The sequence below is a fragment of the Streptomyces sp. NBC_00178 genome (assembly GCF_036206005.1).
In the GTDB taxonomy this organism is placed as follows: domain Bacteria; phylum Actinomycetota; class Actinomycetes; order Streptomycetales; family Streptomycetaceae; genus Streptomyces.
Map to the genome: position 1 here is coordinate 6,155,362 of NZ_CP108143.1, position 115,343 is coordinate 6,270,704.

The 115,343-nt window shown below is 72.1% G+C and carries 96 protein-coding genes and 1 tRNA gene (2 of these 97 only partly in view); 57 read left to right on the plus strand and 40 right to left on the minus strand.

The genetic code is table 11. The annotated features are described in order from the left end of the window. From OHT61_RS26920 to OHT61_RS26945, 6 genes are all read right to left on the minus strand, one after another. Positions 1-674: the 5' portion of an acyl-CoA dehydrogenase family protein gene (locus OHT61_RS26920; protein ID WP_329041760.1), read on the minus strand. It extends 541 nt beyond the left edge of the window; the window shows 674 of its 1,215 coding nt (coding positions 1-674); its start codon is at positions 672-674; its stop codon lies off the left edge, out of view. A 2-nt stretch (positions 675-676) separates the two neighbouring features. Continuing rightward, positions 677-1,204, minus strand: coding sequence for a MaoC family dehydratase (locus OHT61_RS26925; protein WP_329041762.1), 528 nt, complete (start codon positions 1,202-1,204; stop codon positions 677-679). A 1-nt stretch (position 1,205) separates the two neighbouring features. Then, positions 1,206-2,201: an HpcH/HpaI aldolase/citrate lyase family protein gene (locus OHT61_RS26930; RefSeq protein WP_329041763.1), complete on the minus strand. Its 996-nt coding sequence runs from the start codon at positions 2,199-2,201 to the stop codon at positions 1,206-1,208. Beyond that, positions 2,198-4,210 carry a protein meaA gene (locus tag OHT61_RS26935; protein ID WP_329041764.1) on the minus strand — a complete coding sequence of 671 codons (2,013 nt, stop codon included), beginning with the start codon at positions 4,208-4,210 and terminating at the stop codon, positions 2,198-2,200. Before OHT61_RS26935 ends, OHT61_RS26930 begins: the two co-directional genes overlap by 4 nt. An 8-nt stretch (positions 4,211-4,218) precedes the next feature. Next, on the minus strand, positions 4,219-5,556 hold the full coding sequence (gene ccrA, locus OHT61_RS26940) for a crotonyl-CoA carboxylase/reductase (RefSeq protein ID WP_329041765.1): 1,338 nt from the start codon (positions 5,554-5,556) through the stop codon (positions 4,219-4,221). Between the two features lie 361 nt (positions 5,557-5,917). After that, positions 5,918-6,709 carry a GNAT family N-acetyltransferase gene (locus tag OHT61_RS26945; RefSeq protein WP_329041766.1) on the minus strand — a complete coding sequence of 264 codons (792 nt, stop codon included), beginning with the start codon at positions 6,707-6,709 and terminating at the stop codon, positions 5,918-5,920. Between the two features lie 127 nt (positions 6,710-6,836). Here OHT61_RS26945 and OHT61_RS26950 point away from each other — a divergent pair, with 127 nt between their 5' ends. Then, positions 6,837-7,622 (plus strand): restriction endonuclease, encoded by a 786-nt coding sequence (locus OHT61_RS26950; RefSeq protein ID WP_329041767.1) that lies wholly within the window; start codon positions 6,837-6,839, stop codon positions 7,620-7,622. A 9-nt stretch (positions 7,623-7,631) separates the two neighbouring features. Here the strand turns inward: OHT61_RS26950 and OHT61_RS26955 are convergent, their stop codons facing one another. Together OHT61_RS26955 and OHT61_RS26960 are read right to left on the minus strand one after the other, a co-directional pair. Continuing rightward, a complete protein-coding gene (locus tag OHT61_RS26955) occupies positions 7,632-8,456 on the minus strand; it encodes a TetR family transcriptional regulator (RefSeq protein WP_329041768.1) in 825 nt (274 codons plus the stop codon). Positions 8,457-8,547: 91 nt separating this feature from the next. Then, the gene (locus OHT61_RS26960; RefSeq protein WP_329041769.1) at positions 8,548-10,329 is read right to left on the minus strand and encodes a 3-hydroxyacyl-CoA dehydrogenase family protein; all 1,782 of its coding nucleotides are present in this window, start codon (positions 10,327-10,329) and stop codon (positions 8,548-8,550) included. A 344-nt stretch (positions 10,330-10,673) separates the two neighbouring features. Between OHT61_RS26960 and OHT61_RS26965 the strand changes: the two genes are divergently transcribed. Then, the gene (locus OHT61_RS26965) at positions 10,674-11,246 is read left to right on the plus strand and encodes an adenylosuccinate lyase (RefSeq protein WP_329041770.1); all 573 of its coding nucleotides are present in this window, start codon (positions 10,674-10,676) and stop codon (positions 11,244-11,246) included. On the opposite strand, the gene OHT61_RS26970 is transcribed toward OHT61_RS26965, so the two are convergent. The 3 genes from OHT61_RS26970 to OHT61_RS26980 all read right to left on the minus strand — a co-directional run bounded on the left by OHT61_RS26970 (position 11,224) and on the right by OHT61_RS26980 (position 14,597). Continuing rightward, positions 11,224-11,796 (minus strand): GNAT family N-acetyltransferase, encoded by a 573-nt coding sequence (locus OHT61_RS26970; RefSeq protein ID WP_329041771.1) that lies wholly within the window; start codon positions 11,794-11,796, stop codon positions 11,224-11,226. The genes OHT61_RS26965 and OHT61_RS26970 overlap by 23 nt on opposite strands. A gap of 37 nt (positions 11,797-11,833) precedes the next feature. Then, positions 11,834-13,426, minus strand: coding sequence for an alpha/beta hydrolase (locus OHT61_RS26975; RefSeq protein ID WP_329041772.1), 1,593 nt, complete (start codon positions 13,424-13,426; stop codon positions 11,834-11,836). Between the two features lie 127 nt (positions 13,427-13,553). Beyond that, the gene (locus OHT61_RS26980) at positions 13,554-14,597 is read right to left on the minus strand and encodes an Rv2578c family radical SAM protein (RefSeq protein WP_329041774.1); all 1,044 of its coding nucleotides are present in this window, start codon (positions 14,595-14,597) and stop codon (positions 13,554-13,556) included. Between the two features lie 162 nt (positions 14,598-14,759). On the opposite strand from OHT61_RS26980, the gene OHT61_RS26985 reads away from it, so the two are divergent. From OHT61_RS26985 to OHT61_RS26995, 3 genes are all read left to right on the plus strand, one after another. Then, positions 14,760-15,146, plus strand: coding sequence for a VOC family protein (locus OHT61_RS26985; protein WP_329041775.1), 387 nt, complete (start codon positions 14,760-14,762; stop codon positions 15,144-15,146). A gap of 243 nt (positions 15,147-15,389) precedes the next feature. After that, entirely contained in the window at positions 15,390-15,833 is a 444-nt protein-coding gene (locus tag OHT61_RS26990; protein WP_329041777.1) for an SRPBCC family protein, read from the plus strand. A 199-nt stretch (positions 15,834-16,032) separates the two neighbouring features. Next, positions 16,033-18,504, plus strand: coding sequence for an MFS transporter (locus tag OHT61_RS26995; protein ID WP_329041779.1), 2,472 nt, complete (start codon positions 16,033-16,035; stop codon positions 18,502-18,504). A 93-nt stretch (positions 18,505-18,597) separates the two neighbouring features. Here the strand turns inward: OHT61_RS26995 and OHT61_RS27000 are convergent, their stop codons facing one another. Next, the gene (locus tag OHT61_RS27000) at positions 18,598-19,494 is read right to left on the minus strand and encodes a LysR family transcriptional regulator (protein ID WP_329041781.1); all 897 of its coding nucleotides are present in this window, start codon (positions 19,492-19,494) and stop codon (positions 18,598-18,600) included. Between the two features lie 125 nt (positions 19,495-19,619). Here OHT61_RS27000 and OHT61_RS27005 point away from each other — a divergent pair, with 125 nt between their 5' ends. From OHT61_RS27005 to OHT61_RS27040, 8 genes are all read left to right on the plus strand, one after another. Next, positions 19,620-20,621: an aldo/keto reductase gene (locus OHT61_RS27005; protein WP_329041782.1), complete on the plus strand. Its 1,002-nt coding sequence runs from the start codon at positions 19,620-19,622 to the stop codon at positions 20,619-20,621. Between the two features lie 231 nt (positions 20,622-20,852). Continuing rightward, entirely contained in the window at positions 20,853-21,686 is an 834-nt protein-coding gene (locus OHT61_RS27010; RefSeq protein WP_329041783.1) for a M55 family metallopeptidase, read from the plus strand. Next, positions 21,679-23,022 carry a M20/M25/M40 family metallo-hydrolase gene (locus OHT61_RS27015; protein WP_329041784.1) on the plus strand — a complete coding sequence of 448 codons (1,344 nt, stop codon included), beginning with the start codon at positions 21,679-21,681 and terminating at the stop codon, positions 23,020-23,022. The genes OHT61_RS27010 and OHT61_RS27015 overlap by 8 nt, the downstream gene beginning before the upstream one ends. A gap of 21 nt (positions 23,023-23,043) precedes the next feature. Then, positions 23,044-25,044, plus strand: a complete 2,001-nt coding sequence (locus tag OHT61_RS27020) for a S9 family peptidase (protein ID WP_329041785.1) — start codon at positions 23,044-23,046, stop codon at positions 25,042-25,044. Further along, entirely contained in the window at positions 25,041-25,985 is a 945-nt protein-coding gene (locus OHT61_RS27025; protein ID WP_329041786.1) for a S66 peptidase family protein, read from the plus strand. Before OHT61_RS27020 ends, OHT61_RS27025 begins: the two co-directional genes overlap by 4 nt. A gap of 175 nt (positions 25,986-26,160) precedes the next feature. Then, positions 26,161-27,948 (plus strand): CocE/NonD family hydrolase, encoded by a 1,788-nt coding sequence (locus OHT61_RS27030; RefSeq protein ID WP_329041788.1) that lies wholly within the window; start codon positions 26,161-26,163, stop codon positions 27,946-27,948. Positions 27,949-28,062: 114 nt separating this feature from the next. Beyond that, on the plus strand, positions 28,063-28,293 hold the full coding sequence (locus OHT61_RS27035; RefSeq protein ID WP_329041790.1) for a LapA family protein: 231 nt from the start codon (positions 28,063-28,065) through the stop codon (positions 28,291-28,293). A 141-nt stretch (positions 28,294-28,434) separates the two neighbouring features. Further along, positions 28,435-29,523 carry a glutamate--cysteine ligase 2 gene (locus OHT61_RS27040; RefSeq protein WP_329041792.1) on the plus strand — a complete coding sequence of 363 codons (1,089 nt, stop codon included), beginning with the start codon at positions 28,435-28,437 and terminating at the stop codon, positions 29,521-29,523. Between the two features lie 35 nt (positions 29,524-29,558). On the opposite strand, the gene OHT61_RS27045 is transcribed toward OHT61_RS27040, so the two are convergent. After that, positions 29,559-30,014: an SRPBCC family protein gene (locus OHT61_RS27045; RefSeq protein ID WP_329041793.1), complete on the minus strand. Its 456-nt coding sequence runs from the start codon at positions 30,012-30,014 to the stop codon at positions 29,559-29,561. Between the two features lie 178 nt (positions 30,015-30,192). On the opposite strand from OHT61_RS27045, the gene OHT61_RS27050 reads away from it, so the two are divergent. Then, complete coding sequence (locus OHT61_RS27050; protein ID WP_329041794.1) at positions 30,193-31,122, plus strand: arginase family protein; 930 nt, start codon at positions 30,193-30,195, stop codon at positions 31,120-31,122. A gap of 62 nt (positions 31,123-31,184) precedes the next feature. Here OHT61_RS27050 and OHT61_RS27055 read toward each other — a convergent pair whose 3' ends face one another. From OHT61_RS27055 to OHT61_RS27065, 3 genes are all read right to left on the minus strand, one after another. After that, the gene (locus OHT61_RS27055) at positions 31,185-31,538 is read right to left on the minus strand and encodes a VOC family protein (protein WP_329041795.1); all 354 of its coding nucleotides are present in this window, start codon (positions 31,536-31,538) and stop codon (positions 31,185-31,187) included. Positions 31,539-31,706: 168 nt separating this feature from the next. Further along, a complete protein-coding gene (locus OHT61_RS27060; RefSeq protein ID WP_329041796.1) occupies positions 31,707-32,516 on the minus strand; it encodes a class I SAM-dependent methyltransferase in 810 nt (269 codons plus the stop codon). Positions 32,517-32,616: 100 nt separating this feature from the next. Continuing rightward, positions 32,617-34,113: a bifunctional phosphatase PAP2/diacylglycerol kinase family protein gene (locus OHT61_RS27065; protein WP_329041797.1), complete on the minus strand. Its 1,497-nt coding sequence runs from the start codon at positions 34,111-34,113 to the stop codon at positions 32,617-32,619. A 214-nt stretch (positions 34,114-34,327) separates the two neighbouring features. On the opposite strand from OHT61_RS27065, the gene OHT61_RS27070 reads away from it, so the two are divergent. From OHT61_RS27070 to OHT61_RS27085, 4 genes are all read left to right on the plus strand, one after another. Then, positions 34,328-35,101, plus strand: coding sequence for an IclR family transcriptional regulator (locus tag OHT61_RS27070; protein WP_329041798.1), 774 nt, complete (start codon positions 34,328-34,330; stop codon positions 35,099-35,101). Beyond that, the gene (locus tag OHT61_RS27075; protein WP_329041799.1) at positions 35,098-35,946 is read left to right on the plus strand and encodes an SMP-30/gluconolactonase/LRE family protein; all 849 of its coding nucleotides are present in this window, start codon (positions 35,098-35,100) and stop codon (positions 35,944-35,946) included. The genes OHT61_RS27070 and OHT61_RS27075 overlap by 4 nt, the downstream gene beginning before the upstream one ends. 232 nt (positions 35,947-36,178) lie before the next feature. Next, a complete protein-coding gene (locus OHT61_RS27080) occupies positions 36,179-37,417 on the plus strand; it encodes an aminotransferase class I/II-fold pyridoxal phosphate-dependent enzyme (protein ID WP_329041800.1) in 1,239 nt (412 codons plus the stop codon). 13 nt (positions 37,418-37,430) lie between these two features. Then, positions 37,431-38,456: an MBL fold metallo-hydrolase gene (locus OHT61_RS27085; RefSeq protein ID WP_329041802.1), complete on the plus strand. Its 1,026-nt coding sequence runs from the start codon at positions 37,431-37,433 to the stop codon at positions 38,454-38,456. 22 nt (positions 38,457-38,478) lie between these two features. Here the strand turns inward: OHT61_RS27085 and OHT61_RS27090 are convergent, their stop codons facing one another. Next, positions 38,479-39,099, minus strand: a complete 621-nt coding sequence (locus tag OHT61_RS27090; protein WP_329041803.1) for a DedA family protein — start codon at positions 39,097-39,099, stop codon at positions 38,479-38,481. After that, on the minus strand, positions 39,096-39,872 hold the full coding sequence (locus OHT61_RS27095) for an MBL fold metallo-hydrolase (RefSeq protein WP_329041804.1): 777 nt from the start codon (positions 39,870-39,872) through the stop codon (positions 39,096-39,098). The genes OHT61_RS27090 and OHT61_RS27095 overlap by 4 nt, the downstream gene beginning before the upstream one ends. Positions 39,873-40,050: 178 nt before the next feature. Here OHT61_RS27095 and OHT61_RS27100 point away from each other — a divergent pair, with 178 nt between their 5' ends. Together OHT61_RS27100 and OHT61_RS27105 are read left to right on the plus strand one after the other, a co-directional pair. Next, a complete protein-coding gene (locus OHT61_RS27100) occupies positions 40,051-40,461 on the plus strand; it encodes a hypothetical protein (RefSeq protein ID WP_329041805.1) in 411 nt (136 codons plus the stop codon). 117 nt (positions 40,462-40,578) lie between these two features. Then, the gene (locus OHT61_RS27105; RefSeq protein ID WP_329041806.1) at positions 40,579-43,032 is read left to right on the plus strand and encodes a phage holin family protein; all 2,454 of its coding nucleotides are present in this window, start codon (positions 40,579-40,581) and stop codon (positions 43,030-43,032) included. A 21-nt stretch (positions 43,033-43,053) separates the two neighbouring features. Here the strand turns inward: OHT61_RS27105 and OHT61_RS27110 are convergent, their stop codons facing one another. From OHT61_RS27110 to OHT61_RS27120, 3 genes are all read right to left on the minus strand, one after another. Then, the gene (locus tag OHT61_RS27110) at positions 43,054-44,106 is read right to left on the minus strand and encodes a LacI family DNA-binding transcriptional regulator (protein ID WP_329041807.1); all 1,053 of its coding nucleotides are present in this window, start codon (positions 44,104-44,106) and stop codon (positions 43,054-43,056) included. A 7-nt stretch (positions 44,107-44,113) separates the two neighbouring features. Next, on the minus strand, positions 44,114-44,740 hold the full coding sequence (locus OHT61_RS27115) for a DUF305 domain-containing protein (RefSeq protein WP_329041809.1): 627 nt from the start codon (positions 44,738-44,740) through the stop codon (positions 44,114-44,116). Between the two features lie 78 nt (positions 44,741-44,818). Beyond that, a complete protein-coding gene (locus tag OHT61_RS27120) occupies positions 44,819-45,676 on the minus strand; it encodes a DUF1996 domain-containing protein (protein WP_443049632.1) in 858 nt (285 codons plus the stop codon). Positions 45,677-46,000: 324 nt separating this feature from the next. Between OHT61_RS27120 and ligA the strand changes: the two genes are divergently transcribed. Next, positions 46,001-48,097, plus strand: a complete 2,097-nt coding sequence (ligA, locus tag OHT61_RS27125; RefSeq protein WP_329041812.1) for an NAD-dependent DNA ligase LigA — start codon at positions 46,001-46,003, stop codon at positions 48,095-48,097. A 153-nt stretch (positions 48,098-48,250) separates the two neighbouring features. Continuing rightward, positions 48,251-49,093, plus strand: a complete 843-nt coding sequence (locus tag OHT61_RS27130) for a rod shape-determining protein MreC (RefSeq protein WP_329041813.1) — start codon at positions 48,251-48,253, stop codon at positions 49,091-49,093. Between the two features lie 389 nt (positions 49,094-49,482). Here the strand turns inward: OHT61_RS27130 and OHT61_RS27135 are convergent, their stop codons facing one another. Then, the gene (locus OHT61_RS27135) at positions 49,483-49,842 is read right to left on the minus strand and encodes a hypothetical protein (RefSeq protein ID WP_329041814.1); all 360 of its coding nucleotides are present in this window, start codon (positions 49,840-49,842) and stop codon (positions 49,483-49,485) included. 84 nt (positions 49,843-49,926) lie between these two features. On the opposite strand from OHT61_RS27135, the gene secD reads away from it, so the two are divergent. The 3 genes from secD to OHT61_RS27150 all read left to right on the plus strand — a co-directional run bounded on the left by secD (position 49,927) and on the right by OHT61_RS27150 (position 53,617). Then, positions 49,927-52,251: a protein translocase subunit SecD gene (gene secD / locus OHT61_RS27140; RefSeq protein ID WP_329041815.1), complete on the plus strand. Its 2,325-nt coding sequence runs from the start codon at positions 49,927-49,929 to the stop codon at positions 52,249-52,251. A gap of 175 nt (positions 52,252-52,426) precedes the next feature. After that, entirely contained in the window at positions 52,427-53,170 is a 744-nt protein-coding gene (locus OHT61_RS27145) for a YoaK family protein (RefSeq protein ID WP_329041816.1), read from the plus strand. Positions 53,171-53,311: 141 nt separating this feature from the next. Beyond that, entirely contained in the window at positions 53,312-53,617 is a 306-nt protein-coding gene (locus OHT61_RS27150; RefSeq protein ID WP_329041817.1) for a 4a-hydroxytetrahydrobiopterin dehydratase, read from the plus strand. A 69-nt stretch (positions 53,618-53,686) separates the two neighbouring features. On the opposite strand, the gene OHT61_RS27155 is transcribed toward OHT61_RS27150, so the two are convergent. The 3 genes from OHT61_RS27155 to OHT61_RS27165 all read right to left on the minus strand — a co-directional run bounded on the left by OHT61_RS27155 (position 53,687) and on the right by OHT61_RS27165 (position 57,617). Further along, a complete protein-coding gene (locus tag OHT61_RS27155; RefSeq protein WP_329041818.1) occupies positions 53,687-54,523 on the minus strand; it encodes an aldo/keto reductase in 837 nt (278 codons plus the stop codon). A 172-nt stretch (positions 54,524-54,695) separates the two neighbouring features. After that, entirely contained in the window at positions 54,696-56,495 is a 1,800-nt protein-coding gene (locus OHT61_RS27160; RefSeq protein WP_329041819.1) for an AMP-dependent synthetase/ligase, read from the minus strand. 228 nt (positions 56,496-56,723) lie between these two features. Continuing rightward, entirely contained in the window at positions 56,724-57,617 is an 894-nt protein-coding gene (locus tag OHT61_RS27165; RefSeq protein WP_329041820.1) for a LysR substrate-binding domain-containing protein, read from the minus strand. A gap of 115 nt (positions 57,618-57,732) precedes the next feature. Between OHT61_RS27165 and OHT61_RS27170 the strand changes: the two genes are divergently transcribed. After that, positions 57,733-58,764: a bile acid:sodium symporter family protein gene (locus OHT61_RS27170; protein WP_329041821.1), complete on the plus strand. Its 1,032-nt coding sequence runs from the start codon at positions 57,733-57,735 to the stop codon at positions 58,762-58,764. Positions 58,765-58,843: 79 nt separating this feature from the next. Here OHT61_RS27170 and fdhD read toward each other — a convergent pair whose 3' ends face one another. Genes fdhD through OHT61_RS27195 form a run of 5 tightly spaced genes read right to left on the minus strand, consistent with a single transcriptional unit; the run spans position 58,844 to position 65,475 of the window. Beyond that, positions 58,844-59,692, minus strand: coding sequence for a formate dehydrogenase accessory sulfurtransferase FdhD (fdhD, locus tag OHT61_RS27175; protein WP_329041822.1), 849 nt, complete (start codon positions 59,690-59,692; stop codon positions 58,844-58,846). A gap of 5 nt (positions 59,693-59,697) precedes the next feature. Continuing rightward, positions 59,698-60,558, minus strand: coding sequence for a 2Fe-2S iron-sulfur cluster-binding protein (locus OHT61_RS27180; RefSeq protein WP_329041823.1), 861 nt, complete (start codon positions 60,556-60,558; stop codon positions 59,698-59,700). Further along, on the minus strand, positions 60,555-62,477 hold the full coding sequence (locus OHT61_RS27185; protein WP_329041824.1) for an NAD(P)H-dependent oxidoreductase subunit E: 1,923 nt from the start codon (positions 62,475-62,477) through the stop codon (positions 60,555-60,557). The genes OHT61_RS27180 and OHT61_RS27185 overlap by 4 nt, the downstream gene beginning before the upstream one ends. Continuing rightward, positions 62,468-64,435, minus strand: coding sequence for a molybdopterin oxidoreductase family protein (locus tag OHT61_RS27190; RefSeq protein ID WP_329041825.1), 1,968 nt, complete (start codon positions 64,433-64,435; stop codon positions 62,468-62,470). Before OHT61_RS27190 ends, OHT61_RS27185 begins: the two co-directional genes overlap by 10 nt. Further along, on the minus strand, positions 64,432-65,475 hold the full coding sequence (locus tag OHT61_RS27195) for a 2-dehydropantoate 2-reductase (protein ID WP_329043399.1): 1,044 nt from the start codon (positions 65,473-65,475) through the stop codon (positions 64,432-64,434). The genes OHT61_RS27190 and OHT61_RS27195 overlap by 4 nt, the downstream gene beginning before the upstream one ends. 223 nt (positions 65,476-65,698) lie before the next feature. On the opposite strand from OHT61_RS27195, the gene OHT61_RS27200 reads away from it, so the two are divergent. The 17 genes from OHT61_RS27200 (at position 65,699) to OHT61_RS27280 (ending at position 87,889) form a co-directional block, all read left to right on the plus strand. Continuing rightward, positions 65,699-66,649 carry a beta-ketoacyl-ACP synthase III gene (locus OHT61_RS27200; protein WP_329041826.1) on the plus strand — a complete coding sequence of 317 codons (951 nt, stop codon included), beginning with the start codon at positions 65,699-65,701 and terminating at the stop codon, positions 66,647-66,649. Between the two features lie 78 nt (positions 66,650-66,727). Further along, positions 66,728-67,405, plus strand: coding sequence for a GntR family transcriptional regulator (locus tag OHT61_RS27205; protein ID WP_329041827.1), 678 nt, complete (start codon positions 66,728-66,730; stop codon positions 67,403-67,405). Positions 67,406-67,669: 264 nt separating this feature from the next. After that, on the plus strand, positions 67,670-68,851 hold the full coding sequence (locus OHT61_RS27210) for an ROK family transcriptional regulator (protein WP_329041828.1): 1,182 nt from the start codon (positions 67,670-67,672) through the stop codon (positions 68,849-68,851). A gap of 490 nt (positions 68,852-69,341) precedes the next feature. Beyond that, positions 69,342-70,868, plus strand: a complete 1,527-nt coding sequence (locus tag OHT61_RS27215; protein ID WP_329041830.1) for a sugar ABC transporter ATP-binding protein — start codon at positions 69,342-69,344, stop codon at positions 70,866-70,868. Continuing rightward, positions 70,865-71,917, plus strand: coding sequence for an ABC transporter permease (locus OHT61_RS27220; protein ID WP_329041831.1), 1,053 nt, complete (start codon positions 70,865-70,867; stop codon positions 71,915-71,917). Before OHT61_RS27215 ends, OHT61_RS27220 begins: the two co-directional genes overlap by 4 nt. A 78-nt stretch (positions 71,918-71,995) precedes the next feature. Beyond that, positions 71,996-73,033, plus strand: a complete 1,038-nt coding sequence (locus tag OHT61_RS27225) for a substrate-binding domain-containing protein (protein WP_329041832.1) — start codon at positions 71,996-71,998, stop codon at positions 73,031-73,033. Positions 73,034-73,080: 47 nt separating this feature from the next. Further along, on the plus strand, positions 73,081-74,301 hold the full coding sequence (locus tag OHT61_RS27230; protein WP_329041833.1) for a Gfo/Idh/MocA family protein: 1,221 nt from the start codon (positions 73,081-73,083) through the stop codon (positions 74,299-74,301). 12 nt (positions 74,302-74,313) lie between these two features. Beyond that, the gene (locus tag OHT61_RS27235; RefSeq protein WP_329041834.1) at positions 74,314-75,318 is read left to right on the plus strand and encodes a sugar phosphate isomerase/epimerase family protein; all 1,005 of its coding nucleotides are present in this window, start codon (positions 74,314-74,316) and stop codon (positions 75,316-75,318) included. A gap of 397 nt (positions 75,319-75,715) precedes the next feature. Next, positions 75,716-79,420, plus strand: a complete 3,705-nt coding sequence (locus tag OHT61_RS27240) for a ThuA domain-containing protein (RefSeq protein ID WP_329041836.1) — start codon at positions 75,716-75,718, stop codon at positions 79,418-79,420. A gap of 94 nt (positions 79,421-79,514) precedes the next feature. Further along, positions 79,515-80,633, plus strand: coding sequence for an inositol-3-phosphate synthase (locus OHT61_RS27245; RefSeq protein ID WP_329041838.1), 1,119 nt, complete (start codon positions 79,515-79,517; stop codon positions 80,631-80,633). A gap of 41 nt (positions 80,634-80,674) precedes the next feature. Next, positions 80,675-81,826 (plus strand): SCO3242 family prenyltransferase, encoded by a 1,152-nt coding sequence (locus tag OHT61_RS27250; RefSeq protein WP_329041839.1) that lies wholly within the window; start codon positions 80,675-80,677, stop codon positions 81,824-81,826. After that, complete coding sequence (locus OHT61_RS27255) at positions 81,823-82,737, plus strand: sugar phosphate isomerase/epimerase family protein (RefSeq protein ID WP_329041841.1); 915 nt, start codon at positions 81,823-81,825, stop codon at positions 82,735-82,737. The genes OHT61_RS27250 and OHT61_RS27255 overlap by 4 nt, the downstream gene beginning before the upstream one ends. Further along, positions 82,731-83,360, plus strand: coding sequence for an EboA domain-containing protein (locus OHT61_RS27260; RefSeq protein WP_329041842.1), 630 nt, complete (start codon positions 82,731-82,733; stop codon positions 83,358-83,360). Before OHT61_RS27255 ends, OHT61_RS27260 begins: the two co-directional genes overlap by 7 nt. Beyond that, complete coding sequence (locus OHT61_RS27265) at positions 83,360-84,208, plus strand: TatD family hydrolase (RefSeq protein ID WP_329041843.1); 849 nt, start codon at positions 83,360-83,362, stop codon at positions 84,206-84,208. Before OHT61_RS27260 ends, OHT61_RS27265 begins: the two co-directional genes overlap by 1 nt. 3 nt (positions 84,209-84,211) lie before the next feature. Beyond that, positions 84,212-85,387, plus strand: a complete 1,176-nt coding sequence (gene eboE, locus OHT61_RS27270; RefSeq protein ID WP_329041844.1) for a metabolite traffic protein EboE — start codon at positions 84,212-84,214, stop codon at positions 85,385-85,387. Then, complete coding sequence (locus tag OHT61_RS27275) at positions 85,384-86,775, plus strand: nucleotide pyrophosphatase/phosphodiesterase family protein (protein WP_329041846.1); 1,392 nt, start codon at positions 85,384-85,386, stop codon at positions 86,773-86,775. The genes eboE and OHT61_RS27275 overlap by 4 nt, the downstream gene beginning before the upstream one ends. Positions 86,776-86,815: 40 nt before the next feature. After that, the gene (locus OHT61_RS27280; protein WP_329041847.1) at positions 86,816-87,889 is read left to right on the plus strand and encodes a sugar phosphate isomerase/epimerase family protein; all 1,074 of its coding nucleotides are present in this window, start codon (positions 86,816-86,818) and stop codon (positions 87,887-87,889) included. A gap of 74 nt (positions 87,890-87,963) precedes the next feature. Here the strand turns inward: OHT61_RS27280 and OHT61_RS27285 are convergent, their stop codons facing one another. From OHT61_RS27285 to OHT61_RS27300, 4 genes are all read right to left on the minus strand, one after another. Continuing rightward, positions 87,964-89,355 carry an OFA family MFS transporter gene (locus tag OHT61_RS27285; RefSeq protein WP_329041849.1) on the minus strand — a complete coding sequence of 464 codons (1,392 nt, stop codon included), beginning with the start codon at positions 89,353-89,355 and terminating at the stop codon, positions 87,964-87,966. Between the two features lie 123 nt (positions 89,356-89,478). Then, entirely contained in the window at positions 89,479-91,635 is a 2,157-nt protein-coding gene (locus OHT61_RS27290) for an acetate--CoA ligase family protein (protein ID WP_329041850.1), read from the minus strand. Between the two features lie 2 nt (positions 91,636-91,637). Next, positions 91,638-92,876 carry a formyl-CoA transferase gene (gene frc / locus OHT61_RS27295; RefSeq protein ID WP_329041852.1) on the minus strand — a complete coding sequence of 413 codons (1,239 nt, stop codon included), beginning with the start codon at positions 92,874-92,876 and terminating at the stop codon, positions 91,638-91,640. Between the two features lie 13 nt (positions 92,877-92,889). After that, entirely contained in the window at positions 92,890-94,581 is a 1,692-nt protein-coding gene (locus OHT61_RS27300; RefSeq protein ID WP_329041854.1) for a thiamine pyrophosphate-binding protein, read from the minus strand. A 165-nt stretch (positions 94,582-94,746) separates the two neighbouring features. On the opposite strand from OHT61_RS27300, the gene sucC reads away from it, so the two are divergent. The 3 genes from sucC to OHT61_RS27315 all read left to right on the plus strand — a co-directional run bounded on the left by sucC (position 94,747) and on the right by OHT61_RS27315 (position 98,760). Further along, positions 94,747-95,883 (plus strand): ADP-forming succinate--CoA ligase subunit beta, encoded by a 1,137-nt coding sequence (gene sucC / locus OHT61_RS27305; RefSeq protein ID WP_329041856.1) that lies wholly within the window; start codon positions 94,747-94,749, stop codon positions 95,881-95,883. Between the two features lie 2 nt (positions 95,884-95,885). Next, a complete protein-coding gene (sucD, locus tag OHT61_RS27310; RefSeq protein ID WP_329041857.1) occupies positions 95,886-96,785 on the plus strand; it encodes a succinate--CoA ligase subunit alpha in 900 nt (299 codons plus the stop codon). Positions 96,786-97,209: 424 nt separating this feature from the next. Beyond that, entirely contained in the window at positions 97,210-98,760 is a 1,551-nt protein-coding gene (locus OHT61_RS27315) for an aldehyde dehydrogenase family protein (protein WP_329041858.1), read from the plus strand. Positions 98,761-98,769: 9 nt separating this feature from the next. Here OHT61_RS27315 and OHT61_RS27320 read toward each other — a convergent pair whose 3' ends face one another. Beyond that, positions 98,770-100,125, minus strand: coding sequence for a DUF2254 domain-containing protein (locus OHT61_RS27320; protein ID WP_329041859.1), 1,356 nt, complete (start codon positions 100,123-100,125; stop codon positions 98,770-98,772). 191 nt (positions 100,126-100,316) lie between these two features. On the opposite strand from OHT61_RS27320, the gene OHT61_RS27325 reads away from it, so the two are divergent. From OHT61_RS27325 to rbsD, 6 genes are all read left to right on the plus strand, one after another. After that, positions 100,317-100,404, plus strand: a tRNA-Leu gene (locus OHT61_RS27325). 256 nt (positions 100,405-100,660) lie between these two features. Continuing rightward, positions 100,661-101,677 (plus strand): LacI family DNA-binding transcriptional regulator, encoded by a 1,017-nt coding sequence (locus tag OHT61_RS27330; RefSeq protein ID WP_329041860.1) that lies wholly within the window; start codon positions 100,661-100,663, stop codon positions 101,675-101,677. Next, positions 101,674-103,212, plus strand: coding sequence for a sugar ABC transporter ATP-binding protein (locus OHT61_RS27335; protein WP_329041861.1), 1,539 nt, complete (start codon positions 101,674-101,676; stop codon positions 103,210-103,212). The genes OHT61_RS27330 and OHT61_RS27335 overlap by 4 nt, the downstream gene beginning before the upstream one ends. Then, the gene (locus OHT61_RS27340) at positions 103,202-105,166 is read left to right on the plus strand and encodes an ABC transporter permease/substrate-binding protein (protein ID WP_329041862.1); all 1,965 of its coding nucleotides are present in this window, start codon (positions 103,202-103,204) and stop codon (positions 105,164-105,166) included. The genes OHT61_RS27335 and OHT61_RS27340 overlap by 11 nt, the downstream gene beginning before the upstream one ends. A 20-nt stretch (positions 105,167-105,186) precedes the next feature. Then, positions 105,187-106,116, plus strand: a complete 930-nt coding sequence (locus tag OHT61_RS27345; protein ID WP_329041863.1) for a ribokinase — start codon at positions 105,187-105,189, stop codon at positions 106,114-106,116. After that, positions 106,113-106,502 (plus strand): D-ribose pyranase, encoded by a 390-nt coding sequence (gene rbsD / locus OHT61_RS27350; protein WP_329041864.1) that lies wholly within the window; start codon positions 106,113-106,115, stop codon positions 106,500-106,502. Before OHT61_RS27345 ends, rbsD begins: the two co-directional genes overlap by 4 nt. 71 nt (positions 106,503-106,573) lie before the next feature. Here rbsD and OHT61_RS27355 read toward each other — a convergent pair whose 3' ends face one another. Further along, positions 106,574-106,978, minus strand: a complete 405-nt coding sequence (locus OHT61_RS27355) for a winged helix-turn-helix transcriptional regulator (protein ID WP_329041865.1) — start codon at positions 106,976-106,978, stop codon at positions 106,574-106,576. Positions 106,979-107,075: 97 nt separating this feature from the next. Between OHT61_RS27355 and OHT61_RS27360 the strand changes: the two genes are divergently transcribed. Further along, positions 107,076-107,903, plus strand: a complete 828-nt coding sequence (locus OHT61_RS27360; RefSeq protein WP_329041867.1) for an NAD(P)H-binding protein — start codon at positions 107,076-107,078, stop codon at positions 107,901-107,903. A gap of 306 nt (positions 107,904-108,209) precedes the next feature. After that, a complete protein-coding gene (locus OHT61_RS27365) occupies positions 108,210-108,638 on the plus strand; it encodes a VOC family protein (protein WP_329041869.1) in 429 nt (142 codons plus the stop codon). On the opposite strand, the gene OHT61_RS27370 is transcribed toward OHT61_RS27365, so the two are convergent. Together OHT61_RS27370 and OHT61_RS27375 are read right to left on the minus strand one after the other, a co-directional pair. Continuing rightward, the gene (locus OHT61_RS27370) at positions 108,607-109,443 is read right to left on the minus strand and encodes an N-formylglutamate amidohydrolase (RefSeq protein WP_329041870.1); all 837 of its coding nucleotides are present in this window, start codon (positions 109,441-109,443) and stop codon (positions 108,607-108,609) included. The two genes, OHT61_RS27365 and OHT61_RS27370, sit on opposite strands and share 32 nt — an antisense overlap. A 318-nt stretch (positions 109,444-109,761) precedes the next feature. Then, positions 109,762-111,390, minus strand: coding sequence for an alpha/beta hydrolase (locus tag OHT61_RS27375; protein ID WP_329041872.1), 1,629 nt, complete (start codon positions 111,388-111,390; stop codon positions 109,762-109,764). Positions 111,391-111,684: 294 nt separating this feature from the next. On the opposite strand from OHT61_RS27375, the gene OHT61_RS27380 reads away from it, so the two are divergent. Further along, positions 111,685-112,344 (plus strand): class I SAM-dependent methyltransferase, encoded by a 660-nt coding sequence (locus OHT61_RS27380; RefSeq protein ID WP_329041874.1) that lies wholly within the window; start codon positions 111,685-111,687, stop codon positions 112,342-112,344. A gap of 136 nt (positions 112,345-112,480) precedes the next feature. Here OHT61_RS27380 and OHT61_RS27385 read toward each other — a convergent pair whose 3' ends face one another. Beyond that, positions 112,481-113,359 (minus strand): septum formation family protein, encoded by an 879-nt coding sequence (locus OHT61_RS27385; RefSeq protein WP_329041875.1) that lies wholly within the window; start codon positions 113,357-113,359, stop codon positions 112,481-112,483. Between the two features lie 331 nt (positions 113,360-113,690). Here OHT61_RS27385 and OHT61_RS27390 point away from each other — a divergent pair, with 331 nt between their 5' ends. Then, positions 113,691-114,194, plus strand: a complete 504-nt coding sequence (locus tag OHT61_RS27390; RefSeq protein ID WP_329041876.1) for an anthrone oxygenase family protein — start codon at positions 113,691-113,693, stop codon at positions 114,192-114,194. 62 nt (positions 114,195-114,256) lie between these two features. Here OHT61_RS27390 and OHT61_RS27395 read toward each other — a convergent pair whose 3' ends face one another. Then, on the minus strand, positions 114,257-114,739 hold the full coding sequence (locus OHT61_RS27395; protein WP_329041877.1) for a GtrA family protein: 483 nt from the start codon (positions 114,737-114,739) through the stop codon (positions 114,257-114,259). 493 nt (positions 114,740-115,232) lie between these two features. On the opposite strand from OHT61_RS27395, the gene OHT61_RS27400 reads away from it, so the two are divergent. Next, positions 115,233-115,343, plus strand: the start of a protein-coding gene (locus OHT61_RS27400) for a hypothetical protein (protein WP_329041878.1). It continues 1,422 nt past the right edge of the window; the window shows 111 of its 1,533 coding nt (coding positions 1-111); its start codon is at positions 115,233-115,235; its stop codon lies off the right edge, out of view.

Below are 115,343 nucleotides of genomic sequence, written 5' to 3' on the forward strand. Positions count from 1 at the left end.
ACGCCCTTGTAGCCCATCTTGTCGATCTTCCCGGGGATCGTGAGTCCGGGACGGACCTCGCCGAAACCCGACTCCTTCTCGACGAGGAAGGTCGTCATCGACCTGTGCGGCGCGGCGGCCGCCTCGTCAGGGAAGTGTCCTTCGTCACTCCTGCACAGGACGGCCACGAGCGTGGAGGATCCGCCGTTCGTCAGCCACATCTTCTGGCCGTCCAGGACGTACTCGTCGCCGTCGCGGACGCCCTTCGAGGAGATCGCCGCCACGTCGGACCCCAGCGCCGGCTCGGACATCGAGAACGCGCCGCGCACCTCGCCCAGCGCCATGCGCGGGAGGAAGGTGTCCTTCTGCTCCTGCGTGCCGTGCTGCTTGAGCATGTACGCCACGATGAAGTGCGTGTTGATGATGCCCGACACGCTCATCCAGCCGCGGGCGATCTCCTCGACGCACAGCGCGTAGGTGAGCAGCGACTCGCCCAGACCGCCGTACTCCTCGGGAATCATCAGCCCGAACAGGCCGAGTTCCTTGAGTCCTTCGACGATTTCCGTCGGGTACTCGTCGCGGTGCTCCAGCGCGGTCGCGACGGGAATGATCTCCTTGTCGACGAAATCACGGACCGTGGAGAGGATTTCCTGCTGGACGTCCGTCAGGCCGGCGGTCTGCGCGAGTCGGCTCATGGCTACTTCTCCACGTTCTTCTGCGGCGGCTGGATCGGCTCCGGGCGGCCGGGCTGTTCGCCGCCCCGCTCCTTGATGTACGTCTCGGTGGGGACCATCACCTTGCGGCGGAACACGCAGACGAGCGTGCCGTCCTGCTTGTACCCCTTCGTCTCGACGTGGACGACGCCGCGGTCGCTCCTGGACCTCGACGGGGTCTTGTCGAGCACGGTCGTCTCGCCGTAGATCGTGTCGCCGTGGAAGGTGGGTGCGACGTGCTTCAGCGATTCCACCTCCAGGTTGGCGATCGCCTTGCCGGAGACGTCCGGCACCGACATCCCGAGCAGCAACGAGTAGATGTAGTTGCCCACGACGACGTTCTTGCCGAAATCGGTCGTCCGCTCGGCGTAATTGCTGTCCATGTGCAGCGGATGGTGATTCATGGTCAGCAGGCAGAAGAGGTGGTCGTCGTATTCCGTGACCGTTTTCCCGGGCCAGTGCTTGTAGAGAGCACCGACCTCGAACTCCTCAAAAGTGCGGCCGAACTGCATGTCAGGCCTCCGGAGCTTCGAACTTGGAGGTGCGCTGCATGCCGGCTGCACGGCCCTTGCCGGCGATGACCAGGGCCATCTTGCGGCTGGCCTCGTCGATCATCTCGTCGCCGAGCATCGCGGAGCCCTTCTTCCCGCCCTCCTCCGACGTGCACCAGTCGTAGGCGTCCAGGATGAGCTCGGCGTGGTCGTAGTCCTCCTGCGACGGCGAGAACACCTCGTTCGCCGCGTCCACCTGTCCGGGGTGCAGCACCCACTTGCCGTCGAAGCCCAGGGCCGCGGCACGGCCGGCCACCTCGCGGTAGGCGTCCACGTCGCGGATCTGGAGGAAGGGGCCGTCGATCGCCTGGAGGTCGTGCGTCCGGGCCGCCATCAGGATGCGCATCAGGATGTAGTGGTAGGCGTCGGCCGGGTAGCCGGGCGGCTGCTGGCCGACGACCAGGGTCTTCATGTTGATCGAGGCCATGAAGTCGGCGGGGCCGAAGATCAGGGTCTCCAGGCGCGGCGAGGCGGCGGCGATGTCGTCGATGTTCACCAGGCCCTTGGCGTTCTCGATCTGCGCCTCGATGCCGATCCGGCCGACCTCGAAGCCCATGGTCTTCTCGATCTGGGTCAGCAGCAGGTCCAACGCGATGACCTGCTGCGCGTCCTGGACCTTCGGAAGCATGATGCAGTCGAGGTTCGGGCCCGCGCCCTCGACGACCGTGATGACGTCACGGTAGGTCCAGTGGGTCGTCCAGTCGTTCACCCGGACGACCCGGGTCTTGCCGGTCCAGTCGCCGCCGTTGAGCGCGTCGACGATGTGGTGCCGGGCGCCCTCCTTGGCGAGCGGCGCGCACGCGTCCTCCAGGTCCAGGAACACCTGGTCGGCCGGGAGGCCCTGGGCCTTCTCCAGGAACCGCGGGTTCGACCCCGGAACGGCCAGACACGAACGGCGCGGACGCAGCCGGTTCACGGGGGCCGGGGTGGTGGCGGGCGACGGGCTGGGCGTGGTCATGCGGGGACCTCCAGAGGGTCGAGCTTGTTCGCTGTCCGGATCTCGTCGACGATACGGCCGATGATCTCCGTGATGCCGAAGTCCTTCGGGGTGAAGACGGCGGCGACACCGGCCTCGATGAGAGCCCGGGCGTCGGCCTGCGGGATGATGCCGCCGGCGATCACCGGGATGTCCGTGGCGCCCGCCTCGCGCAGCCGGTTCAGCACGTCCGGTACGAGCTCGGCGTGCGAGCCGGACAGGATGGACAGCCCGACGCAGTGCACGTCCTCGGCCAGCGCGGCGTCCGTGATCTGTTCCGGGGTCAGCCTGATGCCCTGGTAGACCACCTCGAAGCCGGCGTCCCTGGCACGTACGGCGATCTGCTCGGCGCCGTTGGAATGCCCGTCGAGGCCCGGCTTGCCGACCAGCAGGCGCAGCCGGCCCACCCCGAGGTCGTCCGCGGTGCGGGACACCTTCTCGCGTACCAGGGCGAGCGGGGTGCCGGGTTCCGCGGTGACCGCGACCGGCGCGGACGAGACGCCCGTGGGCGCCCGGAACTCGCCGAACACGTCGCGCAGGGCCCAGGCCCATTCGCCCGTGGTGACGCCCGCCCGGGCGCACTCGACCGTCGCCTCCATCAGGTTCCCGGTGCCCGCCGCGGTCTTCTTCAGGGCGGTCAGCGCCTCGGTGGCGCGGGCCTCGTCGCGGTTGTCGCGCCACTCGTGCAGCGCGGCCACGACCCTGGCCTCGTTCTCGGGATCCACCGTCATGATGGCGGCGTCGAGATCGGCGGTCAGGGGGTTGGGCTCGGTCGTCTCGTAGATGTTGACGCCGACGATCTTCTCGTCGCCGGCCTCGATCCGGGCACGCCGGGCGGCGTGCGAGGAGACCAGCTCCGACTTGAGGTACCCGGACTCGACGGCGGCCATCGCGCCGCCCATCTGCTGGATCCGGTCGATCTCGGCCAGTGACTCGGTGACCAGCTCGTCCACCTTGGCCTCGATGACGTGCGAACCGGCGAAGATGTCCTCGTACTCCAGCAGGTCGCTCTCGTGCGCGAGCACCTGCTGGATGCGCAGCGACCACTGCTGGTCCCACGGGCGGGGCAGTCCCAGCGCCTCGTTCCAGGCGGGAAGCTGCACAGCGCGGGCGCGGGCGTCCTTGGAGAGGGTGACGGCCAGCATCTCCAGCACGATGCGCTGGACGTTGTTCTCCGGCTGCGCCTCGGTCAGCCCCAGGGAGTTGACCTGCACCCCGTAACGGAAGCGGCGCTGCTTGGCGTTCGCGATGCCGTAGCGCTCGCGCGTGACCCGGTCCCAGATGCGGCCGAACGCGCGCATCTTGCACATCTCCTCGATGAAGCGGACGCCCGCGTTCACGAAGAAGGAGATGCGGGCGACGACATCGCCGAACCTCTCCTCGGGGATCTGGCCGGAGTCGCGCACCGCGTCGAGGACCGCGATGGCCGTCGACATGGCGTACGCGATCTCCTGGACCGGCGTGGCTCCGGCCTCCTGCAGGTGGTAGCTGCAGATGTTGATGGGGTTCCACTTGGGGATGCGGTTGACCGTGTACGTGATCATGTCCGTCGTCAGCCGCAGCGACGGGCCCGGAGGGAAGACGTGCGTTCCCCGGGACAGGTACTCCTTGACGATGTCGTTCTGGGTCGTGCCCTGGAGCCTGTCCGGGTCGGCGCCCTGCTCCTCGGCGACCACCTGGTAGAGCGCCAGCAGCCACATGGCGGTGGCGTTGATCGTCATCGAGGTGTTCATCTGCTCCAGGGGGATGTCCTGGAACAGCCGCCTCATGTCACCGAGGTGCGAGACGGGCACGCCGACCCGGCCCACCTCGCCGCGGGCGAGGACGTGGTCCGGGTCGTAGCCGGTCTGCGTGGGCAGATCGAAGGCGACCGAGAGACCCGTCTGCCCCTTGGCGAGGTTGCGCCGGTAGAGCTCGTTGGACGCTTCGGCGGTCGAGTGACCGGCGTAGGTCCGCATGAGCCACGGACGGTCCTTCTGACGTTCGGTCATGGTGGACCTCAGACGTTGCGGAAGCGGTTGATGGCGTCGACGTGCTGCTCGCGGAGCTCCGTGTCGCGCACACCGAGGCCCTCCCGGGGGGCGAGCGCGAGGACGCCGACCTTGCCCTGGTGGAGGTTGCGGTGCACGTCGTACGCGGCCTGGCCGGTGTCCTCCAGGGAGTAGACCTTGGAGAGCGTCGGGTGGATCCTGCCCTTGGCGATGAGGCGGTTGGCCTCCCACGCCTCGCGGTAGTTGGCGAAGTGCGAGCCGATGATCCGCTTCAGCGACATCCACAGGTAGCGGTTGTCGTACTCGTGCATGTAGCCCGAAGTGGACGCGCAGGTCGTGATGGTGCCGCCCTTGCGGGTGACGTAGACCGAGGCGCCGAAGGTCTCGCGACCCGGGTGCTCGAAGACGATGTCGATGTCCTCGCCGCCGGTGAACTCGCGGATGCGCTTGCCGAAGCGCTTCCACTCCTTCGGGTCCTGGGTGCGCTCGTCCTTCCAGAACTTGTAGCCCTCGGCGCTGCGGTCGATGATCGCGGTCGCGCCCATCTTCCGGCAGATCTCCGCCTTCTGGTCGCTGGAGACGACACAGATCGGGTTGGCGCCGCCGGCCAGCGCGAACTGCGTGGCGTAGGAGCCGAGTCCGCCGCTGGCGCCCCAGATCAGCACGTTGTCGCCCTGCTTCATGCCGGCGCCGTTGCGCGAGACGAGCTGGCGGTACGCGGTGGAGTTGACCAGGCCCGGGGAGGCGGCCTCCTCCCAGCTGAGGTGCTTCGGCTTCGGCATCAGCTGGTTGGACTTCACGAGCGCGATCTCGGCGAGGCCGCCGAAGTTGGTCTCGAAGCCCCAGATGCGCTGCTCGGGGTCGAGCATCGTGTCGTTGTGCCCGTCGGAGGACTCCAGCTCGACCGAGAGGCAGTGTGCGACGACCTCGTCACCCGGGTTCCAGGCGTTGACGCCGGGGCCGGTGCGCAGGACGACGCCCGCCAGGTCGGAACCGATGACGTGGTAGGGCAGGTCGTGGCGCTTGCTGAGGTCGCTGAGCTTGCCGTAGCGCTCCAGGAAGCCGAAGGTCGAGACCGGCTCGAAGATCGAGGTCCAGACGGAGTTGTAGTTCACCGAGCTGGCCATGACGGCGACCAGGGCCTCGCCCGGGCCGAGCTCGGGCACCGGCACGTCCTCGACGTGGAGGGACTTGCGCGGGTCCTTGTCGCGGCTGGCGACCCCGGCGAACATCTCCGCCTCGTCCTTGTGCACGGTCACCGCGCGGTACGACTCGGGGATGGACAGGGCGGCGAAGTCCGCGGCCGTGCTGTCCTGCGACTGGATCGCGTCCAGGATTTCCTTCACGGTGATGCCTCCGGCAGATCGGGTCTCCGGCGTCGAGGGAACGCCGGAGGGACCCCTATGGGCAGGGGAGCGTGCGGTGTGGAGGTGTGCCGTCGGTTCGGCGGGTGGTGCGTGGCCTGCTCGGTGGAGCAGAAGGGTTGCCTGTGACGCAGGCGCCCGGGCGCGCGGACACGTGGTCTGCGGGGACAGCCGGCGTACGAGAGATCTCTGCACGCCGGCCGCCCGGACTCCTTCAACGTATGGCACTCCGTGACAGGTGGCAAGGCACCCAGTGCCAACAATTTCTCTCAGTTGTCATCTCGTAGGCACGCATGAGCAACATCATGGCCGGTATGCCTGGTTGATCCCGTGGGCGACGGCCCTACGGCGTGGTGCGGTACACGTACGGCGTCGTCGTCCCGAGGGCGGTGAAGCCGAGCCGCCCGAGGATCGGGGCCGACAGCCCGGTCGCGTCGACCTGCAGGAAGCGGTACCCGAGGTCCGCCGCGATCCGGGCCCGGTGGGCGACCAGCGCGCGGTACACCCCCCGGCCCCGCCAGGGGGCCGACGTGCCCCCTCCCCAGAGCCCGGCGAAGCCCGTCCCCGGGTACAGCTCCATCCGGGCGGAACTCACCGGCTCGTCCCCGGCCGTCACCACCACCGCGACGAACGTGTCGGGGGCCTCCGCGAGCCGGGCCAGGCTCTGGTGCCGCAGCCGCGAACCGTCCGTGCCGAACGCCAGCTCATGGGCCCGCACCATCAGCTCCACCCCGGCGGCGTCCGTCACCGTCCGCAGCGTCAGCCCCTCGGGGAGCTCGGCGGGCGCGGCCAGATCCGCCGCCGGTGCGACCAGCAGCGTCTCCGGCGGCTCGGCCGCGAATCCGGCGGCCGACAGGAGCGCGCCGAGCCCGGGCGGGTCGTCGTGTGCGTACAGCTTCCACTCGAACTCGGGGATTCCCAGGGCGGTGTAGTACTCCACCTGCGCCGCGATCTCCGTCCGGGCGCGGCCGGGGGAGAGGCCGGGGGCTGTCCACACCACGCCGTTCCAGTCGTCGGCGCCGCCGGTCCGCCGCACGACGTCGCCCGCTCGCTCGACCCGTGTGCCGGGACCGTCGGGGCGGGCGTGTTCGCGCATCTCGCGGTCGAACACAGTCAGCATCTCATCGGTTTCCATGGGTGCATCCGAGCACGTCCGCACCCTGCCCGACCACCGGTTTCTCCCTCCGGCGGCGTCAACGCGCGGGTTCGGGGCAGGTGGAAGTGATCTTGATCGGGCACGGCGGACAGGGGCGGGCAGGACGATGGCGATACGGGTGCGCAGACACGGCCGCGAGGGGCGCGGCCATGCTTTCGACCTGCGGCGGACGGCGTTCGGGTTCACACTCCTCGCCGTCCTCGTCTGCGGCGCGGGCCTGACGGTGCGCGCGGTCCTCCGCAGTGCCGAACGGCACCCGGCCGTCGCCGTGGTCGTCGCCGCGCTGCTGGTGGCCGGGGCCGCCGCGCTCCTGCGCGGGCGCCGCAACCGGAGAGCGGCCGCCGACGCGGCTGCGGCGGCGCTGGAGGCCGCGTACGAGGTCGTGGACGCCGCCCTGGAGGAGCAGACCGCCGCGGAGACCGTGGCGGCCACCGAAGAACTGCGGCGCCCCGTACCGGTCGACTACGCGGCCCTGGACCCGTACGAGTTCGAGGAGGCCGTGGCCGGGCTCTGCCGACGCGACGGCTGCCGGGACGCCGAGGTCGTCGGGGGCGCCGGCGACCTCGGCGCGGACGTCGTCGCCACCCTGCCGGACGGCCGGCGCCTGGTCGTCCAGTGCAAGCGGTACACGGCCGACAACAAGGTGGGATCCCAGGACCTCCAGCGCTTCGGGGGCACCTGCTACGCGGTGCACGGCGCGGAGGCGGCCGTGGTCGTCACCACCGGCGCGTTCACCGGGCCCGCTCTGGAGTACGCCGAGCAGTGCGGGATCCTCTGCGTCGACCTCGACGGGCTCACCGCGTGGAGCGAGGGCAGTGCGGCCCCGCCCTGGCACGCCGGGGCGCCCGTGGAGCCCGGCGGCACGATGGCCGCGGAGCCCGTCACGGGGTGAAGGCGCCGCTCAGCGCTCCTCCAGCGCCTTCCGGATCGTGCGCATGACCTCGTCGAGCGGGGCGTCGACGCGGGCCACGGCCACCAGCACCTCGCCCTCCGCCGACACGGAGGCCGCGGGGGCGGCGGAGGTCCTCGCGGGGTCACCGCCCACGGTGCGCCCCGCTCCGATCCCGGTGCCGAAGGTCTCGCGCACGATCGCGAACGCGTGGTCGAGCTGCGCCTCCACGTCCCCCTGGCCGCCCGCCCGCAGCCAGCGCCGCAGCACATGGTTGTGCGCGGTCACCACGGCGGAGGCGGCGACCTCGGCCAGCAGGGGGTCGTCGTTGCCGACGTGGTGGTCCCGCTCGTCGAAATGGCCCAGGAGATAACGGGTGAACAGTCGCTCGTAGCGGGCCACCGAGGCGATCTCGGCCTCCCGGAGCGTGGGCACCTCGCGGGTCAGCTTGTAGCGCGCCACGGAGACCGCGGGCTTCGCCGCGTACATCCGCATGACCTCCTTGATGCCGCGGCACACGGTGTCGAGCGGGTGCTCGTGCGCGGGTGCGGCGTTCAGGACGGCCTCGGCCCTGACGAGGGTGTCGTCGTGGTCCGGGAAGATGGCCTCTTCCTTGGAGCGGAAGTGGCGGAAGAACGTCCGCCGTGCCACCCCGGCGGCCCCCGCGATCTCGTCGACCGTCGTCGCCTCGTACCCCTTCGTGGAGAAGAGTTCCATGGCCGCGGCGGCCAGTTCGCGGCGCATCTTCAGCCGTTGGGCGGCGGCGCGGGTGCCGGCGGCGCTCTCCGGGGCGTCCGTCGCGGCGGAGGAACGGGGGGACTTGGCGGGTTGGGACATGGTGTGAACGTAACCCATCGCCGCCGGGGAGTGCGCCCGCGGGGGCGGGTCGCCCGGGGGTCCGAGCAGCCCGCCCCACCTGGCCCCCGGCTCAGCGCCGGGCATATTCGCGGAAGCCGCGCCCCGTCTTGCGGCCGAGGCAGCCCGCGGCCACCAGGTGCTCCAGCAGCGGCGCCGGGGCGAGCCCCGGGTCGCGGAACTCGCTGTGCAGGACCTTCTCGATCGCGAGCGAGACGTCCAGGCCGACCACGTCGAGCAGTTCGAACGGGCCCATGGGGTAGCCGCCGCCCAGCTTCATGGCCGCGTCGATGTCGTCGAGCGTCGCGTAGTGCTCCTCGACCATCTTGATCGCGTTGTTGAGATAGGGGAACAGCAGCGCGTTCACGATGAAACCGGCCCGGTCGCCGCAGTCCACCGGGTGCTTGCGCACCTTCACGCAGACCTCGCGGACGGTGGCGTGCACGTCGTCGGCGGTCAGCACCGTGCGGACCACCTCGACCAGCTTCATCGCGGGCGCGGGGTTGAAGAAGTGCATCCCGACGACGTCCTCGGGCCGCGAGGTCACCCTGGCGACCGCCACCACCGGCAGCGACGACGTGGTCGTCGCCAGCACCGCACCCGGCTTGCAGACCTTGTCCAGGGTCTGGAACAGCTGACGCTTGACGTCCAGGTCCTCGGCGACCGCCTCGACCGCGAGGTCGACGTCGGCGAAGGAGTCCAGCGACCCCGACGCGGTCACCCGGGCGAGGGTCTCGTCCCTGGCCTCCTCCGACATCCGGCCCTTGGCCACCGAACGCCCCAGGGACTTGGCGATCCGCGCCTTGGCGCTGTCAGCCTTCTCCTGGCTCCGCCCGGCGAGGACCACGGAGTAACCGGCCTTCGCGAAGACCTCCGCGATGCCCGAGGCCATCGTGCCCGAACCGGCGACACCCACCGACGCGACCGGGCGCCCGGCGACCGTGCCGGTGTTCTCCGCCGGCGTCAGGGCGTCCGCCACCACGGTCTGGCTCCCGGGTGCGTCGTACGTGTAGAAACCGCGTCCCGCCTTGCGCCCGGTCAGACCCGCCTCGGTCAGCTGGCCCAGCACCGGGGCTGGGGCGTGCAGCCGGTCGTGCGACGCCGCGTACATGGCCTCCAGGACCGTCCTGGCCGTGTCGATGCCGATGAGGTCGAGCAGCGCCAGCGGGCCCATGGGCAGTCCGCAGCCCAGCTTCATGGCCGCGTCGATGTCCTCACGGGAGGCGTAGTTCGCCTCGTACATCGCGGCGGCCTGGTTCAGGTAGCCGAAGAGCAGGCCGTCGGCGACGAATCCCGGGCGGTCGCCGACCGCGACCGGCTCCTTGCCCAGTTCACGCGCGAGCCGGGTGACGCTCTCCACGGCGGGCGGGGCGGTCAGCACGGAGGAGACCACCTCGACGAGCTTCATCGCGGGCGCGGGGTTGAAGAAGTGCAGGCCGAGGACGCGTTCGGGGTGCTGCGACTCGGCGGCCAGCCGGGTCACCGACAGGGCGTTCGTGCCCGTCGCCAGGATCGCGGTGGGGGAGACCACCGCGTCCAGCTCGCGGAAGACCTGCTGCTTGATCTCGTACGTCTCCGGCACGACCTCGATCACCAGCTCCGCGTCCGCGGCGGCCTGCAGGTCGGAGAACGTGCGGAAGCGGGCCAGGATGTCGCGCCGCTCCTGCTCGGTGATCCGCTCACGGCTCACGGCGCGAGCGGTGGAGGCCTCCAGGGAGGCGACGGCCTGACGCGCGGCGGCTTCGCTGACGTCGATGCCGACGACCTCGCGGCCCGCCCGGGCCAGGACCTCGGCGATGCCGGTTCCCATGGTGCCGAGGCCGACGACGGCAATGGTGCTGAGGGGGATGTCCATCACGGGACTCCAGGGTGAGTGACGACTGTGAGGAGCACGGCGGCGCGTGCGGTCGGACCGACCGGCGCCCGGTGTGCGGAAATCGCGTGTCGTGGTGCACGGTCCCGGGCACTCGCGCGCACCGGGGGGAAAGGTGACGGGCTCTGTCCCGGAGCCACGTCTCACGAACTGCCGAACCGACAAGCACTCCAGGTGGCTGCGTCACCAGGCCACCGGAGCCTGCGGGTGTGTGTCCCGCTCACCTGAGCTTAACCGGCGAGTAACGAGCGCGCCAGCCCTGGCCGGATGTGCACTGGCACACAGTTCGCCGGACACGTTGGGTGTGCGGAGATAAACTCAGCGTCATGGATGAGGAGTTCCGCTCGCTGACGGACCGGATCGCGGGCGAGGCGGGCGAGTCGGAGGCCCTGCGCGCGCTGCTCGCCACTGAGGACCACGAGGAACTGGCCCAGGTCCTCGTGGAGCGTGAACACCCCCTGTGGGCACGCGAGATCGCGGCGTTCCGCCTCGGCTGCCGGGGCGACCGCCGGGCCTTCGAGGCGCTGGTCCTCCTCCTGAACCACCGCGATCCCGAGCGCTGCGTATCGGCCGCGCACGCGCTCCGGCTCCTCGGCGACCCCCGGACGCCCAGGGCGGCGGCCGCACTCGCCACCAACAGCATGCGGACCGCCTACGCCCTGTATCCGGTGCGGCTGCTGACCGCCCTGCGCGCGCCCGAGTCGGTGCCCGCCCTGGTCAGCACCCTGCAACGGCTGCTCACCCCCGACGAGCCGCACTGGCGCGTCGCGCTCGCCTGTGTCGAGGGGCTGGGGGACCTGGAGGACGGCAGGGCCCGCCCGGTCCTGGAGGCGGCGCTGCCCCACCCGCGCCTCGGCACGGCGGCGGCAGCGGCCCTCAGCCGGCTTCCACCGGACTGAGCGCGCGTACGTACCTGACCTCGGGGAGCAGGGCGCCGCCCGTCTCGACGGCCTCCTCCGCGCCGTCCGGCCGGAATCCCGCCCGTTCGTAGAAGCGCCGCGCCCGGGTGTTCTCCTTCAGCACCCAGAGCGCCATCTCGCGAAAGCCGTCCGCCCCGGCGCGGGCCGTCGCCCGCTCCAGGAGCGCGCGCCCGGTGCCCGTGCCGATGCTGTCCGGGTCCACGTAGAGCGCGTACAGCTCGGCGCGGGCGGGCCTGCCGGTGCCGTCGCGGCACGGACCGTGGCACGCCCAGCCCGTCACGGTGGTGTCCGCGGCCATGGCCACGAGGTTCACCGGGCCTCCCGCCGACAGGAGACCGGCCCGGCGCCGCTCGGCGTCCCGTGGGGCGTGCATCGCGTCGAGGTGGGCCTGCGGGACGAGACCGGCGTAGGCGTGCCGCCAGCCGCGGACCCGTATCTCCGCCACGGCGTCGCAGTCGGCGAGTGTCATGTCGCGTACGCGCACACCGGGGGCGTGCGCGGCGGTGGGGCGTGTGGTCACGCGGCCCATCCTGGCGCACGCCCCCGGCCCGGGGCACCGTGATTTCTCAGCCGCGGAAGCCGAGGAGGCCGTGCAGGGTGCTGCCCTTCGTGTTCGCCGCGGCCTTCGTGGACGCGACCGCCTTCGGCTCGGGCAGTGCGTCGCAGACCGCGTCCGCGCCGCTGCCGCCGCGCTTCGGCAGGGTGCCGTCGGCCAGATAGGCCGTCAGGTGCTTGTCCAGGCAGCTGTTTCCGCTGAGCGTGATGCCGTGGTTGCCGCCGCCCTGTTCCACGACGAGGCCGGAGCCCTTGAGCCGGCGGCTCATGGTGACACCGCCCTCGTACGGGGTGGCCGCGTCGTCCGTCGCCTGGAAGAGGAGGGCCGGCGGGATCCTGTCGTTGGTGACCCGCACGGGCTCCAGCGGCTCCACCGGCCAGGTCGCGCACGGGGCGTTGTACCAGGTGTTGTTCCACGACATGAACGGCGACTTGCGGTGGGCGTCCCAGGTGTCGTCGCGCCACGCGCTCCACGTCCGGGGCCAGCCCGCGTCGCGGCACTGCACGGCCGTGTAGACGGAGTAGCCGTTGTCGCCGCTCCGGTCCACGGCGCCGAAGTCCTCGTACGCGGTGGCGAGCGCGTCCTGGTCGCCGTCGTTCACGTACGCGGCGAACGCCTCGGCCAGGCGGGGCCAGTACCCGTCGTAGTAGCCGCCGGGCATGAAGGTGTCCTCCAGCTCGCCCGGGCCCACCTTGCCCGCCGCCGGGTGGTCCTTGACCTCGGCGCGCATCCAGTACCAGGCGCTCTCGACCTGGGCCGGGTCGCTGCCCAGCCCGTAGGTGGCGTCGTTCTTCGCGACCCACGCGGCGAAGGCCTTGTGGCGGGCGTCGAACGCGTGGTCCTGGCCCAGGTTGTCCTCGTACCAGACGCCGTCCGGATCGACGACCGAGTCCAGCACCAGGCGGCGCACGCGCTCGGGGAAGAGCTTGGCGTAGACCGCGCCGAGGTAGGTGCCGTACGAGTAGCCGAAGTAGTTGATCCGCTGGGCGCCGAGGGCCCCGCGGATGACGTCGAGGTCCTTCGCGGCGCTGACCGTGTCCATGTACGGCAGCAGGTCGCCGTGCTTCTCGCCGCACGCGGTGGCGAAGGAGGCGGCCCTGTTCCGTGCCGTCCGCTCGGCCTCGTCCGAGTCCGGGACGCTGTCGGGGCGCACCGGGGCGAAGTACTTCGGCAGACAGTCCAGGGCCGGGGTGCTCTTCCCGACCCCGCGCGGGTCGAACCCGATCACGTCGTACTGCGCGGCGACCGCCTTGGGCAGCGAGGCGGCGACGAAGCCCGCCATGGAGAGACCGCTGCCCCCGGGGCCGCCCGGGTTGACGAGGAGCGGGCCCTGGAAGGTCTTCGCCGTGTGCGGGATGCGCGAGAGCGCGAGGGTGATCCGCATGCCCGACGGGTTGTCATGGTCGAGCAGGGAGCGGACGGTCGCGCACTGCAGGGCCGGGTACGCCTTCGTCCCGCAGGCCTTCCACTTGAGGGGCGCGGCCGCACGCGGGACGGCGCCGTCCGTCCCCGCGGACCGCGCCGACGCGGTGGACGGGGCGGCGGTCACCAGGCCGGCGACCGTGGCACCCACCGCGACCAGAATTCCTGCACGTTTCGTCATACGGCCTCCCGGGATAAGGCGATGCGGCTGTGGGTGGCACAGCCCCCGCCGCATGCTTCCCGGATCCGGCACCGGCAGGACACCTGACGCCGCGAGTTGACCCGTTCGGGCAGGGAGACGGGTGAGGTCAGAGCAGGGTCAGCTGGGTGGGGCCGTCCGTGGCGGCGTCCGGCGTGTCCGGGGTGCCGGTCCGGGTGATCCGGCGGGCGCCTCCCCGGTCGGCGGGCCCGATGCCGAACTCGGCGGCCAGCTCGTGCACCCGGCGGGTGATGCCCCGCTGGTACCAGGTGGGGGCGTACGCCCCGTCGGCGTACATCCGCTCGTAGCGCGGTACGAGGTGGGGGTGGTGGCGCGCCAGCCACTGCATGAACCACTCGCGTGCGCCCGGCCGCAGATGCAGCACGAGCGGGGTCACCGAGGTCGCCCCGGCTTCGGCGATGGCGCGGACCGTGGCACGCAGCTGGTCGGGGTGGTCGCCGAGGAAGGGGATGACCGGTGCCATCAGCACCCCGCAGCCGATCCCGTTGCCGGCCAGGGCGCGGACGACGTCCAGGCGCCGCTCGGGGGCCGGCGTGCCCGGCTCGACCGTGCGCCAGAGCTCGCGGTCGGTGAAGCCCACGGAGACGCTGACGCCGACCTCGGTGACCTGGGCGGCCTGCCGCAGCAGGTCGAGGTCGCGCAGGATCAGCGTGCCCTTCGTGAGGATCGAGAAGGGGTTCGCGTGGTCGCGCAGCGCCGCGATGATGCCGGGCATCAGCCGGTAGCGGCCCTCCGCCCGCTGGTAGCAGTCGACGTTGGTGCCCATGGCGATGTGCTGGCCGTGCCACCGGTGCGAGGAGAGGTGGCGGTGCAGCAGTTCGGCGGCGTTGACCTTGACGACGATCTGGGAGTCGAAGCCGAGGCCGGTGTCGAGGTCGAGATAGCTGTGCGTCTTGCGTGCGAAGCAGTAGACGCAGGCGTGGGAGCAGCCCCGGTAGGGGTTCACCGTCCATTCGAACGGCATGCGGGAGGCGCCGGGCACCCGGTTCACGATCGAGCGGGCCCGGATCTCGTGGAAGGTGATGCCCCGGAATTCGGGTGTGTCGAAGGTGCGGGTGGTCACCGCGTCCGCAGCGAAGAGCGCGGCATTGCCCTGTTTCGCGGTGTTCTCTGTCAGATTGTCCCAGCGCATGGGCGCCTCCTCGGTAGTACTGCGCAGAGAATAGAACATGTGTTCCCTTGATCGTGCGCGGCGGAACGTGGGCAGTCGCACACGGGGCCTGTCCGCGGCCCTTCGCCGGGCGCCGCGGGCGCACGGGTTCCGGCACGTCCGTCACCGACCAGGAGGTCCTGCATGACCAGCAAGTTCACCGAGCTCGGCATCGACTGCGCCGACCCCGCAACGCTCGCCCGGTTCTGGTGCGCGGTCCTGGGCTACGGCGTACGGGACACGGGGGACGGGCTCGTCACCATCGGCCCGGCGGTGGCCGACGCGGGCGGGGGGCGCCCCGGCCCGGTACCGCCGGTGCTCACCTTCGCGCGGGTGCCCGAGGGCAAGACCGTCAAGAACCGGCTCCACCTCGACGTCAGCCCGGCCGACAGGGAGCAGGACGAGGAGGTGGCCCGCCTGCTCGCCCTGGGGGCCCGGCGGTCCGACGTGGGCCAGGGGGACGAGAGCTGGGTCGTGCTCGCCGACCCGGAGGGGAACGAGTTCTGCGTCCTCGCGGCGCGACGCCCCTGAGCACCGGCCGCCCGCACGGCCGCTCGCTCCGTGCCCGGGCCCTTCGCGTGCCCCGGCCCTTCGTGTGCCCCGGCCCTTCGTGTGCCGGGGCCACCGCGGGCGAACAGGGCCCGCGGGGCGCCGACTTCGCGCGGTTCCCCGCCCATGCACACCCGGCCCCGCCCCGGGCCCGATTTTGAGGGGTCGTGCCCGAGGTGGTTGGCTCATCAGCACCCCGAACACCCGAGTGCTGGAGGAACAGGCATGGCGCAGGTCGAGGCCACCACAGAGCGGATCATCGCGGCGGACGCAGAGACGGTGTTCGACGCGCTCGCCGACTACAAGGAGGTCCGGGGCAAGGTCCTGACCGGGCACTTCAGCGAGTACGAGGTGCGCGAGGGCGGGGACGGCGAGGGCACGCTCGTCCACTGGAAGCTCCAGGCGACGAGCAAGCGGGTCCGCGACTGCCTGCTCGAGGTGACCGAGCCCACCGACGGACAGCTGGTCGAGAAGGACCGCAACTCCTCGATGGTGACGACCTGGACGGTGACCCCGGCCGGTGAGGGCCGCTCCAAGGCCGTCGTGTCGACGGTGTGGAACGGCGCCGGCGGCATCGGCGGGTTCTTCGAGAAGACCTTCGCACCCAAGGGGCTCGGCCGGATCTACGACGAGGTGCTGCAGAACCTCGCCGCCGAGGTCGAGAAGTAGGCCTGTCCCCCCTGCTGTTGGCGTCGCACCGGCCTCACCGGAACGAGTGGTTTTCCGGAGAGGCCGGTTGTGCGCCGTAGTGCCTCCCACCGGCGCATAAGCCCTCTGCGCGCGCCGTGAATGCGCCCGGTCGCGTTTGCCCCGCCTTGCCGCCTGATGCGAGAAATGGGCGGCGCAGCTGCGACGAGGGGAGCGTCACGTGGTGGGTGGGATCACTCTGGTGAAAGACGAGCCGGGAGGCACCGATTGGGGGCCGCCCGGCGCCGTGGCGGACACCGTGCCGCTCGCCGCGGCGACAAAACCCCCGTCCCCGCCGCCGCCCTCCGCCGGGGCGGCCCTGACGGCCGGTGAGATCAGTCCCCGCCGGATCCGCATGGTCTTCCTCGGACTGATGCTCACCCTGCTGCTCGCGGCGCTCGACCAGATGATCGTCGCCACGGCCCTGCCGAAGATCGTCGGCGAACTGCACGGCCTGGACAAGATGTCCTGGGCGGTCACCGCCTATCTGCTCGCCTCCACGATCGGCCTGCCGATCTACGGGAAGCTCGGGGACCTCTTCGGGCGCAAGGGCGTCTTCCAGTTCGCGATCGTCGTCTTCGTCATCGGCTCCGCCCTCGCCGGCTGGTCCCGCACGATAAACGAACTCATCGCCTTCCGCGCCGTCCAGGGCATCGGCGGCGGCGGCCTCATGATCGGTGTCCAGGCGATCATCGCCGACATCGTGCCGCCCCGTGAACGCGGCCGCTACATGGGGCTCATCGGCGCGGTGTTCGGCCTCGCGTCCGTCGCGGGCCCCCTCCTCGGCGGCTTCTTCACCGACCACGCCTCCTGGCGCTGGTGCTTCTACGTCAACGTGCCGTTCGGGCTGGTCACCCTCGCCGTCATCGCCCTGGTCCTGAAGCTTCCCAAGCCGTCCGTACGCCCCCGGCTCGACGTCCTCGGCGCCCTGCTGCTCGCCGCCGGATCGACCTGCCTGGTGCTGCTCACCAGCTGGGGCGGCACCGAGTACGCCTGGGGCTCGCGCACCGTGACCGGGCTCGCCGCCGGGGCCGTCGCATCGGCGGTGCTCTTCGTCGCCGTCGAGCACCGCGCCGCCGAACCCGTCATCCCCCTGCGGCTGTTCCGCGACTCGGTCTTCAACGTCACGGCGCTGGTGGGCGCGGTCGTCGGCGTCGCCCTCTTCGGTGCCGCCAGCTACCTGCCGACGTACCTGCAGATGGTCGAGGGCGCGAGCGCCACCGAGTCCGGCCTGCTGATGCTCCCCATGATGGGCGGCATCGTGGGCGCCTCCATCGTCTCCGGCCAGCTGATCTCCAGGACCGGCCGCTACCGGATCTTCCCGCTGCTCGGCAGCGCCGTCTCGGCCGTGGGCATGTGGCTGCTGTCCCGGCTCGACACGGGGACGTCCGCGACCGAGTACGGCATCTGGCAGGCCGTGCTCGGCATCGGCATCGGCCTGGTGATGCCGGTGCTCGTGCTCGCCGTGCAGAACTCCGTACGCCCCGCGGACCTCGGCAGTGCCACCAGCGCCAACAACTACTTCCGCCAGATCGGCGGCAGCGTGGGGGCGGCGATCTTCGGCACCCTCTTCGCCGGGCGCCTCGCCGACGCGCTGGCCGTGCGGCTGCCCGAAGGGGCCGGACTCCCCGCCGCGGAGTCCATCACCCCGCAGCTGGTGCACGCCATGGAACCGGCGCTGCGCGACGCGTACGTCCGGGCCTACGCCGACGCGATGCCCCGCATCTTCCTGTACCTCGTGCCGGTGCTCCTGCTCGGCCTGTTCCTCGCCTTCTTCCTCAAGGAGAAACCGCTGGTGTCCCACCACACCCCCCAAGCCGCGGACCCCTCGACGCCCCACTCCGCGATCCCGGCGGCGCGCATCGACCCCGCCCCGTCCACCGCCGGCGCGCTGCCGGGGATCCCGGTCCGCGGCAGCGTCCAGCACTCCGACGGCACCAAGGTGGGACACGCCGCGCTCACCCTCATCGACGTGCAGGGGCAGCAGGTCGGGCGGGGCGCGAGCGACGACGACGGGCGGTACGCGCTGGGCGCGCCGGGCGCCGGAGCGTACGTGCTCATCGCCGCGGCGGGCGGGCACCAGCCGCAGGCCGTCAGCGTCACGGTGGGCGAGCGGCCGGTGGACCTCGACGTGGTGCTCGGAGGGGCCGGGCGGCTCGCCGGCGCCGTCCTCACCCCGGACGGCGCCCCGGTCCGCGACGCGGCGGTCACCCTCACCGACGTGCGCGGCGAAGTCGTCGCGACCACCCGGACCGGACGGGAGGGCGCCTACGTCATCAGCGAGCTGGTGGCCGGTGAGTACACCCTGGCCGCCAGCGCCCCGGCCTTCCGGCCCGCCGCGCTCCCCGTGAGCGTCCAGGCGGCCAGGGAGACCCGCCAGGACATCGAACTGGCGGGCGGCGCCGTGCTGCGCGGCATCGTGCGGGCCCCCGGCGGCAGGCCCGTCGAGGACGCCCGGGTCACGCTGCTGGACGCCGCGGGCAACGTGGCCGGCACGCTCACCACCGGCGCGGACGGGGCGTTCCGGTTCGTGGACCTGTCCACCGGCGAGTACACCGTGATCGCCGCGGGATACCCGCCGGTGGCCACCGTGCTTCAACTCCCGGGCGGCGGGCGTACGGAGCGCGATCTGCAGCTGGGGCACGAGGACTGAGCACCGCACCCGGCCGGAGGCGTCCGGCCGGGCCACGCGGTCTTTGAAGCGCGCCCGCCGGGGGTGTGGTCGGCGGGGCGCGGTAGGCCCCCGTCAGCGCACCGGTGCTTCGCGGACCAGTGCCATCAGCGCCCGCGCCCCGGGGCTCATGGTCCCGGCGGGCGGGAGCACCACCACGCTGCGGTACACCGCCGGCTCCGCGCCGTCGACCTCCACCGTGACCAGACCCCGGGCCTCCGGCTTGCGGGAGAAGTGGTGCGGCACGACGGCGATCCCCAGGCCCTGGTGCACCAGCTCCAGCAGGCTGTGCACGTCGCTGACCTCCAGCGCCACCGTGCGGCGCACCCCCGCGGCGGCGAAGGCCTCGTCCGCCGCCCGCCGCGGCCCCCAGTCCGGGTGGAAGTCGATGAACGACTCGCCGTCCAGGGCGCTCCAGGCGACCGGCCGCGTCCCCGTAGCGGCCAGCGGATGCCCGGGGGCGCACAGGACGACCATCGGCTCCCGCGCCAGCGGCACGAGATCGCCCCGCCACTCCGGGGGACTGACCGTCGCGGCGAACGCCAGGTCCAGCCTGCCGCCCGCGACCCCCTCCAGCAGGCTGGACGTGCCCTCCTGCCGGAGCCGGATCTCCATGTGCGGGTGCTCCCGGCGGAACGCCCCCAGCAGCCGCGCGGGGCTCACCCCGGCGACGCACTGCTCCACCCCGAGCGTGAGCGTGCCGCGCAGCAGCCCCCGTACGGCGTCGACGGCGTCCCTCGCGGCCCTGGCGCCCGCCAGGGTGCGCTCCGCCTCGACGAGCAGTGCCTGTCCGGCCTCCGTCAGCCGGACCGAGCGTGTGGTGCGGCTGAACAGCGGCGCCCTCAGCTCCTGCTCCAGGGCCCGTACGGACGCGGACAGCCCGGACTGGGAGACGGCCAGTCGCTCGGCCGCGCGGGTGAAGTGCTGCTCCTCGGCGACGGCGACGAAGTGCTCCAGCTGACGCAGTTCCATGATTGAGCAATGTAATCGATGAATCCCAGCGGAATCTCCTGTTGGACCGCTGGATCATTCTGCGCAAGGCTGGAGCACGCGCACCAGACCTGGCGCGCCGACGCCATGTCCCGTGGAGTTCCCGCATGTACCTTCCGTCCGCCGACCGCTATTCCGCCATGCCCTACCGGCGCACCGGACGCAGCGGCCTGCTGCTGCCCGCGCTGTCGCTCGGCCTCTGGCACAACTTCGGAGGCGACCGCACGCCCGAGAGCCAGGGCGCGATCCTGCGCAGGGCCTTCGACCTGGGCATCACCCACTTCGACCTGGCGAACAACTACGGCCCCCCGCCCGGCTCGGCCGAGATCGCCATGGGCCGCGCCCTGAAGTCGGACTTCGCGGGCCTCCGGGACGAGATCGTCGTCTCGACCAAGGCGGGCTACCACATGTGGGAGGGCCCGTACGGGGAGTGGGGTTCGCGCAAGAACCTGCGCGCCTCCCTCGACCAGAGCCTCACCCGGCTGGGCCTCGACTACGTCGACATCTACTACTCGCACCGCTTCGACCCGGACACGCCGCTCGAGGAGACCATGGGTGCCCTCGACACCGCGGTCCGCCAGGGCAAGGCGCTGTACGCCGGCGTCTCCAACTACTCGGCCGAGCAGACCCGTGAGGCCGCCCGCATCCTCGGCGAGCTGGGCACCCCGCTCCTGATCCACCAGCCCCGCTACTCCATGCTGGACCGCTGGGTCGAGGACGGACTGCTGGACGCCCTGGACGAGCTGGGCGCCGGTTCCATCGCCTACTCGCCGCTGGAGCAGGGCATCCTGTCCGACCGCTACCTGCGCGGCATCCCCGAGGGTTCGCGCGCGGCGGGTACCAGCCCGTTCCTCTCGGCCGAGGCCGTCACCCCGGACCTGGTCGCCCGGCTCGGTGAGCTGAACGAGGTGGCGCGCGAGCGCGGCCAGTCCCTGGCCCAGATGGCGCTGGCCTGGGTGCTGCGCGGCGGCCGGGTGACCTCCGCGGTCGTCGGCGCCAGCAGCGTCGCCCAGCTGGAGAACAGCGTCGAGGCCCTGGGCAACCTGGAGTTCGGCGACGACGAGCTGGCCCGTATCGAGGAGCTCGTCAAGAGCACCACGCGTCCCTGACCCGGAAACCGTCCGCCGCCGTGCCTCCCCGCGCGGCGGCGGACGGCTGGCCCGCGGGACCGCGCCCGTGGGGCGGGCGACCCGGACGGGCGACTGTCACCGGACTGGACCAGTGACAGATCACGGAGGCTCTGGCCCGGTGCTGTTCCGGCGCGTACCGTGATGCGGCACGAAGATCCTCTTCCCGGAGACGGGCGGGGGACCGACCGACCAGTGACAGGACCGCGCACCGTGAAGATCCTCGTCAGCGCCGACATGGAGGGCGCCACCGGAGTGACCTGGCCGGCCGACGTGCTGCCCGGGACACCGCAGTGGGAGCGCTGCCGCTCGATGTTCACCTCCGACGTGAACGCGGCGGCGCTCGGCTTCTTCGACGGCGGCGCGGACGAGGTGCTCGTCAACGAAGCCCACTGGTCCATGCGCAACCTGCTCCTGGAGCAGCTCGACGAGCGCGTCCAGATGATCACCGGCAGACACAAGACCCTGTCGATGGTCGAGGGCATCCAGCACGGCGACGTCGACGCGCTCGCCTTCGTCGGCTACCACACCGGCGCGGGCACGGAGGGCGTGCTGGCCCACACCTACCTGGCCAACTCCGTCACCGGGGTCTGGCTGAACGGCGTCCGCGCGAGTGAGGGCCTGCTCAACGCCCATGTGGCCGCCGAATACGGTGTCCCGGTCATCCTCGTCACCGGCGACGACCTGACCTGCGTGGACGCCGGAATCTACGCCCCGGATGCCCGCAAGGTCGCGGTGAAGGACTACGTCTCGCGCTACGCGGCGGTGTGCCGCACACCCGTCCGGACCGCCGCGGACATCCGGGCGGCGGCGGCCGACGCGACCCCGCTCGCGGTGCGCCACGCACCCGTGACGGGCGGCTCCTTCACGGTGGAGCTGGAGTTCGACGCCGAGCACCTGGCGGGGGCCGCCACCGTGGTCCCCGGCGTGGCGCCGAGCGGAGAGCGGCGCGTCGCCTATACCAGCGGGACGATGTACGAAGGAATTCGCACGTTCAAGGCGGTGACGACGATCGTGTCGGCCGCCGTGGAGGAACAGTATGGCTGAGACGGGCAACCCGGACGGACCGGTCGACGAGCGGGCGCTCGACGAGTCGGTGAGGTTCACCTCCGAGCTGATCCGGATCGACACCACCAACCGCGGGGACGGCACCTGCCGGGAACGCCCGGCGGCCGAGTACGTCGCCGAACGGCTGGCCGACGCGGGCCTGGAACCCACCCTCCTGGAGCGCACCCCGGGCCGGACCAACGTGGTCGCCCGGATCGAGGGCACCGACCCGTCCGCCGACGCGCTGCTCGTGCACGGACACCTCGACGTGGTGCCCGCCGAGGCCGCCGACTGGTCGGTCCACCCCTTCTCCGGTGAGGTGCGCGACGGTGTCGTGTGGGGACGCGGCGCCGTCGACATGAAGAACATGGACGCGATGGTCCTCTCCGTCGTCCGCGCCTGGGCGCGCGCCGGAGTCCGCCCGCGCCGCGACATCGTCGTCGCCTACACGGCCGACGAGGAGGCCAGCGCGAACGACGGAGCCGGATTCCTCGCGGACCGGCACGCCGGACTCTTCGAGGGCTGCACCGAGGGCATCAGCGAGTCCGGTGCCTTCACCTTCCACGCGGGGCCGGGCCTGGCGCTCTACCCCGTCGCGGCGGGCGAGCGCGGGACGGGCTGGCTCAAGCTGACCGCCGAGGGCAAGGCCGGCCACGGTTCCAAGGTCAACAGGGCCAACGCCGTCAGCGCCCTCGCGGCCGCCGTCGCCCGCATCGGCGCGCACGAGTGGCCGGTGCGGCTGACACCGACCGTACGCGCGGCGCTCGTCGAGATCGCCGCGCTGCACCACATCCGCGTCGATCCAGACGAGCCCGGATTCGACGTGGACGAACTCCTCGGCAAGCTCGGTCCGGCCGCCGCCCTGATCGAGCCGACCATACGCAACAGCAGTAACCCGACGATGCTCGACGCCGGTTACAAGGTCAACGTGATCCCCGGACACGCCACCGCTCACATCGACGGGCGCATGGTGCCGGGTGGCGAGGACGAGTTCCGCGAGACCCTCGACCGGCTGACCGGGCCCGGTGTCCGGTGGGAGTTCGACCACAAGGAGGTCGCGCTCGAAGCACCGGTGGACTCACCGACGTACGCCGGGATGCGGGCCGCGCTGGAGCTGTTCGACCCGGACGCCCACGTCGTCCCGTTCTGCATGTCGGGCGGCACGGACGCCAAGCAGTTCTCCCGGCTCGGGATCACCGGCTACGGCTTCTCACCGCTCAAGCTGCCCGTCGGCTTCGACTACCAGGCGCTGTTCCACGGGGTCGACGAGCGGGTCCCCGTCGACGCCCTGCACTTCGGCGTCCGGGTCCTGGACCACTTCCTGCGCAACGCCTGACCGACTACGGGGGGAATCCACATGGTGACCACAGCGGCGTACGGCACGTGGCCGTCACCGGTCGACGCGGCACTCGCCGCCTCGCACGACGGCAAGCCCGAGTTCGTCGGCACCGTCGGCGGCGAGATCTGGTGGACGGAGCCGCGCCCGGCCGAGGGCGGCCGCCGCGCGCTCGTGCGCCGCAGGGCCGACGGCGGCACCGAGTCCGTCCTCCCCGAACCGTGGAACCCGCGCAGCCGCGTGATCGAGTACGGCGGCACCCCGTGGGCCGGGGCGGCACGGGACGAGGGCGGGCCCCTGGTCGTCTTCGTCCACCACGCCGACCAGCGGCTGTACGCCTACGAGCCGGACGGGCAGGGCGGGCCGCGCCCGCTCACCCCGGTGTCCGGCACCGGTGAGGGGCTGCGCTGGGTGGATCCGGAGGTGCACCTCGACCGCGGTGAGGTGTGGTGCGTGCTGGAGGAGTTCACCGGGGACGCGCCCACCGACGTGCGCCGGGTGATCGCCGCGGTACCGCTCGACGGATCCGCGTCGGACGACCGCGCCGCCGTACGCGAACTCAGCGACGACCGGCACCGGTTCGTCACCGGTCCCCGGCTCTCGCACGACGGCCGGCGCGTCGCCTGGATCGCCTGGGACCACCCGGCGATGCCGTGGGACGGCACCGTCGTGATGGTCGCCGAGGTCACACCGGAGGGTGCCTTCAACGGGGTTCGCCCCCTGGTCGGGGCCACGGACGAGTCGGTCGTCCAGGTGGAGTGGGACCGGGACGGCTCGCTGGTCTTCGTCTCGGACCTCGGCGGCTGGTGGGAACTCCAGCGCATCAGGCCGGACGCCGTGGCCGGCGGGGTCGTGCCCACCACCCGGCTCTGCGCCGTGCGCGACGAGGAGTTCGGCGGGCCGCTGTGGAGGATCGGCCTGCGCTGGTTCCGGCTGCTGGACAACGGCCTGGTCGCCGTCATCCACGGCCGGGGCACCACCTCGCTCGGCGTGCTCGATCCGGAGACCGGCGAACTCGTCGACGCCGTGGGCCCCTGGACCGCCTGGGCCGAGACCCTCGCCGTGCAGGACACCCGGGTCATCGGGATCGCGGCGAGCCCTCACACGTCGTACGAGGTGGTGGAGCTGGACACCGCCACCGGCCACGCCCGGACCATCGGTTCGCCCCATCAGGACGCGGTGGATCCCGCCTACTGCCCCGAGCCCGTCATCCGGACCTTCACGGGGCCGGGCGGGCGCGAGATCCACGCACACGTGTACCCGCCGCGCCACCCCGACCGCACCGGGCCGGAGGGTGAGCCGCCGCCGTACGTCATCTGGGCCCACGGCGGACCCACCGGCCGCTCCCCGCTGGTGCTCGACCTGGAGATCGCCTACTTCACCTCCCGGGGCTTCGGCGTCGCCGAGGTCAACTACGGCGGATCGACCGGGTACGGCCGCGCCTACCGCGAACGGCTCCGCGAGCAGTGGGGGGTGGTGGACGTCGAGGACTGCGCCGCCGTCGCGCTGGGCCTGGCGGACGAGGGCTCGGCGGACCGTGACCGCCTGGCCATCCGGGGCGGCAGTGCCGGAGGCTGGACGGCCGCCGCGTCGCTCACCGGCACGGACGTCTACGCCTGCGGGGCGATCAGCTACCCGATCCTCGACCTGGCGGGGTGGGCGACCGGCGAGACGCACGACTTCGAGTCCCAGTACCTGGAATCGCTCGTGGGCCCGTACGCGGAGGTGCCGGAGCGCTACCGCGAGCGTTCCCCCGTCCACCGCGTCGACGGTCTCACCGCCCCGTTCGTACTCCTCCAGGGGCTCGACGACCCGATCTGCCCGCCCGCCCAGTGCGACCGCTTCCTCGCGGCGATCGAGGGGCGCGGGGTGCCGCACGCCTACCTCGCCTTCGAGGGGGAGAGCCACGGTTTCCGGCGCGCGGACACCGTGAAGCGCGCACTGGAGGCGGAACTCTCCCTCTACGCGCAGACGTTCGGCATCGACCTCCCCGACGTGCCGCGACTGGAGCTGAAGCCGTGACCCTGGAACCGCTCGTCCGCCCGGCGCGGCTGAGGCCCGGAGCCCGGGTCGCCGTGGTCGCCCCCAGCGGGCCCGTGCCCGCCGACCGGCTGGAGCGCGGCCTCGACCTGCTACGGGGCTGGGACCTCGATCCGGTGGTCGCGCCCCACGTGCGCGACACGCACCCGGAGCTGGGCCACCTCGCGGGCACGGACGAGAACCGCGCCCGGGACCTCCAGGACGCGTGGTGCGACCCGTCGATCGACGCAGTGCTGTGCGCGCGAGGCGGATACGGGGCCCACCGCATGGTCGACCTGCTGGACTGGCCGGCGATCCGGGCCGCCGGGCCCAAGGTCTTCGTCGGCTACAGCGACATCACCGTCCTGCACGAGGCGTTCGCGCTGCGGGCCGGGTTCTCGACCCTCCACGGTCCGATGGTCGCCACCGAGGTGTTCCTCAAGGACGAGGCCACGCGGGACAGCCTGCGGTCCACCCTGTTCGAGCCCGACTCGGTGCGCACCCTGGGGCTGGACGGGGCGGCCGCGCTGGTCCCCGGACGCGCCCGGGGTGTCACCTACGGCGGCTGCGTGAGCCTGCTCGCCGCCGACGCCGGCACCCCTGGAGCCCGGGTGTCCGCGCGTGGCGGCCTGCTCATGATCGAGGACATCACCGAGGAGGCGTACCGCCTCGACGGCATCCTGACGCGGTTGCTGCGCATCGGCGCGCTGGACGGGATATCGGGGGTGGCGTGCGGGTCGTGGCAGGACTGCGGGCCCTACGAGCAGGTGCGGGCGGTACTCGCCGACCGGCTCGGCGGGCTCGGTGTCCCGGTCGTCGAGGAGCTGGGCTTCGGCCACGGCCCCACGGCGCTGACCGTCCCGCTCGGCCTGCCCGCCGTGCTCGACGGGCCTGCGGACGGCGGCCGCTGCACCCTGACGGTCCAGGTGCCCGCGCTGGTCTGACGTCATGTCAGGTGCTGCGCCCACCGTGCGGGCCGGTGGCCCGACCCGCGTGCCTCGCGCGGCGCGGAGGCGAAGTCGTCCTGTGAAACCCCGCCCCCGTGCGTTGACATCGGTATGAGCCATGTCACAGCATGGGCCGGGCCCGGTACTTACCGGTCGGTAAGGTGTCCTCGGTGTGGAGGTCCATGTGTCGCGTGCCGTGTCCAGATTCCGCCGTCCGCTCACCTTGCTCGCCGGGGCGGCACTGCTCGCCCCCCTCGCCCTGACCGGTGCCCCCGGGGCGTCGGCGGCGGACCGGTACACCGTCACCCCACTGGAGTTCACCGTGCGCGCGGGCGACCGCACCTGCACCGTGGACGCCGACCTCTACCGGCCGGCCGGCGTCGACGCGCAGCACCCCGCCCCGGCCGTCCTCGCCACCAACGGATTCGGCGGCAGCAAGTCCGACGGCTCGACCGACACCATCGGCCGGGCGTTCGCCGAACGCGGCTACGTCGGCCTCGTCTACTCCGGCCTGGGCTTCGGCAGGTCGGGCTGCCTCATCACGCTGGACGACCCCGCGATCGACGGCAGGGCCGCCTCCGGCCTCGTCGACTTCCTCGCCGGCACCCGCGCGGCCGACGACGGGACGAAGGCCGACTACGTCACCACGGACGCGCCGGGCGACCCCGTGGTCGGCATGATCGGCGGCTCCTACGGAGGAGCGGTCCAGCTCGCCACCGCCTCCGCCGACGACCGCGTGGACGCGCTCGTCCCGCTGATCACCTGGAACGACCTGGCGTACTCGCTCGCACCCAACGCGGCCGGGGCGACCAGGGGCGTCTCCTCCGACACTCCCGGTGTCTTCAAGTGGCAGTGGACCAACGGCTTCTACCTGATGGGCGAGGGACAGCCCCTGCTGGTGCCCGGCCTCGACCCGTCCCGGTTCGGCAGCCCCGCCTGCCTGCACTTCGCCGCGCAGGCGTGCGAGACCATCCGCCTCCTGAACTCCGGCCGCTACCCGGCCGCCGCGACCCGCGACATGCTGACGTACGCGCGGAGCGTCTCCCCGGTCTCCTATCTGTCCGGCGTCACGGCGCCGGTCCTGCTCGTGCAGGGCCAGGCCGACAGCCTGTTCAACCTCAACGAGGCCACCGCCACCTACCGCACCCTGAAGGCCCAGGGCACCACGACGAAGATGATCTGGCAGTCCTGGGGCCACAGCGGCGGTTCGGTGCCCGGTGAACTCGACCTCGCCACCGGCAACCTGGAGACCAGCTACGTCGGACAGCGGATCCTCGCCTGGTTCGACCGCTACCTCCGGCACGACACGTCCACCGCCACCGGGCCCGAGTTCGCCTACTACCGTGACTGGGCCTCCGGTTACGGCACGGCGGCGGCCGTGCCCGGCACGTCCCGCACGATGTACCTCTCCGGCGACGGAGCCCTCGTGGACAGCCGCGCGGAGGTCGTCCGGGGGAGCCGCACGTACACCAACTGGCTCCTGCCGAGCAGCCACTCGGAGAGCTCCCTGGCCGGCGTCATCGGCCTGCCCGACCGGGCGCCGTACGACATCAAGGGCACCTACCTCGACTGGACGGGCGCGCCCCTGACGGCCCCGCTCGACGTGGTCGGCGCCCCGAGGGCCACGCTGAAGGTCGTGTCCCCGAAGGCACGGCGCGCCCAGGGCAGCGGCGACGCCGCCGACCGGCTGGTGCTGTTCACGAAGATCTACGACGTGGCACCGGACGGGACCCAGAAGCTCGTGAACCGCCTGGTCGCGCCCGTACGCGTCCCGGACGTCACCCGCCCCTTCACCGTGGACCTGCCCGGCATCGTGCACCGCTACGCGACCGGGCACCGGCTGCGGTTCGTGATCGCCGCGAGCGACGACGCCTACTTCGGCAACCGCGGCGTCAAGCCCGTCACCGTCGTCAGCACCCCCCAGGACACCGGGGTCCTGGAGCTCCCCGTCGTCCGCTGACCTCACCCGTACGGCCCGCTCCACCGCTCGCCGGGCCGGGGGCGGATGCATCCTGGGGGCCGGGGACCGCCGCTCCCGGCCCCGGACCCCCAGAACCCAGCGAAAGGGCCGCGCATGAGCCCCAAGGACGTATCCAGCGGCACCGGGGCCTTCACGCCCGCGCGCATCGCCGTCACCCTGCTCGCGGTGCTGGCCCTCGTCTTCATCTGCGTGAACACGGACGAGGTCACCATCCGTGTGATCATCCCCGAGGTCACCATGCCGCTCTGGGCGGCGCTGCTCGGCGTCTTCGTCGCCGGACTTCTCTGCGGGGCCTACTTCTTCCGCAGGAGGGCCCGCCGGTAGGCGTCCCGCCCCGTTCGTCCGGGCCGGCGGGGCCCGGCCGGGACGCCTCCGCCCGCGCACTTCGAAAGCGCACACTTGAAAGGGACCCCCCGGGGTACCCGCCGGTGTGAACGGGGTGCGGGCGGCAAAAGGGGTGCGAAGGTGCGGACTGTCGGTGTCGAGGAAGAGCTGCTGCTCGTGGACGCGGAGAGCGGTGAGCCGCAGGCGCTGTCGACGGCGGTGCTGGCCCTGGCCGAACGGCGGGCCGGGGGCGAGTCCGCCTTCGAGTCGGAGCTCCACGATCAGCAGCTGGAGTTCGCCACCCGGCCGTGCGCCACGATGACGGACATCGCCGACGAGATACACCGCTCACGGGACGAGGCGGCGCGCAGCGCCGCGCACGCCGGAGCCACCGTGGCGGCCCTGGCCACCTCCCCGCTCCCGGTGAGCCCCTCGATCGGGGAGGACGAGCGCTACCGCTGGCTGGCGGAGCGGTTCGGCCTGACCGCGCAGGAGCAGCTGACGGGCGGCTGCCACGTGCACGTGTCGGTGGACTCCGACGAGGAGGGCGTCGCCGTGCTCGACCGGATGCGCGCCTGGCTCCCGGTCCTGCTGGCCCTGAGCGCGAACTCCCCCTTCTGGCAGGGCCAGGACACGTCCTACGGCAGCTACCGGAGCAGGGTCTGGGGGCGCTGGCCGTCCGCGGGACCGGTGGAGGTGTTCGGTTCCGCCGACGCCTATCACGAGAGGGTGAGCGCCCTGGTCGGCACCGGAGTGCTGCGCGACGAGGGGATGATCTACTTCGACGCCCGGCTCTCGCACCGCTACCCCACCGTGGAGATCCGCGTCGCCGACGTGTGCCTGGACTCCGCCGACACCGTGCTGCTGGCCACGCTCGCGCGGGGTCTCGTCGAGACGGCCGCACGCGACTGGCGCAGCGGGAAGGAGCCGGACCCGGTGGCCGTGAGCATGCTGCGCATGGCTGCCTGGCAGGCCGGCCGCTCCGGCATGGACGGAGACCTGCTCGACCCCCGCACCATGCGCCCCGCGCCCGCGGCCGACGTGGCGCGCGCCCTGCTCGCCCACGTCAGCGACGCCCTGGAGGCGAGCGGCGACCTCGGATCGGCGGAGAAGGCGCTGCGGGACGTGGAGACCAGGGGCACCGGGGCGCGGACCCAGCGTGACCTGCTGGCGAGCTCGGGCAGCCTGCGCACCGCTGTGACGGAGTGCGCGGCCAGGACGCGGGGCTGACGCGGGCGGCGCGGGGGAGTCTTCGGCGGGGTCCGTCACCGGGGCCCGTCGAGGCCCTTCGCCTGTGCGTCGACCACGTCACCCAGCCGGGCCAGCATCGCCCGGTGCCGGAGCTGGAGCGCGGCGTCGACGACCACGTTGTGCAGGATGCCGCCGAGACCCTGCAGCGGGTGCTCGTTCAGGATCACGAGCGTCTCGTCGCCCCAGGGGCGGATGTCGAAGGCGATCCGCGCCGTGCCCAGCGGGCCGCTGTGCGCCTCCAGTTCGAGTGCTCCCGGACGCTCCAGTCGGCGCACGGTCGTCCGTCCCCGGAAGTCCTTCGGGCCGAGTCGCAGGGTGTACTCGATGGACGAGCCGACCTGTGGCCACTGCCCTTCCAGCGGACGGGAATCCTGCGTGCCGACCACCCACCTGCCGTACAGCCCGGGTTGCTCGAGGACCGCCCACAGGGCCGAGGGCGGGTGGTGGATCACATGGTGACGCATGGCCATGGACGCCTCCGCGCTCGGACATCGGAACGGATCGGGACGACGGGCGTAGTCTCCGGCAACCGTACAACGCGTCCCCCCGGCCCACATCTCATGAGCCCACCGCGCCCAGGAGCCCGGCGTCCGGCCCGGGCCGGAAAACCGGAGACACCGGCGGGCCGCGCGGGCGAGTATGAGCCGCATGCGCCCACTCGTCGTCCTCGACGCCCCGTCGAACCTGGGACTCCGTCCTCCCGCCCCCGGCACGGTGCCCGGCTGCTACAAGCTGGCCGGGGCGCTCCGCGAACAGCACATCGTGCGGCGGCTCGGGGCGTCGGAGGGCGGGGTCGTCGTACCGCCGCGCTACGACCGGGGTGACTGGCGGGAGGGCGACGGGGTCTTCAACGCCGCGGCCCTCGCCGGCTACACCCGCACGCTGGCCGACCGCATCGAGCGCCACGTCAGGGCGGGTGAATTCCCGGTGGTCCTCGGTGGGGACTGCTCCATCCAGCTCGGCGCCACCCTCGCGCTGCGGCGTATCGGCCGGTACGGGCTCGCCGCCGTCGACGGCTCCGCCGACTTCCGGCACACCGGCAACAGCACCGCGATCGGAGCGGCGGGCGGAGAGGAACTGGCCCTCTCCACCGGCCGGGGGCAGGCCGACCTCACCGACCTGGAAGGGCTGGGGCCCTACCTGCGGGACGAGGACGTCAGGCTCTTCGGGATGAGGGAGTACGACGAGGACCGTGCGGAGCTGGCCGCGCTGGGGATCAGCAACGCGACGGTCGGTGAGATCAGGGAACGCGGCCCCGCACGCGTCGCCGCGGAGGCGGTACGGAGCCTGGAGATCCCCGCCCTCGACGGCTTCTGGGTCCACCTCGACGCCGACGTCCTCGACCCGTCCGTCATGCCGGCCGTCGACAGCCCCGACGACGGAGGGCTGTTCCCCGGCGAACTCGCCCCGCTCCTGCGCACGCTCGTCGGCTCGCCGCGCTGCGTCGGGCTGAACGTCACGATCTACGACCCCGACCTGGACCCCGACGGCACGGCGGGCGCCCTGCTCACCGACCTGGTCGTCGGCGCCTTCGCCGAGGCTGACCCGGACGGGCGGGAACGCCCCGCCGGCGGATGAACCCTGCCCGCCGAGCCGCGGCGGGACGGTACGCGGGGCCTGCCGGGTGCCCGTCGGCCCCGTCAGGCGGGTACGTTCCGGTCGACGTACTCGAAGACCGAACCGTCCGGATGCAGGGCGATCAGATTGCGTCCGGCCGGTGTGGGCACCGGTCCGGCGATGACCCTCGCGCCCACCCTGTTCAGTGCGGCATGGGCCTCGTCGACGTCCTTGACCGCGATCGTCGCCGAGACCTTGCGCAGCACCTCCAGCTCGGACTCCGGGCCGCTCATGAGCAGGAAGCAGCCGATCGCGGCCACCGAGACCCCGCCGCGCTCGAAGCGCAGGGCCGGGGTGCTCGTCAGGCCCTCGTAGAAGGCCACCGAGGCCTCCAGGTCGTCGACGCAGATACGCAGCGTGGTTCCCAGGATCTCCATGCCCACGAGGGTAGTTGCCCGGCTCGCGGCGTGTGATCGGTTCGGCGGGTCGGCACTGTCCCCGTGCGGCGGGCGCGCGCGGGGACAGTGCCTGCGCCGCGCCCGGGACAGCGCTCGCGACGACGTCCGGCATCGCGCCGCCGCCACGTCGGGAAATCGAGCCCGGGGTCAGGCCCGGCAGAGGATCTCGCCGTGCGGCACCATGAACCACCCGTCCGGCTCCGCGCCCCAGGCGCGCCAGGCCGCCGCGACGGCGGTCAGCTGTTCCGGGCTCGCGTGCCCGCCGTCCACCGCCAGCTCCCCGTAACGCGACGCCGTCGTGCGGTCCGCCCACAGGCCGCTCCACCAGGCGCGGTTCTCCGGGGTGGCGAAGCACCAGGCGGCGGCCGTCGGGGTGATGTCGGTGAAGCCCGCCCGGCGGGCCCAGGACAGCAGCCGGCGCCCCGCGTCCGGCTCGCCGCCGTTGGCGCGGGCCACCCGGCCGTAGAGGTCCAGCCACTCCGGCATCCCGGGAACCTCCGGATACCAGGTCATGGCCGCGTAGTCGCTGTCGCGGGCCGCCACGAGGCCACCTGGGCGGCACACCCGCCGCATCTCACGGAGCGCCTGCACCGGGTCACCCACGTGCTGGAGCACCTGATGCGCGTGGACCACGTCGAAGGAGTCGTCGGGGAAGTCGAGGGCGTGGACGTCCGCGACGGCGAACCCGACGTTGTCCAGGCCCCGTTCGACGGCGGTCCGCGTCGCTCCCTCGAGGACCTCCCGGCTCGTGTCGACGGCGGTGACGCGTCCCGGCGCCACCAGTCCGGCGAGATCCGCGGTGATGGTGCCGGGCCCGCAGCCCACGTCCAGGACAGCCATCCCCGGGCGGAGTTCACCGGTCAGGTACGCCGCCGAGTTCGCGGCGGTCCGCCAGCGGTGCGAGCGCAGCACGGACTCGTGGTGGCCGTGGGTGTAGACGGCGCTTTCCTCAGGCATGGCCGTACGTCCTCTCTCGGACATCGTTCGCGGGCGACGGTGACAACCGTACGCCGTGATGTCGCATCCTGAGATGGGCGTCTCACCATTCGATCGGCTGTCAGGCGGGCATGGGGCAGTACACGGTGAGCGCCTCCGGCAGCTTGTCGATCATCAACTCCGTCTCGGAGTGGGCGACTTCGCCGTCGAACGCGTAGGGAGTGCCCGGTGTGAGGCCGGAGAGCCGCACCCTGCGGCGGCGTACGGCCGCGTGCGCGGGGGAGCGGGACAGGGGCCCCGCGAACGCCGCGGCGAGCAGCCGGAGCCCGGGCGTCCGGCCGCCGTGCACGACGCGTACGTCGAGCAGGCCGTCCGCCAGGTTGTGCCGGCGGCCGGGGTTGGGGCCCACCCGCTGGAACAGTCCGTTGCCGACGAAGAGCAGCCACAGCGGCCGCTGCTTCCCGTGGAACTCGGCGGTCAGCGGGCGCGAGCCGCGCAGTGCCTCGAAGGCCGCGAGGACGCCGGCGGGCCAGCCGCCGATGCGGGGCGACCAGTGCTCCCGGGTCCGGACGAGTTCGGGGTAGACGCCCAGACTGAAGGCGTTGAGGAAGTATCCGGGAGCCCCGCCCGGACCCTCCGGGCCCGGCCGGAAGCGGCCCAGGTCGACCCGGACCGCGTCTCCGGCGGTGATCGCCGCGACGGTGTCCTGCACCGTCTCGATGCCCAGGTCGTAGGCGAAGTGGTTCAGGGTCCCGCCCGGGAAGACGGCCAGGGGCACGCCGTGGGTGGTGGCGACCGCCGCCGCCATGTTGACCGTGCCGTCACCTCCGCACACCCCGAGGGCCTTGCCCTGTTCCGCGGCCTTCCGCAGGCACCCCGGCAGGTCGGCCGGCGCACACTCCACCGTCGCCGCGAGCGGCAGGGCGTCGCGGATCAGCGCCGCCGCCGCGGTCGCCGAGCCGGACTCGCGGTTCACGACGACCACCAGGTCCTGCCCCCCCGGGAGGGCCGGTGCCTCGGCCGGCGGTCTGCCGGGCGCGGGCAGCTGTCCACGGGTCGGTACGACCCCCCGCAGTGCGAAGGCCGCCCCCACCCCCAGTGCGGCCCCGGCGACCACGTCGCTCGGATAGTGGACCCCCGTGTAGACGCGGGAGGCCGCCACGGCCGCCGCGACCGGGGCGACGACCGCGCCCCAGCCCTTCGATTCGAGCGCCACACCGGTCGCGAAGGCCGCGGCCGAGGCGGCGTGGCCGGACGGGAAGGACGTGGTGTACGGCTGCCGCTTCAGCTGCCGCATGACCGGAACGAGATCCACTATCGGGCGCTCCCTGCGGACCGCCCCCTTGCCCACGGTGTTGATGGCGGCGGAGGCGACGGCCAGCGAGGCGACTCCGCGCAGCGCCGCCCTGCGGGACCGGGCGCTGCTGCCCAGCGCCGCCATGCCGGCGGCGGCCCCGAACCACAGCAGGCCGTGGTTGGCGCTGCGGCTCAGACGCGGCAGCAGGGGATCGGCGCCCGGCCAGTGGCGGTCCGCCACGCGCTGGAACGCGGCGAGATCGCGCTGGTGGAACCAGGTCCGCCAGCCGCCGGGCGGGGAGAAGCTGCTCGATGTCGACATGGGACAGCGAATACCCTGCGACCGCGCGGTGAACCAGGAGGCACGCAGACGGCCCTCCATCGAATTCGGGTGGATCGTTCATGATCTTCCGTTCTGTCCGCGCTGCAGCCGCTCCGTCTCGCGGAAAGCGTTGCCCCGGCAAGTTCGGTGCGGCTAGCCTGCGTTCGTGATGCCGGTCATTGACCGGAATGTCGAACAAGATAGGCGGGCGATCATGGGGCGACTCGTCCCTGCGGTAACCAGGGCTCTCGATGTGCTCGAACTCTTCCTCCAGGGTGAGGGCACTCTCTCCGCGCCCGAGGTCACCCGCAAGCTCCAGCTGCCGCGGACCACGGTCCACGAACTGCTCACCACGCTGGCGGCGCGTTCCTACCTGGTCGCGGTGCCGGAACAGCCCGGCCGCTACCGGCTCGGCGTGCGCACCTACCAGCTCGGCAGCAGGTACGCCGAGCAGCTCGACCTCGCGGCCGAGGGGCAGCAGGTGGCCCGCGAGGTCGCGGAGACCTGCGGCGAGACGGTCCACGTGGCGATCCTGGAGGGCACCGAGGTCATCTACATCGCGAAGGTGGACTCCACCCACGCCGTGCGCATGGTCTCGGCCGCGGGCCGCAAGCTGCCCGCCCACTGCACCGCCGTCGGCAAGCTGCTGCTCGCCGCCCTGCCGGAGGCCGAGCTCGACGCGCGCCTCGACGGGCGCGAGCTCGTCGCCATGACCGACAACAGCCTCACCGACGCCGCCGAGCTGCGGGCGGCGCTCGCGGCGGTGCGCGAACGGGGCGTCGCCGTCGAGCACCGTGAGTCGAACCCCGACGTCAGCTGCGTGGCCGCACCGGTGCGTGACCGGTCCGGACGCGTCGTCGCCGCGCTCTCCATCTCCGTGCCCATGATCCGCTGGAGCGAGGAGCGCGAGGCGGAACTCGCGCGGCTCGCCGCGGGCGGCGCCGACGCGCTGTCCGGCAGGCTCGGCCACCACGGGGGGCAGGCGTGACACCCCGTCCGGAGGTCGCCGTGCGTGCCTTCGCCGAGCTCGGCGAAGGGCCCACCTGGGACGCCGCGGCCGAGCGGCTGATCTGGGTCGACATACTCTCGGCCCGGGTCCACACGTATCACCCCTCCACCGGCCGGCGCACCGTCATGGCGGCCGGACAGCACGTCGGAGCGGCGAAGCCCCGGGCGGGCGGCGGCCTCGTGACCGTCCTGCGCGACGGCATCGGCCTGTACGACGACCGGGGCGCCTTCTCGTGGCTGGTCCACGCTCCCGTTCCCGGGCGCCGGGGCAACGACGCCGCCGTGGCGCCGGACGGCGCGCTCTGGGCGGGCAGCATGCGCTACGACGAGGCGGAGGGCGGCGGGAACCTGGCGCGCATAGCGCCCGACGGGTCCGTGACGGGCGTCCTGGACTCCGTGACGGTCAGCAACGGCACCGGTTGGAGTCCGGACGGCCGGCTCATGTACTACATCGACACGCCGACGCGGCGCATCGACGTCTTCGACGTGGACGGTGAGCGCGTCACCGGCCGGCGCCCGTTCGCCGTCGTCGAACCCGGGTCGGGGTGGCCCGACGGGCTGACCGTGGACGCCGAGGGCGGTGTGTGGGTGGCTTTCTGGGACGGCGCCGCCGTACGCCGCTACCGGCCCGACGGCCGGCTGGACCGGGTCGTGGAACTGCCGGTCCGGCGCCCCACGGCCTGCGCGTTCGGCGGGCCCGGCCTGCGGGACCTGTACATCTCCACCGCCCGCACGGGCCTGGAGGCACCCCACCCGCTGTCCGGCTCCCTGCTCGTGCTCCCGGACGTGGGGCAGGGGCTGTCGGGAACGCCGTTCGCCGGGTGAGCGCTGCGGGGAACGCCGTCCGCGGGGGGCCGGCTGCCGGGTGGGCCGGTCACCGGGTCGGCGTGGCCGGAGGCGCCGTTCACCGTACCGACGGGGTGCGTGCGGCCGGTGGGATGCGCGGTGTACCAGGGGTGCGTCCCACCGCCGCCGCCCGGACCCCGTGCGGGGGCGGGCCCCGCAGAACCTCCGTATAAAGGGCCCAGAGGGCGACGCAGGCGGAGGAGGACCCGGGATGGCTCGGAGCGAGCGGACGCACGCCCACCCCCTCGGGGGAGACCGGGGCCCCGTCAGATACGGGCCGCCCGCACCCGACCCCGGCCTTCCCGTCCTGCCCGAGCTCGCCGGGGTCCTCGCCGCTTCGGCCGCCCGCGCCCTGCCCGAGCCACCCGGAGGAGGAACGATCCTGCGCGAGGCCGCGCGCGGTTACTGGGACCGCCGCGGACTGCACGGCGACGCCGAGGCCGTGGTGGCCGCTCCGGGCCCCCAGCCCCTCCTGCTCGCGCTGATCGCAGCGCACGGCGGCGACGTCCTCATGCCCCGGCCGTGCCCGGCGGGGTGGATGCCGCAGGCGCGGCTGCTGGGCCGCCCCGCGTACCACGTGCCGACCCCGGCCGAGTGCGGCGGCATCCCCGACCCCTACGCGCTGCTGGAGACGGTGCGCAGGGTACGGGCCGAAGGCGGGCGTCCCCGGCTCCTCCTGATCTCCGTGGCCGACGACCCGACCGCGACCCTCGCTCCGCCCGAACTGGTCCGCGAGGTCTGCGAGGCGGCGGCGGCCGAAGGGCTCCACGTCGTCAGCGACGAGACCTGGCGCGACACACTGCACCGCCCCCACGACACGGTCCTGCTCAGCCCCGCCGAGATGTGCCCCGACGACGTCACCGTCGTCAGCGACCTGGCGGGAGCCCTGACCCCGTCGGCCTGGCCGGTGGCCGTCGCACGGTTCCCCGACACCGCCCGCGCGGCCGTACGCCGCGCGCGGGTCCTCGACATCCTCACCGCGCTCGGGGCCCTCGTCGCGGAACCGGTGGCCAGGGCCGCCGCCCACGCACTCGGTGAGCCCGAGGCCGTCCGGGACCGTATCCGGCGGGCGGCGGCCCTCCAGGCGCGGGTGGCCTCCGCCGCGCACCGCGCGGTCCTCACCGCCGGGGCCCTGGCCAGACCTCCGCAGGCGGGCCGCCACCTCTACGCCGACCTCGGTCCGCTGCGCGGCCGGCTGGCGGCCAGGGGCGTCACGGACTCCATGGAACTGGAGGAGTACCTGACCGGGCGCCTCGGAACCCCCGCTCCCGGCGGGCACCGCTTCGGCGACGAACTGGGCGCCCTGCGGGTGCGGCTGAGCACCGGCCCGCTGCTCGGCGCAACCCCGGAGCGGCAGATGGAGTCCCTCACTGCGGTGGAGCCCCTGGAATTGCCCCATGTCGCCCAAGCGCTGAGCATTTTCGAAGCAGCCCTCGATGAACTCCGATGACAGGAGCCTCTCGATGACGGAACAGACCGAGCGCCCGATCGCCGGGGCCGGCGCCGCGCCCCCGGGCCGCCCCGCCACCGCTCCGCGCCGCCTCGGGGAGCTCCGGTCGTGGCCCCGCACCTTCGCCGACCGGCTCACGGCCCCCCTTCCGGGTGTCAGGGGCATGACCCGCCTGGCCAGGGAGCGGGCCCTGCGGCCCAACGCCGAGGGACTCCGGGGCATCCACCGCCTGCCGTACGCGCCCCGGCCGCTGCCCGCCGCCGGACCGGACACCGTCGCCGTGACATGGGCCGGGCACGCCAGCTGGATCGTCCGCATCGGCGGGCTCACGGTCCTCACCGACCCGGTGTGGTCGCGACGCATCCTCGGCACCCCGGCCAGGATCACCCCCGTCGGCGTCCGGTGGGAGGAACTGCCCCCCGTCGACGCGGTCCTGATCAGCCACAACCACTACGACCACCTCGACGCCCCCACGCTCCGGCGGCTCCCGAGGGACACCCCGCTCCTCGTGCCCGCAGGGCTCGGCCGCTGGTGCCGGCGCCGGCGCTTCACCAGCGTCACCGAGCTCGACTGGTGGGAGTCGGTCGAACTCGGCGGGGTCACGTTCGACTTCGTGCCGTCCCACCACTGGTCCAAGCGGACCCTGCTCGACACCTGCCGGTCCCTGTGGGGCGGCTGGGTGCTCGGCGACACGGCCGGGCGGCGGCTCTACTTCGCCGGGGACACCGGCTACGGCCACTGGTTCAAGGAGATCGGCCGCCGCTATCCGGGCCTGGACCTCGCGATGCTCCCCATCGGGGCGTACGAGCCCCGCTGGTGGCTGTCGGACGTGCACACCGACCCCGAGGAGGCCGTGCAGGCCTACGAGGACCTCGGAGCGCGCGCCATGGCCCCCATGCACTGGGCGACGTTCCTCCTGTCGGCGGAACCCGTGCTGGAACCGCTGACCCGGCTGCGCACCGCCTGGCAGCGGGCCGGGTATCCGCGCGGCGACCTCTGGGACCTGCCGGTCGGCGGCTCCCGTGTCCTGGGCGCCTGACCTCCGGCCCGTAGCCGGGGCCTCAGCCCGCCATGCGGGTCCGCAGCCGCCGCCAGAGCGCCGGCGTCCCACTGATCAGCAGCGTCAGCACGACCGCGGCCAGCACTCCCTGCCACGGCTCCCGGAAGAGCGAGCCGCCCAGGATGCCGATCAGCTGGTACGTCGCGGCCCACGCCAGGCACGCCGGCACGTCGCCCCGGGCGAACTGCTTCAGCGGCATCTCGCTCAGCAGGCAGGCCAGCATCACCGGGATGCGTCCGGCCGGTATCAGCCGGGACAGCACCAGCACCGTCGTCCCGTGCTCCTCCAGCTTCCGCTGGGCCTGTTCCAGCCGCTCGGGAGCGGCTCGCCTGGTGATCGCCGCCAGCCACTTCGACCCGTTCTTCGACCGGACCCCCCGCTGCCCCAGCCAGTACAGGCAGACGTCCCCCAGGAACGCCGCACCCGCGGCCACCGCGAAGACGACCAGCAGGGTGACCGGTGACATCCGGTGGAACGCCACCACGGCGGCGGAACTCACCAGGGCCCCGGTCGGCACCACGGGCACCAGCGAACCGAGTGCCACGAGGACGAACAACGACGGGTAGGCCACGGCCTGCTGCGTCGACTCCGTCGGCAGCTGCCCCAGCACGTCCGATATCACCTACGGGCCTCCGGCCTCACATGCTCGCCGTGCCCCAGCCGGTGCACCGCCACCTCCGGCGCCAGCCTGGCCGCCTGCCGCACGAACTCGTCGCCCGGCGCGTGGAACTCGTGCGGCCGGACGCCGTCCAGTCCGATCGGCCAGTACGTCCCGTAGTGCACCGGGACCGCCGAACTGGGCTCCAGCATCGTCAGCACCTGTGCCGCGCGTGCCGCGTTCAGATGATGGGGGCCGAGATTCGGCCCCCAGCCGCCGACGGGCAGGAGCGCCACGTCCACCGGCCCCACCGCCTCGGCCATGCCCTCGAAGAGCCCGGTGTCCCCGGCGAAGTACGTGCGGGCCTCGCCCTCGACGACGTACCCCAGGGCGGGCACCCGGTGCGGGCCGACCGGCAGCCGGCGTCCGTCGTGCAGGGCGGGCACCGCCCGGACCAGTACCCCGCCCACCCGCACCACGTCCCCGGGGCCGACCTCCGAGATCCGCAGCCGGCGGACCCGGCGCAGCACCCGCAGGCCCGGGACCGCCCCGACCGCACCCCGCGGGACGATCAGCAGGCTGCCGGGAGCGAGCCGGGCCAGAGAGGGCAGATGGAGGTGGTCGGAGTGCAGGTGCGAGATCAGGACCGCGTCCGCCACCGCGGCCAGCGGGGGCGGGACCTCACCGCGGCGCCGGCGCAGATGAGCGAAGCGGCGTACGAACAACGGATCGGTCAGCACCCGGACCCCGGAGTCCTCGATCGTGCAGGTGGCATGACCCCACCACGTGACCTCCACCGCTCCGCCTCCTCGTCCGTGCCGCCGGCATGCGTGTACGCGTACGAGCGTAGGCGCTCCGCGCCCGCCCCACGCCGGAGTGCTCTCTCACGCCGCTTCCGGCGCGGGCGGACACGGTTGCACAGGGCTGCCCCGTGGGTAGGTCGTGGCCAGCATCCGAGCACGGGGGGATCCGGTCATGAGGGACGTCGCCGGGGGCGTACGAGCGGCGGCCGTCGCCGGACCCACGCCGCTGGAGGAGCTCGACGGCGACCCGTTCCCCGTGGACACCCGCAGCCGGCACGCCGTGTGCGCGCGCCGGGCCGCGGACCATGGGTACGCCGTCACCCGCCGGCCGCGTGCGTACGGGCCGCGGCCCGGCCACCACGCGCTCCGGGGCGGAGCGGGCGGGCAGGCCGGCTCGTTCGCCGCCGCCGACCGGGTGCCGGAGCGTGCGCTCGTCTCCGGGCCCGAGTCCGAGGCGGAGTGCCGCAGGCGCGGCGCCCGGCTCGAACCCGGCTGCCCGGAGGGGCCGGTGTACACGGCGTGCGGCAAGGCCGGCGCCCACCGCGGGCTCTCCATGCCCACCGCCGCGTGCGACGGCGGCTGACCACCCCGGGGCCCGCCTCCCGACCCGGTGCGGGGGCCCGGGGAGCCCCGCGGCGGCTATGACAGGCTTGGCGCGGGTCCGTGACGAACACCGGGCCCTGACGTGAGGTGGAACGGTGTGAGTGACGGGCGGTGGCGTACGGCGGGCGGGGCCCTCCTGCGCGTGATCTCGGTGTGGGCCGTGTCCACCCTCACCATGCTGGCGCTCGCGGGCATCCTGCCCGATTTCCGGCTTCAGTCCGACGACGGCGACAGCGTCACGCGCACCGCGTTCACCGCGGCCTGGGGTGCGGGGGCCTTCGGCCTCCTCTCCGCCCTCGTCTGGCCCGTACTCGTCAGGGCCCTGCTCATCGTGCCCGCCCTCGTGCTGGGCGCCCTGGTCTTCTTCCTCAACGGATCCCTGCTGCTGATCGCCCTCCGGCTCATCCCGGACGGACGCGGCGACGCCAACCCGGAGACCGCCGTCGTCGTCGCGGCGGTCATGTCCGCCGTCGCCTCAGCCGCATCGACGGCGCTCGCCGTCCGGGACGACGACGCCTACCGGCGCAGGCTCTCCCGCCTCGCCGACCGGCGCCGCAGACGTGACGGCACCCCCGGCTCCGCGGACCGCGGCCGCGGCGGACCGCCGGGGATCGTGTTCGTCCAGCTCGACGGCGTGGGCCACCGCGTCCTCGAACGGGCGGCGGCCGACGGCGTCATGCCCACCGTGGCCGGACTGCTCGCCGACGAGGCAGGCCACCGTCTGACGCCCTGGACGACCGACTGGTCCAGTCAGACCGGCGCGAGCCAGCTCGGCATCCTGCACGGCACCAACCACGACGTGCCCGCCTTCCGCTGGTTCGAGAAGGAGACCGGCACCGTCATGGTCTCCAGCAGACCGGCCAGCGCCCTCGAACTCCAGCGCAGAGCCATAGCCCGCACCCGCTACGGCGGCCTGCTCACCGTGGACGGCGCGAGCCGGGGCAACCTCTTCAGCGGCGGCGCGGACCAGCTGGCCCTGGTCCTCTCGATGGCCGCCAGGCTCGGCAAGGGACGCCGGTCCCGAGCCGGCTACTTCGCCTACTTCTCCGACCCCGCCAACGCGGTCCGCACCTTCCTGTCCTTCGTCGCGGAGGTAGGCCGGGAGATCGGGCAGTCGACCCTGGCCCGGGCGCGCAAGGAGGTCCCCCGGGTCAAGCGCGGCGGTCTCTACCCCTTCATCCGGGCGTTCGCGACGGTCGTCGAGCGTGACGTCGTGGTCTCCGCGGTGATCGGCGACATGTTCGCCGGACGCACCGCGGTCTACGCGGACCTGGTCGCCTACGACGAGGTCGCCCACCACTCCGGGCCGCACAGCAGGGACGCCGAGAAGGTCCTCGCCCGGCTCGACCGCTCGCTGGGCCTCATCATCAAGATCGCCGACCACACCCCGCGCGACTACCGGATCGTGCTGCTCTCCGACCACGGCCAGAGCCCGGGGGAGACCTTCGCGGGCCGCTACGGCCTGACGCTCAAGGACCTCGTACGGGCCGGCTGCGGGCTGCCCGTGCCGCGCAGGGCGCAGCGCACCCGCAGCGCGTCGGAGGCCCGGGACGCCGTGCGCACGGCACTGCACAGGCCGGTCGGCGGGCGTGAGGCGGAGCACCCCTCGAAGTCCTCCGACCCGGTCGTGCTGGCCTCCGGGAACCTCGGCCTGCTGTCCTTCCCGGACATCGAGGGCCGCGCCTCGCGCGAACAGATCGACCGCCGCTGCCCCGCACTGCTCGCCACGCTCGCCGCACATCCCGGTATCGGTTTCCTGCTCGTGCGGAGCGAGAGACACGGGTCCGTGGTGCTCGGCGCGGGCGGGGAGGAGGTCCCGGTCGCCGAGCTGACCGACGGGCAGGGCCCCATCGCCGTGTTCGGCGAGGGCGCGGCCGACGCGGTGCGGCGCACCGACACCTTCCCGCACGTCGCGGACGTCATGGTCAACTCGATGTACGACCCGGACACCGGAAGGGTGCACGCCTTCGAGGAGCAGATCGGCTCCCACGGAGGGCTCGGCGGCGAACAGTCCCGGCCGTTCCTGCTGTGGCCGCGCACCCTGGCGGATCCCCTGGACGCGATGGCGGCGGACGCCCCGCGGACGCCGCGACCCGCCACCGCCGACGCCCCCGGGACGGCTGCCCCGGCCGCCCTCGTGGGCGCGGAGGCCGTGCACCTGGTCCTGGCGCGCTGGCTGCGGGAGCTCTCCGGTCCCCAGATCCCCTTGCAGCCGGGCGGCGTCGACAGGGCCGGGCGCCGCACGGACGGAGCCGTCCCGGAGAGTGCTGTCCCGGAGGGTGCCGTCCGCCTCCTCGACGGGCGGCTGCCGGACGGGCGACCACCGGGGGAGTCCTCGCGTGCGGACGCGCCCGCGCAGGCGTCACCGCGTGAGCCGTCCCTCCAGGGAGATGCGTCCCACGGCGGGGTGCCGAGGCAGTCCGGGCGGGACGCAGCCCTCCCGGACCCCGAGCACACCGTGGGGGGCGAACCTCTCAGGGATTCCGACGGCGCCGTACGGGGCGAACCCCTTCCGGACTCCGACGACGCCGTCCGGGGCGCCCGTGGCTGAGGGGGCCGCCGGGGAGGGGCGTCACGCGGACTCGCGCCGCACCAGGGTCGGATGGAAGACCACCGACGGCTCGGGACGACCCGACTTGCCGATCTGCTTCAGCAGCAGCCGGGCCATCTCGGACGCCATCTCCTCCACCGGCTGACGGACCGTGGTGAGCGGCGGATCGCAGGCGAGCGCCGCGCTGCTGTCGTCGAAGCCGACCACCGCCACGTCCCCGGGCACGTCCCTTCCCGCCCGCAGCAGCACCGGCAGGGCGCCGAGCGCCATCAGGTCCGACGCGATGAACACCCCGTCCAGGCCCGGGCGGTCGCGCAGCAGCTTCCGCATCGCGGAGGCGCCACCTGTGTGCGTGAAGTCCCCTTCGGCCACCTCCACCTCACCGATCCCGTGCCCCGCCAGCGAGTCCAGGAACCCGTCCAGCCGCGCCTGGCCGGCGGGCCTGTCCTGGGGGCCGGCGATGCTGGCGATGTTGCGCCGCCCCAGCGACACGAGCAGGTCGGCGGCCATCTGCGCACCCGCGCGCTGGTCGGCCTCGACGTAGGTGAGCGGCGAGGGGCGGAGCGGCCGGCCGGCCAGCACGGCCGGCAGCCGGGTGTCGTGGAGGAGCGCGGGCAGCGGATCGTCGGCGTGCGAGGAGATCAGCACCACACCGTCGACGTGGCCCTGACGCAGGTACGACAGCAGCTGGTTGCGTGAGGCCTCGTCGTCCGCCAGCATCAGCACCATCTGGATGCCCGCGGGGCGCAGCACGTCGAGCACTCCGCCGACGACCCGTCCGAAGTGCGGGTCGGAGAACATCCGGCCGACGAACGGCTCGGCGACGGGACGCCGTTCACGCTCGGACACCACCAGGGCGATCGAGTCGGTCCGCCGGGTCACCAGGGACCGGGCGGCGCGGTTGGGCACGTAGCCCGTCGTGGCGACCGCCTCCTCCACCACGCGTCGCAGGGCAGGGTCCACCGTGGTCGCACCGTTGATCACCCGGGACACCGTGGCCCGGGAGACGCCCGCCACCGCGGCCACGTCCTCCAAGGTGGCGGGGCGTACGGGCGGTGAAACGTCGGCTGTCATGCAGTCTTTATACCGGGTGATCCGACGGGCAGGCGAAGGGTTCCGGCACGTCAGTGGGCGTGCCCGCGCAAAGAGCCGCCAGCGCGGCCAACTGCCCGCCGCGCGCGGTCACGAGCGTCCCCGCCCGCTCCCTGGCCTCCGCGCGGGTCCCCGCGGTCACCTCCGAGCGCGACACCTGCGCGGACTGCCGCAGGTGGTCGTGCATCTGTGCCACCAACAGGGAGTCGAAGGCGCTGCCCCGTGCCGCACGTGCGTCGTCCAGGTCCTGGTCCGTCACCATGCCCGGCATGTCGTGACCCTTGTGGAGATCGGTGTCCGGGAGGCCCATCCGGTCGCGCAGCCGGCGCAAATCCCCCAGCTCCGACGCGAGTTCCGCGCGAAGCCGTGCCGCCCAGGGGCGCAGTCCCGGCCCCGTGGCCTCCCGCGCGGCGAGGCCGAGCAGCACGACGGCCTGCTCGTCCATGGGGACCATCAGCTGGACCCACGCGGCGTCGGTGGGGTGGCCCGAGGGTGCCGGTGCCGCAGTCGTGGGCGGTGGCCCGGCACCGTGACCCGGCTCCGGCCCCGCATTCCCCGTGCACGAGGTCAGCAGGACGAGCAGGAGAAGGGCTGCTGCGGTACGGCGAGCCGCCATCGGCAGTGATCCTTCGACGGGGTGCCCGCCCGTGCCGCGAGGGCTCGGGCGGGCACCGGTGGATGGGGGGGGAGGACGTCAGGGAGTGCCGTTCGCACCGCACTTGATGATCGCGTTGATGCAGTCGCGCACCCGCTGCGCCATCTCCGCCTCGGGCCACACGTTGAAGAAGTCGCCGTGCATCGTGTAGCCGCGGCCCGAGGCCAGTCTGAAGCGTGCGGGGTCGCCGTTGACCGGATAGCGCAGGACCTGGCGGAGTTTGGGTACCGGGACGGGATGCGTCGACGGACAGGCGCCGCCCACCGGATACGCCATGTGGCTCTTGTGGTCGGCGGAGTCCAGATCCCTGCCGTTCCAGCACTGCGGGAAGTCCAGATAGCTCTCCATCATCGAGCCGGCCGGGCAGGTGACGAAGTCGTGGGACGGGTTCACCTCACCGTGGTGCAGACACGACCACCGCGAGATGGTGTTGTCGTTCGGTCCCGTCGCTTTCGCGTTGCCCGCGACGATCCGCAGCCCGCGGGGGAAGGGCTTGATGGTCCGGATGATGTCGTCCCGGACGCCCTCGCCGAGGTAGTAGAAGGTGGTGCCGGTCGGTTCCACCGCCTGGTCGCCGTTGTACAGCGTGGGCACCCAGTACGAGGAGAGGTCGGTCCTGGGCGCGCAGCTGGTGCCCGCCCTCTCCAGGGACGCCAGGTCGGAGTGGGCGTTGGTGGAGTCGTTGCCGAAGAAGCTGTGCATGTGCGAGGCGCCCGGAAGGTTGGGCAGCACGATCGGGTCGTCCGGTGCCCGGTGCGTGTAGGGGCATTCCGCCAGGAACTCGGCGACCCGGACCACGTCCGCGGCGGCCCGGGGTTCGTTCCGTTCGGCGGCGGCGTTGCCCACGTTGGCCTGAACGAGGGAGAGGGCGAGCGCGGCGGCGGCGAGCCCGGCGATCCGGTACCGCCACGGGGACGGGGTCCTGCGCCCGTGGTGTCCGGGCGTGCGTCTGCCGAAGGGCGTGCGTCTGTCGAAGAAGGGCACGGCACTCCTGTTCCGAGGAAGTGGGGTTCCTCTGACCGGTCGTCCGGTCAGGGTAGAGAGCGCTCTCTCATGGAACGTAAAAGCATGACCAAGGCATGTCAATACGCTGCGTCGTACCGTCAATTACCTTCTGTTTGCACGGAGTTGCGGGCGGCGAACATGGGAGAGGCTCTTTCCCGCCTCTGCGCGACCACCGGTCCGGCGGCGTTGTCAGTGGTGCACGGCAGGATGGTGCCCATGACGACGAACCCAGCCGGCGTGCCCGCCGACACCGCCGCCTACGCGGCCGCCGTGGAAGAGGCGAAGCGTGCCGCCGCCGCGTACTACGCCGCAGGTGAGAGCAGGCTCGACGACGACGCGTACGACCGGCTCGTGCGCGGGATCGCCGCCTACGAGGAGGGGCACCCGCAGGAGGTGCTGGACGCGTCGCCGACCGGCAAGGTGGCGGGCGGTGCGGCCTCGGGGGACGTGCCGCACACCGCACCCATGCTCTCGCTGGACAACGTCTTCTCCGCCGAGCAGTTCGTCACCTGGACCGCGTCCGTGGAGCGGCGGATCAAGCGGCCCGTCGCCGCCTGGAGCGTCGAGCCCAAGCTCGACGGCCTGGCCGTCGCCGCGCGGTACCGCCAGGGCCGCCTGGAGCGGCTGATCACCCGTGGGGACGGGACGGCGGGCGAGGACGTCTCGCACGCGGTGGGTGCGGTGCTCGGCCTGCCCGCCCTGCTCGACGAGCCGGTCACCGTCGAGGTGCGCGGCGAGATCCTCATGACCGACGAGCAGTTCGAGCAGGCGAACGCCGTGCGCACGGAGCACGGCGCGGCGCCGTTCGCCAACCCGCGCAACGGGGCGGCGGGAACCCTGCGGGCCAAGGACCGCCCCTACCGCGTGGAGATGACCTTCTTCGCCTACGGCGCACTCGCCCTTCCGGACTCCGGTGAGCTGACCGCCGTCCTCGACGAACTCCCGCACGGCGAGGTCCTGTCGTACGTCGCCGGGCTCGGGGTGCACACGGCCGCGGACAGCGCCGTCGCGCCGCGCACCGTCGCCTCGGCCGAGGAGGCGCAGGCGGGTGTGGAGGAGATAGCCTCGCTGCGCGCCTCGCTGCCGTTCGGGATCGACGGCATCGTGATCAAGGCGGACCTCGCGGCGGACAGGCGCGACGCCGGATCCGGGACCAGGGCGCCGCGCTGGGCCATCGCCTACAAGCTGCCGGCCGTCGAGAAGGTCACCCGGCTGCTCGGTGTCGAATGGAACGTGGGCCGGACCGGCATCATCGCGCCGCGGGCCGTCCTGGAGCCCGTCGAGATCGACGGATCCACCGTCGGGTTCGCCACGCTGCACAACCCGGCCGACATCACCCGGCGCGATCTGCGCCTGGGTGACCACGTGATGGTCTACAAGGCGGGCGACATCATCCCCCGCATCGAGGCACCTGTCGCACACCTGCGGACGGGTGACGAGAAGCCGATCGACTTCCCCGAGGTCTGCCCCCGGTGCGGCTCGGAGATCGACATGAGCGAGCAGCGCTGGCGATGCACCCGAGGCCGGGACTGCCGGGTGGTCGCCTCCGTCTCGTACGCCGCCGGGCGTGACCAGCTCGACATCGAGGGCCTCGGTGCCACCCGCGTCGTCCAGCTCGTCGACGCCGGCCTCGTCCAGGACTTCGCCGACCTGTTCACCCTGGAGCGCGAGCAGCTCCTGTCGCTGGAGCGGATGGGGGAGACCTCCACCGACAACCTCCTGGCGGCGATCGACACGGCCAGGGCGCGGCCGCTGTCCCGCGTCTTCTGCGCCCTCGGTGTGCGCGGCACGGGACGCTCCATGTCCCGTCGTATCGCCCGGTACTTCGCCTCGATGGACCGCATCGTCGCGGCGGACGCCGAGGTGCTGCAGCAGGTGGACGGCATAGGCAAGGAGAAGGCGGCGGCCGTCGTCTCGGAGCTGGCCGAGCTCGAGCCGCTGATCGGCAAACTCATGGCCGCCGGGGTCAACATGACCGAGCCCGGCGCGACACCCCCGCCGGAGCCTGGGGCGGTGGAAGGAGACGGGCCGCAGGGGGAGGAGTTCACCGGTCTGCCGCTCGACGGCATGACGGTCGTGGTGACCGGCGCCATGACCGGTGCCCTGGAGAAGCTCTCGCGCAATCAGATGAACGAGCTGATCGAGAGGGCGGGCGGCAAGTCCTCGTCCAGCGTCTCGAAGCGCACGAGTCTGCTGGTCGCGGGTGACAAGGCCGGGTCGAAGCGGGCCAAGGCCGAGGACCTCGGCGTCGAGATCGCCGCGCCCGAGGCGTTCGCGACGCTGGTGGAGGCCTTTCTCGTGACGGAGGGATAGAAGGTTCACAGGGGAGTGAACCTTGGAATCTTCAAGAGAGTGGCGTTTCTGCACCCCTTATTGCATAGTGAGGGCTCGATCGAACCTCGCTATCAGCGGGCCCGGACCTACGGGCGGGTGACGGCCGCGTCGGCGGTCCGAAGGGTGTGGGCCATGCGTTCCTCGCGTGACGGACGGCGGCGGGACCGGCCGGCAGCCGCAGGTCGCAGTGCGTCCGACGGGGGGACCCGCAGCCCCGGTACCTCACGTGTACTGGCGATCGACCTGGGCGGTTCGGGGACACGCGCCTGGGTCTGCGGGGGCGCTCTCCTGGGCGCGGGCTCGGTCTCCCACGACAGCGCCTCCCGGCCGGTCCGCCGGGGGCGCATCGTCGACCCGGAGTCCTGCGCGGTGCTGCTCGCACGCGTCGCCGACACGGCCCTGGGCGCCGATCGGCGCGACAGCGTCATCGTGCTCAGCCGGCCCGTCCTCGCCGGGCTGGAGCACCGCGCACAGGCGAGGGAACTCCTCGCCCGCCTCGGCCCGTCCTCCGGCATGGTCCTCAGCAGCGCCGAGGCCGCCGCCGCGTGCGCCGGACCGGCAGGCAGCGGTCCCGTACTCGTCGTCGACATGGGGGCGGAGCTGACCGAAGTCGCGCTCCTCGTCGACGGAGTGACCAGGGACGCCCGTCAGGCGGACTCGGGGCTCACCGACCTGGACCCGGACGCGCTTCCCGCCCAACTCGCGGGAGCCGTCGTCGATATGATCGCGTGCATGTGGCGCGAGGACCGGCACGGCGCGGTGCGCGGAGCACTGCGACGCGGCCCCGTGCTCACCGGCGGTGGAGCGCTGCGCAGCGATGTCACCGGCCTGATCGCCGCGCGCCTCGGGGCGGCCGTGCGCGTCGACCCCGATCCGTCGACCGCGGTCGTCCGGGGAGCCGCTCTCCTTGCCGGACGCGTCCCGGCCGGCACACGGCCCGGACCCGCACCGGCCGTCCCGGCCCGGCGGAGGTGAACCACCTGACGGGGGCGCACCCGAGCAACGCACCCCCACAGCGCCCGACGTCACGCCCGACGGCAGTCCGGGCGGGCCACGCCCTCACCGCGCTGCTCCTGGCGGTCCTCACGTTGCTCGGTGGCGGGCCGGCCACTTCCGGAACCGTGCAGGCGGTGCCGGGAGCCGCCGTTGCGCGTGCCGCCGCTCCGGCAGCGGCGGCGACCGCTGTTCCGGCGGCGCCGGACGGGCTGTCCGGACCGGGGCGCACCGTCGACCCCGCTCCCAGGGCGGTTCCCGCGTACGCCGTGGCAGCGGGTCCAGCGGGTCCAGCGGGTCCAGCGGGTCCAGCGGGTCCAGCAAGTCCAGGGGGTCCGGCGGGTCGAACGGGTCCGGCGGATCGAGCGAGATCAGCGGCGCCGTACGGCCTCGGTGCCGGCGCCGGCGCCGGCCCGCGTCCCCGTCACCCCGCCGCGCAGGTCTCCGGTTCCCGGGCGGCCGACCTGACCGTCCCCGGCCGGCTCACCGAGGCTGTCCCGGTCGTTCCCCAGCACGGGCCGCGGGCCGGGGCCGACCGCCCGTCCTCCCCGCACCACGTCCCACCGCCCGGCCACGGAGCCCTGCCGGTGCTGCCGCCGGGCTTCGCCGCGCTCCGCGGCCTCGGGCTGGAACCCGCTGGAGGCGGTCGGTCCCCGCGTGGGCGGAACAGGGCCGCACTGCCCGGAGTGCGTGGTCCACCCGAGGCGACGGCCGGTCAGCCGGCCGTTCACGAGACCTGTTCCACAGACCCGGTGTCCCGCCCCGTCCGACCTCTCTGAGTCCGGGGCGGCCGACGCCTGCCCGGGAGGATTCCCATGACTCGCGCCACCACGGTGCGGGCGGTTCTGGCTGCCGCCGTACTGCTCGCCTCCGTGTTCATCACACTGACCATGTCCCCCAGACTCGGCCTCGATCTCCAGGGCGGCACCCGCATGGTGCTCCAGGCCAAGGACTCGGACACCGCCGAGGCGGACCGGGAGAGCACCGACCGCACCATGGAGGTCCTGCGCAAGCGCATCGACTCGCTCGGTGTCTCCGAACCCGTCCTGACCCGGTCGGGAGAGGACCGGATCATCGTCGAACTGCCCGACGTCCAGGACCCGCGCCAGGCCGCCGACGTCATCGGCAGGACGGCCCAGCTCGGCTTCCACGCGGTGCGGGGACCCGGCGGCCCCGGTGGGACAGGACTCGACGACGAGCCCACGGCCGGGCAGCGGGAGGACGGCCCGACGCTGCCCGACGAACAGGGCAGCCCGCTGGCCCTCGGCCCGGTCCGCCTGTCCGGTGCGGGGGTCGCGGACGCCACCGCCGCCTTCGACGCGCAGCAGGGCTCGGGCTGGAGCGTCGCCCTCGACTTCCACAAGGGCGCGGGCGAGCGGTGGACCCGGCTCACCGGGGACGCCGCCTGCCACCCGGCGGGGGACGAGAGACGTCGCGTGGCGATCGTCCTCGACGGAAAGGTCATCTCCTCGCCCCAGGTTGACCCGTCGGTCGCCTGCGAGGCCGGTCTGCCCTCGGGATCCACCCGCATCACCGGTTCGTTCAGTGCCGACGAGGCACGCGATCTCGCCCTGCTCATCAAGGGCGGCGCTCTCCCCGTGCCCGTCGAGATCGTCGAGCAGCGGACGGTCGGCCCGACACTCGGCGCCGCGGCCATCGAGGCCAGTGCCACGGCCGCGCTGATCGGCGCCGCCGCCACCGCGCTCTTCATCACCTTCGTGTACCGGCTCTTCGGCGCCCTGGCGGCTCTCGCCCTCGCGGCCTACGGAGTCATCTCCTACGCCGCGCTCGTGGTTCTCGGAGTCACCCTGACCCTGCCGGGGCTCGCCGGGTTCGTCCTCGCCATCGGGATGGCGGTCGACGCCAACGTCCTCGTCTTCGAGCGGGCCCGGGAGGAGTACGCGGCCAGGCCCGGCCGCCCGCTGCGTTCCGCGCTTACCGCCGGCTTCCGCAACGCCTGGAGCGCCGTGGCCGACTCCAACGTCACCACCCTGATCGCCGCCGCGCTCCTGTTCCTCCTCGGCTCGGGACCGGTCAAGGGCTTCGGGGTGACCCTGGCCATCGGTGTGCTGGTCTCGATGTTCTCCGCGCTGGTCATCGCCCGCGCCCTCACCGAGATCGCGGCCGGCTCCCGGTTCGTCGGCGACTACCGGGAGGTGAACGGGATCGGCATGCCCGGCCGGGTCCGCACCTGGATCGGGGCGCGGGACCCCCGGCTCTTCCGGTCGCCGCACCGCTGGCTGCTGACCTCTCTCGCGGTGGTCCTGATCGCCGTGACCGGCATCTTCGTGCGCGGGGTGGATCTGGGGGTGGAGTTCACCGGTGGCCGGCTGGTGGAGTACTCCACCAGCCGGCCGGTCGACGTCGAGACCGCCCGCGCCACGCTCGCCGCGGCGGGCTTCGAGGACGCCGAGGTCACCACCGCGGGAGGCGACGGCCTGTCCGTGCGGACGGGGGGCCTCGACGACGACGGGGAGCACGCACTGCGATCGGCGCTGGCCGAGGAGGGCGGCGAGACCACCAAGGTCCGCGACGAACTGATCGGGCCCAGCCTCGGCGACGAACTGCGCCGCAACGCGCTGATCGCGCTGGGAGTCGCCGTCGTCGTACAACTCGCCTATCTGGCAGCCCGGTTCCGCTGGACCTTCGCGGTGTCCTCCGTCGGGGCGCTGGTGCACGACGTCGTCGTGCTGGTGGGCGCCTTCGCCTGGCTCGGACGCCCGGTGGACGGGATCTTCCTGGCCGCCCTGCTCACCGTCATCGGCTACTCCGTGAACGACTCGGTGGTGGTCTTCGACCGGGTACGGGAACTGTGGGCGGCCAACCGTCGCTCACCGGTCTCCGAAGTGGCCTGCCACGCCGTCCTGCAGACCGTCCCCCGCACGGTCAACACCGGCGCGGGGGCCCTGTTCATCCTGGTCGCGCTGGCGGTGCTCGGCGGCGACTCGCTCGCGGACTTCGCGCTCGCCCTGCTCATCGGCATCTGTGTGGGCACCTACTCCTCGGTGCTGACGGCGGTCCCCGGAGCGCTGCTGATGGAACGGAGCAGCAAGGCCCCGCCGCCGGCGGCGAAACGGTCGCCGCGCGGCGGGAAGCCGGTTCGCCGCCGTGACCCCGCCGACAACGGGGCGCGGGTGTAGAGCCTGCGCGGCCGGGCACGGGTGCGGCGCCCCCTGTGCCCCGCCCCGGCGGGGCGCACGTGCAGTCCGGAGCGGCGGGCAGGACGAATGCGGTCCTGCCCGGCGCGTACGGGCCGCGCCGGCGCACGGCTGCGGCACAATCCCGATCACGTCCGACGATCGGAGTCCGCCGCCCATGCCCGTCGTGCTGCGTGACGCCTGGGCCACACTCGTACCCGACATGGACGGTCCGGACGGGCCGCTGCCGCCGCTCCTGCTGGCGCTGACCGTGCTCACCGGGCTCGTCGACGCGTTCAGCTACCTGCTCCTCGGCCACGTCTTCGTCGCCAACATGACCGGCAACGTCGTCTTCATGGGGTTCGCCCTCGCGGGTACCCCCGGCTTCTCCGTGCTCGCCTCGGCGGTGGCCCTCGCGTCGTTCGTGGCCGGGGCGTGGGCCGGCGGGATCGCGGTGCACCGGACGGCGGCGGGCCGGGGCCGCCGGCTGCGGAACGCACTCCTCGTCGAGGCGGTCTGTGTGGCAGCCGCCCTCGTCGTCTCCTTCGTGTCGGGCAGCCCCTACACCGGGGGCGCCCGCTTCTCGCTCATCGCGCTGCTCGGCCTCGGCCTCGGTGTGCAGAACGCCGCCGTCCGGGCCATGGCCGTTCCCGACTTCACGACCACGGTGCTGACCCGGACCCTCACCGGCACGGTCGCCGACAGCCGGCTCGCCAGGGGACCGGGAAGCAGGGTGGGCCGCCGGGGCCTCTCGCCCGCGGCCATGCTGGCCGGCGCCGTGGCGGGAGGCACCGCCGTGCTCGGCGGCCCACGGGAACTGCCGCTGCTGGCCGCCCTGGTGATCCTGTCGGGCGTCGTGGCCGCCACGGTGCTGCTCGGCCGGGGCGACGCCCCGTGGACAAGGCCGGACACCACCACCTGACACCGCGGGTCCGCTCCGCGGCCGTCCTGCTGCCCCGCTGGCCGCCGCGCGGTGGCCTCGTCCGTGTCGGGCGCGACAGCGGGCGCCCCGGCCCGTAACGTCACGGGCACCGCTGACCGGCCGGACCCCGAGGAGTCCCCTGTGCCCACCGAACCGCTGTCCGCGCACGACGTCGAGGCCGGGCTGGCCGAACTGCCCGGCTGGCGGCTGGAGGGGGACCGGATCACCCGCACCTACCGGCTGCCGTCCCACTTCGCCGCTGCCGCGCTGACCGTCCACATCGCCCGGATCCAGGACGAGCTCAACCACCATTCGGACCTGACGCTGGGGTACGACACCGTGGCCCTCGCCGTGCACACCCACGACGCGGGTGGTGCCGTCACGGCGAAGGACCTCGGGCTCGCCGCCCGGATCGAGGCCGCCGCCCCTTCGCACGGTGCCGGGTAGCGCGCCGGGAACACGACGGCGCCCCCACCGCTCGTCAAGCCGGTGGGGGCGCCGTCGGACGGGCGTGGGTCAGGCGCCGGCGCTGAAATCGGCCGGGTCGGGGCCGAGGCGCTTGCCCTCGTCGAGCGCGGCGAAGGCGGCGAGGTCGTCGGCGTCCAGCTCGAAGTCGAAGACGTCGATGTTCTCCGCGATCCGCGACGGCGTCACCGACTTGGGGATCACCACGTTGCCCGTCTGGAGGTGCCAGCGGAGCACCGCCTGTGCCGGGGTCCTGCCGTGCTTGTGCGCGACGGCGGCCACCGTCGGGACCTCCAGGAGGCCCCGGCCCGAGCCCAGCGGGGACCAGGCCTCCGTGGCGATGCCGTGCCGGGCGTGGAAGGCGCGCACATCGGCCTGCTGCAGCTGCGGGTGCAGCTCGATCTGGTTCACCGCGGGCACGACGGACGTCTCGCCGATCAGACGCTCCAGGTGCTCCGGGTGGAAGTTCGACACCCCGATGGACTTCGCGCGGCCGTCGGCGAGGATGCGCTCGAAGGCCTTGTACGTGTCGACGTAGGCGTCCTTGGCGGGCACGGGCCAGTGGATCAGGTAGAGGTCGACGTAGTCCAGACCCAGCTTGTCGAGCGACGCGTCGAAGGCGCGCAGGGTCGAGTCGTGACCCTGCTCGGAATTCCACAGCTTGGTGGTGACGAAGAGCTCCTCGCGGGGCACACCGGAGCCGGCGAGGGCCTTTCCGGTGCCCGTCTCGTTCCCGTAGATCGCGGCGGTGTCGATGCTCCGGTACCCGGCCTCCAGGGCCGTGGTCACGGCCGCCGTGGCCTCGTCGTCCGGCACCTGCCAGACACCGAAGCCGAGCTGCGGCATCTCGAGGCCGTTGTTGAGGGTGATGGTGGGGACCTGGCTCACGAGCAGTCGATCCTAACGTTGTGGGGATGGTTCTCCCCCCGACAACGATCGGGAGGCCCCACACATTCCCGTCCTCGCGTTCCCTTCCGCGCGGATCCGGCGCGACGGCCGGTCCGGCCTGAAGCGGCGTCAGGCCCGAAGCCGTGGAACTCAGCGGTACAGGCCGTGGGACTCAGCGGTACAGGGCGTCGACCTCCGCCGAGTACGCCGTCTCGATCGCCTTCCGCTTCAGCTTCAGCGACGGTGTCAGCATGCCGTGCTCCTCGGTGAACTGGTGCGCCAGTATGCGGAACGTGCGGATCGACTCGGCCTGGGACACGGCGGTGTTCGCGGCCACCACCGCCCGGCGCACCTCCATCTCCAGATCGGAGTCGCGCACCAGATCGGCCGCCCGCATCGGCGTACGGCCCTGCATGGCGAGCCAGTGCTCGACCGCCTCCGTGTCCACGGTCACCAGCGCCGCGATGTAGGGGCGGTCGTTCCCGACGACGATGCACTGCGCGACCAGGGGGTGGGCGCGGACCCGCTCCTCCAGGCCGGCCGGCGCGACGCTCTTGCCGCCGGACGTCACCAGGATCTCCTTCTTGCGCCCGGTGATGGTCAGATAGCCGTCCTCGTCGAGCGCGCCCAGGTCGCCGGTGGCCAGCCAGCCGTCGTTCAGCACCGCGTCGGTGGACTTCGGATCGCCGAGGTAGCCGGAGAACACGTTCGCCCCGTGCACCCACACCTCGCCGTCCCGGGCGATGTGCACGGTGGAGCCGGGGATCGGCTGTCCCACCGTGCCGTAGCGGGTGCGCTCGGGGGGATTGGCGGTGGCCGCGGCGGTCGTCTCGGTGAGTCCGTAGCCCTCGAAGACGCTGACGCCCGCTCCCGCGAAGAACAGACCGAGTCTTCTGTCCATCCCGGAGCCTCCGGACATCGCGTGCCGCACCCGGCCGCCCATCGCCTCGCGCACCTTGCGGTAGACGACCTTGTCGAAGAACTGGTGCTGCATCCGGAGGCCCGCGGACGGGCCGGGGCCGGTCCCGAAGGCCCGCTCCTCCAGCGCTTCCGCGTACTTCACCGCGATCTCCACGGCCTTGTCGAACGGGCCCACCCGGCCCTCGGACTCCGCCTTGCGCCGTGCACCGTTGAAGACCTTCTCGAAGATGTACGGCACGGCGAGGATGAAGGTGGGCCGGAAGGACACCAGGTCCGGCATGAGCGCCTTGGCCGACAGCTCCGGCTGGTGGCCCAGCTTCACCCGCCCCCGCAGCGCGGCGATCTCCACCATGCGGCCGAAGACGTGGGCCAGCGGCAGGAAGAGGAGCGTGGCCGCCTCCTCCCCGGGCTTCGAGAGGAACACCGGATGCCAGCGCGAGACCATGGTGTCCGCCTCGAACATGAAGTTGGCGTGGGTGATCACGCAGCCCTTGGGGCGGCCCGTCGTGCCGGACGTGTAGATCACGGTGGCCACCGACTCGGGGGTCACCGCGCGGCGGTGCCGGTGGACGACCTCGTCGTCGACCAGGGTCCCCGCCTCGGAGAGCTCCGTCACCGCGTCGGCGTCCAGCTGCCAGAGCCGCATGAGGTTCGGCAGCCGGTCGATGACCGAACCGATGGTCATGGCGTGGTCCTCGTGCTCGACCATGACGGCCACGACCTCGGCGTCGTGGAGCATCCACAGCACCTGTTCGGCCGACGACGTCGGGTAGACCGGCACCGACTGCGCCCCCACGGTCCAGAGCGCGAAGTCGAACAGGGTCCACTCGTAGCGTGTACGCGACATGAGGGCGACCCGATCGCCGAAGCGGATGCCCTGGGCGATCAGCCCCTTCGCCAGGGCGAGCACCTCGTCGCGGAACGCGGCGGCCGACACCTCGTGCCAGTGCCCCTCCGCGTCCTTGCGCCCGAGGGCCGTCCGCTGGGGGTCCTCTTCGGCGAAATCGAAGACGGTGTCGGCAAGACCGCCGACTTGAGGGGCAGCGGCCATGGGGGGGACGGTGAACTCGCGCAATGACCTGCTCCTTGTGGCGCTCCGCACGGCGCCGCGACGCTACCCCACCGGGCCGGGCGGCGGGAGGGTCCGAAGTCCCCTGAAATCGCCGCATCCGGCCAGGCCTACCGCGTAAATCGGGCCAGATGGGCCGGGCTCGGGCGGACATCCGGGCGAGTGGTAAGTGGCTCGGGCGGGAATCTCCACGGAATCTGTACGCGCCACTTACGCCGGTCCGGGCTGCCCGGGGTCCCCCGGACTCCGGTGCAGCCGGTCGCCACTGGCCAGGATCGCGGCCGCGAGGGCGTCGGCCGCCCCCTGGGCGGCGCCTCCGCGCCGCCCGTGCAGCAGCACGAAATCGACATCTCCGAGCTCCGGCAGTCCCGCCCTCGCCGGCACGGGGGCGAGCCCCGGGGGGATGAGCCCGCGCGTGTGCGCCATGACCCCGAGCCCCGCGCGCGCCGCCGCCACGAGCGCGCTCAGGCTTGCGCTCGTGCACGCGAAGCGCCAGGACCTGCCGTGCTCCTCCAGCACCTCGAGGGCGCGGGCCCGGGTGATGCCGGGCGGCGGGAAGGCGATCAGCGGCACCGGGCGGTCGGGGTCGACGCGCAGCCGCGGTGCGCCGATCCATGCGAGGGTGTCGTGGCGGACGAGCTCCCCGTGGGTGTCACCGGCGCGGCGCTTGGCGAGGACCAGGTCGAGCCGGCCCGCCGCGAGCTGACGGTGCAGCGTCCCGGACAGCTCCACCGTCAGTTCCAGCTCCACGTCGGGGTGCTCACGGCGGAAGGACTCCAGGATCTCCGGCAGCTCCGTGAGCACGAAGTCCTCGGACGCCCCGAACCGCAGCCGCCCGCCCAGCCGGGTCCCGGTGAAGAACGCCGCCGCCCGCTCGTTGGCCTGCAGGATGGTCCGCGCGAATCCCAGCATGGCCTCGCCGTCCTGGGTCAGATCGACCCGGTGCGTGTCACGGCTGAACAGCTGACGCCCGGTCTCCGACTCCAGGCGGCGCACGTGCTGGCTCACCGTGGACTGCCGGACACCGAGTCTGCGGGCCGCCCGGGTGAAGCTCAGGGTCTGCGCCACGGCGAGGAAGGTACGGAGCTGGACGGGGTCGTACATGGGGCGAGGTTATCGAGAATCGTGATGACAGTCAGTTCGGTATACCGGATTCCCGATTTCCCGTATGAGGAGCAGGATGGGGAGGCCACGATTCCATCGAGAGGGCACCGAGTACATGAACCGCCGCACCAGCCGCCGTATCCCCGCGCCACCGGCCTGGCTGCCGGTCGATCCCTACATACTGGCGCTGGTCGGCACGGTGGTCCTCGCGGCACTGCTGCCCGCCTCGGGCACGGGCGCTGACGTGGCGGGCGGTGCGTCGACCGGGGCGGTGGCCCTGCTCTTCTTCCTCTACGGAGCGCGCCTCTCGACCGCGGAGGCGGTCGACGGGCTCAAGCACTGGCGGCTCCACCTCACCGTCCTGGCCTGCACCTTCGTGGTCTTCCCGCTGCTGGGGCTCGCGGGCCACGCGCTCGTGCCCTACGTGCTGACCCCGCAGCTCCAGGAAGGGTTCCTCTTCCTGTGCCTGGTGCCCTCGACCATCCAGTCGTCGATCGCCTTCACCTCGATGGCCCGCGGCAACGTGCCGGCCGCCATCTGCGCGGGCTCGTTCTCCAGCCTCGCCGGGATCCTGCTGACGCCGCTGCTGGCAGCCGTGCTGCTCGGCGGCACCGGGGGAGGTTTCTCCCTGGACTCACTGGTGAAGATCGTCCTCCAGCTGCTGGCGCCCTTCCTCGCCGGGCAGGTGCTGCGACGCTGGATCGGAGGCTTCCTCGGCCGGCACCGCAAGATCCTCGGCCTCGTCGACCGCGGCTCGATCCTGCTCGTCGTCTACACGGCGTTCAGCGAGGGCATGGTGGCCGGAATCTGGCACCAGGTCACCCCGCTGCGGCTCGGAGGGCTCCTCGCCGCGGAGGCCGTCCTGCTCGCCCTGATGCTCACGATCAGCGGGCGCGGCGCCAAGCGGCTGGGATTCGGGCGCGAGGACGCCATCGCCATCCAGTTCGCCGGATCGAAGAAGAGCCTCGCCGCGGGCCTGCCCATGGCCAGCGTCCTGTTCGGCGCGCACGCGAGCCTCGCCGTGCTGCCGCTGATGCTCTTCCACCAGATGCAGCTCATGGTCTGCGCGGTCATCGCGAAGCGCCGCTCCCGCGATCCGCTTCCGGACGACGTGGCCGTGCCGCGGCAGCCCGTGCCGGTGGGCTGACCCGGGGGGAGAGGGCCCGGCCGGCGCAGGGGGCGCTCCCCGTCGGCCGGACCCCTGCCCCGTGCAGCGGGTGGGCCCGTCAGCCCTGGCCCACCGCCGCCCCGAGGGCGATGCGGTGGTCACCCGCGTACACGTTCATGGACTTCCCCCGCAGGAAACCGACGAGGGTCAGTCCGGTCTCGGCCGCGAGATCCACGGCCAGCGACGACGGCGCCGAGACCGCCACCAGCATCGGGATCCCCGCCATCACCGCCTTCTGCGCCAGCTCGAAGGACGCGCGGCCCGACACCAGCAGGATCGCCCTGGAGAGCGGCAGCCGGCCGTCCGTGAGGGCGCGCCCGACGAGCTTGTCGACCGCGTTGTGCCGGCCGACGTCCTCCCTGATGTCCAGCAGTTCGCCCTCCGGTGAGAACAGCGCCGCGGCGTGCAGGCCCCCGGTCCGGTCGAACACCCGCTGCGCCTCGCGCAGCCGGTCGGGGAGAGCGGAGAGCAGTTCGGGTGTCACCCGGACCGGGGGAGTGTCGGAGACGGGATGGCGGGTCGTGGTGCGGACCGCGTCGAGGCTGGCCTTGCCGCACAGGCCGCACGACGACGTGGTGTACACGTTGCGTTCCAGCGCGATGTCGGGGACCGGGACGCCGGGCGCCAGCTTCACGTCCACCACGTTGTACGTGTTCACACCGTCGGCCGTCGCCCCGGCGCAGTACACGATCGACTGCACCTCGGAGCCCTCGCCGATCACGCCCTCGCTCACCAGGAACCCCGCCGCGAGGGCGAAGTCGTCGCCCGGGGTGCGCATGGTGATGGCGAGGGGCTTGCCGTTCAGCCGGATCTCCAGGGGCTCCTCGGCGACGAGGGTGTCGGGGCGGGTCGTGACCGCCCCGTCCCGGATGCGGATGATGCGGCGACGCTCGGTGACCCGTCCCATAGCCGTCAATCCCGATTCTGTACGTGTTGGAAGCCGAACCGGCCCTTGATACAGAGGTTGCCATGCGTCACCGGGTTGTCGTGCGGCGAGGTGACCTTGACGATCTCGTTGTCCTGCACGTGGAGGGTCACGTTGCAGCCCACACCGCAGTACGCGCAGACGGTCGTGGTCTGCGTCTGGGCGGGTTCGTCCCACGTCCCCGCCGCCCGCATGCCGAACTCCGTGCTGAACGAGAGGGCCCCCGTGGGGCACACCTCGATGCAGTTCCCGCAGAAGACGCAGGCCGAATCGGGGAGCGCGGCATCGTGCTCCGTGGAGATGCGTGCGTCGAAACCGCGGCCCGAGACGGCGATCGCGAAGGTGTTCTGCCACTGCTCGCCACAGGCGTCGACGCACTTGTAGCAGAGGATGCACTTGTCGTAGTCGCGGACGTACAGGTCGTTGTCGATCTTGGGCTGTTCGTCCACCCGGGCGGCGTCCTCGCCGAAGCGGTCGGGCTTCGCCTCGTACTCCTTGATCCACTCGGCGGCCCGGGGGGTCGTCGACAGGTCGGTCGAGGAGGCCAGCAGTTCCAGGACCACCTTGCGGCTGTGCTTCGCGCGCTCGGTGTCCGTACGGACCGTCATCCCTGGCTCGGCCCGCCGGGAGCAGGCGGGAGCGAGCGTGCGGGCGCCCTCCACCTCGACGACGCACACCCGGCACGCGTTCTTCGGTGTGAGCGTGTCCCCCTGGCACAGGGTCGGGATGTCGGTGCCGGCCGACCGGCAGGCGTCGAGGATCGTCGAGCCCTCGGGGACACGGCTCTCCTCGCCGTCCAGCGTGAACGAGACGAGCCGGCGCGGCGGCTGGAGCGGGACAGCGGTCACTTGTAGACCCCCAGACGGTCGATGGCGGATTCCACGGCGTTCCACGCGGTCTGGCCCAGACCGCAGATCGAGGCGTCCCGCATGGCCTGCCCCACCTCCCGCATGAGCGCGATGTCCTCGGCGGCGGCCGCGCCCGTCCGGTCCACGATCCGGTGCAGGGCCTCCTCCTGCCGCACCGTGCCCACCCGGCAGGGCACGCACTGGCCGCACGACTCGTCGCGGAAGAACTCCGCGATGCGCAGGAGCACACGGGGGAGTTCCACCGTGTCGTCCAGGACCAGGACGACACCCGAACCGAGTGTCGTCCCCGCGGCGCGCGTTCCCTCGAACGTGAGCGGGACGTCCAGTTCGTCGGGGCGCACGAAGCCGCCCGCCGCGCCGCCGAGCAGCACGGCCCGCAGGCGTTCGGGCGGCCCCGCGAGGTCGAGCAGGTCCCTGAGGTTCGCGCCGAAGGGCAGTTCGTAGACGCCGGGGCGGGCCACCTGTCCGGAGACGCAGAACAGCTTGGTCCCGGTGGACGTCTCCGTCCCCGTCGCCGCGTAGGCGGCGGCCCCGTGTTCCAGGATCGGCAGCACGTTCACGAGCGTCTCGACGTTGTTGACCGCGGTCGGCTTGCCGAAGAGGCCCTTCTCCACGGGGAAGGGCGGCTTGGAGCGCGGCTCACCGCGCTGTCCCTCGATCGAGTTGAAGATCGCGGTCTCCTCGCCGCAGATGTAGGCACCCGCTCCCCGCCGGATCTCGATGTCGAAGGCGTAGCCCTGCCCGAGCACGTCGGGGCCGAGCAGTCCCCGGGTGCGGGCGGAGGTCAGCGCGTGGGCGAGCCGTTCATGGGCGCGGGGGTACTCACCGCGCAGGTAGATGTAGCCCTGCCGGGCGCCGATGGCGTACCCGGCGACCGTCATGGCCTCGATCAGGGCGTACGGGTCGCCCTCCATCAGCACCCGGTCCTTGAAGGTGCCGGGCTCGCTCTCGTCCGCGTTGCACACCAGGTAGTGCGGGCCGTCCGCCTGCTGGGCGGTGGCCTGCCACTTGCGTCCGGTGGGGAACGCGGCACCGCCCCGGCCCACGAGCCCGGCGTCGAGTACCTCGCGGATCACTCCGGCCGGACCGAGCGCGAAGGCGCGGCGCAGGGCGGAGTAGCCGCCGGCGGCGCGGTAGTCGTCCAGGGAAGCGGGGTCCACGGTGCCGACGCGCCTGAGGAGGACGAGGGCGGGGTCCCCGGCCTGGGGCACCGCGGCGGCGGGGGAGGGCTCCGCGGGCGCGTCCAGGGGTGAGCGTGCCGCGGCGACCAGGGCGGATGCGGTGGCGGGGGCGACCACGGCGCTGTGGCGGAAGGTTTCGCCGGAGCCGGAGCCGGAGCCGGAGCCTGCGTCTGTGTTTCCGTCTGCGCCGGAAGGCTCTGCGCCGGAAGGCTCCGCGCCGGCCTGCAGGAGCAGCGCCGCCGGTGCCCGTTCGCACAGCCCCAGGCAGGGGCTCTCCTGCCAGACCGCACCCTCGGCCGGGGTGCCCGGCGGACCCAGCCGGTCGGTCAGGTCCGTGCACACGGCCGCCGATCCGCGGGCCGCGCAGGCCAGGTCCGTGCAGACGTGGAGCACCTTCGCAGGCCGGGGGCGTACCGAGAACATGGCGTAGAACGTCGCCACGCCGTAGGCCTCGGCGGGCGGCACCGTCAGCCGTCGGCAGATGTAGTTCAGCGCGCCCTCACTGATCCAGCCCACGCGGTCGTTCACCGTGTGCAGCGCCGGCAGCAGCTGGTCGCGCCGGTCCCTGGCGGCGGACGCGCCACCCTTCGCCCAGCGCAGGTCCTCGTCCGTCCGCTCGGCGCCGCCCTCCCAGCCGGACGGCGGTGGCCCCAACAGGGCGTCGACCGCCTCGCGTTCGGCGTCGGAGGGGACGGCGTCGGTGTACCTCAGGTCCATGCGGGCACCAGCTTCTCTATCCGTACGGCGGAGGCCTTGAACTCGGCGGTGCCCGCGATCGGGCAGTTCGCCTCGATGGTCAGCTGGTTCGTGTCGACCTCGTCGGGGAAGTGCATGGTCATGAACGCCAGGCCGGGGCGCAGCGCCGGGTCGATCCACACCGGAGCGGTGACGCTGCCCCGGCGTGACGAGACCCGCACCTCCTCGCCGCGCTCGACGCCGTAGGCCGCCGCGTCCTCCGGGCAGAGCTCGATGTACTCGCCACGGCGCAGCGGAGAGGCATAACTCCCGCTCTGCACACCCGTGTTGTACGAGTCGAGGCGCCGTCCCGTGGTCAGCCGCAGCGGGTAGACCTCGTCGGTGAGATCGACCGGCGGGTCGTGCTGCACCAGGCCGAACGGGGCGGCCCGGCCGCGCCGCTCCGGATCGGTCTCCCAGAGCCTCGCGTGCAGGAAGCCCGACGGCAGCTTCTCCGTGTCGGGGCACGGCCACTGGAGGCCCTGGTGCTCGGCGAGCCGCTCGTACGTCATGCCGAAGTGGTCGGGGGACAGGGAGCGCAGCTCGTTCCAGACGGTCTCGGCATCCTCGAACTTCCAGTCGTGGCCCAGGCGTCCGGCCATCGCGCAGATGATGTCGATGTCCTCGCGGGCCTCGCCCGGCGGGGTGAGCGCGGCGCGGACCCGCTGCACCCGGCGCTCGCTGTTGGTGGTGGTGCCGTCGGTCTCGGCCCAGGCGGCCGTGGCCGGCAGGACGACGTCGGCCAGTTCGGCGGTCTTCGTCAGGAAGATGTCCTGCACCACGAGGTGGTCCAGGGCCCGCAGCCGCCGGACCGCCTGGTCGCTGTCGGCCTCCGACTGCGCGGGGTTCTCCCCGATGCAGTACACCGCCCGCAGATCACCGGTCTCCATCGCCTCGAACATCTCGGTCAGCGTCTTGCCGTACCTCGGCTGGATGACGGTGTCCCAGGACAGCTCGAACTTGCGCCGTACGGGCGGGTCGAGGATGTCCTGGAAGCCGGGCAGCCGGTTGGGGATGGCTCCCATGTCGCCGCCGCCCTGCACGTTGTTCTGTCCGCGCAGGGGCTGGACCCCGGAGCCGTAGCGTCCGACATGGCCGGTGAGCAGGCTGAGGTTGATCAGCGCGCGGACGTTGTCGGTGCCGTTGTGGTGCTCGGTGATTCCCAAGGTCCAGCAGAGCTGGGCCCGTTCGGCCGTGGCATAGGCGTGGGCGAGGTCGCGGATCGCCTCGGCCGGGACCCCGGTGACCTTCTCGGCGGCGCTCAGTGTCCAGGGTTCGACGAGGGCCGCGTACTCCTCGTATCCACTGGTCGCGCGGTCGACGAAGGCGCGGTTGACCAGCCCGGCGTGGATGATCTCGCGGCCGATGGCGTGGGCCAGCGGGATGTCGGTGCCGACGTCGAGGCCGAGCCAGCTCTCCGCCCACTCGGCGGTCGAGGTGCGGCGCGGGTCGACGGCGTGCATGCGGGCCCCGTTGCGGATGCCCTTCAGCACGTGCTGGAAGAAGATCGGGTGTGCGAAGCGGGCGTTGGAGCCCCACATCACGATCAGGTCGGTGTGCTCCACCTCCTCGTAGGACGAGGTGCCTCCGCCGGAACCGAAGGCGGCGGAGAGCCCGGCCACGCTCGGCGCATGGCACGTCCGGTTGCACGAGTCCACGTTGTTCGTGCCCATCACGACCCGGGTGAACTTCTGCGCCACGTAGTTCATCTCGTTCGTGGCGCGTGCGCAGGACAGCATCGCGAAGGCATCGGGTCCGTAGGCGTCCCGGGTGCGCCGGAAGCCCTCCGCCGCCCTGGTCAGGGCCTCGTCCCAGCTCGCGCGGCGCAGCACGCCGTCATCGGAGCGGACGAGGGGGTGGGTGAGGCGTTCGTACGTCTTCGGCTGCCGGCCCCCGCGCTTTCCGCCGGGTTTCCTGCCGCCTGTGCGGTCGCTGGTCATGGTGCGCTCCCTGCTGGGGCGGAGGAGGTGGTCGCGAGGAGATCCGCGAGCGCGTGCACGGCGCGCAGCGTCGGTACGGGCGTTCCGGCCAGCTCGGCCAGCTCGACGACGGCCGCGAGCAGCACGTCGAGTTCGAGGGGTTTGCCCTTCTCCAGGTCCTGGAGGGTGGAGGTCTTGTGGTCGCCGACACGCTCGGCGCCGGCGATGCGCCGCTCCACGGAGATCTCGGGCCGGCAGCCGACGGCCGCCGCGACGTCGAGGGTCTCGCGCATCATCGACTCCACGAGCGCCCGGGTGTCCGGATGGCGGCAGATCTGGCCCATGGTGGCGCGGGCCAGCGCGCTGATCGGGTTGAAGGAGATGTTGCCGAGCAGTTTGATCCAGATGTCCTTGCGGAGATCGGGCTCCACGGGGCACTTGAGCCCGCCCGCGACCATGGCCTCGCTGAAGGCCATGCAGCGGTCCGACACCGTCAGGTCCGGTTCGCCGATGGAGAACCGGGTGCCTTCGAGGTGGCGCACGACGCCCGGAGCCTCGATCTCGGTGGCGGCGTAGACGACGCATCCGATGGCGCGTTCGGGCGGGAGGGTGGCGCTGACCGAGCCCGCCGGGTCGACGCTGTCGAGGCGCCGTCCGGTGTAGGGGCCCGCCAGGCCGTGGAAGTACCACCAGGGGATGCCGTTCTGGGCGGCTATGACCGCGGTGTCCTTGTGCATCAGCGGGTGCACGAGCGGGCCGGAGGCGGCGTACGAGTTGGCCTTCAGCCCGAGGAACACGTAGTCGACGGGGCCGACTCCCGATGGGTCGTCGGTCGCTGCGGGACGTGCGGTGAAGTCACCGCGTGGGCTGAGCACGCGCACGCCGTCGCGGCGCATGGCCGCGAGGTGCGGGCCCCGGGCGATGAGGTGGACCTCGGCGCCTGCGCGGTGGAGCGCGGCCCCGACATAGGCGCCGATGGCTCCGGCACCGACAACTGCGACTTTCACGGGGCTCTCCGTTCGGTGAGAGGACCGAGCGAGGGTGTCAAGTCGACAGAATATTGTCTACAGTATGTGATTGGAGAGGGTCAATACTCGTGACGGCGAGTGCCCGCTCCGTCCGTGATTCCGGTATGCCGACGGTGTGTCGGTGCGAGTTCCCGGTGGGCTGTTCGAGACGCTCCAACCCCGGGGCCGTAATCCTGTGGGATCACGTGCCCCTGTACCGGTCGGTAGCAACCAAGACTGGACAGTTCCTGCCAGACGTAGCGAGGGGAACCCGTACATGACCGGCTCACGTGTCGTGGCGCTCGGCCACTACCAGCCCGCCAAGGTCCTCACCAACCAGGACCTCGCGGCGATGGTCGACACCAGTGACGAGTGGATCACCAGCCGGGTCGGCATCAGGACCCGGCACGTGGGCGGCCCCGACGAGCCCGTGGACGAGCTGGCCGCGCACGCGGCGGCCAAGGCGCTGGCCGCGGCGGGGCTGCTGCCGGCGGACATCGACATGGTCCTCGTCGCCACCTCCACCGCGATCGACCGTTCGCCGAGCATGTCCGCCCGGGTCGCCGCGCGGCTGGGCCTGGGATCGCCCGCGGTGATGGACATCAACGTGGTCTGCTCCGGCTTCACCCACGCGCTCGCCACCGCCGACCACGCGATCCGGGCCGGCGCCGCCGAACGCGTCCTCGTCATCGGTGCCGACAAGATGGGCGACATCGTCGACTGGACCGACCGCTCCACCTGCGTCCTGATGGGCGACGGCGCGGGGGCCGCGGTCGTGACCGCCGACCCCGACGCGGGTGACCGGCCCGGGATCGGGCCCGTCCTGTGGGGATCCGTGCCGGAGATGGGCAACGCCGTGCGCATCGAGGGCACGCCTCCGCGGTTCGCCCAGGAGGGCCAGTCCGTCTACCGCTGGGCGACCACGCAACTGCCTCCGATCGCCCGCAAGGTCTGCGAGCGCGCCGGGGTGACGCCCGAGGAACTGGCCGCGGTGGTCCTGCACCAGGCCAACCTGAGGATCATCGAGCCCGTCGCCCGGAAGATCGGCGCCGTCAACGCTGTCATCGCCAAGGACGTCGTGGACTCGGGCAACACCTCCGCCGCCTCGATCCCGATGGCCCTGTCCAAACTGGTGGAACGGGGAGAGGTGGAGAGCGGGGCGCCGGTCCTGCTCTTCGGCTTCGGAGGCAATCTCTCGTACGCGGGTCAGGTCATCCGCTGCCCTTGATCCCCCCGCGCAGGCATTGTTCTCGGTAGACTGTAGACGATAGGCAATGGCTGCCCGGGCGCCCGGAGGGGGACCGCGATGTTGTCCGCAGGACTGCCGCAAGGAACGGTGCCGAGGCTGGAACGCCCCGGACCACTGCGCGAGCGCGTCTACGAGGCGCTCCTCGAGCTGATCACCACGCGCGCACTCAGGCCCGGCCAGCACCTCGTGGAGAGCGAACTGGCCGGGCACCTGGGCGTCTCGCGGCAGCCCGTGCGCGAGGCGCTGCAACGGCTTAACACCGAGGGCTGGGTCGATCTGCGTCCCGCGCAGGGGGCGTTCGTCCACGAGCCCACCGAGGAGGAGGCCGACCAGCTCCTCTCGGTGCGTACGCTGCTGGAAGCCGAGGCCGCCAGGCTCGCCGCCGCCCACTCCGGGCGTCCCGGCATCGAGGCCCTGGAGGAGCTCTGCTCCCAGGGCGAGCGCGCCGTCGCCGCCGACGACGTGGACCTCGCCGTCGCCACGAACGCCGCGTTCCACGCGAAGGTCATGGAACTGGCGGGCAACGTCGTCCTGTCCGAGCTCGCGGCGCAGGTGGACCGCCGCGTCCGCTGGTACTACACGCCGGTGGCCCGCCAGCGCGGCACCCAGTCCTGGATCGAGCACCGCGCCCTCATCGCCGCGATCGCCGACCGGGACGAACAGCGGGCGACCGAGGTCATGCGGGCCCACACCGAGCACACCCGGCAGACCTATCACCGCCGCGAGCAGGCCTGACCGCAGCGCTCACCGCACGTCGGCGAAGGCCGGGGCCCCTAGCCCCGGCCTTCGTCGCGTGGTGTGCCCCGGGCCGTCCTCGTCCGCGCGGAAACGGCCGGTTCGCGTGGGCCGGACCCTTCGCGGCCGCATCTTTGTCCTGAGTGTGGAGAAAGTTGGAGCTGATTCGTGCGCAACTTCTTCCCACTCGGGTAAACCGCTGCTACGTTCCCCTCGAAAGCCCGACGGACTGGCCGATGTGGCGGGGAGGGACGCGTGAGACGTATGACGGCACGACCCGCGAACACGCACCAGGCGCGGCTGCTCCGGCTGTTGCGGGACGGGGGTCCCAACTCCCGTGCACAGCTGGGTGACCAGGTCGACCTCTCGCGCTCCAAGCTCGCGGTCGAGGTGGACCGGCTCCTGGAGACCGGGCTCGTCGTGGCCGACGGACTCGCCGCCTCGCGCGGCGGACGCCGATCCCACAACATCAGGCTCGCCCCCGAACTGCGCTTCCTCGGGGTCGACATCGGCGCGACGTCCGTGGACGTCGCCGTCACCAACGCGGAGCTGGAGGTCCTCGGACACCTCAACCACCCGATGGACGTACGCGAGGGTCCCGTCGCCATCTTCGAGCAGGTGCTGTCCATGGCCGCCAAGCTCCGGGCCTCCGGGCTCGCCGAGGGGTTCGACGGCGCCGGCATCGGAGTGCCCGGACCGGTCCGCTTCCCCGAAGGTGTGCCGGTCGCACCGCCGATCATGCCGGGCTGGGACGGTTTCCCGGTCCGCGAGGCGCTGAGCCAGGAACTCGGCTGCCCCGTCATGGTCGACAACGACGTGAACCTGATGGCGATGGGGGAGCAGCACGCGGGTGTGGCCCGTTCCGTGGCCGACTTCCTGTGCATCAAGATCGGCACGGGTATCGGCTGCGGCATCGTCGTGGGCGGCGAGGTCTACCGCGGCACGACGGGCAGCGCCGGGGACATCGGCCACATCCAGGTGGAACCCGACGGGCGCGCCTGCGCCTGCGGCAACCGCGGCTGTCTGGAAGCCCACTTCAGCGGCGCGGCCCTGGCCCGTGACGCCGAGGACGCGGCCCGCGCCGGACTGTCCGCCGAGCTGGCGGCCCGTCTGGACTCGGCCGGCAGGCTCACGGCCGTCGACGTGGCGGCCGCCGCCGCGGCGGGCGATCCCACCGCGCTCGACCTGATCCGCGAGGGCGGCAACCGGGTCGGCCAGGTCATCGCGGGACTCGTCAGCTTCTTCAATCCCGGCCTCGTCGTGATCGGCGGCGGGGTGACCGGCCTCGGCCACAACCTCCTGGCCAGCGTCCGCACCCAGGTCTACCGGCAGTCCCTGCCGCTGGCCACCGGCAACCTCCCCATCGTTCTCGGTGAACTGGGGCCCGTGGCCGGGGTGACCGGCGCGGCCAGGCTCATCAGCGACCACCTGTTCTCTCCGGCCTGATGCCGGAGCCGGTGTGCTGGAAGGCAGACGTCCAGCGGCCACCGCAGTAGCAGCCCGGCCGGAGCCGGGTCCGCACCGCCCGCACGACCCGAACGGCAGTGGCCGACCCGGCCACGCACGGCCCGCACCACGTACGGCGCTCACCTCGCACGGCCCGCACCACGTACGGCGCTCACCACGAGCGCGGTTCGCACCAGGCGCGGTACGCACCACCAGTACCACCAGTACCACCAGTACCACCGGCACCAGGCGCGGCACGCACCACAAGTACCGCCCGCACCACCGGCACCACGCACGGCCCGCACCACCGGCACCACGCACGGCCCGCACCACCGGCACCACGCACGGCAGCACGGCACGCCCGCACCACGCAGCTACTCCCGTCAGCAGTACGGCACCGCCGGCACTGCGCCCCTGCCCGCTCACCGGCCCTCCCCGGGCGCTCGGCTCGTCCGAGCAGGGGAGACCCCATTCGCCGAGGGGAATCGTCATGGCACCAGAACCACCCCTGCTCACCATGTCCGGCATCACCAAGTCGTTCCCCGGAGTCCGCGCCCTCGACGGCGTCGACCTCAAGGTCCAGGCCGGCGAAGTCCACTGCCTCCTCGGCCAGAACGGTGCCGGAAAGTCCACCCTGATCAAGGTGCTGGCCGGGGCCCACCAGCCCGACGACGGCGCGATCACCTGGAGCGGTGAGCCGGTCCAGCTCTCCTCGCCGATCACCGCGATGCGCCTGGGCATCGCCACCATCTACCAGGAACTCGACCTGGTCGAGGGGCTGTCGGTCGCCGAGAACGTCTTCCTCGGCCACGAGCCCACCAGCGCCGGCTTCGTCGTCCGCACCCGTGAGGGCCGCACCATGGCGGCCGCGCTCCTGAAGCGGCTCGGGCACCCGGAGATCGACCCGGCCCGCGCGGTCGGCGATCTCTCGGCGGCACACCAGCAGATCGTCTCCATGGCCCGGGCGCTCTCCCACGACGTACGCCTCATCGTGATGGACGAGCCGTCCGCTGCGCTCGACCCCGACGAGGTCGACAACCTCTTCCGCATCGTCGACAGCCTCACCGCCGAAGGCGTGGCCGTCGTGTACATCTCCCACCGGCTGGAGGAGATCCGCCGCATCGGGGACCGCGTGACCGTGCTCAAGGACGGCAGGGCCGTCGCCGTCGGCCTCCCGGCCAAATCCACCCCCACGCGCGACATCGTTGCCATGATGACCGGCCGCAATCTGGAGTACGTCTTCCCCGAGCGGCCTGCGCCCGGCACCGCGCACACTGCCGACGATCCCGTCCTGAAGGTCGAAGGCCTCAGCCGCGAGGGCGAGTTCGAACCGGTGGACCTGGAGCTGCGGCCCGGCGAGATCGTCGGTCTGGCCGGGCTCGTGGGCTCGGGGCGCTCCGAGATCCTGGAGACCGTCTACGGCGCCCGCAAGCCGTCCTCGGGCCGGGTCCTGGTCTCCGGCACGCCGCTGCGGCCCGGCAGCGTACGGGCCGCGGTGGCGGCGGGCATCGGCCTGGCGCCCGAGGAACGCAAGGCCCAGGCCCTGCTGCTGACCGAATCGGTCACCCGCAACGTCTCCGTCTCCTCGCTCTCCCGCTTCGCCCGCGTCGGCTGGATCGACCGGGGCGAGGAGCGCAAGGCGGCGAGGGCGGCGACCCGGGAACTCTCCCTGCGGCCGGACAACCCCGACGCGGCGGTGCGCACCCTGTCGGGCGGCAACCAGCAGAAGGCGGTACTCGCCCGGTGGCTGCTCCGCGGGTGCAAGGTCCTGCTGCTCGACGAACCGACCCGCGGCGTCGACGTCGGCGCTCGCGCCGAGCTCTACGCCGTGATCCGCCGGCTGGCCGACGAAGGCCTCGCCGTTCTGCTCGTCTCCAGCGAAGTGCCCGAAGTGCTGGGCCTCGCCGACCGGGTGCTGGTGCTCCGGGAGGGCCGTGTCGTACACACGGCCGATGCCAGGGAGCTCGACGAGCACCGTGTACTCGACCTCGTCATGGAAGGGAGCCCGACGTCATGACACAGCCCGCACCGTCGGCGCAGCACCACGGGCCGGAGAAGGGGGCCGTCGCCGGTCCCGCGACCGCGCCGCCCTCGAAGCGGGGCGGTGGCCTGCGCGCACTCGGCCTGCGCGCCGATGTCCGGAACCTGTCACTGCTCGGCGTCCTCGCCGTACTCATCGCCGTCGGCGGTTTCACCGAACCGGACGCGTTCCTGGACACCGGGAACCTCCAGCTGATCCTGACGCAGTCGTCCGTCATCGGGGTCGTCACCGTCGGCGTCACCTTCGTGATCATCAGTGGGGGCATCGACCTGTCGGTCGGCGCGATGGTGGCCCTCGCCTCCGTCTGGGCGACGACACTCGCCACCCAGGAGTACGGCTTCGTCGGCATCCTGTTCACAGCCGTGGTCGTCGGACTAGCCGCCGGTCTGGTCAACGGACTGCTGATCGCCTACGGTCGCCTGGTCCCGTTCATCGCGACGCTCGCCATGCTCGCCTCGGCGCGCGGCCTGGCCCTGCTGCTCACCGATGGCAAGACGCAGATCGTCACCGTCCAGTCGGTGCTGGACCTGGGGCTTCCCAAAACCTACGTCCTGGGTATCCCGCCCCTGGTCCTCATCTTCGCCGCGGTGATCGTGGCGGGCTGGCTGATCCTGAACCGGACGACGTTCGGACGCCGCACGGTCGCCGTCGGCGGCAACGCGGAAGCGGCACGGCTCGCCGGCATCGACGTACGCCGCCAGCGCCTCTACCTCTACCTGATGTCCGGCCTGTGCTGCGGCATCGCCGCATTCATGCTGGTGATCCTGTCCGGATCGGGCCAGAACACCAACGGCAATCTCTACGAGCTCGACGCCATCGCCGCCGCGATCATCGGCGGCACCCTCCTGAGCGGCGGCCGGGGCACCATCGTCGGATCGGTGCTCGGGGTCCTGGTGTTCACCACGATCACCAACATCTTCGCGCTCAACAACCTGCAGAGCGACGTCCAGCAGATCGCCAAGGGCGCCATCATCGTCGCCGCCGTCCTCGTCCAGAGCCGGACCCTGCGCGGCGGCGAGACCTGAGCACGTCTCTCATGACAGAGCACTGATCACCCACCTGCTGTTCCGTACACACCGCACCGGATGAAGGGTTCGACAGCCATGCCAGAAACCAGCCGCAGAGGACTGCTCTTCGGCACCGCGGCCGTCTCCGCGGGAGCCTTCCTCACCGCCTGCACCAGCAACGAGCCCAAGGAGAAGGCGGTCGCCCAGAGCAACCAGCCCGCCGCCGACGACAAGCCGGGGACACCCGTCACCATCGGCTTCGCCGGCCCTCAGGCCGACCACGGGTGGCTCAACGCCATCAACGTCAACGCCAAGTCGCGGGCCGAGAAGTACTCCGAGGTGACCCTGGAGATCACCGAGGGCTCCAACGACACGGCCACCCAGATCGGCCAGGTCAAGACCCTCATCAACAAGAAGGTCGACGTCCTCGTCGTCCTCCCCGCCGACGGCAAGGCCCTCACCCAGGTCGGCCTGGAGGCCATGAAGGCGGGTATCCCCGTCGTCAACCTCGACCGCATCTTCGCCTCGCCGCAGGCCTACCGCTGCTGGGTCGGCGGAGACAACTACGGCATGGGCCTCAACGCCGGCCACTACATCGGCGAACAGCTCAAGGACAAGCAGGGCGCCAAGGTCGTCGAGCTCGCGGGCATCGACGCCCTGGAGCTCACCAAGCAGCGCAGCCAGGGCTTCGCCGACGCCCTCAAGAACTACCCCAACGTGAAGCTGGTGGCCCGTCAGGCGGCCGATTTCACCGTGGAGTCGGGCCAGGCGAAGATGGCGCAGCTGCTGCAGGCGCAGAAGAAGTTCGACGCCCTCTGGAACCACGACGACGACCAGGGCGTGGGCGCGCTGCGAGCCATCCAGCAGGCCGGCCGCGACGAGTTCATCATGGTCGGCGGCGCCGGCGCCAAGTCCGCGATGGACGCGATCAAGGCCGACAACAGCGTCCTGAAGGCCACCGTGCTCTACCCGCCGACCATGGCCGCCTCCGCGATCGACCTGGCCCGTGCGCTCGGCCAGAACAAGGGTGTCGCCGGCCTCTCCGAGATGGAGATCCCGACCTCGCTCACGCTGTACTCCGCCGTGGTCACGAAGGAGAACATCGACCAGTACCTGCCGACGGGCTTCAGCTGATCCCGCACCACCGCCGCCACCGAACCACCGACGAGGAGGAAGTCCGCATGGCCCGTAGGGAAGAGACGGAGCAGGAGACCGGAGCGCCGCCACCGACGGCGACGCTCGGGGTCGGCATGGTCGGATACGCGTTCATGGGGGCCGCCCACTCGCAGGGGTGGCGCACCGCGGGACACGTCTTCGACCTGCCGGTGAGACCGGCTCTCGCCGCGATCTGCGGACGCGACCGTACGGCCGTCGAGGCCGCCGCCGCCCGGCACGGCTGGGCGGCGGCGGAGACCGACTGGCGTGCGCTCATCGCCCGGGACGACGTGCAGCTGGTCGACATCTGCACACCCGGCGACAGCCATGCGGAGATCGCCATCGCCGCGCTCGAGGCGGGCAAGCACGTGCTCTGCGAGAAGCCGCTCGCCAACACGGTCGCCGAGGCGGAGGCCATGGTCGAGGCCGCCGAACGCGCCGCAGCGCGCGGCCAGGTGGCGATCGTGGGCTTCAACTACCGCAAGGTCCCCGCCCTCACTTTCGCCCGCAGGATGATCGAGGAGGGAAGGCTGGGCGCCCTGCGGCACGTCCGGGCCACCTATCTCCAGGACTGGCTCGTCGACCCCGAGTCGCCGCTGACCTGGCGGCTCAAGCGTGAGCACGCCGGGTCCGGCGCGCTGGGCGACCTCGGGGCGCACATCGTCGACCTCGCGCAGTACCTCGCCGGTGAGCCGCTGGTCGGGGTGTCGGCGATGAGTGAGACGTTCGTCCGCGAGCGGCCCGTGCTCGCGGGTCCGGGCGCCGGGCTCTCCGGATCCGCCGACCGTGCCGTGCGCGGGACGGTCACCGTCGACGACGCGGCCCTGTTCACCGGCCGTCTCGCGTCCGGCGCCCTGGCCTCCTTCGAGGCGACCCGGATGGCGGCCGGGCGCAAGAACGCGCTGCGGCTCGAGATCAACGGCGAGCTGGGGTCGATCGCCTTCGACCTCGAACGCCTCAACGAGCTCTCCTTCCACGACCACACCGAGCCGGCCACCACGGCCGGCTTCCGGCGGATCCTCGTCACGGAGCCCCAGCACCCCTACCTGGAGGCGTGGTGGCCGCCGGGCCACGGCCTCGGCTACGAGCACACCTTCGTCCACCAGGCCAGGGACGTGGTGCGCACCATCGCCGAAGGACGGCCGCCCGTACCGTCGTTCGCCGACGGACTCCAGGTGCAGCGGGTGCTCGCCGCGGTCGAGGAGAGCGCCGCCAAGAACTCCGTATACACCCCGGTGCCCTTCTAGGAGGTCGCGCGCATGCCCCGTCCCTTCACACTCTTCACCGGCCAGTGGGCCGACCTGCCCCTGGAGGAGGTCTGCCGGCACGCCCGTGACTTCGGCTACGACGGCCTCGAACTCGCCTGTTGGGGCGACCATTTCGAGGTCGACAAGGCCCTTGCGGACCCCGGCTACCTCGACGGGCGGCGGCAGCTGCTCGACAAGTACGGCCTCAAGTGCTGGGCGATCTCGAACCACCTGGTCGGCCAGGCCGTCTGCGACAACCCGATCGACGAGCGCCACCAGGGCATCCTGCCCTCCCGCATCTGGGGGGACGGGGAGCCCGAGGGCGTACGCCGCCGGGCCGCGAAGGAGATCGCGGACACCGCCAGGGCCGCCGCCGCGTTCGGCGTCGACACCGTGATCGGCTTCACGGGTTCCTCCATCTGGCACCTGGTCGCGATGTTCCCGCCGGTGCCCCCGCACATGATCGAGCGGGGTTACGAGGACTTCGCGGAGCGCTGGAACCCGATCCTGGACGTCTTCGACGCCGAGGGCGTGCGCTTCGCCCACGAGGTGCACCCCAGCGAGATCGCGTACGACTACTGGACCACCCACCGGGCCCTGGAGGCCGTGGGGCACCGGCCGGCGTTCGGGCTGAACTTCGACCCGAGCCACTTCGTCTGGCAGGACCTCGACCCCGTCGGCTTCCTCTACGACTTCCGGGACCGCATCTACCACGTGGACTGCAAAGAGGCGCGCAAGCGGCTCGACGGCCGCAACGGACGCCTCGGCTCGCACCTGCCCTGGGGCGACCCGCGGCGCGGCTGGGACTTCGTCTCCGCCGGACACGGCGACGTGCCCTGGGAGGACGTCTTCCGGATGATGCGGTCCATCGGCTACGAGGGCCCGGTCTCCGTGGAGTGGGAGGACGCCGGCATGGACCGGCTGACGGGTGCGCCCGAGGCGCTGGCGTCGCTGAAGCGCTTCGACTTCGACCCGCCCAGCGCGTCCTTCGACGCCGCGTTCGGAGGCGGCGACTGAGACCGGGCGGGGCCCTCGCGCACCCGCGGAGGGCCCCGCCCGCAGCTCCCGCCCGCCGGCGGGGTGTGCCCACGCCCCGCCGGCCGCGCCTGCGTGTCCGTCCCCTCCGGCCCGTCGGGCCCGGGCCGGTTAAGCCCCCCCCCGGCGGCCGGCTCAGGAGGCCGGGGGGCGGTTCGGCATGCCCGGAACCAGCTTTGTCCTTCCGTGGGAAAAAGTTCAACGATGCAGCTGCGCAAGGGCTTTCCGTACGGGACGAACGCGGCTACGGTCCCATGCGTGTACACCACATGACTCGCGTCACCGGGGTCTCACGGCTCCGGTGACGGGCGCGGCAGTCCCCGCGCGGAACGGCAGAAACGCACCCGCCCGAACAACCGGCACACTCCGGAGGACGCACGTGCACAGAAGCAGCAGACGGCTCCGCGCCCGAAAAACACTCGCACTCCTCACCGGCGGCCTGCTCGCCGCCGCCACCCTCTCCCTGGGCTCCTCGCCCGCCACCGCCGACGCCCCCGGGGTGTCGGCCGCGCAGGACGCCGCCGAGGACTTCCAGCAGGTCACCCTCGCCAAGGGGGCGGCCGAGACAGGCGAACCCATGACGCTGGCGGTCCTCCCCGACCGCAGCGTGCTGCACACGTCGCGCGGCGGCGAGCTGCGCATCACCGACAGCGCCGGCAACACCCGCATCTCCGGCGTCATCCCCGTCTACTCGCACGACGAGGAAGGCCTCCAGGGAGTCGGGATCGACCCCGACTTCGAGCACAACCGCGCGATCTACCTCTACTACGCGCCGCCGCTGGACACCCCCGCCGGCGACGCCCCGGAGAACGGCACCGCTGCGGACTTCGCGAAGTTCGAGGGGGTCAACCGCCTCTCCCGCTTCGTCCTCAAGGAGGACGGCACCCTCGACAACGCCAGCGAGAAGAAGGTCCTCGACATCCCGACCACCCGCGGCATGTGCTGCCACGTCGGCGGGGACATCGACTTCGACGCGCAGGGCAACCTCTACATCTCGACGGGCGACGACTCCAACCCGTTCGCGTCCGACGGCTTCTCGCCGCTGGACGACCGGGCCGACCGCAACCCCGCGTTCGACGCCCGCCGCACCGCCGGCAACACCAACGACCTCCGCGGCAAGATCCTGCGCATCAAGGTGGCGGCCGACGGCTCGTACACCGTCCCTGAGGGCAACCTCTTCGCCCCGGGCACGGACAAGACCCGCCCCGAGATCTACGCGATGGGCTTCCGCAACCCCTTCCGCTTCAGCGTCGACAAGGCCACCGGCGTCCTGTACGTCGGCGACTACGGTCCCGACGCCGGCGCGGCCGACCCGAACCGCGGACCCGCGGGCCAGGTCGAGTTCGCCCGTGTGACGAAGCCCGGCAACTTCGGCTGGCCCTTCTGCACCGGCGACAACCAGGCCTTCAACGACTACGACTTCGCCACGAAGACCTCCGGCCCGCGCTTCGACTGCGCCGCCCCGAAGAACGACTCGCGCCACAACACCGGCCTCGTGGACCTCCCGCCGTCCCAGGCCGCCTGGATCCCGTACGACGGCGCGTCCGTACCCGAGTTCGGCACCGGCTCCGAGTCCCCGATGGGCGGCCCCGTCTACCACTACGACGCCGGCCTCGACTCGCCGGTGAAGTTCCCGGAGGCCTACGACGGCGACTTCTTCGCCGGGGAGTTCGGCCGCCAGTGGATCAAGCGCGTCGAGCAGGACGGCGACGGAGCCGTGAAGTCCATCAACGACGTCCCGTGGACCGGGACCCAGGTGATGGACATGGCCTTCGGCCCCGACGGGGCGCTCTACGTCCTGGACTACGGCCTCTCCTGGTTCGGCGGCGACGAGCACTCGGCGCTCTACCGCATCGAGAACGCCACCGGCGGCCGCTCACCCATAGCCGAGGCGTCGTCGAACAAGACGTCCGGTGTCGCGCCGCTCAAGGTGAAGTTCTCGTCCGCCGGCACGACCGACGGTGACGGAGACGCCCTGACCTACGCGTGGGACTTCGGCGACGGCGGCAAGTCCACCGCGGCCGACCCGACCTACACGTACAAGAAGAACGGCACCTACACGGCCACCGTCACCGCCAAGGACCCGACGGGCCGCACCGGCTCGGCCAGCGTCCACGTGACCGTCGGCAACACCGCGCCCACCGTCGTGCTGAACGCCCCGCTCGACGGCAAGCCGTTCACCTTCGGCGACAAGGTGCCCTTCAAGGTGACCGTCACCGACCCGGAGGACGGGACCATCGACTGCAGCAAGGTCGAGGTCAAGTTCACCCTCGGACACGACAGCCACGGCCACGACATCACCACCGAGCACGGCTGCGAAGGCACCATCACCACCGCCATGGAGGGCGGCCACGACCCCAACGCCAACATCTACGGCGGCATCTCCGCGTCCTACACGGACGGCGGGGGCGGCGGCCAGGCCGCACTGTCCGGCCATGACCAGGCGAAGCTCCAGCCCCGCCACCGCCAGGCCGAGCACTTCGACCGGTCCTCCGGCATCACCACACCCAGCAAGACCAGCGCGCACGGCGGCAGGACCGTCGGCGACATCGACAACGGCGACTGGATCTCCTTCAGCCCGTACATCCTCGACGGCTCCACCAAGCTCACCGCCCGTACGTCCTCGGCGGGTGCCGGCGGCTTCCTCGAGGTACGGGCCGGATCGCCCACCGGCACGATCCTCGGCTCCGCACCGGTCCCCGTGACCGGCAGCTGGGACTCGTTCCAGGACATCGACGTGCCGCTGCGCGGCGCGCCGAAGAAGGCCACGGAACTCTTCCTCGTCTTCAAGGGCGGCACCGGGGCGCTCTACGACGTGGACGACTTCGAGCTGTCGGACAGCCCCGTGGACAAGACCGCCAAGCGCGTCCTCGTCTTCTCCAAGACCGGCGGCTTCCGCCACGACTCGATCCCCACCGGCGTCGCCGCCCTGAAGGAACTCGGCAAGGACACCAACATCACGGTCGACTCCACGGAGGAGGCCGGCCAGTTCACCACCAGCAACCTGGCGCGCTACGACGCCGTCGTCTTCCTGTCGACGACCGGTGACGTCCTCAACGCCGACCAGCAGAAGGCCTTCGAGAACTTCGTGGCCACCGGCGGCGGCTACATGGGGGTCCACGCGGCCGCCGACACCGAGTACGACTGGAAGTTCTACGGCGGCCTCGTCGGGGCGTACTTCTCCTCGCACCCGCAGATCCAGCCGGCGACCGTGCGGGTGGAGAACCACGACCACCCGGCGACCGCGCACCTGGACGACGCCTGGGACCGTACCGACGAGTGGTACAACTACCGCACCGACCCGCGGGACAAGGCCCAGGTCCTCGCCACGCTGGACGAGACCAGCTACACCGGCGGCACCATGAAGGGCGACCACCCGATCGCCTGGTGCCAGGCCTACGAGGGCGGCCGCTCCTTCTACACCGGCCTCGGCCACACCAAGGAGTCCTACGCCGAACCCGCCTTCCGCCAGCACCTGCTGGGCGGGCTCCGCTACGCCTCCGGCCAGGTCAAGGCCAACTGCAAGCCGGACACCGGCTACCGGTCGATCTTCAACGGCAAGACGCTCGAAGGCTGGAAGCAGGCCGGTCCCGGCACGTTCACCGTCGCCGACGGCGAACTGCGCTCCGAGGGCGGCATGGGTCTGCTGACCTACCAGGCCAAGGAGCTGAAGTCCTACTCGCTGAAGCTCGACTGGAAGATGGAGGGCGACGACAACTCCGGTGTGTTCGTCGGCTTCCCGGCGTCGGACGACCCGTGGTCCGCGGTGGACAACGGCTACGAGGTCCAGATCGACGCCACCGACGCGGCGGACCGCACGACCGGGGCCGTCTACACCTTCAAGTCGGCCGATCTCAAGGCCCGTGACCGGGTCCTGCGACCGCCCGGCCAGTGGAACAGCTACGAGATCAAGGTCCAGGGCGAACGCCTCCAGGTGTTCCTCAACGGTGTGAAGATCAACGACTTCACCAACACCGTGCCCGCCCGCAGTCTGAAGGACGGCTTCATCGGTCTCCAGAACCACGGGGCCGACGACCAGGTGTCCTTCCGTGACATCCAGCTGAAGGAACTGCCCTCGACGTAGGGCAGCCACCTCCTGCGCCGACGGTGGGCGGGGACGCCCCCGGCTCCCCGCCCACCGTCCACCACCCCTCTACATCCCCCCAGGGAGGCAGCCCGTGACCGTACATGCCGTTCGTACCGGAGTCTGGTTCATCGGAGCCCGCGGCTCGGTGGCCACCACCGCGACCGCCGGATGCGCGGCCATCGCGGCCGGCCTCCACCCGCCGACCGGCATGGTCACCGAGACACCGCCCTTCACGGACATCGGGCTGCCACCCCTGACGTCGCTCGTCTTCGGCGGCCACGACACCCTCGACTGCCCGCTGCCCAAGCGGGCCGAGGCCCTCGCGGCGGGCGGAGTCCTCCCGCACGGGCTGCCCTCGGCGGTCGGGGCCGAACTCGCCCGCGCTGACGCGGAGATTCGCCCCGGCGGACCCCTCGCCGGTGACACGCGGACCGACGAGCAGCTCATCACCGCCTTCGCCGCGGACCTCGAGGACTTCGCACGCCGCAACGAACTGGCCCGCACCGTCGTCATCAACGTCGCGTCGACGGAGCCCGCACCCGCCGAGGACGACGACCGGCTCCCCGCCAGCTCCCTCTACGCGGCCGCCGCCCTCAGGGCCGGCTGCGCGTACGCCAACTTCACCCCCTCCACGGGGCTGCGCAGCCCCCGCCTGCGGGACGCGGTCGAAGCCTGCGGACTTCCCCACGCCGGACGCGACGGCAAGACGGGGCAGACCCTGCTCCGCTCCGTGCTCGCCCCGATGTTCGTCCAGCGTGCGCTGCCGGTGCGGGCCTGGTCGGGCACGAACCTGCTGGGCGGCGGCGACGGAGCGGCCCTGGCCGACCCCGCCGCGGCGGCCGCCAAGAACGCGGGCAAGGAGCGCGTGCTCGCCGACACCCTCGGGGCCGCCCCCGAGGGCGAGGTCCACATCGACGACGTTCCGGCCATGGGCGACTGGAAGACCGCGTGGGACCACATCGCCTTCGACGGCTTCCTCGGCTCGCGGATGATCCTCCAGACGATCTGGCAGGGCTGCGACTCGGCGCTGGCCGCGCCCCTGATCCTGGACCTGGCCCGGCTGCTCGCCCGCTCCCACGAGGCCGGCCTGACCGGCCCGCTCGCCGAACTGGGCTTCTACTTCAAGGACCCCGACGGCGGACCGGCCGCGCTGTCCGAGCAGTACGCCACTCTGCTGGCCTTCGCGGGCCGTCTGCGAGCCGGCCGGTGAGGCCGCTCCGGCCGGCCGCCGAGACGGCCGGGACACCGCGGGTGCCCGGAGCCCGGCCCCTGGCCGCGGTCCCGGCGCCGCGGCCCTCGGACGGCCTGTCCGGTGCGGACGGGACTGCGCCCGCACCGGACAGGCCCCGGACCGGCGGGCGCCTGCGCGCCTGGGCGGAACTGCTGCGCGTGTCGGCGTTGTTCAGCGTGCCCGGCGACGCCCTCGCCGGGGCCGCCGCCGTCGGCCGCCGCCCCGGACGCGGCACAGCGCTCGCCGTCGGCGCCTCGCTGTGCCTGTACGAGGCGGGCATGGCCCTCAACGACTGGGCGGACCGCGAGGAGGACGCACTGGACCGCCCGCACCGCCCGATACCCTCGGGCCGAGTCGCCCCCGGTGCGGCCCTGGCGGCGGCCGGCGCCCTCACCGCCGCGGGCCTGGCCCTGGCGTCACGCGCGGGCCGCCCGGCCCTCGCCGTGGCATCGGGCCTCGCAGCCACGGTCTGGGCCTACGACCTCCACCTGAAGCACACGAAGCTGGGACCGGCGGCGATGGCTTCGGCCCGCGCCCTGGACCTGCTGCTCGGCGCCACGGCGACGGCGGCGCCGGGAACCACGGCGGCACCACCGCCGGGTGCCCTCGCGGTGCGGGGCCGTGGCGGAGAGGCCCGCAAGGCGGCCGGGTCCGGCGGCCGTACGGCCGAGGCGCACATCCGCCGGGACGCCGGGAGCGCGGGCTCCACACGCCCCCTGCGCTCCGCGCTCCCCTCGGCGCTCGTGCTCGGCGCACACACCTACGCCGTCACCGCCGTCTCCCGCCACGAGGCCCAGGGCGGCTCCTCCGCCGCGCCGTCGGCCGCGCTCGCCGGGGTCGCCGCGCTCGGAGCGGCCGTCCTGCGCACCCGCCCGGCACGGGCCGGAAGGGGCGACGTACCGGGAAGCCCGGTGAAGGGGGGAGGCGCCGAGAGGCTCCTGCTCCCCGCGTTCACCGGCGCCTACCTGCGTACCTCCGCGATCCCGCTCCTCCACGCGGCACTGAATCCCTCCCCGCCCCTCACCCAGCGCGCCGTCGGCGGCGGCATCCGGGCCATGATCCCGTTGCAGGCCGCACTGGCCGTCAGGGCGGGAGCACCCGTCAACGGGCTCGCGGCCATGGGACTCGTGCCCCTGGCCCGCGCGCTCGCCCGGAAGGTGAGCCCCACATGACGCTCCGCTTCGGCTACGGCACCAACGGACTGACCGACCTCCGGCTCGACGACGCCCTCGGCCTGCTCGCCGACCTCGGCTACGAAGGCGTCGGGCTGACCCTGGACCACATGCACCTCGACCCGATGGCCCCGGACCTCGCCGCCCGGACCCGCAGGGTCGCCGGCAGGCTCGCCGACCTGGGCCTGGGCGTGACCGTCGAGACCGGAGCGCGCTACGTCCTGGACCCCCGGCGCAAACACGGCCCCTCCCTCCTCGACCCGGACCCCGAGGCGCGTGCTGCGCGGACGGCGCTGCTGGTCCGCGCCGTCGACGTGGCCGCCGAGCTGGGCGCGCACGCCGTGCACTGCTTCAGCGGCGTCACCCCGCCGGACACCACCACCGACACCGCCTGGGAGCGGCTGACGGACTCCCTCGGCCCCGTACTGGACGCCGCCGGGCGCGCGGGCGTCCCCGTCGCCATCGAGCCGGAACCCGGCCACCTCCTCGCCACCCTCGCGGACTTCCACCGGCTGCGGACCCTCCTCTCGGGCCCCGCGCCGCTCGGGCTCACCCTCGACATCGGCCACTGCCAGTGCCTGGAACCCGCGCCACCCGTCGAGTGCGTGAAGGAAGCCGCGCCCTGGCTGCGCCACGTACAGATCGAGGACATGCGGCGCGGGACGCACGAACACCTGCCGTTCGGCGAGGGTGAGATCGACTTCCCGCCGGTGCTCGAAGCCCTGGCCGCCACCGGATACGACGGCCTCACCGTCGTCGAACTGCCCCGGCACTCCCACGCCGGGCCCGAACTGGCCCGCCACTCGATCGACTTCCTCCGCGCGGCGGCCGGGACCTCGGAGCCGGACCGCGTGGGAACGAGCACACCCCGAGCCGCGGCCGGGGCGACGAACGGAGGCGCACCGTGCTGACCGACCACAAGGAACTCGACGGCCTGCTCCCGGGTGCCGCGAGGGCCTGGCTCGACGAGGCGCTCGACGAGGCCGCCCACGCCGCGGCCCACCCCGGCGCCGACAGCGGCACCCCGCCCTGGGAACTGCGGTTCGCCTCCGCCGGCCGGCACTGCGGGCTGGAGCACGCCGACTCCGTACGCGCCCTGCTGCTCGTCGAGGCGCGGGCCGGCCTCCCCGCCGTCACCCGTCTCTACGAACAGGGCACCGCGGCCGAGAGGCGCGCCGTCCTCCTCACCCTGCACCGGCTGGACCTCGGAGCCCGGGCACTGCCGCTCGTCGAGGACGCGCTGCGCACCAACGACACCCGGCTGGTCGCCGCCGCGGTCGGCCCCTACGGTGCGGCCCACCTCGACGCCCACGGCTGGCGGCACGCCGTCCTCAAGTGCCTGTTCACCGAGGTACCCGTGGAGGCCCTGGACCGGCTTGCGTCCCGCGCCCGGGGCGACGCCGAACTCGCCAGGATGCTCGGCGACTTCGCCACCGAGCGCATCGCCGCGGGACGGGCCGTGCCACCCGGTCTGCTGACCGTCCTCGAACTCACGGCCCCCGGCCCCGCCCCCGCCCCCACGGAGGAGTCCTGATGCGCATCTTCGACCCCCACATCCACATGACCTCCCGCACCACGGACGACTACCAGGCGATGTACGACGCCGGGGTCCGGGCGCTCGTGGAACCCTCCTTCTGGCTCGGCCAGCCCCGTACCTCGCCCGCCAGCTTCTTCGACTACTTCGACGCCCTCCTGGGCTGGGAGCCGTTCCGCGCCTCGCAGTACGGCATAGCCCACCACTGCACGCTCGCCCTGAACCCGAAGGAGGCGAACGACCCGCGCTGCACCCCCGTCCTGGACGCGCTGCCCCGGTATCTCGTCAAGGACTCCGTCGTCGCCGTCGGCGAGATCGGCTACGACTCGATGACACCCGCCGAGGACACGGCCCTCGCCACCCAGCTCCAGCTCGCCTCCGAGCACGGCCTGCCCGCGCTCGTGCACACCCCGCACCGCGACAAGCTCGCCGGGCTGCACCGGACCATCGACGTCGTCCGGGCGTCGGACCTCGCCCCGGAGTTCGTCCTGCTCGACCACCTCAACGAGACGACCGTCGAGGACGCCCTGGACAGCGGCTGCTGGGCCGGTTTCTCCATCTATCCCGACACCAAGATGGACGAGGACCGGATGGTCTCGGTCCTGCGCAACCACGGCAGCGACAGGATCCTCGTCAACTCGGCCGCGGACTGGGGAAAGAGCGACCCGCTGAAGACGCGCAAGGTCGCCGACGCCATGCTGAAGGCCGGGTTCGACGAGGACGAGGTCGACAGGGTGCTCTGGCGCAACCCCGTCGCCTTCTACGGCCAGAGCGGCAGACTCCAGCTCGACGCCGTCGCTCCCGCACCTCTCCACGAAGGAAACTCCATCCTCCGCGGCGGGGAGTGAGCCATGCGCTTCCGCCACCCCGACGGCTCCGTCGTCCACCTCGCCTACTGCACGAACGTCCATCCCGCCGAAACCCTCGAAGGAGTGCGCGCCCAGCTGCGCGACCACTGCGAACCCGTACGGAAACGGCTCGGACGCGACCGCATCGGCATCGGGCTCTGGCTCGCCAGGGACGCCGCGCGCGCCCTGATCAACGACCCCGCCGCTCTCCGCTCGCTGCGCGCGGAGCTCGACCGGCGCGGCCTGGAAGTGGTCACCCTCAACGGCTTCCCCTACGAGGGCTTCGGCGCCCAGGAAGTCAAGTACCGGGTCTACAGCCCGGACTGGACCGACCCCGAACGCCTCGCGCACACCACGGACCTGGCGCGGCTGCTCGCCGCCCTGCTCCCCGACGACGTCACCGACGGGACCATCTCGACCCTCCCGATCGCCTGGCGCACCCCCTTCGACGACGACCCGACGGCCGCGGCAACCGCCCGGAAGGCGCTCACCGTGCTCGCACAGCGGCTCGACGCGCTCGCCGAGCTGACCGGCAAGTCCATCGGGATCGGCCTCGAACCCGAACCGGGCTGCACGGTGGAGACCACCGCCGACGCCATCGCGCCCCTGACCGCCGTGAGGCACGAACGCGTCGGCATCTGCATCGACACCTGCCACCTCGCGACCTCCTTCGAGGACCCGGACACCGCGCTCGACGCCCTCGGGGCGGCCGGCATCCGCGTGGTCAAGGCGCAGCTCTCCGCCGCGCTGCACGCGGAGCACCCGCACCTTCCCGAGGTCCGAGCCGCTCTGGGCGCCTTCGCCGAACCCCGCTTCCTGCACCAGACCCGCGCATCGACCGCCGCCGGGCTCCGGGGCACCGACGACCTGGAGGAGGCGGTCTCCGGCGGGGCGCTCCCCGACGGCACGCCCTGGCGCTCGCACTTCCACGTCCCCCTGCACGCACCCCCCGCGCCGCCGCTCACGTCCACCCTGCCCGTGCTGCAGTCCGTCCTGACCCGGCTCGTCGGCGGGGCGGTGCCCCTCACCCGGCACCTCGAGGTCGAGACGTACACCTGGCAGGCGCTCCCCGCCGAGCAGCGGCCGCGCACCCGCACCCAGCTGGCCGACGGCATCGCCGCCGAACTGACCCTCGCCCGCGACCTCCTCGTCGACCTCGGGCTGAAGGAGCTCCCATGACCGCACCACAGACCGGTACGCGCCCCACCCCGCTGCTCGTCCTCGACGTCGTCGGCCTCACCCCCCAGCTCCTCGCGCACATGCCGAACCTGCGGGCGATGGCCGGGTCCAAGGCACCCCTGTCCACCGTGCTGCCGGCCGTCACCTGCGCCGCCCAGTCCACCTTCCTCACGGGCACGACACCCTCCGAGCACGGCATCGTCGCCAACGGCTGGTACTTCCGGGAACTCGGCGACGTCCTCCTGTGGCGGCAGCACAACGGGCTCGTCCAGGGCGACAAGCTCTGGGACGCTGCCCGGCGCGCGTACCCCGGGTACACCGTCGCCAACATCTGCTGGTGGTACGCGATGGGCGCCGACACCGACTGGACCGTCACACCCCGGCCCGTGTACTACGCCGACGGCCGCAAAGAGCCCGACTGCTACACCAGGCCCCCGGCGCTGCACGACGAACTGACCGAGAAGCTGGGCACCTTCCCGCTCTTCCACTTCTGGGGCCCCGGCGCCGACCTCGTCTCCTCGCAGTGGATCATCGACGCCACCCGTCACATCCTCGCCACCCGCACCCCCGACCTGGCCCTCTGCTACCTCCCGCACCTCGACTACGACCTCCAGCGCTACGGCCCCGACGACCCGCGCTCCCACCGTGCGGCGGCCGACCTCGACCGTGCCGTGGCACCCCTGCTCGACGACGCCAGGGCCCAGGGCCGCACCGTCGTCGCGCTCTCCGAGTACGGCATCACCAGGGTCGACCGCCCCGTGGACATCAACCGGGCACTGCGCAGGGCCGGCCTGCTGGAGGTGCACACCCAGGACGGCATGGAGTACCTCGACCCGATGACCTCGCGGGCCTTCGCCGTCGCCGACCACCAGCTCGCCCACGTCTACGTGCGCAGTCCGGAGGACCTCGAAGCGACGAAGGCGGCCCTCGCGGACCTGCCCGGTATCGCCGAACTCCTCGACGACGAGGGCAAGAAGGCGAACCACCTGGACCACCCCCGCTCCGGCGAGCTGGTGGCCGTCGCGGAGAAGGACTCCTGGTTCACTTACTACTACTGGCTCGACGACGCGCGCGCGCCCGACTTCGCGCAGCTCGTCGAGATCCACCGCAAACCGGGCTACGACCCCGTGGAACTCTTCATGGACCCCCAGGACCCCTACGTCCGGGTCAAGGCCGTCTCGGCGGTGGCCCGCAAGAAGCTCGGCATGCGCTACCGCATGGCGGTCGTCCCCCTCGACCCCTCACCTATTCGCGGCAGCCACGGCCGCCTCCCCGCGAGCGACGACGAAGGTCCGCTCATCCTCTGCTCCACCCCCCAAGCCTTCGACGGCCGAGTCCAGGCCACCGAAGTGAAGTCCCTGCTCCTCCAGCTTGCCGGACTGCACTGACAATCCGCCCGCCCGCACATCCACAGGGAGACACGTGATCATGAGCCGCACCCCGAAGGACCCGGAACTCGCGAGCAGACTCAGCCGCCGCAACGTCCTGGGCGTCGCCGCAGGGACCGCCGCCGCCACACTCATCGGCGGCGCCGCGCAGGCGGCGACCCCGCAGAGCGCGCAGGGCAAGGGCCCCGGACACGGACATGGCCACGGGCACGGCAAGGGCCGGCCCGTCCTGCCCCCCGGCCGCCTCGGCATCCAGCTGTACAGCCTGCGGGACAAGGTCTCCACCCTCGGCTTCGCGCCCGTCTTCGCCGAACTCGAGGAGTACGGCTACGACGAGATCGAGTTCGCCGGTTACACCCAGGGATCTGCCGGGGCCATCACCCTCGCCCAGCTCAAGAGGCTGGCCAAGGACCACGGGCTGAACCCCATCGGAAGCCACGTCGGCTACTCCGACGACAACAACCCCGGCGCCTACACCTTCGCCCAGAACCTCACCAAGGTCCTCGACGATGCCGAAGCCCTGGGCCTGAAGCACATCGGCACCGCCTCGGGACCCTTCCGCTACGGCTCCACCGTCGACGGATGGAAGCGCGCCGCCGAGGACTTCAACACCTACGGCGCCGCCGCCCGCAAGCGCGGCATGAAGTTCTACCAGCACAACCACGCGGAGGAGTTCTCCTTCGCCACCGACAAGCCGAACGTACGGCTCTACGACGTCCTGCTCGCCGAGACCGACCCCGACCTCGTCTACCTGGAGATGGACATCTACTGGGCCTTCTGCGCCCAGTTCCGCTTCGGCAAGCGCGTGGACGGCACACCGGCGCCCTTCAACCCCATCGACTACGTACTCAAGCAGCCCGACCGCTACCCCCTGTTCCACGTCAAGGACGGCACCCGCAACGACGCCGCCCGCGACGGCTACGACATGACCGACGTCGGTGACGGCGACATCGACTACAAGAACTTCCTGAGCCGGGTCACCGCGCGCACGCACCGCGGCCGGACCTACCACCACTGGCAGACCGAGCACGACAACCCGGTCGAGTCCTTCGCCTTCGCCCGCAAGTCCAGTGAGCACCTGCACTCGCTGCGCGAGAGCCGCTGCGGCGACTGACATCCGAGAGCACATACGTGTGGGGCCCGGTTCCTGGAACCGGGCCCCACACGTATGTGCCGTCGGTGTGCCGATCAGTCCGTCTCCCGGCTCACCGGGGCCGGAGCCGGGGCCTTCAGCAGGTTGCCCTTGCGGTCGCGGCCGGGTGCCGCGAGGAACAGGGCGAGGAATCCCGCGAAGAACGAGATGCTGCCGGCCAGGATGAAGGCGCCGTTGAGCCCCCAGGCGTCGACGACCATGAAGCCCATGCCCGCCCCGAGTCCGGAGACGAGCTTGGAGCTGTAGACCATGCCGTAGTTCGTGGCGTTGTTGTTCTCACCGAAGTAGTCCGCGGTCATCGCGGCGAACATCGGGAAGATGGCGCCACCGCCGAAGCCGGAGATCGCGGAGAAGAGCAGGAACAGCGGGAGGCTCCCCATGTCCGCCGACCAGATGATGCCGAACTGGGCGAGCCCCAGGATGACGCAGACGTAGAGCAGGCACTTCTTGCGGCCGTAGAGGTCGGAGAGCCAGCCGATGACCCCGCGCCCGGTGCCGTTGACGATCGCCTTGAGCGACATGGCGGTGGCGACGATACCGGCGGCGAAGCCGGCGTCCTGACCGATGTCGACCTGGAAGGCGATGCCGAAGATGTTCACACCTGACGTACAGGCGAGACATACCCACATCAGTGCCACTCGACCGGTTCTCCACGCCTCGCCCGGAGAGTACTGCTTGATGGCCGGCGGGTTCTTCTCCAGCGAACGCCTGGCCCGCGGGTCCTCCGGCGGGTTGAGCGGGTCGATCTCCGCGGGCCACCAGTTCTTGGGCGGGTCCCGGAAGAAGAAGCCCGCGCAGGCCACCATCACCGCGAGGAAGACGCCGACCGAGACCAGGACCCACCGGAAGTTGCTGATGTCCATGAAGCCCGTGAAGAGGAACACGAACGGCACGGAACCGTAGGCGAACCCCCCGTTGACGAAACCCGTCTTACCGCCCCTGCGCTCCGGGTACCACTTGCCGACCATGTTGACGCAGGTGGCGTACACCATGCCCGCGCCCATGCCGGAGAAGACGCTGAAGCCGATGTAGGCGAAGATCACGTGCGGCGCGTACGCCAGGGACAGGTAACCGAGGAGGGTGCCGGCGGCACCGAGCATCATCGCCCAGCGGGCCGGCAGCCTGCCGGTCTCCCGCAGCCTGCCCGCGGGCATCGCGACCGCGGCCTGGAAGAACACCCAGACCGTCATCATCCAGTAGATGTGACCGCTGTTCCAGTTGTGCGCGTGGTGCAGTGTGTCCTCCGCCGACGCGAAGGCGTACTCGGCCGAGCTGATGCCCATCATGCCGACCCACGGCAGGATGACCATCCACTTGCGCTTGCGGCCCAGGATGTCGATGTCGCTCTCGCCGAGCCGGTAGGTACGGCCGTTGGCGTCCGTCACCTCCCTGAAGGGGACGGATGTGGAGAGGTTTGCAGTCGTCATGTCGATCGAACCCCTTGCGTGGAAGAAGTCTGGCCAGCGCCCCCTGCCCGTTCTCACTTCGCGCCGGGGTCCGCAGCCGAGCGGTATGCCGCGGACCCCGTGGTTCGAGCCGTCGTCATCAGGTCATCGGCCACCACCCAGGAGACCGGCGGCCCTGGCCCACCTGTACTTCGCGCCGAGCACGGCGACGGGCCGCTCCGTGGTGTACGGATAGGCGACGACACCCCGCTCGAACAGGTAGGCGCACGCCTCCTCGACCTCGATGTCGCCCGCCAGCGACGCGACCACGGGCTTCTCGATGCCCCGGGCGCGGAACTCCTCCACCACCCGGGCCGTCAGCTCGGCGAAGACCATCGGCGGAGTGACGATCGTGTGCCAGTAACCGAGGACCAGGGCGTGGATCCGCGGATCCTCCATCCCCAGCCGGATCGTCGCCTCGTACGTCGACGGCGGCTCACCGCCGGTGATGTCGATCGGGTTGCCGGCCGCGCCGAACGGCGGGATGAACGCCTTGAACGCCGTGTCGAGATCCGGCGGGATCTCCATCAGCGACAGCCCGTTGTCGACGATCGCGTCCGACAGGAGCACCCCCGAACCCCCGGCCCCCGTGATGATCACGACGTTGTCGCCCTTGGGAGCCGGCAGTACGGGCAGGGCCCGCGCGTACTCCAGCATGTCGTTCAGGCCCGGCGCCCGGATCACCCCCGCCTGCCGCAGGATGTCGTCGTACACCGCGTCGTCCCCGGCCAGCGCCCCGGTGTGCGACCCCGCCGCCTTCGCACCTGCGCTCGTCCGCCCCGCCTTGAGGACCACCACCGGCTTCTTCGGCACGGTCGCCCGGGCGGCCTCCACGAAGGCCCGGCCGTCCTTGAGGTCCTCCAGGTGCATCGCGATGCACTCCGTGTTCGGGTCCTCGCCGAACCAGGTCAGCAGGTCGTCCTCGTCGATGTCCGACTTGTTGCCGAGCCCGACGATCGCCGAGACACCCGTCTTCGTCGACCGCGCGAAACCCAGGATGGCCATGCCGATGCCGCCCGACTGCGAGGTCAGCGCCACCGAACCCTTGACGTCGTACGGCGTGCAGAAGGTGGCGCAGAGGTCCTGCCACGTCGAGTAGTAGCCGTAGATGTTCGGCCCCAGCAGCCGGATTCCGTGCTGCTCGGCGATCGCCACGATCTCGTCCTGGAGGTCATGCTCACCCGTCTCGGCGAAGCCGGACGGAATCAGCACGGCGTTGGGGATGCCTTTGCGGCCCACCTCCTGGAGCGCCGATGCAACGAACTTGGCGGGGATCGCGAAGACCGCCACATCCACCTCACCGGGAACGTCGGTGACACTCTTGTACGCCTTGCGGCCCAGAATGTCATCGGCCTTGGGGTTCACCGGATGGATCTCGCCCGCGAAGCCCCCGTCGATGAGGTTCCGCATCACCGAATTGCCTATCTTGCCCTGCTCGTTCGAGGCGCCGATGACCGCGACGGAACGCGGCTGCATCAGCTTGCGCATCGAGACGAGGATCTCCTCCCGGCTGTACCGGCGCCTCGCCTTCACCTCTTCGGTGGTCAGCAGGATCCGGATGTCGGCGGCGACGGCGCCGTCCGGGGAGGCGATGACCGGATTGAGGTCCACCTCCGCGATCTCGGGGAAGTCCGTGACCAGCAGGGAGACCCGCCGGATCTGCTCGGCCAGCGCCCACCGGTCCACGGCCGGCGCCCCGCGCACCCCCTTGAGGATCTCCGCGGCGCCGATCGAGTCGAGCATGGACTGCGCCTCGTCCGCGGTCACCGGCGCCAGCCGGAAGGTGATGTCCTTGAGCACCTCCACCAGGACACCGCCGAGTCCGAACGCGACCACCTTGCCGAAGGTCGGATCGGTGACCGCACCGACGATGACCTCCTGTCCGGGCGGCACCAGCTGCTGCACCTGCACGCCGTCGATCCGGGCATCGGCCGAGTAGGCCCGCGCGTTCTTCACGATCCGGCAGAAGGCCTCGCGCACCTCCTGCGCACCCGACACCCCCACCACGACGCCGCCCGCATCCGTCTTGTGAAGGATGTCGGGGGAGACGATCTTGAGGACGACGGCGCCGCCGAGGCGGTCGGCGAGGGCCACCGCCTCGTCGACGTCGGTGGCCAGGCCCTCGCCCGGCACCGTGATCCCGTACGCGTCGGCGACGATCTTCCCCTCCGGGGCCGTGAGCGCGCTGCGCCCCTCGCCCCGGACGCGGTCGAGCAGTGCCCTGACGCGTTCCCGCTCCTGTGTCTCGACTGTTCCGGCCATGCTCAGATGACTCCGTTCGTCTTCAGCAGCCTCAGTTCCTCGTCGCCCAGACCGAGTTCGCCGACGTACACCTCCGCGTTGTGCTCACCGAGCAGCGGGGAGGTGACGATGTCGACGGGGGAGTCGGACAGCTTCAACGGGCTGCCGACGGTGGTGAAGGTGCCGCGCTCGGGGTGTTCGACCTGGACGACCATCTCGTTGGCGGCGAGGGACTCGTCCTCGACGATCTCCTTCGTCGAGAGGATCGGACCGCAGGGGATGTTGTGCGCGTTCAGCTGCTCCAGGACCTCCCACTTGGGGAGCCCGGCGGACCACTCCTCGATCAGCTGGAACATCTTGCCGAGCTTCGGCAGCCGCGATTCCGGCGTCGCCCACTCGGGGTCCTCCGCGAGCTCCGGACGGCCGATCAGAGCGGACAGGGGCTTCCACCCGACCGGCTGGACGATGACGTACACGTAGTCGTTCGGGCCGCCCGGCGCGCACTTCACCGCCCACCCCGGCTGGCCGCCGCCGCTGGCGTTGCCGCTGCGCGGCACCTCGTCGGCCTCGGCCGTGTCCTGGGCGTTCGGGTACTCGGCGAGCGGCCCGTGCGCCAGGCGCTGCTGGTCGCGCAGCTTGACCCGGCAGAGGTTGAGCACGGCGTGCTGCATCGCCACGTTCACCCGCTGTCCCCGGCCCGTGCTCTCGCGCTGGAACAGCGCCGCGAGGATGCCGGCCACCGCGTGGATACCGGTGCCCGAGTCGCCGATCTGCGCGCCGGTCGCGAGCGGCGGGCCGTCCTCGAAGCCGGTGGTGGACATCGATCCGCCCATGGCCTGCGCGACGACCTCGTACGCCTTGAAGTTGGTGTACGGGCCTTCGCCGAAGCCCTTGATGGAGGCGTAGACGATCCGGGGGTTGATCTCCTGGATGCGTTCCCAGGTGAACCCCATGCGGTCCACGGCGCCCGGTCCGAAGTTCTCGACCATGACGTCGCTGCGGCGGATCAGCTCGGTGAGGATCTCCTTGCCGCGTTCGCTCTTGGTGTTCAGTGTGATGCTCCGCTTGTTGCAGTTGAGCATCGTGAAGTAGAGGGAGTCGACGTCCGGCAGATCACGCAACTGCTTGCGGGTGATGTCCCCGCCCGGCGCCTCCAGCTTGACGACGTCCGCGCCGAGCCAGCCGAGCAGCTGGGTGGCGGAGGGGCCGGACTGTACGTGTGTCATGTCGAGGACGCGTACGCCCTCAAGGGCTTTGGTCATGCCGACGGCTCCTCTACTTGTACATGGTCTGGTTCATCGTTCCGGGGGCGTACGCGTCCGGGTCGACCCAGACGTTGATCAGTGAGGGCAGCCCCGACTCACGGGCCCGCTGCAGTGCGGGGGCGATGTCCGCCGGGTCGCGTACCTCTTCGCCGTAACCGCCGAGCATCTGGGCGAACTTGTCGTAGTGGACGTCGCCGAGGGTGTTGCCGATCCGCTCGCGCTCGTCGCCGTACTTGGCCTTCTGGCCGTAACGGATCTGGTTCATCGACGAGTTGTTGCCGACGATGCCGACGAAGGGGAGGTTGTAGCGGACCAGCGTCTCGAAGTCCCACCCGGTCAGCGAGAACGCGCCGTCGCCGAACAGCGCCACGACCTCCTTGTCGGGCCTGGCCTGCTTGGCGGCCAGCACGAACGGCACCCCGACGCCGAGCGTGCCCAGCGGTCCCGGGTCCATCCAGTGGCCGGGTGTGCGGGGCTGGACGACCTGGCCGGAGAAGGTGACGATGTCGCCGCCGTCCCCGATGTAGATCGAGTCCTCGGTGAGGAAGTCGTTGATCTCGCTCACCAGCCGGTACGGATGGATGGGGGAGGCGTCCGACTTCAGCTGCGGCAGCCGCTTCTCGATCGCCGTCTGCTCGGCGGCCCGCAGCTCGTCCAGCCACGCCTTGCGTGAGGCCGATCCACCGTTGAGCCGGCCGCTCGCCGACTCCGTGACCGCCTTCAGCACCAGCGAGGCGTCACCGACGATCCCGAGGTCGACGTCGCGGTTCTTGCCCACGGTGCGGTAGTCCAGGTCGATCTGGACGACCGTGGCGGACGGTGAGAGCCGCTTGCCGTAGCCCATCCGGAAGTCGAAGGGAGTCCCCACGATCACGATGAGGTCGGCGTTGGAGAACGCGTAGCGCCGCGACAGCTGGAAGTGGTGCGGGTCGCCCGGCGGCAGGGTGCCGCGGCCCGCGCCGTTCATGTACGCGGGGATGTTGAGGGTGCGGACGAGTTCGGTGGCCGAGTCCGTCGCCCGCGTCGTCCAGACCTGGCTGCCGAGGAGGATCGCCGGCTTCTCGGCGTGGACGAGCAGATCGGCGAGCTTCTCGATGTCCGCCGGGTCGCCCGCGGCCCGGGTGGACGCGCGGTAACGGCCCTCCTCGGGGACACGTGCTTTGCTCACCGGCACCTTCGCGTCGAGCACATCGCGCGGGATCTCCAGGAACGACGGCCCCGGCGCGCCGTGGTAGCACTCACGGAAGGCCATCGACACCATGTCCGCCGCGCGCGCCGTGTCCGGCACGGTGGCCGCGAACTTCGTGATGGGCGTCATCATGTCGACGTGCGGGAGGTCCTGCAGAGATCCCATCTTGTGCTGGGTGTGGGCTCCCTGACCACCGATCAGAAGCATGGGGGACTCGGCGCGGTAGGCGTTGGCGACGCCGGTGACGGCGTCGGTCGTACCGGGGCCCGCGGTGACGACTGCACAGCCCGGCTTGCCGGTGATACGTGCGTATCCGTCGGCGGCGTGGGCGGCGACCTGCTCGTGGCGCACGTCGACGACCTCGATGCCCTCGTCGACGCAGCCGTCGTAGATGTCGATGATGTGGCCGCCGCAGAGGGTGTAGATGCGTTCCACCCCCTCCGCCTTGAGTGCCTTGGCGACCAAGTGCCCACCGGAGATGAGGTTCTGGCTGTCCTGGCTGTCCTCGGGCATGGCGATGTCCTGTCCCTTCGTAGGGGGGTGCGGGAGCCGTTCGCCGCTCTCGCGGTACATTGCATACAGTCGACGAATACTGTATGAAGATTGTTATCCCGCATCCGGTGGGTGGTGTCCAGGGGGCGTGCGGCACTTTCACAATCGGCACGATCGGGAGTGGCTATGGATCTGTACGAGCACCAGGCAAGGCAACTCTTCGCGGACCACGGCATCGCCGTGCCGGAGGCCGAAGTCGTGGACCACGCCTCAGCAGCCCACGACGCCGCCGAGCGGCTCGGCGGCCGCGTCGTCGTCAAGGCGCAGGTGAAGACCGGCGGCCGGGGCAAGGCCGGCGGGGTGAAGGTCGCGGCGGACCCGGGGGCCGCCGTCGTCACCGCACGCCAGATACTCGGCATGGACATCAAGGGCCACCTCGTGCGGAAGGTGATGCTCGCGCAACCCGTCGACATCGAGGCGGAGTTCTACGTGAGCTTCGTCCTGGACCGGGCTGCCGGGACCTTCCTCGCCATCGCCTCCGCCGAGGGCGGCATGGACATCGAGCAGGTCGCCGCCACCCGCCCCGACGCGGTGGCCCGCATCCCGGTCGACCCGGCCGAGGGCGTCACGGAGGCCGTGGCGGCGCGCATCGCCGAGGCGGCCTCACTGCCACCGGAGGCCGCTCCCGTCATCCAGGCGCTGTGGCAGGTCCTCACCCAGGAGGACGCCCTGCTCGTCGAGGTCAACCCGCTGGTGCGCACGGCGGACGGCCGGATACTCGCCCTCGACGGCAAGGTCACCCTTGACGACAACGCGGCCTTCCGGCAGTCCCGTTGGGGCACCGACTCCGCGGACCCGCACGGCGACCCGTTGGAGGCGGCCGCCGCCGCCAAGGGGCTCAACTACGTCAAGCTCGACGGCGAGGTCGGCATCATCGGCAACGGCGCGGGGCTGGTCATGTCCACCCTCGACGTCGTCGCCGGCTGCGGTGCGCGCCCCGCCAACTTCCTCGACATCGGGGGCGGCGCCTCGGCCCGCGTCATGGCCGACGGGCTCACGGTCATCCTCTCCGACCCGTCCGTGAAGTCCGTCTTCGTCAACGTCTTCGGCGGCATCACCGCCTGCGACGCCGTCGCCGACGGCATCGTCCAGGCGCTGGACTCCGTGCACCTCACCAAACCCCTGGTGGTCCGGCTCGACGGCAACAGCGCGGCGCGGGGCCGCGCGATCCTCGACGAACGTGCGCACCCGATGGTCCAGCAGGTCACCACCATGGACGGCGCCGCGGACCGGGCGGCCCGACTGGCCCTGGGAGGGCACTGATCATGGCTATCTTCCTCAGCAAGGAGAGCAAGGTCCTCGTCCAGGGCATGACGGGTGCCGAGGGCATGAAGCACACCCGCCGGATGCTCGCCGCGGGCACCCAGATCGTCGGCGGTGTCAACCCGCGCAAGGCGGGCCGGACCGTGGACCTCGACGACCGCACGGTTCCGGTCTTCGGTTCCGTACGTGACGGCATGGAGGCCACCGGGGCCGACGTCACGGTCGTCTTCGTCCCCCCGCCCTTCGCCAGGGCCGCCGTCGTCGAAGCGGCCGACGCCGGGATCGGCCTGGCCGTGGTCATCACCGAGGGCATCCCCGTCCACGACGCGGTCGCCTTCCACGCCTACGCGAAGGAGCGCGGCACCCGCATCCTGGGACCCAACTGTCCCGGGGTGATCAGCCCGGGACAGTCCAACGCGGGCATCATCCCGGCCGACATTGCGACGAAGCCCGGCCGCATCGGTCTCGTCTCCAAGTCCGGCACGCTGACCTACCAGTTGATGCACGAACTCCGCGACACGGGGTTCTCCACGGCGGTGGGGATCGGCGGTGACCCCGTGATCGGCACGACGCACATCGACTGCCTGGCGGCCTTCGAGCAGGACCCGGACACGGAACTGATCGTCCTCATCGGAGAGATCGGCGGCGACGCGGAGGAACGGGCCGCCGTCTACATCGCCCAGCACGTCACCAAGCCGGTGGTCGGCTACATCGCGGGGTTCACGGCCCCTGAGGGCAAGACGATGGGGCACGCCGGAGCGATCGTCTCGGGCTCGTCAGGCACGGCGGCGGCCAAGAAGAAGGCGCTGGAGGCCGTGGGGGTCGCGGTGGGAGCCACTCCCACGGAAACGGCCCGGCTGGCGGAGGACCGCCTCCGCGACACGGCGCGACCCAGGAGCTGAGCCCCGCGCGCCGCGCCCGGTCCGGGCACGGCCGTACAGGTACCGCGGTCGGGGCACGTGCCGCACACGGCCGACGCGTCCGGCGTACGCGAGCCGGGGCGGGCGGAACGCCGGCCCGGGAAGGAGAACGGACGGGCAGGGGGAAGGCCCGGTGCAGGCGCCCCCGCCGCCCGTGATGCCGCGGCGGGCGTGCCGGCGCACCCCGCCCTGCTCCCGTGCCGAGCCGTGGAAGGGCCCCCGCCCCGGCGTGCCGTTGATCCCACGGCGAGCCGGCGGATGCGCCCCCCACCGTGCCCGGCGCGCCCCCACCGTGCAGTGCCGTCGGACACGCCCCGCCCACCACCCCGCGCTGTGCGAGCGCGCCCCGCACGACCGCACCACGCCCCCGCACATCCCGTCACCCGCATCCCAGAGCGGAGACCGCATGACACCCTCAGCCACCACCCTGACCATCAAGCCGGGAACGGCCTGGCAGGACGCCTGGCGCCGCTGCCTGGCCACGGCCCCCGAAGCCTTCCAGGACGACCGCGTCAGCAACCTCTGGGGCGCCGCCTGGCATCTCGACGGGCGCGCGCTGCCCGCGACCAGCCCCGTCGACGGCACCCCCATCGCGGGACCGCCCCGTCTCGGCGCCCCGGCCGCCCGGGAGGCGGTGCGGGCGGCGCTCGACGCCCACCGCGCCTGGCGCCACATCCCGCTCGCCGAACGGCGCGCCCGCGTCTCGGCCACGCTCGACGCCCTGACCGAGCACCGCGAGCTCCTCGCCCTGCTCCTGGTCTGGGAGATCGGCAAACCCTGGCGTCTGGCGCAGGCCGACGTGGACCGTGCCATCGACGGCGTGCGCTGGTACGTCGACCACAGCGACCGCCTGCTGGCCGGCCGGACGCCGCTCGCCGGCCCCGTCTCCAACATCGCCAGCTGGAACTACCCCATGTCGGTGCTCGTCCACGCCATGCTCGTGCAGGCGCTCGCCGGCAACGCCGTCATCGCCAAGACCCCGACGGACGGCGGTGTCGCCTGCCTGACCCTGGCCTGCGCGCTCGCCGCCCGTGAGGGGGTGCCGCTCACCCTCCTCAGCGGAAGCGGGAGCGAACTCTCCGAGCCCCTGGTCCGGTCGCCCGAGATCGGCTGCGTGTCCTTCGTCGGCGGCCGGGACACCGGCGCCCGCATCGCCACCGCCGTCACCGACCTCGGCAAGCGGCACATCCTCGAACAGGAGGGCCTCAACACCTGGGGCATCTGGAACTTCACCGACTGGCCCGCGCTCTCCGCCGTCATCCCGAAACTCTTCGACTACGGCAAACAGCGCTGCACCGCCTACCCCCGGTTCGTCGTCCAGCGCAACCTCTTCGCCGAGTTCCTGGCGGCCTACCTGCCCGCCGTACGCTCCCTGCGCACCGGCCACCCGCTCGCTGTGCAGCACCCCTCCGACCCGCTTCCGAGCCTGGACTTCGGCCCCCTGATCAACGCGACCAAGGCCAAGGAACTGCACGACCAGGTCACCGAGGCGATCGACCGCGGCGCGGTGCCCCTGCACCAGGGATCGTCCGCCGACGCCCTGTTCCTGCCGGGGCAGGACACCAGCGCCTACCTCCAGCCGGTCACGCTGCTCAACCCCCCGCCGTCCTCCCCGCTCCACCACGCCGAGCCCTTCGGGCCGGTCGACACGATCGTCCTCGTCGACACGGAGGCCGAACTCCTCGCAGCCATGAACGCGTCGAACGGTGCCCTGGTCGCCACTCTGTCCACCGACGACCCGGCGACGTACGAGAGGCTCGCTCCGCAGATCCGGGCGTTCAAGACCGGTCACGGCACACCGCGTTCACGCGGGGACCGGGAGGAGCTCTTCGGCGGCTTCGGCGCATCCTGGCGTGGCGCCTTCGTGGGCGGTGAACTCCTCGTGCGTGCTGTGACCGACGGCCCGGGGGAGGAGAGGCCGCCGGGCAACTTCCCGGACTACCACCTCATGCCGTAACCGGGCGCCTCAGCGGATGCCCTGGCGGTCGGGGCTCAGCGCGAAGGCCCGGTCGGCGGCCGCCGGCACCGTGCGCTCCACGGCCTGCACCAGGAGCGCGCGGTGCCGCCGGACCGCTGCCCTCCGCTCCTGCGGTGCGAGCAGCACCAGATCGTCGAAGGCCGCCAGCAGCCGCCGTGTGACCTGCGGACTCCCGGTCGCGCACCCGCGGATCTCCTCGAACGCCAGGTCCACGAGGTCGGTCCACCCCGGTACGTCCTGGACGAGGCGGACCTCGCCCCGCCGGTCCCGGTGCAGCAGCGGGCCCAGCGGCAGGTCAGCGGCCGCCGAGAGGAACTGCACGATCCGGTCCAGGCACTGCACGGCGGTCGTCGGATCGTTGACCGCCGGGGACAGCGCGCGCAGGGCGATGTCCGACAACTGCCGCAGCCCGAAGGCCGGGTCCTGGTACAGGGCCCGGTCGACGCCCACGAACAGGGTGCGGCCCAGGGCCCGCGAGGACGGCGCGGCCCCGCCGTGCACGGACAGGACCGGTGTCCCCGGCACCACGAAGTCCCCGGTGCGCGGCAGGAGTCGCAGCACGGTCCCGTGACGCTCCGCGACCCGCACGAGCCGTGCGACGTGCACTTCGCGCAGTACCCCGGCCCGGCCCCGGTACGTCATCTCCGCGGTGGCCGGCCCCAACGGGGGCCGCTCCCCGGGCCCGCCGGAATGCCGCGCCAGGGCACGAAGGGACTCGCGGGCGATGTGGTCGAGGACCGGGCCGACCTGCATCAGCCGCAGGGTCGCGGAGACGTAGGCCACGAACAGCAGCAGACTCAGGCCCACCAGACCCAGGGTCAGCAGGCTCTGCAGGAGGGGCACCGACGTCACGCGCCGGGGGTCGGGGTCGGTCCCGCCCTCGTACGAGGTCAGGACGAGCAGCGAGAAGGCGAAGGTCGCGAGGAACACCGTCAGCGTGAGCTTGCTGATCCGGCTCCGCACGAAGATCCGCACCAGGCGCGGGGTCAGCTGCCCGCTCGCCATCTGCACGGCCACCAGCGAGATGCTGAAGACGACACCGATGAAGGTCATCATCGCGGCGCTGACGGTGGTCACGATGGTCCGTGCGTCCACGGCGAAGGAGAGGAGGTCCCCGATCTCCTCGTACGCCCGCTCCTCCTTCAGGTGCGCGACGATCGCGTGGTCCAGCTCGGCCAGGCCCCACCACAGGCAGAAGGCGACCACCAGCCCCGCCGCCGGCGCGAACCAGAAGCTGTCGCGCAGCCGCTCGCGCAGCGAGGTCAGCGCGCGCGGCGGCCGGTGGACGTGCTTGCCCGGCCCGCTCCAGGCCCCGCTCCTGTCACTCCCGCTCTTGCCGCTCATGCCCGCGAAGGTAGCCCGGCGCGACGGTACGCACGCGGCACGCCACGGAGAGTGCGCGCGGCGACGGGCCGTGCCTGCGGGTGCCCCGTCACCCGCACTGACCACCTAAAACGCAGGTGAGAGGCACCCCGAACCCCTGGTATTGTTTTCCTTGTCGCCACGGGGAACACACCGTGAACGGCAGACACCTTGTCCGGGTGGCGGAATGGCAGACGCGCTAGCTTGAGGTGCTAGTGCCCTTTATCGGGCGTGGGGGTTCAAGTCCCCCCTCGGACACCAGTGAAGCAGGGACCCCAGTCGATCTGGGGTCCTTTCGCGTTTCCCGGATGCGGGACGGGGTTCCCGGAAGCGTGGGGCCGGGTGCGGGTTCCCGTGGGGCGGTGCGCGGTTCCCTCCGGATGTCGTTTGGGTCACATCCGACCTCCAGGTACTTGTTTTCGGCCATGTAATCGATTCCAATCAACTTTGTAATCGATTCCACGGCTGGTTCCGTCGGACTCGATGCTCACGGAAACCACAAGGAGGTGGTCCGGAAATGGCGAGCATCAAGGATGTCGCGGCCGAGGCGGGAGTGTCTGTCGCCACGGTCTCCCGCGTCCTCAACAGCCATCCCTCCGTAAGCCCGGACGCACGCAGACGCGTCCTCGCCGCCGTCGACGTGCTCGGCTACCGGCCCAACGCCGTGGCCCGCTCGTTGCGCACCGACCAGACGCGCACCCTCGGGCTCGTCATCAGTGACGTGCTCAACCCGTACTTCACCGCCCTGGCCCGCTCCGTCGAGGAGGAGGCCCGCGCGCTCGGGTACAGCGTGATCATCGGAAACGCCGACGAGCGGCCCGCACAGCAGGACCACCACGTCCGCACGCTCCTGGACCGCAGGATCGACGGACTCCTGGTCTCGCCCGCCGACGGCGAGTCCCCCCTGCTCCTGGACGTCGCACGCACCGGCACACCGATGGTCTTCGTCGACCGCTGGATGCCCGGGGTGGAGGTTCCGGTCGTCCGCGCGGACGGTCACGTCGCCATCCAGGACCTGGTGGCCCACCTCCACGCGCTCGGCCACCGCAGGCTCGCCATCATCGCCGGCCCGGCGGCCACCACCACCGGCAACGAGCGGGTCGAAGCCTTCAGGAAAGCCATGCGGGCCCACGGACTCGCGCTGCCCGACGCCTACATCGGGCAGGGCGACTTCCAGGCCGACAGCGGACGGCGCGTCACCGAGCACTTCCTGGCGCTCCCCGAACCGCCCGAGATCGTCTTCGCCGCCGACAACCTGATGGCACTCGGCGCCCTGGACGCCATCCGTGCGCGCGGTCTGCGCGTCCCGGAGGACATCGGGATCGCGGCGTTCGACGACATCCCGTGGTTCGTCCACACGGGCCCGCCGATCACCGCGATCGCCCAGCCGACGGGCGACCTCGGCCGCGCCGCCGTCCGTGCGCTCGTCGACATCGTCGAGGGCCGCCCCCCGCAGTCCGTCACCCTGCCCGCCCGCCTCGTCGTACGCAGCTCCTGCGGCGAGCGCACCCCGAATCCCGGGAGCAACGAGTGAGTGAATCGGTCGAGTTGCTGCGCATCGAAGGCGTACGCAAGACCTTCCCCGGTGTAGTCGCCCTGGACCGTGTCGATTTCGACCTCCGCAGCGGCGAAGTGCACGTCCTTCTCGGTGAGAACGGTGCAGGCAAGAGCACCCTCATCAAGATGCTCTCCGGCGCCTACCGCCCGGACAGCGGCCGGATCTTCGCCGGCGGCCAGGAGGTGCGCATCCACGGTGCGCAGGACGCCGAGAAGCTCGGAATCGCCACGATCTACCAGGAGTTCAACCTGGTCCCCGATCTGACGGTCGCCGAGAACATCTTCCTGGGCCGTCAGCCGCGCCGGCTCGGCATGATCGACCGCGCGCGCATGGAGGCCGACGCCGAGGTGCTCCTGCGCCGCGTGGGCCTGCACGTCTCCCCTCGGGTGAAGGTCCGCGAACTGGGCATCGCCCGGCTCCAGATGGTCGAGATCGCCAAGGCGCTCAGCCTGGACGCACGCGTCCTCATCATGGACGAGCCGACCGCCGTGCTGACCTCCGGCGAGGTCGACAAGCTCTTCGGGATCGTGCGGCAGCTGCGTGCGGACGGCGTCGGCATCGTCTTCATCACCCATCACCTGGAGGAGATCGCGGCCCTCGGCGACCGCGTCACCGTCCTGCGCGACGGCCGCAGCATCGACCAGGTGCCCGCCACCACGCCCGAGGAGGAACTCGTCCAGCTGATGGTCGGCCGCAGCATCGACCAGCAGTACCCGCGCGAGCGGCCCGAGACGGGCGAGGCCCTGCTCTCCGTGCGGGGACTCACCCGCGACGGCGTGTTCCACGACATCAGCTTCGACGTCCGGGCAGGTGAGGTCGTCGGCCTCGCCGGCCTGGTCGGAGCGGGCCGCACCGAGGTCGCCCGCGCCGTGTTCGGCGCCGACACCTACGACTCCGGCACGGTCGACGTCGCCGGCGAGCGGATCGGCAAGCACGACGTGACCGCGGCCATGGGAGCCGGCATCGGGCTCGTCCCCGAGGACCGCAAGGGCCAGGGGCTCGTGCTCGACGCCTCGGTGCAGGAGAACCTCGGCCTGGTCACCCTGCGCTCGGCGACCCGTTCCGGAATCGTCGACGTCAAGGGGCAGCGCGCCGCCGCCGCCCGCATCGCGGAACAGCTCGGCGTGCGGATGGCCGGCCTCGGCCAGCACGTCCGCACCCTGTCCGGTGGCAACCAGCAGAAGGTCGTCATCGGGAAATGGCTCCTCGCCGACACCCGGGTCCTGATCCTCGACGAGCCCACCCGGGGCATCGACGTCGGAGCCAAGGTCGAGATCTACCAGCTCGTCAACGAGCTCACCGCCTCGGGACACGCCGTCCTGATGATCTCCAGCGACCTCCCCGAGGTCCTCGGGATGAGCGACCGGGTCATCGTCATGGCCCAGGGACGCATCGCCGGTGAACTCCCCGCCCAAGAAGCCACCCAGGACGCGGTGATGGCACTCGCCGTCAGCGCCGCCCCCACGACCGCACCCACCGAGAAGGCAGAGGAGAGCCCCCGTGGCCACTGACACGCATCCGAGCACCAAGGGGGCCGGCGGCGCCGGGAACACCCTCCGGCGCGTCCTGCTCCAGAACGGCGCCCTGAGCGCCCTGATCGTCCTCGTGGTGGCGCTGTCGCTGCTGTCGGGCGACTTCCTCACCACGCAGAACCTGCTGAACGTCGGTGTGCAGGCCGCCGTGACCGCGATCCTCGCGTTCGGCGTCACCTTCGTCATCGTGTCCGCGGGCATCGACCTCTCCGTCGGATCGGTCGCGGCCCTGTCCGCGACCGTGCTCGCCTGGTCGGCCACCTCGGCAGGCGTGCCCGTCTGGCTGGCGGTCATATTCGCCATCGCCACGGGTCTCGTCTGCGGACTCATCAGCGGTGCCCTCGTCGCGTACGGCAAACTGCCCTCGTTCATCGCGACGCTGGCCATGCTCTCGGTCGCCCGCGGCCTGTCCCTGGTCATCTCCCAGGGCAGCCCCATCGCCTTCCCCAGCTCCATCTCCCACCTCGGCGACACCCTCGGCGGGTGGCTGCCCGTCCCGGTCCTCGTGATGATCGCGGCCGGCCTGGTCACGGCGCTCATCCTGGGCCGCACCTACATCGGCCGCTCCATGTACGCCATCGGCGGCAACGAGGAGGCGGCACGCCTCTCCGGACTGCGGGTCAAGAAGCAGAAGCTCGCGATCTACGCCCTGGCCGGCCTCTTCGCCGCCGTCGCGGGCATCGTCCTCGCCTCCCGCCTGACCTCCGCGCAGCCCCAGGCCGCGCAGGGCTACGAGCTCGACGCGATCGCGGCGGTCGTCATCGGCGGCGCCAGCCTCGCGGGCGGCGTCGGCAAGGCGTCCGGCACCCTGATCGGCGCGCTGATCCTCGCCGTCCTGCGCAACGGCCTCAACCTGCTCTCCGTGTCCGCGTTCTGGCAGCAGGTCGTCATCGGTGTCGTCATCGCACTCGCGGTGCTGCTGGACACCCTGCGCCGTAAGGCCGGCTCGGGTGCCCCGTCCGCGGCCGGTTCGTCCGCCGCGACCGGGTCGCCGGGGTCGAGGGGGAAGAAAGCCGGGCAGCTCGGCATCGCGGTGGTCCTCGTGGCCGCCGTCGTCGCGGCCGTGTCGTTCTTCCACTCCGGTTCCTCCGGCGGCACCAAGAAGATCGGCGTCTCCCTCTCCACGCTGAACAACCCGTTCTTCGTCCAGATGAAGCAGGGCGCGCAGCAGGAGGCCAAGAAGGCCGGTGTCGACCTGACGGTCACCGACGCCCAGAACGACGCCTCGCAGCAGGCCAACCAGCTGGAGAACTTCACCAGCTCCGGCCTGGACTCCATCATCGTCAACCCGGTGGACTCCGACGCGGTGGGCCCCAGCGTCCGCAGCGCCAACAAGGACGGCATCCCGGTGGTCGCCGCCGACCGCGGCGTCAACAAGGCCAGGACCGCGACGCTCGTCGCCTCCGACAACGTGGCGGGCGGCAAGCTCGCAGCGAAGACGCTCGCCGAGAAGCTCGGCGGCAAGGGCAGCATCGCCGTCCTCCAGGGCACGGCCGGCACCTCCGCCAGCCGGGAGCGTGGCGCGGGATTCGCCGCAGGCATCAAGGCGTACCCGGGCATCAAGATCGTGGCCAAGCAGCCCGCGGACTTCGACCGCACCAAGGGTCTGGACGTCATGACCAACGTGCTCCAGGCCCACCCCGGTATCACCGGAGTGTTCGCCGAGAACGACGAGATGGCGCTCGGTGCGGCCAAGGCCCTCGGCAGCAAGGCCGGGAAGTCCGTCTCGGTCGTCGGCTTCGACGGGACCCCGGACGGCCTCAAGGCGGTCGGCACGGGCACCCTGTACGCCTCCGTCGCCCAGCAGCCCAAGGAGCTCGGGAAGATCGCCGTGCAGAACGCCGTCCGCGCCGCCGACGGCAAGAAGGTCGACAGCGCGGTGATGGTGCCGGTCAAGGTCGTCACCCGGCAGAACGTCGCCGACTTCTCCTGATCAAGGAAGGCACGAACCAGATGTACGTCAACGAGGACCCCGCACCCTCCCGTTACGACCTCCTGGTCGTCGGCTCGGCCAACGCCGACCTCGTCGTCGGTGTCGACCGCCGGCCGGGAGCCGGGGAGACCGTGCTCGGCTCCGACCTCGTCGTCCACCCCGGCGGCAAGGGCGCCAACCAGGCCGTGGCCGCCGCCCGCCTCGGAGCCCGTACGGCTCTGCTGGCACGGGTGGGCGACGACGCCCACGGGCGCATGCTGCGGGCCTCGCAGCAGGAGGCGGGCGTCGACACCGGTGGGGTCCTCGTCGGCGGCGCCCCCACCGGGGTCGCCCTCATCACCGTCGACCCCTCGGGCGACAACAGCATCGTCGTCTCGCCGGGCGCCAACGCCCGGCTGACATCCGACGACATCAGGGCGTCGGGCCGGCTGTTCGCGGCGGCCCGCGTCGTCTCCGTCCAGTTGGAGATCCCGCTGGACACCGTCGCGGAGACGGCCCGCGCACTGGGACCGGACACGCGTCTGGTCCTCAACCCCTCCCCGCCGGCGCCCCTTCCCGACGAGGTGCTCGCCGCCTGCGATCCGCTGGTGGTCAACGAGCACGAGGCCCGGTTCATCCTCGGGGAGGGCGCCGGCGACACCCCGGAGTCCTGGGCACGGGGGCTCACCGCCCTCGGCCCGCGCTCCGTCGTCATCACGCTGGGCGCCGGAGGGGCGCTGGTCTCCGACACGCGCACCGGCGAGGCCGTGCGCGTGCCGAGCCCGAAGGTCGCGGCGGTGGACACCACCGGCGCGGGGGACGCCTTCACGGCGGCCCTGGCCTGGCGCCTCGGGCTGGGCGAGGAACTCACCCGGGCCGCCGGTTTCGCCGTGCGGGTCGGCGCGGCGGCCGTCACCAAGGAGGGCGCGCAGGCGTCCTTCCCCACCTCGGAAGAAGTCGCGGCACTGTGAAGAAGACCGGCATACTCAACCGCCACCTCGCGGGAGCCCTGGCCGAACTCGGCCACGGCGACGGCGTCCTGATCTGCGACGTGGGCATGCCCATCCCGGACGGTCCTCGGGTCGTCGACCTGGCCTTCAGGGCGGGCGTGCCGGCGTTCGCCGAGGTCCTGGACGGACTGCTGGCAGAACTGGTCGTGGAGAGCGCGACCGCGGCCGAGGAGATCACCGAGGCCAACCCCGAGGCGGCCGGCCTCCTGGCCGCCCGGCTCCCCGCGCTCACGCACGTGTCGCACGAACGGCTGAAGGAACTCAGCGCCTCCGCCCGCCTGGTGGTACGCACGGGTGAGGCGCGGCCGTACGCCAACGTGCTGCTGCGCTGCGGCGTGTTCTTCTGACCGCCCGGCCCGTCAGGACCGCCTGCCCGCCCGGCCCGCCTGCCCGCCCGCCCGCCGTGGGGAGCATCCGCTCAGCGGCGGCGGCGGGCGGGCGCGGGCTCGCGCGCGTCGTAGTCCGAGCGCGCGCGGTCGACCTCCGGCAGCCGCTCGCCGGCCCACGTCGCCAGTGAGGCGAACAACGGGGCCAGGCTGGCCCCCAGTTCGGTGATCTCGTACTCGACCCGGGGCGGCACCTCCGCGTAGTACGTGCGCAGGACGAGCCCGTCGCGTTCGAGCTGCCGGAGCCGCTGGGTCAGCACCTTCGGCGAGATCGCGGTCAGCCGGCGCTCCAGCTCGACGAAACGCTGCCGGCCGGACGCGTGGAGCGCCCAGAGGATCGGGGTGGTCCACCGGCTGAAGACGATGTCGACCACCGGGGCGATCGGACAAGCCAGTTCAGGATCGGACCGCTCCGCCTGCCATGTGGTGTCGGTCACAAAAGGCCTCCTCGCCGATACTTTCCCCTAGGTACCCACTGTCCCCTGGTCGGTAGCTTTCCACCCGACCGCGCAGAACGTGACCAGGGGAGCGACCATGATCGTGGTGACCGGAGCAACAGGCAACGTGGGCAGGCCACTTGTGCAGGCCCTCGCGGCGTCGGGGGAGCGGGTGACCGCGGTCTCCCGCGGCGGCGCGGCACCCGGCCTCCCCACGGGGGTGGAGCACCGGACGGCGGACCTCACCGACCCGGACGGCCTCAAGCCCGCACTGGACGGAGCCGAGGCGCTCTTCCTGCTGATCACCGGCGACTGGCTGGCCGCCGGCGGTGATCCCGCCGGCATCATCGACGCCGCCCGGTCCGCGGGTCTCCGGCGGATCGTCCACCTCTCCTCGCAGGGGGTCGCCACGCACCGGCACCCGCCGTTCCTGGAGGACGCGGTGAAGCGGTCGGGACTCGGCTGGACGATGCTGCGCCCGGCGGGGTTCAGCTCCAACACCCTCCAGTGGGCCGGAACGATCCGTGTGCACAGGTCGGTCGAGGCGCCCTTCGGTGACGTGGCCCTGCCGGTCGTCGACCCGGCGGACATCGCGGAGGTGGCGGCCCTGACCCTCAGCGAGGACGGCCACGAGGGCAGGACGTACGAGCTCACCGGTCCGTCAGCGGTGTCACCCAGGCAGCAGGCCGCCGCGATCGGAGATGCGCTCGGCGAAGAGGTCCGCTTCGTCGAGCGGAGCGCCGCGGAAGCCCGTGCGCAGATGCTGCGGTTCATGCCCGAACAGGTCGTGGACAGCACCCTGGGCATCCTCGGCAGCCCGCTGCCCGCCGAGCAGCGGGTGAGCCCCGACGTCGCACGCCTGCTGGGGCGTCCGGCCCGTACGTTCGCCGCATGGGCGAGGCGCAACACGGCCGCCTTCGCCTGAGGGCCGTCCCGGCCACGGGTGCGGTACGACCGTCGGGGAGATCTCGCCACAGGCGCCCCTGACCGCCCTTCCGAGCGGCCCGCGCGCCGCGGCCCCGCCGTCGGGCGGGGTGTCCCGGCGGCGGGACAGCCCTTAGGATCGGGCCTGTGACTGCCGGGTCGGCCATGGGCCGCGTACGAGAGAAGCGCCCGGCCCCTGCGTGAGGGCGTGGCGGGCCAGGGCCCCGCCGTCCCGTCGTGCATTCCGGAGCGCCCCGTGCGGCGCCCCCGTCCCAGCGGAATCCACGACACGGAAGACGTATCCGACATGACCCACGCACAGCACCCGCCCGCGACCGATCAGGGCACCACCGTCGTCCAGTTGAACCACACGGCGGTGTACGCCCGGGACCGCAGCCTGTCGGCCGAGTTCATCGCCGCCGTGCTGGACCTGGAGGTGGGCGCGCCGTTCGGCCCCTTCCTGCCGGTCGACCTCGGCAACGGTGTGACCCTCGACTACTACGAACTGCGGGACGCCCCGGTGCAGGCACAGCACTACGCGTTCCTGGTGCCCGACGCACAGTTCGACGGCATGGTCGCACGCCTGCAGGCCCTCGGTGTCACCCACTACGCCGATCCCGGGCACACCGAACCCGGGCGGATCAACCGCCTCTTCGGTGGCCGCGGGGCCTACTTCGACGACCCGGACGGCCACAACATGGAGATCATGACCAGGCCGTACGCCCGGCCCCGCTGACCGGTCCCCGGACGTCCGGCGAGTCCACCAGTTCCGCCAGAGCCGTGGCCAGCGCGCCGAGCCCGGGTCCGGCCGGGCCGCCGGGCTCGGACATGTACAGGTCGCGGCGGATCTCGATCATCAGTGCGCCGACCCGGCGGTCCGTCCCGTAGTGCTTCAACGGGACGTACGTGCCGGGGAACGGGCTGTCGAGCCCCGTGCCGCCGAAACCGGCGAACGCCGCCTCCGCCCGGGCCAGGAGCCCGGGCGGGGTGTGGAAGCCGTCGGTGCCCAGACAGACCGGTGGGCGCGGCCCGGTGCCGTGCAGCTCGTAGGGGAGCGGGGCGGTCGGATACGAATGGACGTCGATGACGACCGCACGTCCCGTCGCTGCGAGCCGCGCGTCCACCGCGGCGGTCATCGCCTCCGCGTACGGGTGGAAGAAGCGGTCGAGCAGCGGCTGCGGACGGCTCCCCTCGGGACGCAGACGCTCGCGGTGGGTGGTGTGCGTGTACACCGCTCCCATGCCGACGGCCAGCATCTCCTCCCGGTCGTCCGGGAAGCGCTCGGGGTCGACGACGAGGCGCGACAGGCCGTTCACGAACGTCCAGGGGGCCACCGCGCAGGCCTCGGACGCCAGCCTCGCCAACTCGGCGGTGTGGGAGTCCGTGATGTGGTCGAGTTCCGACTCCAGCGCCTCGTCGTCGAGCGAGATGCCCTCGCGTACGTCCGCCGGGACGGCCCGGGAGGAGTGCGGGACGTGCAGCAGCACCGGCGAATCGGCGGCCCCCGCGGTCAGTCGGTACGGCTGCGGTTCTGGGCTCAAGGAGCGGTCCTCCGGTGCGCGGCGGGGTGACGACGGGAGGGGAAAGGCTACGCGGGTCCCGGTGGACCCGGCCCGTCCACGTGCAGGGGCCCGATGCGCGGCGCCACCTGCACGGGGCTCCTCGGCCGCTGGAGCATCCCGGCCGCCCGCCCGGGGCACCCCGACCGCCCGGCGGCCGACGGCCACCGTCGGCCCCGTGGACAGCGCTTCGCCGACCCGGCGGCGGGATGCTGCCCGGGGTGCCGGCACATGCCCCGGCCCGCTTCGTCACCGCCCGGCGAGGACGGTGACGAAGCGGGCCGGGGCGGGCGTCCCGGTTCAGGAGGAGTCGCGTGCCGTCGCGCCTCCGCCGGCGGCGATCCCTCCCCGGGGCCTGGGGGACGAGAACGGCGGTGTGTCCTGGCGGCACGTCGTGCCGGACGGCGGGAGGACGCCGTCGACGAGGTACCGGCTCTCGTGTTCCTGGACGCATCCGCTGGGATTGAGCAGGGCGGTGTGCCCGTAGCCGGTGTTGGTGAGCAGGCGTGCGTCGGCGAGTTCCCTCGCCATCGCCTGGGCGCCGGCGTAGGGCGTGGACGGGTCGTAGACGGTCCCCACCACCAGGACGGGGTTCGCGGTGGGCTTGTTCCACGGGCCGTTGTACTGTTCGGCGGCCCGGACGGGCCAGGTCGAGCAGGGCTCGGCGGCCCAGGTCCAGAAGCGGCCCGCGTCACCCGCGCGGGCGGCGCTCGCCTCCTCCAGCGCGTGGAAGGCGCCGGGGTCGTGCGGATTGGGACTGTCGCCGCAGAGCACGGCACCGCCCTGTTCTTCACCCGTGTACGGGGAGGGGTCCGGAACCGGGGGCGCCGGCGGGGACACGGGCGGCGCCGGGACCCGGCCCTCCCACAGCTCCTGCAGCCGGCCCGCGAGGTCGGACCATCCCGGGTTCACGATGTAGAGACTGTTCACGACGTCGGCGACGGTCCGGGCGTACGTCCACCCGTCCACGGGGTGCTTCCGCAGACGTGCGGTCAGCTTGTCGAACTTCGCCTCGGTCGCCTTCGCGCTGCCGGCGGAGAACGCGCACCGGGTGACGTCGGTGGCCCCGCACCGCGTGAGGAACTGCTTCAGGGTCGCCGCCGCCGTGCGGTCCGAACCCATGCGGAGGAACGTCGGCCGTGACGGCTCCTTCCGCGATCCGTGGTCCGTCCAGGCCTGCGGGTCGATGTTGCTGTCCAGGACCATGGCACGGACCTTGCCGGGGAAGAGATTGGCGTAGGTGGCCCCCAGGATGGTGCCGTAGGAGATCCCCATGTAGGTGAGCTGCCGGTCGCCGACCGCCCTGCGCAGGAGGTCGAGGTCCTGCGCGGTCTCGGCGGTCGACACATGGCGCAGCAACTCGGGGTCGCGCTGCTCGCAGCGACGCCCGAGGTCCTTGTAGGAGGAGATCCAGGCCGACCGCTCCTCCTCGCCCACAGGGAAGCCGGCCGGCTTCCTCGCCAGCCAGTCGGCGGCCTCGTCGGGGTCGCCGAAGCAGTTCACCGCCGTGCTGTTGCCGACCCCCCGGGGGTCCCAGCTGACGATGTCGAACCGCTCCCGCACGGTCTGCGGGAACGCCTCGTAGTTCTGGGGCATCTGCACCGTGCCGGGCCCGCCCGGGCCGCCGGGGTTGAAGAACAGGGTGCCGATGCGCCGCCCCGGGTCGAGTGCCTTGTGCCGGACCACCGCGAGGCCGATGGCCCGGCCGCCCGGGGCCCGGTGGTCCAGCGGGACCTGGACGGTGGCGCAGTCGAACGGGCTACCGGGTATGCAGGGGCTCCAGGCCGGCCGGGGCGCGGGCACCTCCGGTGGAGTGGCACCGCCCGCGCGGGCGATCTCCGGGCCGGTGAGAACCGACGAGCAGAGCATCGCCGCGGCGACGGCCGCCGCGCGACGCCGACGGTCCGCTATGGATCCGCGCATGGACATGTCTGGTCTTCCCTCTCAGCTGGGGGCCGGTGCGGCCGAGGCCGTGGGCGACCGGCACACCGTCGGCTCAACCACACTGCGACCCCCTCCCGCCCGCGAGCCGGGCGCACCCGATCGAGCGGAACAGCGGCGGCCGTGTACGCCGATGGAGGGAGGGCCGCGCAACCCGCCGCGTTGCGTACGGGACGGCGTGGGCGCCTGCGCGTACCTGCGGTGGCACAGGCACAGCTGCGCGGGGCTCGCATTCGCTCACGTGTGCGTCGGGCGCGCACCATGGTCCTCTACAGTCGGCGGGTGCCTGAACATGCCTACCTCGCAGCCGTCCGGAAGTCCTACGACACGGTCGCCGCCGACTACTTCGCCCAGGTCAAAGCCCCGGAGCAACTGGACCCCCTGTCGCGCGGGATGCTGGACGCCTTCGCCGAGACGGTCCTGGCATCCGGCCTGGGGCCCGTGGCCGACCTGGGATGCGGACCCGGCAAGGTGACGGCGTACCTGGCCCGGCGCGGTGTGCCCGCCTTCGGTGTCGACCTGTCCCCGGAGATGGTCGCACTGGCGCGGCGCGCCCACCCGCACCTGGAGTTCACCGTCGGCTCCATGACCGCGCCCGCGATCGACGACGACGCGCTCGGCGGCATCCTGGCCTACTACTCCACCCACCACACGCCACCGGGCCAACTGCCCGTCGTCTTCGGCGAGTTCCACCGGACGCTCGCCCCGGGCGGCCACGTGATGGTGGCCGGTCATACGGGAGCGGGAGAACTCCTGCGCCCGACACAGGCGTACGGCGGCCACCCGGTGTCCTACGAGTCCTACCTGTCACCGCCCGACCGCATCGCCGAACTTCTGCGGGGGGCCGGGCTCGTCGTCACGGCCCGGCTGATCGAGGAACCCGCCCCGGGCGCCACGAGGACCCATGCCACTTTCCTGGCACGGAAGCCCGAACGGGGCTGAGGGGCAAGGAGCAGTCAACGGGAGTGCGGGGCAGGGGTGTTCGGGAGCCGGGCTGCGCGTGGGCGTGCGGGGCCGGGGACGATCCGGGCGACGGACAGCCTCGCCCCCTCCGTCCGGCGGCCGGTGTGCCCGGACCTCAGCCGGCCCAGACGTCCGCGTCGTCGGCCGGCACGGTGGTGGCCAGCTTCAGTTCCTTGCGGGCCCCCACGGTCTTCTTCGGGTCGATGCCGGTGAAGGCGAGGTCGTACGCGATGTAGAAGGCGTCCGTGTCCTTGGCCTTGGCGGCGTCGTGCCAGGCTTCGGCCGTCTCCTCCAGCTTCGTGCGGAGCTTGACGGTCTCCGGCTGCTGGATGCCCTTCATCGTCTTGAGGTGGCCGTCGAGTGCGGCTGCGACGGCCTTGGCCTGCTTCCTGTAGCCGGCCAGGTCGTCCTCGATCAGCTCGGCCTCGGGCTGGTTCGCCCACAGGGCTTCGTAGACGGCGTTCGCGCCGTTGAGGTACGCGAGCTGGTCGGCGCTCAGGGACCGGTTCTTCAGGGAGCCGGTGGAGGTGCCCGACTTCTGGGTGTAGGCGCAGCTCACCGCGCGGTCGCCGGTCCGCCAGCTCTGGGCCGTCGGGTAGTAGTAGAAGAGCTCGACGCCCGCAGGGACCGCCCAGGTGTCGGAGACGAACTTCTGGGACTCCACGGGGCAGCGATTGTCGGCGATCTTCGACACGCCGTCCTCACCGGGGTACTCGGTGATGCCTTCGATCGAGAACTCGCCCACGACCTGCCCCTTGTGCGGCTCCTTGCACGGGATGATCTCGACGCCGAACTCCTCACTCGCCGTCGCCACGCTGTTCGGGGTGTAGCAGTCGCCCGGAACGAGGGAGAAGACGGAGCGCTGGCGCAACGCGCTCTTGGCGCCGGCCTTCGCGCCGTCGAGGGCGCCGGAGCAACCCACTGCTCCCACCGCGAGAAGGGCGACAACGGTCGATATACCGCGTACGGAGCGGGACGTGACACCGAAAAGCATGACGGAGGCATCCTCAAACGGAAGGGATGTGAACAGGTGTGCGCATCGTATGGCATAAGTGTGACGATGCCGTCCACGGCCGATGCGTCCGCCGACGGCTCCGCGCCGGGCGCTCCGGCGGAGGGTCATCCCGGCCGGAATCCCGGCGACGGCCGGATCCGGCCCCGCTGCCACCCCTCGCCACGACCTGACGAAAAAGACTGCGCGAGACAGTGGCCGGTATTACGATGCGCTGCGCCAAGGCCCTTGGGATGAAGGCCTGTTCAGCTTGCCGGACCCGAGGGGCCACCATCCTCGGCGAGCGGGCGGCAGCCCCGGAACCGGAGCTTCCGTGAGAGCACTGCAGACCACGACACTCCTGGCGGCGGCGATCGGGGCCGCACTCATGGCTGGCCTGTTCTGCGCCTTCGCCTACGCCGTCATGCCCGGGCTGTCCCGTACGGACGACCGCGCGTTCGTCCGTGCCATGCAGCAGATCAACCGGGCCGTCATCAACGGGTGGTTCCTGGTGCCCTTCCTGCTGCCCCTGCCCCTGCTCGTGCTGGCGACGGTCCTCGCGGCCAGGGGGCACAGCCCGGGCGCCCTGCCCTGGGTCATCGCCGCGCTCGCGCTGTACCTGGCCGCCTTCATGGTCACCGGTACGCGGAACGTGCCGCTCAACGACGCGCTCGACAAGGTCCCCGCGGACGCAGGGCCCGACGGTCTCCGAGCAGCGCGTGCCGCGTTCGAGGAGGGCTGGGCCAGGTGGAACACGGTGCGCGCCGTCCTGCACACCGCCTCCCTCGGCACGCTGCTCTGGGCGGTCCACCTGCACGGCTCGCAGCACGGGAGCTGAACGCCCGGAGGGGCCGGGGCCCGCCATTCCGCGGAAATGATGATCCGTCACACAAGGGGCGGTCAGGCAGCCATGACCAGAGTCTCCTTGGCCTTGGTGGACACCGTTTCCGGCACGGTGACGGGGCGGGCGAAGACGACCACCCGCAGGAGTGCGAACCGTCCCACCCCGGCCACCGCGGAGGCCGAGAGGTACACCGTCTGCTCGACCAGGGCCGAGGGGTCCGGCCGCACGGAGTGCAGCACGAGCAGCGCCGCGGTCGTGAAGGTATAGCTCACGGCCACCGTCAGCCCCGACTGCACGTGGATCCGCCATCCCCGTCGACCGCTGCGGAAGGAGATCCGGCTGTGGAGTTCCGTCGCGATCACCGTGGACACGACGGTGACCACGGCATTCGCGAGCAGCAGGGGCACCCGGTCGCCGACCAGTACCAACACGCCGCTCGATGCCACGCCGACCCCGCCGCCGCAGACGACGAAGCGGACGAAGGCCAGGACGAGCGACGAGGTGGTGCGCTGCGTCGGCCGGTGCGCTGGGGCGGTCACGGGTGAGCCTCCGGAAGGGGTGCGGAACGGTGATCCGATTCCACCCCACACGCCGGGGGAGGCGCATCACCCGGGCGGTGTGGCCGGTCCCCTACTTCCTCTGGGGGTATCCCCCACGGGGCACTGGGGGATACCCCTGCCGCGGTCGGCGCGGGTCCCGGTCGCGGGAGAGGCAAAGCCGGTCGTTGAGGATCAAGTCCGCGAGGCGGCGGTGAAGTCCGGGATACGACGGTCAAGTCCGCGAGGCGACGGTGAAGTCCGGGATACGACGGTGAAGTCCGCGGTCCGCGCGCAAGGGACGGACCACCGTCGTCCGGGACCGGGGCGCGCCCCGCGGCGTACGCCCGTCCGTGTCCCGCCGCACTCCCTCTCGTTGACAAGTGGCGGGCCGCCCCGGGACGGGGTGGAGCGGGCGTGGTCGCGTCGGCCCCGCGTGGACGGGCCGGTGATCGGCCGCCACCCGCCCCTGATCTTCGGCCCCGCGAGGAGAGCCATGCATGTGACCCGGGTGCGGACGACGGCACCGGAGCAGGCCGTCACCGCGCCGCACACCCGGCCGGCCGGTCCGCTGCCGTGGCTCACAGCCCTGGGGCTGGCCTTCCTC

Bases quoted from the DNA above. Each gene is read 5' to 3' on its own strand.
- OHT61_RS27235 (WP_329041834.1), top strand. From the start codon at position 74,314: ATGCCCCGTCCCTTCACACTCTTCACCGGCCAGTGGGCCGACCTGCCC.
- OHT61_RS27080 (WP_329041800.1), top strand. From the start codon at position 36,179: ATGGCTCGGAGCGAGCGGACGCACGCCCACCCCCTCGGGGGAGACCGG.
- OHT61_RS27210 (WP_329041828.1), top strand. From the start codon at position 67,670: ATGACGGCACGACCCGCGAACACGCACCAGGCGCGGCTGCTCCGGCTG.
- OHT61_RS27085 (WP_329041802.1), top strand. From the start codon at position 37,431: ATGACGGAACAGACCGAGCGCCCGATCGCCGGGGCCGGCGCCGCGCCC.
- OHT61_RS27130 (WP_329041813.1), top strand. From the start codon at position 48,251: ATGCGTTCCTCGCGTGACGGACGGCGGCGGGACCGGCCGGCAGCCGCA.
- OHT61_RS26930 (WP_329041763.1), bottom strand. From the start codon at position 2,201: ATGACCACGCCCAGCCCGTCGCCCGCCACCACCCCGGCCCCCGTGAAC.
- OHT61_RS26970 (WP_329041771.1), bottom strand. From the start codon at position 11,796: ATGGGCCGCGTGACCACACGCCCCACCGCCGCGCACGCCCCCGGTGTG.
- ligA (WP_329041812.1), top strand. From the start codon at position 46,001: ATGACGACGAACCCAGCCGGCGTGCCCGCCGACACCGCCGCCTACGCG.
- OHT61_RS27190 (WP_329041825.1), bottom strand. From the start codon at position 64,435: ATGACCAGCGACCGCACAGGCGGCAGGAAACCCGGCGGAAAGCGCGGG.
- OHT61_RS27375 (WP_329041872.1), bottom strand. From the start codon at position 111,390: ATGTCCATGCGCGGATCCATAGCGGACCGTCGGCGTCGCGCGGCGGCC.
- OHT61_RS27165 (WP_329041820.1), bottom strand. From the start codon at position 57,617: ATGTACGACCCCGTCCAGCTCCGTACCTTCCTCGCCGTGGCGCAGACC.
- OHT61_RS26935 (WP_329041764.1), bottom strand. From the start codon at position 4,210: ATGACCGAACGTCAGAAGGACCGTCCGTGGCTCATGCGGACCTACGCC.
- OHT61_RS26980 (WP_329041774.1), bottom strand. From the start codon at position 14,597: ATGCGCTGGGACAATCTGACAGAGAACACCGCGAAACAGGGCAATGCC.
- OHT61_RS26985 (WP_329041775.1), top strand. From the start codon at position 14,760: ATGACCAGCAAGTTCACCGAGCTCGGCATCGACTGCGCCGACCCCGCA.
- OHT61_RS27320 (WP_329041859.1), bottom strand. From the start codon at position 100,125: ATGAGCGGCAAGAGCGGGAGTGACAGGAGCGGGGCCTGGAGCGGGCCG.
- OHT61_RS26945 (WP_329041766.1), bottom strand. From the start codon at position 6,709: ATGGAAACCGATGAGATGCTGACTGTGTTCGACCGCGAGATGCGCGAA.
- OHT61_RS26965 (WP_329041770.1), top strand. From the start codon at position 10,674: ATGGATGAGGAGTTCCGCTCGCTGACGGACCGGATCGCGGGCGAGGCG.
- OHT61_RS27205 (WP_329041827.1), top strand. From the start codon at position 66,728: ATGTTGTCCGCAGGACTGCCGCAAGGAACGGTGCCGAGGCTGGAACGC.
- OHT61_RS27365 (WP_329041869.1), top strand. From the start codon at position 108,210: ATGACCCACGCACAGCACCCGCCCGCGACCGATCAGGGCACCACCGTC.
- OHT61_RS27055 (WP_329041795.1), bottom strand. From the start codon at position 31,538: ATGGAGATCCTGGGAACCACGCTGCGTATCTGCGTCGACGACCTGGAG.
- OHT61_RS27280 (WP_329041847.1), top strand. From the start codon at position 86,816: ATGAGCCGCACCCCGAAGGACCCGGAACTCGCGAGCAGACTCAGCCGC.
- OHT61_RS27265 (WP_329041843.1), top strand. From the start codon at position 83,360: ATGCGCATCTTCGACCCCCACATCCACATGACCTCCCGCACCACGGAC.
- OHT61_RS27290 (WP_329041850.1), bottom strand. From the start codon at position 91,635: ATGGCCGGAACAGTCGAGACACAGGAGCGGGAACGCGTCAGGGCACTG.
- OHT61_RS27330 (WP_329041860.1), top strand. From the start codon at position 100,661: ATGGCGAGCATCAAGGATGTCGCGGCCGAGGCGGGAGTGTCTGTCGCC.
- OHT61_RS27015 (WP_329041784.1), top strand. From the start codon at position 21,679: ATGGCTGAGACGGGCAACCCGGACGGACCGGTCGACGAGCGGGCGCTC.
- OHT61_RS27115 (WP_329041809.1), bottom strand. From the start codon at position 44,740: ATGGCGGCTCGCCGTACCGCAGCAGCCCTTCTCCTGCTCGTCCTGCTG.
- OHT61_RS26955 (WP_329041768.1), bottom strand. From the start codon at position 8,456: ATGTCCCAACCCGCCAAGTCCCCCCGTTCCTCCGCCGCGACGGACGCC.
- OHT61_RS27160 (WP_329041819.1), bottom strand. From the start codon at position 56,495: ATGGCCGCTGCCCCTCAAGTCGGCGGTCTTGCCGACACCGTCTTCGAT.
- OHT61_RS27045 (WP_329041793.1), bottom strand. From the start codon at position 30,014: ATGGCCATGCGTCACCATGTGATCCACCACCCGCCCTCGGCCCTGTGG.
- OHT61_RS27005 (WP_329041782.1), top strand. From the start codon at position 19,620: ATGTACCTTCCGTCCGCCGACCGCTATTCCGCCATGCCCTACCGGCGC.
- sucC (WP_329041856.1), top strand. From the start codon at position 94,747: ATGGATCTGTACGAGCACCAGGCAAGGCAACTCTTCGCGGACCACGGC.
- OHT61_RS26960 (WP_329041769.1), bottom strand. From the start codon at position 10,329: ATGGACATCCCCCTCAGCACCATTGCCGTCGTCGGCCTCGGCACCATG.
- OHT61_RS27145 (WP_329041816.1), top strand. From the start codon at position 52,427: ATGCCCGTCGTGCTGCGTGACGCCTGGGCCACACTCGTACCCGACATG.
- OHT61_RS27035 (WP_329041790.1), top strand. From the start codon at position 28,063: ATGAGCCCCAAGGACGTATCCAGCGGCACCGGGGCCTTCACGCCCGCG.
- OHT61_RS27225 (WP_329041832.1), top strand. From the start codon at position 71,996: ATGCCAGAAACCAGCCGCAGAGGACTGCTCTTCGGCACCGCGGCCGTC.
- OHT61_RS26975 (WP_329041772.1), bottom strand. From the start codon at position 13,426: ATGACGAAACGTGCAGGAATTCTGGTCGCGGTGGGTGCCACGGTCGCC.
- OHT61_RS27360 (WP_329041867.1), top strand. From the start codon at position 107,076: ATGATCGTGGTGACCGGAGCAACAGGCAACGTGGGCAGGCCACTTGTG.
- OHT61_RS27255 (WP_329041841.1), top strand. From the start codon at position 81,823: ATGACGCTCCGCTTCGGCTACGGCACCAACGGACTGACCGACCTCCGG.
- OHT61_RS27230 (WP_329041833.1), top strand. From the start codon at position 73,081: ATGGCCCGTAGGGAAGAGACGGAGCAGGAGACCGGAGCGCCGCCACCG.
- OHT61_RS27020 (WP_329041785.1), top strand. From the start codon at position 23,044: ATGGTGACCACAGCGGCGTACGGCACGTGGCCGTCACCGGTCGACGCG.
- OHT61_RS27065 (WP_329041797.1), bottom strand. From the start codon at position 34,113: ATGTCGACATCGAGCAGCTTCTCCCCGCCCGGCGGCTGGCGGACCTGG.
- OHT61_RS27070 (WP_329041798.1), top strand. From the start codon at position 34,328: ATGGGGCGACTCGTCCCTGCGGTAACCAGGGCTCTCGATGTGCTCGAA.
- OHT61_RS27300 (WP_329041854.1), bottom strand. From the start codon at position 94,581: ATGCCCGAGGACAGCCAGGACAGCCAGAACCTCATCTCCGGTGGGCAC.
- OHT61_RS27110 (WP_329041807.1), bottom strand. From the start codon at position 44,106: ATGACAGCCGACGTTTCACCGCCCGTACGCCCCGCCACCTTGGAGGAC.
- OHT61_RS27220 (WP_329041831.1), top strand. From the start codon at position 70,865: ATGACACAGCCCGCACCGTCGGCGCAGCACCACGGGCCGGAGAAGGGG.
- OHT61_RS27060 (WP_329041796.1), bottom strand. From the start codon at position 32,516: ATGCCTGAGGAAAGCGCCGTCTACACCCACGGCCACCACGAGTCCGTG.
- sucD (WP_329041857.1), top strand. From the start codon at position 95,886: ATGGCTATCTTCCTCAGCAAGGAGAGCAAGGTCCTCGTCCAGGGCATG.
- OHT61_RS27200 (WP_329041826.1), top strand. From the start codon at position 65,699: ATGACCGGCTCACGTGTCGTGGCGCTCGGCCACTACCAGCCCGCCAAG.
- OHT61_RS26950 (WP_329041767.1), top strand. From the start codon at position 6,837: ATGGCGATACGGGTGCGCAGACACGGCCGCGAGGGGCGCGGCCATGCT.
- eboE (WP_329041844.1), top strand. From the start codon at position 84,212: ATGCGCTTCCGCCACCCCGACGGCTCCGTCGTCCACCTCGCCTACTGC.
- OHT61_RS27215 (WP_329041830.1), top strand. From the start codon at position 69,342: ATGGCACCAGAACCACCCCTGCTCACCATGTCCGGCATCACCAAGTCG.
- OHT61_RS27170 (WP_329041821.1), top strand. From the start codon at position 57,733: ATGAACCGCCGCACCAGCCGCCGTATCCCCGCGCCACCGGCCTGGCTG.
- OHT61_RS27185 (WP_329041824.1), bottom strand. From the start codon at position 62,477: ATGGACCTGAGGTACACCGACGCCGTCCCCTCCGACGCCGAACGCGAG.
- fdhD (WP_329041822.1), bottom strand. From the start codon at position 59,692: ATGGGACGGGTCACCGAGCGTCGCCGCATCATCCGCATCCGGGACGGG.
- OHT61_RS27100 (WP_329041805.1), top strand. From the start codon at position 40,051: ATGAGGGACGTCGCCGGGGGCGTACGAGCGGCGGCCGTCGCCGGACCC.
- OHT61_RS26925 (WP_329041762.1), bottom strand. From the start codon at position 1,204: ATGCAGTTCGGCCGCACTTTTGAGGAGTTCGAGGTCGGTGCTCTCTAC.
- OHT61_RS27315 (WP_329041858.1), top strand. From the start codon at position 97,210: ATGACACCCTCAGCCACCACCCTGACCATCAAGCCGGGAACGGCCTGG.
- OHT61_RS26990 (WP_329041777.1), top strand. From the start codon at position 15,390: ATGGCGCAGGTCGAGGCCACCACAGAGCGGATCATCGCGGCGGACGCA.
- OHT61_RS27000 (WP_329041781.1), bottom strand. From the start codon at position 19,494: ATGGAACTGCGTCAGCTGGAGCACTTCGTCGCCGTCGCCGAGGAGCAG.
- OHT61_RS27275 (WP_329041846.1), top strand. From the start codon at position 85,384: ATGACCGCACCACAGACCGGTACGCGCCCCACCCCGCTGCTCGTCCTC.
- frc (WP_329041852.1), bottom strand. From the start codon at position 92,876: ATGACCAAAGCCCTTGAGGGCGTACGCGTCCTCGACATGACACACGTA.
- OHT61_RS27385 (WP_329041875.1), bottom strand. From the start codon at position 113,359: ATGCTTTTCGGTGTCACGTCCCGCTCCGTACGCGGTATATCGACCGTT.
- OHT61_RS27050 (WP_329041794.1), top strand. From the start codon at position 30,193: ATGCGCCCACTCGTCGTCCTCGACGCCCCGTCGAACCTGGGACTCCGT.
- secD (WP_329041815.1), top strand. From the start codon at position 49,927: ATGACTCGCGCCACCACGGTGCGGGCGGTTCTGGCTGCCGCCGTACTG.
- OHT61_RS27285 (WP_329041849.1), bottom strand. From the start codon at position 89,355: ATGACGACTGCAAACCTCTCCACATCCGTCCCCTTCAGGGAGGTGACG.
- OHT61_RS27345 (WP_329041863.1), top strand. From the start codon at position 105,187: ATGTACGTCAACGAGGACCCCGCACCCTCCCGTTACGACCTCCTGGTC.